The organism is Nostoc sphaeroides (assembly GCF_003443655.1).
Taxonomy (GTDB): Bacteria; Cyanobacteriota; Cyanobacteriia; order Cyanobacteriales; family Nostocaceae; genus Nostoc; species Nostoc sphaeroides.
This window is the reverse complement of sequence record NZ_CP031941.1, coordinates 4,756,697-4,872,039: the sequence shown is the minus strand read 5'-3', so window position 1 is coordinate 4,872,039 and position 115,343 is coordinate 4,756,697. Positions and strand designations below refer to the sequence as shown.

Below are 115,343 nucleotides of genomic sequence, written 5' to 3'. Positions count from 1 at the left end.
TACAAACCCAGCAAGTGGCAGCAATACATCAGTCTCAAGAGGTTGTGGCATACTCAGAGCGTTCCGATTATAAAACCATAGCTTTAGAAAAGCTCACCTCATCTCTCCAAGGTAGTGATCCTGCTACCCTCGCCCTGAATGCCTTTGACGACATAGCATCAGTGGGAGGAACGCGAAAGGTAGAGGTAGCTTATCCACAACGAAATCAAGCCCTTGTGACGATTACGCAAATCAAGGGGGGTGATGATTCAGTTGGTATTAAATATCGAGTTGAGATGACTACTTTTGGGCGATCGCTTTTTATTAGCTCACCTCCAGTCTGGCAAATTGTTTGGGCCGGAGTGAGGAGTTAGTTAGGAGTTAGGAGTGAGGAGTGAGGAGTTAGTTAAGAGTTAGGAGTGAGGAGTGAGGAGTTAGTTAGGAGTGAGGAGTGAGGAGTTAGTTAGGAGTTAGGAGTGAGGAGTGAGGAGTTAGTTAAGAGTTAGGAATTTAAACTCATAACTCATAACTCATAACTCATAACTCATAACTCATAACTCCTAACTCCTAACTTATAACTTTATTAAATGTCGCCGCGAATTTCTTCGACAACGCCATCGCGCAAGACGATTTCTACCTGCATTTTACTAATCAGGTTATCACCGATCTCTACCCGGAAAAAGCCTTCCATTTGGAATTGGTTGACTTCTTGATCTTGCTGAAGAAACTGCACTTGCTGGAGGTTTTGCAGCAATTGATTTTTCTGCTCTAGAAATTCACTTTTCTTTTGATTGACTTGGAGTTGGATATTATCAATTTGTTGAAGAGTCTGGGGGCCTGGTGGTTGCAGACTCTGCTTTTGAATTGCCGCGATCGCTCTTTGTCCTTCTACGTCTAGCTGTTGCAGTTGCTGATCGAGTTGATTGATTTGCGTTTGCAGCTGCTGTTGTACTTCCTCTTTCCAGAGGGGAGTAACAATAACTTTGACGTTAACGACGCGTTTCAGGAGCAAGTTAGATTTGGAGACATCCATAAATATTTCACGTTCACTCTTACTAGTTGGGAGGTGGAATGATTAGGCAAACATGCCGTCAATAATATCGTGATAGCGTTCCGTAACGACGTGTCGGCGAACTTTTAGTGTTTGTGTCATCAAGCCATTTTCGATGGAAAACGGTTCCAGAATCAGTCTAAACGTTCCAATGCGGTCATCCGGTCGATAACCTGGACGATTTTGTACTTCCCGATTTAATTCTTGGCGAAATAAATCCTGGATCATTCTACTCTCCAAGTCAATTTTTTGACTAGGTGAAGAAGCAACCGCATCATTCTGCGTATCCAGTGTCAAATTCTGACTTGCTGCCCATTTTTCTAAGGCTTCGACATTGGGGACAATTAAGGCTCCCAGGCTGCGCTGATCTTGCCCGACGAGCATAATTTGATCGATATATGGCGATCGCAAACACACATCTTCAATTGGCTGTGGTTCGATGTTTTCGCCGTTAGTCAATACAATCGTATCCTTTGCTCTGCCAGTTAGCACCAAGTCGTCTTGTGGTGTCAGCCAACCCAAATCGCCGCTATCAAACCAACCTTCAGCGTCAATTGCTTTCGCTGTCGCTTCGGGATTTTGGTAATAGCCTTGCATAATCTGCGGCCCCCTCAACAATACTAAGCCTCGCTTTTCTACTGGTAGAGGCGCTTTTGTCTCAGGATCTACGATTTTAGCTTCTGTAGCGGGTAGTGGTTGCCCTGATGCACCAATCAAATTTCGCCAAGGACGCCGCACATGGGTAACAGGAGAAGTTTCTGTCAAGCCATAACCTTGCAAAATCTGGACACCAATAATTTCAAAGAAATTATCTATGTGTCTGGGAAGCGCACCGCCGCCGCTAATCATCTGCTTAACTTGTCCTCCTGTGGCTTCGCGCACTTTGGCATAAACCAGTCGTTCTCCCAAGGCATGGAGGGGTAATAAAGCTGATGCTTGGATTTTAGCTGTTAATCGTTCGATCGCTGAAGCATGAAGATTATTTAAATCCAATCCTTGAGCAACTCGCCGCGCTTTGATATATTTCTCGCTATTGCCCAATAAAAAGTTAATTAGGCGTTGTTTATTGGCTGGTTGCTCACGGAACTGCTTTTGCACTCCTTCATAAATCGATTCCCACAGGCGGGGTACACCCACCATGTAGTTGGGTTTAAATTGTCTCAAATCTGCTTTCACAGAGCGCAAGTTGGTATAAACTTGCGTGCAACCTTGAGATAGTAAATAATATTCAACAGTTCGTTCATAACTGTGCCAGGAAGGTAGGATACTGAGAACCATATCGCCCGCATTTGGTTGCAATACTGTGCCAAAGGTTGTCACTTGGTGCATCAAGTTACTATAAGACAGCATTACACCCTTAGGTTTACCTGTGGTGCCAGAGGTGTAAATTAAGGTTGCTAGAGCATCACGATTTTGCTTGACTGGCACAAAATTATGATTTTTCCCAATTTCGATCAACTGGGCAAAATTTAGCACCTTTAGGGTTTCGTTTGTCGGTGGTGCTTCATCCGAAAGTAATATTACCAGATGAATTGGTAAATCTTTGAGACGGTCTTGCAGTTTTTTAAGTGTCTTTAGATCCTCAACTACTATTGCCGTACTGCCACTATTAGCAATGATAAACAGTAGTTCTTCTTTTTCCGCTTGGGAGCTACGTACCGCATCAACCGCTCCAGCAGTCATTATGCCTTGATCGGCAATAAACCAGCGAGGACTGTTGTCAGCAATTAAGGAAATGCGATCGCCTACCTTTATTCCTAACGCCTGCAATCCAGCAGCAAATAGTCGCATTTGCTCTGCCAACTGGGTATAAGTAATTGCTACTTCTGGTTTAGCATGAGGGTTACGGAGGGCGACAACATCACCAAATCGTCCAGCTGCCAAAGGCCAAATTTCTGGCAGCGATTCCACATTTGTGTAATCTACCAACCGCTTTAATGCCTCGCGTTCTTGTTGACTAATGTTAGATAAGAAAGAAGACGCGGTTTGGGTTTTTGACATAACACCTTACCTAAATATCGTAAACTAATCGTAATTCTTAGCTTATTTTGTTATTACGCTACAATAACCTTCCTTATTATCCACATTCTCTTCTGTGTATGATAATTCCAGGAATTCCACGTTTATATTTACAAAAATTTATGTTAAAGTTAATTTACATAGACTGCAAGCAATGATTGTGTTTGCAGCTAAGAACAGCGATGTTTACGATGGTCACGAGCGCAGCCGAAGTGCGGGCTATTCGGCGTCGCCTACGTTTCACAGGAGATGATTACCTATGAATTTGATAGACGCTATACTGCTAACGCTGCTCAACATTGCTGCTTGCATGGCGTTTCCTAAGCTTTTAGCTCTTTTTATGGCTGAGAAAACCAAACTTACAGAAACGTTGCCGAATGCTTCTAAATTGCAAGCAGCTAAAATTCAAGTTACCAGTTTTCCTTATTGTACAGCTTACCAATTGACAGGCAGTCAATTCTGTAAATTTAGTCCTGATTTTTGTCCTAATTGTTCTCCGAATTGATGGACTATTTATTTGCCAGTAAAAATTACTCGGTACTTAATATTAGCTTTAAATTCACTCTTTAAGAGAGATTAATTGCTAATTACCTATAGGAATCATATTTGATTTTTGAAATTCTCTATGTGGTGCGCGTTCATGTTGGTAAAGCCTCTCGTAGAGAAGCGTCTCGCAGAGAAGCGCGATAGGCGGGGAATAGTGAATATGGAATCACGCTTTTCAAGCTTTACAGAGATTTTTCAGAAATCAAATTATAGTCCTATATAATTTTTAATGTGGATTAAACAAAACGTAAAAATTATGTTTCATAGTGTGCGTTACGCTTTTAGATAACGCACCATATCAATGTAAGGATTATTAATTATGAATGCAAGGCGCTAGTACCGCAAGGCGGAAGTCACGCATTCACGCATAATTGTATTCCAAGCTTTTGCGCCATTTTCAATGGTATGTTTATTTACGCCGTGCTGTACTAGCTAGCGATATTCTTTTTCTGGTACTCTAAAGGCTGCATATTTCCATTCATTACCCTCTAAATATTCAATTTTAAATTCTCCTTTAGTTAATAAAGTTATATCTTTAAGTTTTACTATCGCATTTTCTCCTAATAAAATACATTCAGAATTACTGGTGGTAGGTTGGTTTGGTGTTGTATTTATTTGATTAATAACTTTACGCTGCAATTCTTGATACTGTTGCTCAGTTATTAGTTTAGAATCGTATAGCTTTTTTATTTCTCGTAATTGGGTTTCTATATCTGAGCCACCTTGATTTGAGACGTTATCGATTTTACAAGAATCTGGTTTAAAAGCAATTTTTCTGACAGGATGATCCCACCATTTAGAAACCTGAGTTAACCAATTAGTTGTTCTTGTAGTATGTACTACTTTTACTTGATTATCACTTATTTCTAAACGTACCCAATCAGTTGATCTTTTTTGAATCAAACCAGCAAATCCCCAAGACAAGACACTTCCTACTGAAACACCAGAATCTGCTAGACGAAGCTTAATAACTCTAGGTTCTATAGCTTGTGCTATTTTAATTTGCTCTGGAGCTATAAAGCTAATATTATTAGCAAGCAAAGCAGGATTTTTTTCTGTCGCAGTCGAAGGCTTTAGGGCTGTAGAATTTGCAAGCAATACTGCTGCTATCAAAATGCTAACTTTATTGCTCATGATTATTTTGTATTGTTTGTCTCATTAAATTACATGTAAATTAATATACTATAGTAATTAATTTAAGCTTGTCAATAAGAAAATATTATAGCGGTTCTCACTCTTCTCACTTCGGTGCAATACAGTGGTCATAAAATTTAGTTATTGGTGCAAGGCGATGTCTTACAATAATATTCAAAAATGAAAGTTTGATTATTTATTATTTGTTCTTGCTGTAGTTGTTTTAGGTCTGACGATAATAAAAAATGCGATCGCAGTAAAAAATAACATTTGCCAAGTTACCAAATTCCAACCACCGAGATTCCAGCATAATAGACCAATGCTAGTACCTATAGAACCGCCGATAAAATAGGTAGTCATGTAAACTGTGTTGATGCGACTATTCGATTGAGCATCAAGAGTGTATATTCTTGCGACATTAGTCACTTGGGTTGCCTGTACACCTACATCTAGTAACAATACAGCAACAGCGATCGCCAGTGCAGAATTAGCAGCAATTTTAGCAATTACTAAACCTGCAATCACCATCGAGACAGCAAGAGTTAAGGAACGTCGGGAGTTACCTTGATCGGCTAGTTTACCAAAAACTGGTGCCATTAATGCACCGGCGATCGCCACAAAGCCATACATCCCAATTGTGTCAGATTGAAAATTAAAAGGCGCTCCGCTTAAATGGAAAGTCAGCGTTGTCCAAAATGAGCAAAAGACACCAAACAATAACCCACTAATTAAAGACGCTTCTCTTAATAATGAAAAACGCTTTAGTTGATGAAGTGTTGAACTTAATAACTCTAAATAATAACCATTAAATTCATTTTTGACACTAGGCAAATATATATTTAGCAAGACAATAACAATTAAAATCATTCCTGCCGAAAATCCATATACATAACGCCAACTTAACCATTCAGCAATATATCCACTAAAAACCCTTGCTCCTAAAACTCCAATCAATATACCAGTAAAAATGTTGCCTACGGTTTGACCTGTAGTTACTCTATCTATACTTGCTGCTAAAGGTAAAATAATCTGAGCGGAGACTGTCGCAATCCCAATTGCTATGCTCAATATCCAAACTTCGACGATGTTTTGTGAAAACGTCATGCCTATCAACAAACAGAACAAACATGTCAATAAGCAAAGAATTAATTTTTTCTTGTTGATTTTATCGCCCAAGGGAATTAAAAAGAAAATCCCTAAACCGTAACCAACTTGCGTAAGCACAGATATGCTACCCGCTTCGCCTTCACTGACTCGAAAAGATGATGCAATATCTTTAAGGATTGGCTGATTATAATAAACGTTAGCAACACAAACACCAGATGCGATCGCCATAATCAGTACCTGGACTTTAGTTAATGTGTTACTTAAGATTTGCTTTTCCATTAAACCTAAAATTTATACAGGAAAAAACTGGTTTACAGTACAGCTAAAACCAGGCAATAGAGGAGAAATTATATTATCACTACTAAATAGGGTTGCTACCAAATTAAGTTGAGTTTGTTCGCGCCGATAGACCTCTAGTTTACGCGATCGCCAATCAGCAATCCAATATTCTTTTACTCCTCTAGAAGAATAAAGCTTAAGTTTAGCTTCCTTATCCCGTCTTTCGTCTGACTTGCTAAGAGACAAAACTTCGATTACTAAATCTGGTGCGCCAGTTAAATGTCCCGCTTCATCCAATGTTAGCGCCAAGGTTTCCTTTGTAGCCCAAACTACATCAGGAATCACATTATCTGATTCTGAAAACAAAACGCCGGGGTTTATCACAGCTTCTCCTAAACCAGTAGACTCTGACCAAATGTTAAGCTGTTGGAAAATCATGCCACAAGTTTGCTGATGTTTAAAGTGAGGTGCCCTGGTCATAAATAATTCTCCATCAACTATCTCGTAGCGCGTCCCTTCATTTTCTGGTAACAGTTCTACATCCTGAGTTGTCCAGCGTACTCCTGTATTAAGCATCTGACTCATCGGCTAACTCCTTTAATCTTGCTCTTGTATTTTAACTATAAAAGGATGTTTGTAAAGTCTCAATTCATGCTAGCTCGCTCTACTTAATTTCTTTAATTTCAGTGCGTTTCAACGCACTTTAGTTATGAGCAATCAATTTATTGCAGGGCGGGAAAACAACGCAAAACCAATGTTTTAGGGGTGGTGGGTTTAGCTAGAGAGTGAATTTAGCAACAGTCTCATTCTATTAGCCGAATACTTTCAAACATCCTTTAAAGTTTAATTATCACTTACGATTTTCACGCCGCCACTTACCCCGTACTAAGCGAATTTCATCATAAGTGTAGCTTTCGCCTAGTTGTTCTCGAATTGGCGTTAAAGAGATATCACCAAGCACTTCTAAAACTTGCCAAATTTTTTGTTGATGTTCAAGAGGTACTAACTGATTTATATCTACAGGCTGATTTTTTTCAATCAAATCTGTCAAATGACGAATAATTGTTGTGGGGCGAATATTACGTTTTTTGGCAATTTCATTAACACTAAAACCTTGTTTATGTAATTGTAATGTGAATATTTCTGTCTCAGAAGGTAAGCTAACAGAGGGTGTAAAACTAACTTGGGGTGGATCTATCAAACCTTTTTCTTGGCGGTAGGCGCGAATTTCTGCGAGGAATTTATCGCCATATTGGGAAAGTTTGTGACTACCTACGCCGGAAAGTTTACCAAATTCGGTTAGTGTTGTGGGTTGTACCTGTGCCATCAATTTTAGGGTAGAATCCTGAAAGACAACGTAAGGTGGTACAGATTGTTCATCAGCAAGTTGTTTACGGAGCGATCGCAACCTCTGCATTAACATCTCTGCTTCAACAGCCTTTTCACTCCCTTCTTCCCAAGTAACCTTCTGTGCTACGGGAACAACAAGGGAAACTGTACGCTGTCGCCGCATCACTTCCCAACTGAGGGGGTTAAGTTTCAAAACTGAGTAACCATCGCTAGTCTGTTCTAGCAATCCTTGATGTAAAAGCGATCGCGCTAACATTCGCCATTCATCTACGCTCTTATCTTTGCCAATCCCATAAGTAGAAAGTTTATCGTGTTCATACTGGATAATTTTGTCTTTTTTTGCCCCCCGCAACACATCAATAATGTGCAGCATCCCAAATCTTTCTTTACAACGCGCCACACAAGATAAAAACTTCATGGCTTCAATTGTCCAGTCTTGCATTGGTTTGGGATGACGGCAATTATCGCAGTTACCGCAATTACCGGGAAAACGTTCCCCAAAATAACCTAGTTGAATTGTTCGCCGACAAACAGTACCTTCAGCATAGTCAATTACCTGACGCAGTTGTTGTTTAGCAATCAACTGTTCTTGGGGGTCAGTTTTTTGGTTAATACTCCATTCAATGGTTTTAATATCACCAAAGCTGAAAAAAAGTGTACAACGTGAAGGTTCACTATCCCTTCCCGCCCTACCTGATTCTTGATAATAACTTTCTAAATTACGCGGTAAATCAAAGTGAATTACTAACCGCACATCTGGCTTATTAATTCCCATTCCAAAGGCAATTGTTGCCACCATGACGCGCACATCATCCCGAATAAATCGAGTTTGATTGCTGCTGCGTTCTTCATCAGTTAATCCGGCATGATAAGATAAGGCAGAAATTTTATCATTTTGCAATTTAAAGGTGAGTTCATCAACTTTTTTGCGCGTTAGGCAATAAATAATTGCTGAACCTTCATTTTCTCGAATAAGTTCTAATAATTCAGCATACGCAGACTTGGTTTTAGAACGGACTTCGTAATAAAGGTTTTGGCGATTAAAGCTAGCAATGTGGATACTGGGTTGCTTTAGCCCTAGTTGTTGGATAATATCAGCACGGACGCGATCGGTTGCTGTGGCGGTGAGGGCGAGTGTAGGGACATCAGGATAGCGTTTCCGCAGAGATTTCATCTGGCGGTATTCTGGGCGGAAGTCGTGTCCCCACTCAGAGACACAGTGGGCTTCGTCAATGGCAAAAGCCGCAATGCCAATTTTTTCTTTGACTAAATCGAGAAACGGGAGAAATCTTTCACTCAACAGACGTTCTGGGGCGACGTAAAGTAATCTAACTTTACCACTGAGGATAGCTTCTTCCCGCGATCGCACCTTATAGGGATTCAGACTACTATTCAAAAATGTGGCGTTAATATTATTATTCCGCAGTCCTTCCACTTGGTCTTGCATCAAAGCGATTAATGGCGACACTACCACAGTTAAGCCTTGTTTGATCAATGCAGGTAACTGAAAGCACAGAGATTTTCCCCCGCCCGTAGGCATGACAATCAATAAATCCCGATTTTGCAGCGCATCTTCGATAATTTGCCGTTGTCCGGGGCGGAATTTGTCATAACCGAAGTGATATTTTAGCGCTTGTTCGAGATGGGGATACTGAAGCATAGCGATCGCTTTTTCCGGGGCTGTCTGCGTGAGTAGTTATTGAAGATATCAGGATTTTAACTCACATCACCGGCAGTGTTGGGAAGCCCTGCGTTTCTGGAGTGCGTAGGCGCAGCCCGCCGTAGGCATCGCCCGCTCATTAAATATCATACATGAGCGTAGGCGCAGCCCGTCGTAGACATCGCTTTTCTTTTGAGACAGTTGCGAGAAAATTAGCGATTTTACTTGTATTGAGCTAATAAACATCCTCATGAGTACCAACGTCTAGCAAAAGAACAACTTGTTCCTCACCAAAGTCCTCGCGCCGTGGAAGTTCCTGGCTTTAGACATGGCCCGGATTTCTCACAAGCAATAAAAAATGTCTTACATGACCTCATGTAAGACATTTTTTGATACATTATCAATTCAAATTTAAGTGTGGAGATTAATTAAGTATAAAACCGTGATACAAGGATAAAATAGTCACTATGTTTGCCTTGGTACTGAAATCGAAATGCTCTGTTGATAAAATTGAGCATTTAAAAACTAAACCGCGTCTACCTTGAAAACCGTAGTTTTCTAGAATTAGGTTAAAGCTGAGAACTCAAGCCACAACCGAATAATACACTCTCCTTAAAAACTCCAGGTTTCAAAATGGACGAGGTTTAGACTTAGATAAAACCAAGCTAAACTCTAGTTAATTTAGTTTGTAGCTCTTTTTTTCTTAAAGTGCTATAAACTCCAAATAATCCCAGAGTAATCAGAGGAAGGATAGAATTATGTTCGGGAACAGAAACTGGACCGGCAATTTGTTTTAAATTTAAATTTCCTTCAAGTCTAAGTGCAGAATCAAAATGACTACCACCGATTGTAAAGCCAAATGTCTGACCAGCAGAAATATTGCTAAAAGTATAACTACCAGATTCATTAAATCCAGCAGATGGGGAACTACAGCAGTTGATCGGACCAGCGCTGTATAAAGTTGTGTTTGGATTAAAAGTATTGAGGAAGGCTGTTACTTGGAAGTAAGAATGGAAACCTGTATAGTTCCAGTCAAAATTATAATTACCATCAGTATTTGCTACTGTCGAAATTGTCCAAGTGTTTGTATAAAAACCTTCTGTACCAGGTAGATCATAACTTAAATTATATTCATCTAGATTGACTTGTTGGGTATTAGTTGTTCCTGGTCCAGATATTGTCCAATTAACTGGAGTGAAAGTACTAGCAAGGCAGTTAGGTGCAATACTTAATGTTAAAGCTGTAGTACAAGCAATTACCTTACTTATAGTCTTCATAGTTGATAGTGAAAAATTACTGCCTTGATTTTGTAATAAACTAACATTACCTCTAACAACCGTTTATAAGCTACATACATGTCACAAAGCTTAACCTGTTATAGCGTTTTTCAAGTAACTGAGGTACACCAAAATCTTGTTTACCAAGGTTAGTAGCTTTGAAAACGTACCTCACCAGGTCGGGAACCGCTATATCACGGGATGATTTTATTACTGCTTATAGCGTTTTCCAGGCTACTGAAGTACAGACGAACCTTTTATATCAAAACAACTAGCTTTAAAAACGTACCTCACTAGATTGAGAAACGCTATATGAACAGGTATAGAAATATATAGCGGTTCTCAATTGCGTGAAATACAGACCTAACCCCCAGCCCCTTCCCTACGTTCGCGCAGCGTCTCGAAGAGAGGGAAGGGGAGTAAGCATCAAAGCCTCTCTCCTTTTAGGAGAGAGGTCAAAATGTATTGCATCCAAATGAGAAGCGCTATAGTAGCTGCGATCGCCATACTAGATGCGGAGAGTGCGAAGATTTTGGCGAGGATTGACCGAATGCTATGCAGTTGACATTGAAGAAAAATCCCAAAAAAGGAGCCTAATTTAGGCTCCTTAATAAAAAACTGGTAATAGAATTGTGACTACTTAACAGTCACCTTACCGCCAGCTTCTTCGATGCGCTTCTTAGCATCTTCAGCAGCATCCTTAGCAATACCTTCTTTAACAGCCTTGGGCGCAGCTTCTACCAAGTCTTTAGCTTCTTTCAGACCCAAGCCGGTCAATTCCCGGACAATCTTCAGTACGGCAATCTTCTTATCAGCTGGGACAGATTCGAGAATCACTTCAAACTCGGTTTGCTCAACAGCTTCCTCAGCAGGAGCAGTAGGACCAGGGCCTGCAAACGCTACGCCAACAGGTGCAGCAGCACTCACGCCAAAAGCTTCTTCAATTTGCTTAACTAACTCAGAAGCTTCCAGCAAAGACAGTTTTTTTAGTTCTTCTAAAATGTTATCGGTTGCAGCAGACATTGATATAACTCCTGTAATTTTGATTGATTATTTATTAGTCATTAGTCATTAGTCATTGGTCATTAGCTTTTGACTGTTGACTGATGAACCACGAAGTCTATTCAGCAGCACTTTCTGTGCTGCTATCAGCAACAGCTTCGGCTTCGGTGCTGCTATCAGCAACAGCAGCACTTTCGGTGCTACCACCACTTTGCTCTTGTTCAGACACAGCCTGCAAAGCGCGAGCCAGTGAACCAGGAACTTCATTAATACCCACAGCAATCTTGGTAGCCAAGGCGTTGATAGCCCCAGCAATTTGGGCGATGAGTTGTTCCTTAGATGGCAAGTCTCCTAGTACCTTGACATCAGGTTCTTTGAGTAGGCGACCTTCCAGTACACCACCACGAAGTTCTGTCTTCTTGCTGACTTTTTGAAATTCTTGGTAAGCCTTAATTGCCGATGAAAAATCTTCTTTTACCAGCAAAAAGGCGGAAGAACCGTTGAGCAATTCCGACAAAGGCTGCCATTTTTCATCATCTTTAATGGCAATACCCATTAGAGTGTTCTTCGTCACTTTACAAACAGTGCCACTAGGACGCAGCCGCCGCCGTAAGTCTGTGATTTCAGAAACTGTTAGCCCCTGATAGTCAATTACCAGTGCCAGAGTTGACTGACTCAAAGTTTCTTTGAGGTCAGCTACTATCTCTTTTTTATTTTCTAGTGTTCTACCCATTCCAATCTCACCTCCTTAAAATAATCGGTGAAGTGCCCTACTTGTACGTTTCTTCTAAACCTGAACCCAAACAACAAACCCCAGCTAATCTAGCCGGGGTCGAGTATTAAGACTCTTGACGCCATAGTTATCACACCTTTTTTTATGGGTGGTAATTCTGACTATTAGAGTTTTAACCTCGGCAGGATATTTAAGCTATTAGCACCTGCTGTCTCCGGCTTTGCCTATTTAATTTAAAGTTAGAAGTGAGGAGTTAAAAGTGAGGAGTGAGGAGTGAGGAGTTAAAAATAAAACTTATAACTTATAACTCTCTTAATTCCTAACTCATAACTCCTAACTCATAACTCCTAACTCCTAACTCTTAGTTAACCAGCTTCGCTCAGTTTCAAATCTCGTAGGGCGGTGACATCAATTTTAATCGATGGCCCCATTGTGGCTGACACATAAAATGTGCGCCAATAACGACCTTTAGCCCCTGAAGGACGGTTACGGTCAATCGTCTCCTGCAATGCCTTCAGGTTGACTAACAAATCTTCAGGCGAGAATGTTGTCTTACCAAACATAACATGGACAATGCCAGTTCGGTCAGCTCGGAATTCTAATTTACCAGCTTTGAATTCTGCGATCGCACTTCCTAAATCAAATGTTACGGTTCCACCTTTGGGCGATGGCATCAAACCACGCGGCCCAAGCAACTTACCCAGCTTTGCCACCTGTGGCATCACATCGGGTGTGGCAATCAGCTTATCAAAATCCATTCTACCTTTCTGGATTTCGTCAATCAGTTCTTCTGAACCGACTATATCAGCACCAGCGTTGCTTGCTTCGTTGACCTTTTCGCCTCTAGCAATCACCGCCACCCGGACGATTTGTCCAGTACCTTTGGGCAGTGCTACCGTTGTCCGCAACTGTTGGTCTGTATACTTAGGGTCAATTCCCAGCCGGACATGCGCTTCCGCAGCTTCGGTAAATTTAGCTGTTGCTGTCTCTTTGAGAAGGGCTAAAGCCTCTAAAGGATGATAGTCCTTATCTTCTACTTTTGCTTGCAGTCCTTGCAAACGACGCGATATTTTTGCCATTTTTCTCTCCTGGGGTAATTCCGAAGCCTCGCCTCTCCCCCGATACAATTTTGGATTTTAGATTTTGGAGTAGCAAGTTAGGAGTAAGGAATGAGGAGTTACTAATTTAAAACTCATAACTCATAACTCATAACTTTTTTAGTCTGTGATTGTTACACCCATATTTTTAGCCGTTCCTGCCACAATCTTCATTGCCGCGTCTATGTCGTTGGCATTAAGGTCGGGGAGTTTCGTTTGGGCTATTTCTTGCAATTGGGCTTTGCTAATTGACCCAACCTTCTTTTTGTTGGGTTCATTCGAGCCTTTTTCAACCTTCGCCGCCTTCCGAATCAACACTGATGCTGGTGGCGTTTTGAGGACAAATGTAAAACTCCGGTCTTCAAAAACCGAGATTTCTACAGGTATCACCATTCCAGCTTGGTCTGCTGTTTTGGCGTTGTACTCTTTGCAGAACATCATGATGTTAACGCCATGTTGACCCAGCGCGGGCCCAACTGGCGGTGCTGGGTTGGCTTTTCCAGCATTCAGGGCCAGTTTAATGACCGCCACTACTTTCTTCGCCATTTGTATTTAACTCTGTTTCTCTACCTGATTAAATTCCAGTTCTACTGGTGTATCCCTGCCGAAAATTGAGAGCAAGGCTTTAAGTTTACTCCGTTCTGGAGAAACTTCAATTACCTCGCCTTCAAAATCTTTAAATGGGCCAGAAAGCACCATTATCTTATCACCAGTAGCCATGTCAATTTTGAGAACTGGCTCTTGTTCGCTGGTTTGTTTGAATATGCGTTCGACTTCTGAAGAACTCAGTGGTATGGGGTTCACATGACCGCGACCCTTACTGCTACCACGTTTTTGTTCTGCACCGACAAAGTTAATAACATGAGAGGTGTTTCGTACCACCTGCCAGGTATCATCATCCATCATCATCCGCACCAGCACATAGCCAGGGAAAACTTTTTCTTCTGTATGCTGGCGACTGCCATCTTTGCGGATTTTCACCGCCGGCGTTTGTGGAATTTCTACCTGAACAATTTTGTCGGCTACATCAAAAGTTTGAATGCGTTGCTCTAAGTTAGTCTTTACACGCTTTTCACAGCCTGAGGCTACTTGCACTGCGTACCAGCGTGCTTCTTTTGACGCTGTTTCTGCTGTTTCTGCTGTTTCCTCCGACTGGAACGTGGAGTTGCGAGGTTCCTCTGTTGCAAAAGTCATCAGAACACCTGTTTTGCTGCCCAACCAAACAATCCATCGACCAAGTATATCAAAGATGCGGAGAGTGCAACCATTAACAACACAGCGGCGGATTCGCTCACTATCTGTTTCCGACTGGGCCAAACTACTTTTTCAAGTTCTTCTTTGGTTCCCTGTATGAAGTTGTTAAAGCTAAACCCATTTGTGGTTTCTGGCAATTCTGCTTCACTTTTTTTGGCCACGACCCTTAATTCTCCCGTTTGTCACTCAATTTTGGATTTGGGACTTCGACTACGCTCAGTCGAACGATTTTGGATTTTAGATTTACCTCATGCTTTAAGACAAAGGCACTCAACTTCAGATTTTGGGTTGTGCATTTGATTTTTTGTCAATCCAAAATTTAAAATTTAAAATCTAAAATTTGTTCATCCACGTTTGCAGTTTCGACTTTATTTCGCTTACTGAAAGCAAAACAACTACAAATACAATAAGTTTACCCGAAATTATTAACGCTAACTGCTAATATAGCAGTTGCGTAATTATTTCGGGCTTTGTTTTTTGCTCTTGAGCGCGCCCTGGAGGACTTGAACCCCCGACATCAGGTTTTGGAGACCTGCGTTCTACCAACTGAACTAAGAGCGCACAAGCTGTTTTTGATTCAGTTATTGCGCTTAACTAATGTTTTCAGTTTAACGCAACACGCGATTTTTATCATACCTCAATTTCCTTGATAAAACAAGTTAGCGGCAGATGCCGCTTAAGATTTCTCTCATACTATTGAAGGACGAATCACAAAGGGCGGTCAAACCGTTGCTTGATCCGGGTTGCCTTACCTACGCGATCGCGGAGATAATACAGTTTAGCACGGCGTACCTTACCACGACGTAATACTTTGATGCTGTCAATCCGGGGAGAATGCAACAAAAACACCCGCTCAACACCCACACCTTGAAAAACCTTACGGACTGTAATCGTTTCGTTGATGCCACCATTGCGTTTGGCAATCACTACTCCCTCGTAGGGTTGTACACGGTACTTTTCGCCTTCCTTGATTTTGACTCCGACTTTTACGGTGTCGCCCACATAAATGTCGGGCAGATTCGATTTTAGGTGTTCCGCTTCAATCGAGCGGATAATCTCTTGAGCGTTCATAGTCTTTGGTGTCTGCTTAAAAAAATCTCACGATCATCAATGATAAATCGATAATCCTATTTCAGTCTACTTGTTAGTATTGATAATTTTACTGATACAACAGCCTAAAGTTCAAAGCTATATTGCAGAATGCCGTCACACAGGGGTGAAATTTATGAAATTTAGCGTCGTCATCAGTACCTATAATCGCTTGAATTTGCTGCAAAGAGCAATTGATTCGGCTCGTAACCAAACCATTGAGTGCGAGGTGGTTGTTGCCGATGACTGTTCTTCTGACGATACGCAAACCTATATTAAAAGCTTAGGGGACAAGGTTGTTTACCATTGTAACGAAGTGAACCTTGGCCATGCAGCAACGGTAAATGCTGGAGTTGCCAAAGCTAGCGGCGACTGGATTAAATTTTTAGATGATGACGACTATTTAGCACCTAACTGCATAGAAGAGATGATTAAGGCGATCGCACTTCGTCCCGATGCTGTAATCTGCTCTTGTGTGGCGGCTCAGGTGGATGGTAATGAAGTTGAACTTAGTCGCACCCCCCAAGTTGGCCCCGGTTTAGCTTTTTATATCCCCCAAGCCGATATTCATTACGGTATGCTATTAGAGCTTGTACCATTTGGCACGCCTGTACAAGTAGCTTCGCGACGTGATGCTTTTCTGCAAACTGGTGGTTGGGACTCTACACTCGATGCTAACTGTGATGATATCGATTCGTGGATTCGGATTGCCCAGTTTGGCGATGCTATTTTCCTTAATCAGTGTCTTGCTTACCGCACTGTCTGGCCAGGTGCGTATAATCAAAAGTTTTCTTTGTCTCGACGGTTAGCTACAAATATTTTGATGAAGGAAAAAATTTACGCCTTGGTAAATGAGCAACATCGCTCCAAAATTCCTCTTTTTCAGGATATAAAAAATTACCTGAAACTTCATTGGGTTTTAGTAGCATTGAAACAAAAAAATATCAAGAGTTTCCTTTCAATGATAGATCCTTCTATAATTTCTCCTCAGTCTTGGAAGTTTTTGCTAACTGCTGCCTCATCACGCCGCTCTCAGGGAAACAATTCTCAGATTCGCAAACTTGTGTTGATTGAGTCGTAATTTATGATACCTAGCAAAACACCCAGATTAAATAATTCGTGATTCGTAATTCGCAATTCGTAATGGGCTACGCTAACGTGAATTTTGTTTTGCATTAGCGTTCGCGCAGCGTCTTGTAGAGTTGCGTTAGCGAGTCCGCGTACCCTTACTCTTAAGCAAGCTACGCGTAGCGTCTCGTAGAGAGCGTCTGCGGATTGTAACCCCAACGCAAAACTTGCTACCTGTCTTATTGAGGTATTAAACCCTTTCATTTACTGTCATATTCTTCATTCCGTGAAATCCTTAAATCACTTAAATCAGTGATAAAAATTGAGTTTGTAGTGTTTGCGTAGTCCCTTCTACGAGACGCACTCGCGTTCACTAGACTTTTATTCTCTGTTTTGGCGATGTATTGAATAATATTTATATATGTGCTGTGCTGCCCTAGAGTCCGATGTCAGGGTATTGGCTCATGCTGGTTGATCGTATTGGGGAATAGCAAAGAAGGCTGTAGCAACTGAAATAGCAGATTTAGTCTGGAGAATTTTAGAGTTTTACCCCGATTTATTGAGCCGTTACAGAATAAGTCTTTAAGGCTAAGTGACTGATTATAAGTGCTATAGCGGTTATCGATTGGATGAGAACACCAAAGTCCTTGCTGTCAAATCATTCCAGCATTTTTTTTGTATCTCACTGAACTGCACACCGCTATAGCGATCAGTAAGTAGTGTCAATTATACGCACTACTGACTACTTTTGAGTTGTCGTTGAAGACCTCAATAATTATGTTGATTTATACTCAGTTACTTATCTTTATTTTTTATACATATCTCAAAGATTATGCGAATCATCCATATTTTGAACCACGTTCAAGAAATAGGTAACGGTATTGTAAATGTAGCTGTGGATTTGGCTTGTTTACAGGCAAAATCTGGTTATGAGGTAGCGGTGATTTCTGCTGGTGGTGAATATGAGAAATTACTAAATATATATGGTGTTAAACATTACCAACTAGACCAAACTAGAAAACCGATAAGTATTATCAAAGCGGCTGTACGTTATAGAGCGATCGCAGCAGAATTTCAGCCGGATATTGTTCACGCCCACATGATGACGGGAGTTATCCTAGCCCGCATTTTTAAAGGGCATAAATATGCTTTAGTTTCCACAGTCCACAATGAATTTCAGCGTTCTAGTTTGTTGATGGGTTTAGCTGACAGGGTAATTGCTGTCAGTAAGGCTGTGCGAGATTCTATGGAAAGGCGTGGTATTTCAGAAAAAAAGCTGCGGATAGTATGTAATGGAACTTTGGGCAGTCCCCGCACACGACAAATACAAGATTATCAACCTTTACCATTACAACGTCCAGCGATCGCAACTGTAGCCGGAATGTATCAACGCAAGGGAATCGCTGAGTTAATCGCTGCTTTTGAACAAATCGCCTCAGATTTTCCCCAAGCGCATCTTTATTTGGTAGGAAATGGCCCTGATAAACAGCTATTTGAGGCACAGGCACAAGCAACTTCTGTAAAAGAACGTATTCATTTTGAAGGTTTCCAGGCGGAACCTCAACGCTATCTGATATCTTGTGACATATTTGTGCTAGCTTCCCACCGCGATCCTTGCCCGTTGGTGCTTTCGGAAGCTAGGGAAGCGGGAACTGCGATCGTTGGCACTCAAGTAGACGGGATTCCTGAAGCTTTGGACAATGGGGAAGCAGGGCTTTTAGTGCCAGTAAAAGATAGTAATGCTTTGGCTGGAGTTTTAGTAAAATTACTGAGTAATGCCGATATGTTGCACGAATGGAAACAACGGGCAAATCACAACCTAGAGTGGCTGAGTGTTGCCCGCGTCCATCAGGAAACACTGGCGGTGTATCGTGAATTAATTGCTGAGTGAGAGCTTTAACAGTGAAGCGATCGCTTTACTTTGAAAGCTACACCTAAAGCGCCAAAAACTAGTACACCCAAAACATTAGTTGATTCAGGAACAGCGGTGTAATAACTAGCCACTCTGATTGGCCCATCTTTATCCACTTGCTCTGCTGGCACTGGTGGAATGATTCCAGCACCTGGCGATACATTGGGGTTGGTAGCGAATGGATTGTAAAACAGGGTTCCGTTTGGGATTACGCCACCACTAAAAGTGATGATGTTATCTTTTATGGTAATGTCTCTAAAAATATCCTTTAGATCAGAGTTATTAGAGTAACCAATCTTGCCATCTCCATTAACATCTCCCCACTGCACCGGCTCATTATTAAATACGGGAGTAGAATCTGGATTACTATAGGACAGCGTTTTTAAATCAAAGACCAAGCTTTCTATATCGTACCCAGTAGCATTTAGAAAGTTATTAGCTACATCTGAGACACCATATTCTATTACTTGCCCTGGTTGAAACTCTGGCCCAAGTGTTCTTGGGTTTTTCGTTTCGAGTATGTCTTCATTTTGAGTTGTCACGATGGGTTCTACCAAGATGAAGGCTCTCGCTGGTGTCAAAGACAAAAAACTAATTCCTACTGCTCCTAGAACAGATAAGGCTATTTTTGTTGTTATTGTAGTCATATTTCTGTCCTGTTTATACTGATTGAGAGAATACTATACCGCGTGAATTAAATTAAACAGCAAAAACCCGCTTTTAAATCGCCATCTAACTGCTAGATAAATAGCGGTTAATGTGTGCTTGCTGAGTGAGTTTATATTTACCAAGCCCCTTCGGGGCGGGAACAGGGAACAGGGAACAGGGGACAGGGAACAGAAAAAAAATTAGCCCCGAATATAGGGTTGAAAGCCCCTAAATTTATTTATGAAAAGAGATAAAAATATTTGAAACGAGATGGCGTAAGCCACGATGTTTCAATGCGTCCTTGTACAAATCCCCTGATTTTAATTATGGGGATTTCCCTGTTGCCTGTTGCCCGTTCCCTGTTCCCTGTTCCCTTTTAATCATAGATTGATTTATAAAACAATTCTTGTAATGCTTTATCAAAATAACTAGTAATCTTACCCAATCTTTATAAAAAATCTAAATTAGAACTTATACGTTGACAGATTAGACAATATGTGAATTTGAAAAAGCTGAGTTAACGCGATCTACCAACAAGTTTTTTTTGTTGGCAAATCACGTTAATTTAAATTCCAGCGTAGAACGTGTTGAAAAATTTAATCCTAAGCTAATCAGCATTCAAGTTGCTCGCATCAGGGCGGGCAAGATGCCCACCCCACAAGATATTGAGAAAATTTTCATCTGCAAATTAGATGTGTTTTAGCTTATGAGGGATTCAAATGAATTTTTTCGTAAATCCACGCAACCAAATTAATACTGGCTTCGCCCAATTCCCACCTAGCAAATCGTGTAGCAGAATATAAAAACAGGGGATGATAAACAATGTCAGCATTGTAGCGATCGCCATCCCAAAGAAAACTACAATCCCTAAAGGCTGCAAAAACTCAGAACCTTCGCCAATGCCCAATGCTAACGGGAACAGTCCCAAGATAGTGGTGACTGTAGTCATGATAATTGGGCGCAAGCGTTGAGGAGCAGCTTTCACGATCGCAATTTGGCGAGTACAATCAACTTCTTCCCGAATTTGGTTCGCCAGTTCTACCATTAAAATCCCTGCGTTCACTACAATTCCCACCAGCAGCACGACACCAACAATTACAGTTGCGCCAATTGCAGTTTGGGTAATGTAAAGTCCAAAAATTCCCCCAGCTAACGCCAGTGGTACGGTGAAGATAATTACCAAGGGGTCAATCAGCGAATTGTATTGCACCGCCATTACTACAAAGATTAAGAACACCGCCAACGCCCCCAAAGTTTTTAAAGCATCCTGAAGTTGCTGATTCGTTTCTTGGGCAGAACTAGGTACAATTGAAACGCCATCAGGTAAGTCTACATCTTGGAGTACTTGGTTGACTTCTGCGATCGCTTCACCAAGACTAGCTCCCTCGCTGAGATTACCTGCCACAATAAAAGCTTGACGCTGATTAATTCGTTGCACCTCACCAGGCGCTTGACCTTCTTGAATGTTCGCAACATCTGAAAGCCGGATTAGTTGATTATTTTCTGTAAATAGCGGTAATTGCTCTAGCTGGGAAGGACGCGCAATTGCTTCTTTATTTAGCTGCACCCGCACATCAACTAAACGATTACCGCGTTGAATTTGCGTCGGAACTGAACCTTCAATTGCTGTTTGAACTGTTGCACCAATTTGCCCGGCGCTCAACCCTAAAGCCGAAACCCTTTCCCAATCGGGGCGAATTTGGATTTCTGGTTGCCGGGGGTCGGCATCTGGTCGAAATGTCGCTAATTTTGCCCTTTCTTGCAATGCTTGCAGCACTTGCGCCCCTGCTTGCGTTAAGTTTTCTTCATTCTCACCTTGCAGAATCACGTCAACGTCTGACCCTTGCACTGGAGAATTACTCAAAATTAAACCCCGCACCTGACCAGGATTGAGGCGTAGCAGAATTCCTGCTAAGTTGAGTTTGTTAAATTCCTGAGTTACTTTTTTGACGAAGGCTTCGACATCTGTGCCTGGTTTTAGATTGATAGTGCTGCTGGCACGTAAAGGATTTTCTGTAGTATTGCTACCAAACAAAGAACCACCCACAGTTGTGAAAGCAGACTCAGTTTCTGGTTGTTTGAGCAAAATGTCATCGACAATTTGCATAACTTTCTCAGAAGTTGCTAAAGGTGTACCAGGAGGAAACTGCGCTCTCAAGGTAGCTTGACCAGTACTGATGCGGGGTAAAATTTCTTGGGGAATTTGACCAAACATAAAGAAGCTACTGCCGCCTAAAATTACCAAAGCAGCAATAACGACGAGGAGTCGATAGCGCAAAACCTTGGTTAAGAAGTTAGCGTATCCCCGCGTAGCATCTTCAAATCGGTGATTAAATTGTCTAAGCAGCCAAAATTCACTGATCCGACTAGACCAGCGAATTCCCAAGAGTCGAGAAGATAGCATCGGCACTACTGTGATGGCGACGACAAGGGAGGCTGCGACTGCGAAGCTAATTGTCAGAATCAGTTCATTAAATAGCAGTGCAATAAAGCCGCCAATTAACAGGAATGGTACTACAGAAACTAAGTTAGCACCTGTAGCAGCAACTAAAGCAGATTCTACTTCTTGGGAAGCATTAATGGCAGTGTCAATAAAGAATTTTGAATTTTTCTTCTGCCCCTCTGCCTCCATCTCTTTCTGATTGGGAGTCATCCCCGCTTTTTCGGAAATATTTTCTAGGATCACAACCGATGTATCAATTGCTTGACCGACTCCTAATGTCAGACCTGCCAAACTGAATACATTTAAAGTTAAGCCAAAGATTTTCATTAGAGCGATCGCTGCTAGAGTACACAACGGAATCGTTAAACTGATAATCAATGTTTGTCTGAATGATCCCAAAAATAACAACACTGCTGCTGCTGCTAACAATGCTCCAGAAATCCCTGAAAAGATGACATCATTTAAAGAATTGCGGATGAAAACAGATTCATCTGTGGTGGGACTCAAAGTCATGTCTGCTGGAATTAAACCCGATTGCCGTAATTGTTCAATTCGCCGCTTCACAGCATCTACAACTGTGATTGTGTTGGCTTCAGGCTGCTTTTGAATTGAAAATTTCACCGCAGGCTGACGGTTGAGATAAACAAATAGTCGCTGCTCTTCTGTATCATCAATTACCTCCGCAAAGTCTCGCAAATAAACGCGGCGAGAAGGTGCAGGGGAGGCAGGGGAGGCAGGGGAGGCAGGGGAGGCAGGGGAGGAAACTTCCAAGGAAAGGTTTTCAATTTCCTTGGCATTTTGGAAACGTCCTACAGTCCGAGTCAATGGTTCGGAATTTTGCCCCAGAATCCGACCACCAGAAGTATCTTGGTTACGGGCTGTTAATTCATCTAAGACATCATTTAACCCCACACCCAAGGCTTGCAATCGGTTTAAGTCAACAAGCACCCGTACTTCTTCCTCTGCACCGCCAGATACATCAACAGAGGCGACTCCCGGCACGACACTGAGTTCACGCGTTAACTCTTCATCAGCAAATATGCGTAAATCTTTACCTGGCAAAGAAGCAGATGTCAATGCCAATTCATAAACCGGCAATTGGGAAGGATCAACTTTAAATAAGCGCGGCTCCTCTATCGTATCTGGCAGTTGTCCTCTACTTCGGTTAAAAGCAGCAGTAGCATCGTTTAGGGCTTGGTCAATATCGCCCCCTGGTTGGAAGTATAAATCGAGGCTGACTTGTCCCTCACGGGTGCGGGAAAAAACTTGCACTACATTCTCGGTTGCCCGTAAAGCTTCTTCTAAAGGTCTGGTGATTTCATCTACTGCTACTTCTGGTGAAATGCCAGGGGCTTCTAGCCGAACCCCAATTCGTGGATAGGTAATTGACGGTAGGAGATCGACTTGGATCGTTGTGAGAAAAAATACTCCAATGACAATTACTGCCACGGTGAGCATGAGTGTGCCAATGTGTTGGCGGATTGCGATCGCACTAAGACTAAATCCGCCATTGCCATTATTATTGTTCGCCTGTTGCATGATACTAAGTGATAAGTGCTGACTGATGACTGATGACTGATGACTGATGACTGATGACGGTTAACAGTCAACAGTCAACAGTTAACGACATCAAAAGTGTTTATATACTTTAGACGCGCATCAGCTTATTGCTTTTCTGAAAGAATTGAAAGACTTACAGTGTCACCTTCTTTTAACGGCTTACCACTACGAACAACATAGCGCTCTCCCGTTTGCAAACCGGATAAAATTTCCACTCTCCCATCAGCCCTTTTTCCCAACATTACGGCTCGTGCTGTTACCTTGGTTTTGCCTTCTGTGTCAATGACTACAAATATTTCCCCACTTTGATCTTGTGAATTTGCTTCTGCCATCCCAGATGTGTTAGCTGGGGAAGACTGCTGTACATTTGTTTGCGTCTCCCCTGTACCCTTGGAGTTCTTAGTGCCTGCTTGTTTCTGAATCGCTGTTTGCGGCACGACTACGCGCTGTTGAGTCTGGTTTTCAAAATTGACTCGCGCCAGCAATCCACTACCAATCTTCCCTTGAGTGTTGGGAATCACTACTTCTACAGGTATCAACCGAGCTGTGGCATCGGCAGCTGGGGAAATGCGCGTAACTCTGCCAATTAATGTTTCGGTGGGGAAGGCATCTAAGCGGACTTGTACAGACTGCCCAACTTGAATTTGTGCTAGTTCTAATTCGGAAACTTGCACCAAGACTTTGACACGGTTAAAGTCGCCAATTTTTAAGACTTCGCTACCTGCTTGCAGAAGGTTGCCGGGTTCTGTCACCTTTTCTGTGACTATGCCATTGATGGGGGATGTCAGTTGAGCGTAAGAACTGCGCTCTTTGGTTTGGGCAACCAATGCCTGTTGGGCAACTACTCTACCTTGAGCAGCAGCGACGGCTTGCTGTTCTGTACGGACTTGTTCTTGAGCTGCCCGTAGTGCCTGGGCTGCTGTTTTTGCCTGGGTACGTGCTTGCTGGGCAGTTTGTTCAGCGATCGCTCCAGCTTTGAATAGATTCTGTTGCCGTTGTGAGTCTGCCTGAGCTTGCACCACTTCTAGCCGCAACCGTTCAACGTTTGCACGGGCATTGCTTACTTGATTGCTTGCTCTAGCTACTTCTGATTTGAGGGCTGCTAATTCTGCTTCTGCTTGCTTTAATTCGGTCAAAAGTATGGCATCATCTAACTGCCCGACGTTCTGTCCAAGTTTTACTGTATCGCCCACATCAAGGTTCAAAGCCAACAACCGGGCTTCTACCTGCGATCGCACTGATACAATCCGAAAGGCTGTTGTATTACCTGTATATTCTGGTTGTGTTTGCAGCGAATCAGTTCGAGCGATCGCCACATCTACAGGCGTTGCACCAGTGCGTTCTTTACTACCAGGACTCTGAGATTGGGCATCTGCTGATTCTTTGGGCGACGAGCCGCAACTTCCCATCAGCAATCCTATACCTAACAAACAAGAAATTAATAAACTTCTTACAGAGGTGGAGGAAAATAAGTAATTTTCTCTTTTAGCTTTTCCACCTGTTGCACTGGTGCTGTTTGCAAGAAGTCTACTCTTTAAATCTGCGTAGGCATAGCCCGCCCCAGCCATCGTTACCTCAGTCTTCACAACTGAATTTAACTGGATATTAATGAGCTGGTTGGCGGCTACCGAATCTGTTATTTTCACCTGCTTGTGCGGCTTATTCATATCCAAAATCATTTATTTTTCTCTTATTGGGGAGCTTTTGGGGTTAAACAGCCGTGTTTTACCAAGTAATTTTGAGAGATTTTGAGAGATTTAATTAACAAAAAACGGCGAGAATTTGTAAGCTGTCTAACAGTAAGTTTCTGTATCAAAAATTACTGTCTTCCCATAAAAATCAAAAACTTCTCGCCGCTCTACTTCTGACGCAGAGGTAGAAAATCTTCTTGCAGATTATAAATTATAAACTTAGTATAAATATTTGTTAGTTTTCTGAAATCTACCTATGGGACAAACCTGAGTTTTTCTAAAGATATGAAACTTTTTGCCCAATATCCTAAGATAAGCGGTATTACAATCATTACCTTTATTTTTACATATTACTTTTTATTCTGGCATAAATACTTGTATTTATAGTAGTTTATCCTCTTTATTAAGAATATTAAATATTTATTGCTTTTTTAGAGTTATAATGTATTGGAAAACACTATTTCTCTTAGCCCCCTTGCGTAATATGGCAAGAACAGGGAGATAAGTACCATAGCAACAACAGCAAGAATGAACTTTTTTGCCAGAAATATATTTGCATTAGGTGAGGAAGGTAAGGCGTGACATCATTGCTCAAAATTGTACAAACGACTGATGAATCCCAGATTTCGGAATTTTTCCAGGAATCAGAGGGGAAGTGGCGATCGCAACGACGCTACTACACCCTACCTACCGGAGAAACTAAGGAGATCGAGAGTATAGTCACGATCAATTTTTTAGAGCAGGGCTGTGATGAATTGCAAAAGCTAGCTCAGATGCATGATTTGTCTGATGCAGGTATTTTAATCTGTGGTGCGGTAGTTGTATGGGAAAGTACAGATGTGCTAAAGACAAAGAAAGAATCCCAAGGTTCAACCATATTTGGGGTGAAGGGAAACATTTTGTATCGCGATCGCGGTTTTGCCATATCCAAACCAGTCACCGCCCAGTATTATTTCTCCAACCCGAAAGCACTGTGTTTGCGAACTGAATACAACGGTTCAGTATTTGAGGAAGAGTTAAAGCTAATTGGCAGCAAATACCGCACCAGACAAACGATCATCTCTCGTGCTGATGAGCAGTTGATGATTGGGCAATATTTAGAAAATAGAATAGATTAGCTTCTTCCCCACTCCCTACTCCCTACTCCCTACTCCCTACTCCCCACTCCCCACTCCCCACTCCCTCTCTACGCAAATAATTTCAAAAATCAAAGCGGACTGCTATATAAATTTTTATAACAGTTTTGAAAATTTCCCCCAGAAAGTTAGTTGCTATGTCATCATGGGAAGTGAAATGAGAATTAATTCGGCGACAGTGTTTGTTTTTAGTATTGACAGGCTTTTCCCTTTTGGTATTACAGACTTATCTCCGAAATCTAAATCTCTACAAACTTACGATTTTGGAGACATTTAATGTCAATTTACGTTGGTAACCTCTCCTATGAAGTTACACAAGATGCCCTGAGTGCTGTATTTGCAGAATATGGTGCTGTAAGGCGTGTTCAGCTACCTACTGACCGTGAAACAGGCCGTTTACGCGGCTTTGCTTTCGTGGAAATGAGTTCAGAAGATGAAGAAACCAAAGCCATTGAAGCGCTTGATGGTGCTGAATGGCTGGGTCGTGACCTTAAAGTGAATAAGGCCAAGCCCAGAGAAGACCGAGGTGGAGGTGGTTCCTTCGGTGGTAATCGTGGCGGTGGTGGCGGTGGCTACAACCGTGGTGGTGGCGGTGGTCGCTACTAAACTCAGGCGAAAGTCATTTAGTTTAATCTAGAAAAGGCTCAGGCAGAAATGCTTGAGCTTTTTTTTATTCCGGTTCAGTTAGCCATAAAAACCTTAACCTGCGTAGGTTGAGTTGAAAGAAGTGAAACCCAACCTATTGCTGGAGTTAATTATACCTTTGATAAGACGGCTTGCGCTAGCAAAGCATCTATAGGACTAGTATTTGATTGCGTGAAATACACGTAGTGTCATGACACAGCTAAAATACTGCATTAGCTTTCCTCTTGTGGGATGGGCGTCTCGCCCGTCCAGTGCGGGCAAGATGCCCACACCACAAGAAAAATTATTGCATCATTTTAGCTGTGTCGCACTACTACAAGACTACCGAGATTTTTTCAGAAATCAAATATGATTCCTATAGCAAAACGTTCGTATCAAAATAAAACTCGCATTACAGATACTTTTGTACCAACCGCTCATCTAGCATTGCTTTCACTTCTTCATCTGTAGGTGGCAATGTGTTAGTCTTGGCAATACCGATTAAACTCGCAGCTAAACCCTTCGGCTTTGAAGTTGGCTGAAGTTTTGGTTGGAGCGATCGCATTAATGTATTGATTAACTGCCAACGATCCTCGGCAGATAATCTCAGTGCTTGATCTTCAAGTTCACGTAAAGTCATAGTAATAATTTCTAACAGAGAGCGTTGGGTTATTAGAATAAGACGGCTTACGATGCAACGAGATTATTATGCTGTCTCGTTGTTTGCTGCTTGTGGCATTGACTCAATTAACGCCCTTAACACTTTGTTGACCGATTCTGGTGTGGTGAAAACCTGAGCCACATCTTCATCTAATACTACAACTGTTAATTGTTGCGTTCCACTACGGGCAGCAAAGCGATTAGGCTTTGCCTTTTGATAATCGAAGCGATACTCAGCCTGAAGCTCGTCGTCAGAATTTTGTGATTTTTCAAAAGGTGTTTCGTTCATAATCTTCACGTTCCTTTCGAGTAGCTAGACGGGCGCTGATGATACGGATAGCATTGGAACGCTCAGTGAAACAAATCAACAGCAAGAGATTTTGTTGAGAGTGACCAATAATGATTTCTCGCTGCTCATCTGTAGAGTGCGCTTCATCATCAAAGATGACTGCCAAAGAATTGCCGAAGACAGTTTTGGCTTCTTCAAAGCTGACACCGTGCTTCTTCAAATTTGCGGCTGCTTTTGATTTATCCCACTCGAATTCCATGACCAGATCATATCCGATTAGCTATGCAGACGTGAATACAAGTACAGCAGAGTAATAATATACTGCAATTAAGTGTCATTGCTGTGGGGAAGGTACTTTGAAGATAAAATGGCGATCGCATCTCAAACCAAAACCAAAGAAACGCCGCCCTTCCTCAGAAGAAGATATACTTCACCTCAGACGAACTGGACGGTATATCCCACCACCGCGTAAAACTTGGCGAGATAAATTTATTGTTGTAGTTAAATCAGCATTTGAGTGGATAGAAAAACGCCTGCTAGAACCTTTGGCGAACCTAGTTGATGGGGCTGATGTATTTCGGATATTAGAAAAGGTTGGCTTTTTAATAGCTGTGTTGGTTTTTCTGCTGGAAATTGGAGAACGTAGGGAAAAATCAATCTTTGAGGCTTGGCAAGTAGTGAAAGACGGGCAAGGCGAAAAGTCAGGTGTAGTTGTGTTGGCTCTGGAAAGATTAAAAAAGGAAAATTTTAGTTTATCGGGAATCAACGTTGAGAAGACTAACCTCAGTGGTGCTTACCTCAGTGGTGCCAACCTCAGCTTTGCCAACCTCAGCTTTGCCTACATCTACAATGCCAACCTAAACGGAGCCTCCCTCATGAGTTCCAACCTCAGCGGTGCAAAAAACTTAACTCCTGAGCAAGTTAAATCTGCTAAAAATTGGGAGCAAGCAATATACGATAAGGAATTTCGCACCAAGCTTGGTTTACCACCAGAACCGATGAAGTAGAGGTGAGGGAGTGAGGGAGAAAAATTAATAACCAATGCCCCATTCCCAATTAATAATGAGTTGCCGACTTGCGATGATGCACAGCTGTAACACCATCAGTATCTAACAATTTGCCATTTTCGACAGTGGCATAAACCAGCCAATGGTCGCCAGATTCCATCCGGTTTTGTACGGAACATTCAAGATATGCTAGAGCATTTGTAAGTATAGGAGAACCATTTTCAGCTTCTTCGGTGGCGACATCAGCAAATCGGTCTTGTCCCGGGCCAAAAGGTTTGAGGAAGTGCTTCATCAAGCCCAAGTGATTCCCTTCTTTAAGAATATTAAGGACAAATTTGTTTCCTGTATGCGTCAGTGTTTCTACTGCACGCTCTTTAGCTACAGCTATGGTTAAACCAGGTGGACTAAAGCTAGCTTGAGATACCCAAGAGGCTAACATGGCACTAGAGCGATCGCCTTCTTTTGCTGTGAGAACACACAGAGAACCGACAATCCGACCAACTGCTTGTTCTACATTAGTAGCAGGTTGACTTGGCGATCGCACTTTTCTAGCTTTCTTCAAAGCTTGGGCAAAGTCGGTTCCGGCTTCTTCACACAATTGTAAGGTGGTATCGTCGGGTTTGAATTTTACGCGGATGGTGTCAAAACCAAACCGATAGCCAGCATCTTTCAATTTACCTTCAATTAAATCAACCGCTTCCCCACTCCAGCCAAAGGAACCAAAAGCACCAGCGAGTTTATTGTTAGTAGCGGTGGATAGGACAATTCCTAAAGCTGTTTGCACGGGTGTGGGTGCATGACCGCCGAGAGTAGGAGAACCGATGATGAAACCACCGGCTTTCTCTACAGCCGCCCGGATTTCTTCTGGTTCAGTAAATTCACAGTTAATCGATTCTACAGCAACGCCAGCTTTTGTAATGCCACGAGCGATCGCTTGGGCTAATGTGGCTGTATTACCATAAGCTGATGCATAAATCAACGCTACTGTCAAGTCAGCAGATGTTTGTTGTTGACTCCATTGGCGATAAGCTTTAGTCAGGTCAATTAAGCCATAGCGTACCAAAGGCCCGTGTCCAGTGGCATACATTCTCACGGGGAAATCAGCTAATTTCTCCAGCGCTGTTTCAACTTGACGGGCGTGGGGAGCCATGAGGCAATCAAAATAATAGCGCCGATCTTCGTTATATACTTCCCAGCCTTCATCAAATACCTGATCTCCGCAAACATGCGCCCCAAATAACTTATCTGTGTACAAAACTTCTGTTTGCGGATCGTAGGTGCAAAGTTGATCTGCATAGCGGGGATTGGGGGTGGGAATAAATTGTAAATTATGCCCGTTGCCTAAATCTAGGGTTTCTTCGCCCCGCATCACAAGAATTTGCAAATCTGGATTTTCCAGCGCTGCACGTAGATTTATCGCCCCTGGATTAGAACAAACAAAAGTTATTTGCGGGGCAATTTCTAACAAAGCTTTTAAAGTTGCAGCGCGGTTGGGGTTGACGTGTCCCAAAATTACATAATCTAAGTCTTCAAAATGGAAACGTTGCTGCAACGCTTCTAAATAAATTTCCGTAAACGTTTCCCCTGGAGGGTCAATTATGGCGGTTTTTTCGCTTTCGATTAAATAAGAATTAGCAGTTGTACCCTTAGCAAGAGCGTATTCAATTTCAAATCTGAGCCTAGACCAACTGCGCGATCGCAGTATTCTTGTATCTGTAGCTATTGGATAAACTTGAACATCACGGGGTTTATTTGTTGACATAGGGAGTAGGGAATGGGGAGTGGGGAGTGGGGAATAAGAAGTCGGAATCACCACTTCCTATTCTCTTTTTTAAGCTTTCCGACACGACTTTTGGGGTAATGGGCAATAAGAAGTAGGAAACACCACTCCCTACTCCCTACTTCCCACTCCCCCTCTTAATAATGATTACCAACTTTGCGGTGATGCACAGCAGTTAAAGCATCTGGCTTAGAAACTCGTCCGGCGTAGACGGTGCTGTATACTGCCCAATGGTCGCCGCAATCCATTCTACTGACAACTTCGCACTCCATATAGGCGAGGGCATCGTTAAGGATAGGCGCACCATTTTCGGCTGGCTGGGTTCTCACTCCTTCAAAGCGATCGGCACCAGGGGCGAACCGCTTCAAAAAGTGTTTCATTAATGGCTGGAAATTGCCTTCTTCTAATATGTTGAGAACAAAGCGATCGCCTACTTGCATGAGTGATTCAATTGCCCGATCTTTGGCTACTGCAATGGAAAATCCCAAGGGTTTGAAGCTGGCTTGAGCAACCCAGGAAGCTAACATCGCACTGGATACATCGCCTTTTTTGGCAGTAATAATATATAATCCGCCGCTAATTCTACCTAATGCTTTATCTAATTCAGCACCAAGGGATTTCATGGCTTTGATGCTGCGATCGCGTGTTACCCATTGACCTAAGTCTGTTCCTGCTTCTTCACACAGCTTGTAAGTATTTTCTGTCGGTGTTTCTTTAATCCGAATCGCTGGAAAAACCGTTGTCAAACCCAAATTGCGGAATTTACTCACCAAAGGATCTATCGGCTCATCATCGCCACCGCCACTTTCAAATACGCCAATAGCTTGCTTTTCTTTGGCAGATCCTAAAACTGTGCTGAGTGCAGCTTGGATACTCGCAGCGCCAGAAGCCGGAGGTAGACCAACGATTAGCCCAGCACAACGGCTAACTAGTTCCCGCAGTTCTTGTAAATCTACTTCTGATCCCAAATCGACAATTTCCACGGCAACACCAGTTTTACCGATGCCGTTGGCAATTGCTTGCACCAGGCGATCGCTATATCCATATTCTGAAACGTAAAATATTCCAACTGCCGTTTCTGGCTTGGCTTGCGTTTGGCTCCAAGTGCGGTAACGTCCAACTAATTCCTCAACATTGTGAGATAATAATGGCCCGTGTCCTGTGGCAATGATACCGATGGTTTTCAATTCCGCCATGCGTTTTAGGGCTGACAAAACTGACCGAGCATTCGGCCCCATCAAGCAATCGTAGTAGTAATGAAAGTCTTCTTCGATAGCCGCCAAGTCTTCATCAAAGGTGCTATCTGAGCAATAGTGCAACCCAAAAGCGTCGCAGGTATAGAGAATTTTGGTTTTGTGGTCGAAGCTGAAAATGGTATCAGGCCAGTGTAAATTTGGGGCAATCACGAATTCAAATTCATGACCATTGCCCAAATCTAAGCGATCGCCATTTTTCACAATCCGCCGTTTAAATGGCTGATGTACGAAATCTTCAAGAAACTGAATCGCCACTTTAGAACCGACAACGGTTATTTCTGGAGCCAATTGCAGCAAATCTTTAACTAAACCGCTATGGTCTGGCTCGGTGTGGCTGATAATCAAATAATCAATATCTGTTGGATTGATTAGTCCGGTGAGCGTATCAAAATATAGTTGACGAAACTTTTCGTGGGAGGTATCAACTAAGGCTGTCTGCTCCCCACGGATGAGAAACGAGTTATAGGTGGTACCATTTTGCAGACCAAACTCAATATCGAAGCGATCGCGATCCCAATCCAAAGACCGAATAGCCGTCGTATCTTGAGCAATTTCCACCTGCTGTATGGTGAGCCGTTTTTCAGTTTTTTCGGTGAGCGCTACCATAACTCCCCTCCTTAACACAATGAGTATTTCTTCCTCTTCTATTTTTATTGTGACACGGGATGAATATTAATTTTTATTAAAAAATCTATGACTGACTTAAAAAATTTAAAAGTGTGAAACCGCATAAGCACCCAGAACACACAGATAATATTTGGCTAGCGCTGGAAATTGGGAACTCTCGGCTACATTGGGCGTTGTTTATTGACGAGACGCTTTACTCAGCTTGGGATACCGACCATCTACCTGAGTCTGTTATACAACACCTGGCTGAATGTCAAACTCTAAATGATTTACTAGAGAACATTTTTCCACAAGGTGAATTTCTAACAAACACTCTGCCCCTCTGTCCTCTCCTCGTCGCCTCCGTAGTTCCCAGCCAAACTGCTATTTGGCAAATTTACCCAAATACTCGCGTTATTACCTTAGATCAAGTATCCCTCAAAGGTGTTTATCCCACGTTAGGAATTGACCGCGCTTTAGCTTTGTGGGGTGCGGGGAAAACGTGGGGTTTTCCAATGTTGGTAATTGATGCTGGGACAGCGCTAACTTTTACGGCTGCGGATGCTAATGAGTGTCTAGTTGGAGGTGCAATTTTGCCGGGTTTAGGTTTGCAATTTGCAACTCTCGGTCAACAAACCGGACAATTACCATTAGTAGAAATGCAAAATTTTCCGTCTCTACCAGCGCGTTTTGCTCTCAATACTACAGAAGCTATTCAAAGTGGAGTAGTTTATACAATATTAGCTGGGATTAAAGATTTTATTGATGCGTGGTTGCAATTATTTGCTGATGGAAAGATTGCAATTAAAGGGGGCGATCGCACTTTATTACTAAACTATCTGCAAGCCTTATATCCTGAAATTACAGCACCTTTAATTGTGGAACAAAATTTGATATTTTGGGGAATATGCGAAATAATAATGGGTGATAGCAAAGAGGGAATAAAAGTATAGATCGCCTCAACAAACTTAGTCAAATTTGTCTCATACCACTGACTCCCGAAACGATGCGAAAAACAGCCGAATTATGGGCATGGGTAAGAAACCAGGGGAAGCCGACGGCAAGCAATGACAGCAAAGTAGACTAAAAGCCTTATTAGTCGTCTTGAGACGACTTTTGCTATTAGCCTCAGAATAAATTCTGAGGCGGGCTAGATGAGAATGAAATAGCCCTAGCAACAAACCCTGAATCAGCTAATTTAATTCGTTTAAATTATGGTTTTTCAAAATACCTTGAATAAACTCCCGAATCTCAACCGCTACAACCCCAGCACAAGATTCTGGTAAGTCATTTCCGGCATGGGCAATCATTTTTAACTCAACTTTCGGCATCAGTTGAGCATAAACCCGGCTCTTAGCTAAAGCATCTGGTGTATCTTGGCCACCTTGCAAAATAAAAATCGGCACATCTATCATGTAAAGCCGCTTTTGCACTAATTCCGCCTCAATTTCTACTTGTCGCCGTTTGAAAAGTAACTGGCAAGCTATGGGGTAACGCAACAATTCCTGACGTAATTGCAAGTCTTGTGCAATTTTTTCATACCAACCCAAGATTTTAGTGAAGGGAGTTAGCGATCGCAACAATTTAACCATGAGTGGTGGATAATTCAATAATCGTCGCATCTTCTGGCAATACTCTTCTTGTCCTGCTATCTCCACACCCTCTGGTGCAAGCAGTACCACACCATCAACTTTCTCTGGATACTTTAGGGCATAGCTAGCAGCAATCCAACCCCCAAGAGAATGACCTACTAAATATACTTTTTCTAACTTAACAGCTTGCAAAAACTCAGCCAAACACTCTACTTGTAAATCTATCGAATGATGAATATTCGGATTTTCTGATTCACCAAATCCCAACAAATCAAGTGCAAAGCAATGGAAATCTTGTGCAAGGGACTCCATCACAGATAACCATTGACTGCTTTCATTCCAAGCACCATGTAAAAAAATTATAGAAGTTTTTTCACCGACTTCACGCCAGAATATCAGCCCTTGAGAGAGCTTTATTCGGGAGTTACGGAATAGTGTATCCATTTTAATTTAGTAGTTAACTTGTAGCACCATAATAAATAGTCATTGGTCATTGGTCATTAGTCATTGGTCATTAGTCATTGGTCATTAGTCATTGGTCATTAGTCATTGGTCATTGGTCATTAGTAATTAGATTTGGACAAATTACAAACACAGAAGTGTAAGTCGAACGCGAATTTATCTCGTAGATAAGCTTCCTTAGATCATATACTTTGGCGGCAAATGACAAATGACAAATAACTAATGACTAAATATTGTTATGCCAATGTTGTCAAGCCATTTAAGTAATCTTGCAACTGCCGGGTATGATCGTGAGACATCTGTTCTGAAGGTAGCAAATTGGGAGAGAAAGCTTGGATTTCCATGACTTCCAAAGTATCGTGAATTTCCATTGTCCCATGCACCTCGGCTTCAACCACAACACAAATTGAATGGATTCTGGGATCGCGGTCTGGTGCCGAGTAAACTCCTACCAAACGGTTAATTTTCACCAATTCTAGCCCGGTTTCCTCGATCAATTCCCGGCGGACTGTGTTGGGAATATCTTCTCCCCAATCCACCATGCCTCCAGGCAATGCCCAAAGACCATCATCACGCCGTCGGATCAGTACTATCCGACCATCAGGTAAAATTGGGATGATACTAGTGCCAGTAATGGGATGACGAAATATAATACCCAATACTGTTTGTCCAATACGCCATAAACTACGTGTGGACTCTACAGCTGCCGGAAAAAAAGCAATAACGTTCAATCTTCAAAATTTTTGTATTGTATTCTCTAGTTCTCTACCACTTACATAAACTCAACTAATAAAATTATTGTTGAGTTTTGCTTTATACAAAAATGTTTGTGGTTTGAGATTTTATTCTCACGATTTACGTAGAATATTATTAATTCTAACATCTAGTTTCAATAGAAGCACTGTATTCATCTATACATAATATTTATTCAATCAGAAAGTTTTTTAGTTTATAACTAACATTAGCCTTATCCAAACCAGCTATCACTAATAGTTTTTCAGCATACATTAAAAAAAATAATCTGAATGATAAGTCAGAACCCCAAATTTAGAATTCATTAGAGACAATTAAGCGGGGTTTAAGATCACCAACTAATTCTTGATAATATTGATTGGTTTGTTCCAAGAACAACAACTTATCAGCTAACTTACATCTATTTGACGAATTTGAATCAAATAAAAGGTATTTTTCATCTAGCTACTACAGCACGGCGCAAATAAACCACCCATTCCAAACCAACAAAACTCTTACGCTGTATTGATTTTGAATGCCTGACTTTTGAATGCGTGACTTTTGACTTCTGCCTTGCGGTAGTAGTGGGGATAATTTTAAATTATTATTGACAGAGCTAGGTTGAATGCGGTAGACTAGTACACTGTTTAAAGCGTATTTATTGCTGCACTAGGCTACAAGTATATCAATAACATTGGTAACTGATATTGCCTACGTAATGCCTAGTTGCTACTTTTTTGTTGTTTATTTAATGAGGTGAACATGGCCAAGCGCCGTAACCCGAAAAAAGAAAAGGCGCTACGGAACCAGGCGTATGCCAGAAAGTTTCGTAAACGGACTACTACAGGAAGAATGCAGAGAAGGTTCCAACAAAGACCACCAAAGAGTGAAGAAGAAGAAGGAGCAGCAGCAGCTGACACTGAATAAGCTGTCTGCTTAGATCCTTGTTATTTAGATTATTTATTTTTTAGGGCGTACAAATGTACGCCCTTATTTATTTTTTTGAATGGGGCAATTCAATTTTGGATTTTGGATTAAATTTCAATCTAATACCAATTCAATTAATGATTGCAACACATCCTTGGGTAAAGACGCGATGAATCGCGTCTCTACAAATGGTCTATTTGTCGCATTCTTTTTTCAAATTGGTATAAAATCTAAAATCTAAAATCTAAAATCCTAACTCCTAACTCCCTCTATTGAGCCATTTGAGCGCGGGCGGCTATGAGTGCTTTGCGAACCTGTACAAAGCCAGTGCCACCGTAACTGTTGCGGGCTGCCACAACTTGACGGGGAGATATTGCTTCATAAATATCTGCTGCAAATTTTGGGTGGAATTGTTGCCACTCTTCCAAACTCAAATCTTTCAGAAGTTTACCTGCGTCATCACAGATTTTTACTATCTTACCCGCAAGGTCGTAAGCTTCCCGGAAGGGAACGCCCCGTGCTGCCAGATAATCTGCTACATCGGTAGCGTTGGAAAAATCTTTCGCCACAGCTTCTGCTAACCGTTGGGTACGAAATTCCAAGCCTTCCCTGAGCAAAATCGTCATTGCTTCGAGAGAGGCTTTAACTGTGTTGACGCTATCAAACAGACCTTCTTTATCTTCTTGCAGGTCTTTGTTATATGCCAGTGGTAGCCCCTTCATAATCACCAATAAGGCCTGGAGATGACCAAATACACGCCCTGTTTTTCCCCGGACTAATTCTGGCACATCGGGGTTTTTCTTTTGGGGCATGATACTGGAACCTGTGGCACAGCTATCTTTAAGGGTGACAAAGCCAAATTCTTGAGATGACCAAAGAATGACTTCTTCTGCAAGGCGGCTGAGGTGAACCATAATCAAGCTAGCAGCACACAAGAATTCGATCGCAAAATCGCGATCGCTCACTCCATCGAGGCTATTAGCATAAATATCGTCAAAATTCAAGAGTTTGGCTGTGTAGTGGCGGTCAATGGGGAAAGTGGTTCCCGCCAAAGCACCGCATCCCAAAGGTGAGATATTCACGCGGCGAGAAACGTCTCCTAAGCGTTCCCAGTCGCGTTGCGCCATTTGAAAGTATGCCAAGAGGTGATGAGCTAAACTCAAGGGTTGGGCGCGTTGTAGGTGGGTATAGCCAGGAATCAGGGTTTCAACGTTTTTTTTCCGCTATATCCAGTAAAACCCCTTGAAATTCTCGCAATTCCCCTTTAATTTGTTGGATTTGGTCGCGGAGGTAAAGTCTAGTATCAGTACCAACTTGGTCATTACGCGATCGCGCCGTATGCACCTTTTTACCCACATCGCCGACAATTTCTGTCAATCGTCGTTCAACTGCAAAATGTACATCTTCAGCATCAACACCAGGCTGAAATTTCTTCTCGCGGTACTCTTGGCGAATTTGTTCTAAACCTGCAACCAGTTTTTCTCCTTCTTCTGGGGAGATAATGCCCGTGTGAGCAAGCATTTTGACATGGGCTTGAGAACCAGTCAGGTCATATTCGATTAATGCAATATCAAAACCTATACTGGCATTAAAACGAGCGATCGCTGGATGCAATGCTGATTCAAATCGCGGACTCCAATTTTCTTCTTTGGTCATAAATATTATGAGGGGAGTGGGGGAGAGTTAAGAGTTAAGAGTTAAGAGTTAAGAGTTAAGAGTGAGGAGTTAAAAACTCATAACTCCTAACTCCTCACTTTCAACTCCTAACTCCTCACTTTCAACTCCTAACTTTTAAATTCAACCGTAGCTAGTTAGATTCCGAATCATATAGCCAATGACTAAACCAATCAACAATGCCCACACTTGACCTGTTTGTATAAAGTGACGCCAAGATTTTTCAACCTGACCCATCAAGTCTGGATCGGTAATTGTTTGTGCTAGTAGTGCTGTCAAATTTACAGGCAATTGCCAATATAACTGAGATATCAAATCGCTGTAATGGCTCATATTTGGTGATTAAGAGGTTGGGGGTGGCAAAATTCAGCATCAGTTTATTTTTTAGATAAATTCCTGATATTTACTGAAATCTTGGGTGTAACTTCAATGTCTTAACTCAAGATGCAGCCGATGCCAACCGCAATTTCTCGGCAGTCCGTAAAATTTGCCCCGCCAAAACTGCTGCGCCAAAACCATTATCGATATTCACTACGCCTACTCCCGCAGCACAAGAGTTAAGCATTGTCAATAAAGGTGCTAAACCGCCAAAACTTGCACCATAACCGATGCTGGTGGGTACGGCAATCACAGGACAACTCGCTAAACCAGCAACAACGCTAGGTAAAGCGCCTTCCATTCCCGCTACGACAATCAACACCGATGCTGACTCAATCAGGTGGCGGTTACTTAATAAACGGTGAATCCCCGCAACGCCAACATCCCAGAGGCGCTGGACGCGAAAACCAGAAAGTTCAGCAGTGACAGCAGCTTCTTCAGCAACGGCTAAATCGGCAGTACCAGCAGAAAGAATGCCAATTTCACCCGCAAATTGTGGTTCGATGGTAGGAGGAGCGATCGCACAAATTCGAGCCGATTGGTAATATCGCAAACCGCTAACTTTTGATTCCAGTGCGGCATAAACTGCTGGTTCAATGCGGGTTGCCATTACTACCGGGTTGCGGAGGCGCATTACTTCGATAATTTGAGCAATTTGGTCGGGAGTTTTACCAGGGCCCCAAATCACCTCTGGGAAACCAGTTCTTAGCTGGCGATGATGGTCAATTTTGGCAAACTCACCCACGGATTCATAAGTTAAGTCTTTGAGTGAGTCGAATGCCTTATCTGGCGTAACTTTACCATTGGCAACCGCTTCGAGGAGCGATCGCAAAGTTTCATTTTGAGACACTAGTCTTTTGTTTGAATTTTATAAATGTTCCCAAACGTGCCACCAAGGGCGGAGACTTTAATACTTTAAACTCTATTCTGTTACTTTCAGTTCATATTTATTCCACAACGTTCCTTTTTGAGAACCAAGTGCAGAGAATTTGACATTTTGGATGCGATCGCGCACTGCTACTAGAGATAAAGGATTCACTAAATAAATGTAAGGCAAATATTCTTGAGAGAGGCGTTGAGTTTCGGCGTAAATCTCTTTGCGCTTTACTTCGTCTAACTCTCGTGCTCCTTGAATATAAAGACGGCCAATTTCTGCCTCCCAATCTGCAACTTGCCAACCAATAAGTGGTTCTTGTCCTGCTTGAAGTTTCTGATTGAAAGTGTGTAATCCACCTGACGGTAACCAAACATTAGCCCCGTCATTTGGTTCAATCCCTCCAACAAAGCCTAGCATATAACATTCCCAATCGAGGGAATTAGAAAGCTTGTCTGTGAGAGTATTGAAAGCAATTGGATTAAAATCAACTTGAATGCCGATTTTACTCAAATCTTGCTTAATTTGCGCTCCCATTAACACACGAGTTTTATTTTCAGCATTCGTTAATAAACTGAAGCGCACCCGATTACCATCAGCATCTAGTAATTGTTTATTTTTATTATATTTAAAACCTGCACTTAATAGTAATTTATTAGCTTTTTCTTGATTATATTCATAAACTTTAAGACCTTTTTCTGGAGGAAAGTAGTAAGGACTTTGAATCTCGATTGGCGAATTTTGCAACACACCAATCCCCCGAAAAACGTTATTTAGCATTGTTTGACGGTCGATTGCATAAGCAACTGCTTGTCTAAAAGCAAGGGTATTAAACCAACGGGATTTAATTGGGTCAATTACAGGCTGTCCATTTTGCCGCCGACCTTTGTTGAGATTAAATGAAATATAAGTATTGGTGAATTCCGGCCCTCCATTGTAGATAGTAAACTTTCCCCGTTTTTCTTCGCGCTTAAGTAGTGAAAAGTTTTCAGGAGAAACAGTAACTGTATCTAATCCTCCAGAGCGAAACTGAAGAATTATTGTATCTGTAGATTCAATAATTTGCCAAACAATACGTTCAACATAAGGTAACTGATTCCCTTGGCTATCTTTGCGCCAGTAATAAGGATTGCGCCGAAATACTACACGCTGACTGGAAGTATAACTTTCTATTTTATAAGCACCGTTGACAATAATTTTACTGGGTTCTGTATCTGTTCCCCAAGTAGATAAAAATTTGGGATTACCTTTAGCATCTTTAGATTTCAATGATTCAGATAAAGCATGTTTTGGTAAAATTCCAACTGAATTTGTTGATGCTCCGGCTGTGGTATAAAGGAAAGGAGCAAAAGGCTCAGGTAGAATAAATTCAATTTGGCGATCGCCTATTTTTATGATTTTAGGAAAACTACCACTAGAACCAATTTTAAGACCATCTTTCCAATCGGTAGGAATCTGTGGATTGAAAATCACATCCTCATAGGTAAAGATAACATCATCTACGGTAAGTGGTTCGCCATCTGACCATTTCAAGTTTTCTCGCAAAGTAAAAGTGACTCGCTTTTTATCATCAGAAATATCCCACGATTCAGCTAAAGCTGGCTCAATTTTGCCTGTAATCCCATTGAGCGTAGTTAGTCCTTCAGTCGTGAACAAAAAAACATGAGGATATTCCTGATTGAAGGCATAGTTAAAAGTTTTCGGATCGCCGATAGTGCTTGTAACCCATTGCGATACTTGCGCCGCCTTACTCTTAAAATTAATTGGGTTACAACTGATAAGAGCTATCTGACAAATCAAGAATAGAGTGAATATTGCTAAAACCGCAAACCCACGGCGGCGGTTAGCCAAAAGGGCAAAAATCATAGAACTGAATTATTGTAGGTTGGGTTGAACGGCAGTGAAACCCAACATGAATAACGAGCAATCTTGGGTTTCGTTCCTCAACCCAACCTACAGATATTATAAGTGTTTAAGGGAACCTAATATGATGAGGTTTAGCATTGATAACACATAAAAATTAACTAGCTTTTTTATCTTCTACTACTTTGAGTTCATAAATATTCCAATTGTAACCTGCGATCGCTGAGTATTTTACGTTCTCGATAGTATTACGCACGGCTACTAAAGCTAGAGAATTGAATAGGTGAATAAAAGGTAGATATTCTTGTGAAAGTTGTTGTGTTTCTGCATAGATAGCTTTGCGTTTTGTTTCATCGAACTCCCTTGCCCCTTGAATGTAGAGGTCTTCAATTTTCTGCTCCCAATCGCTAGCTTTCCAACCGACTGTTGGGGATTGTCCAGCTTGAGCTTTCTGATTAAATACATGAAAGTTACCATCTACAGACCAGACATTGAAACCATCTTGCGGCTCAATACCACCAGTAATAGCTCCATACCAACATTCCCAATCTAGGGTGTTAGAGATTTTTTCTCCAATAATACTGAAGTCAATAAATTGTAAATCAACTTTAATACCTATCTTGCCGAGATCCTGTTGAATTTTCGGTGTGATTGTCGGTCTATTACCAGCAACAGCCATCATTGTGAAACGGACTCGATTACCATCCGCGTCTAACAGTTGACCTTTCTCATCGTATTTGAATCCTGCTCCTAGTAAAAGTTGTTTAGCTTTTTCTGGATTGTAATCATAAGTTTTTAAACCTTCTTTTGGAGATAAATAATAGGGACTGGGAACAGAAATTGGAGAGTTTTGTGGTTCACCCAATCCCCGCAAAGTGTTGTTGATCATCGTTTGGCGATCGATTGCGTAGGCGACAGCCTGTCTAAAAGCAACGTTGTTAAAAATGCGGGATTTAATGGGATCTACAACAGGCTTGCCGTTGCGACTACCTTTGTTGAGATTGAAAGTTATAAAACTTGTCCCAGAGTCAGGCCCAGCATTTTTAATAGTAAAGTTACCCTGCTTTTCTTGACGCTTGAGCAATTGAAAATTTGCAGGGCCAATTTCTAGTAAATCTAACCCTCCAGAACGAAATTGCAGCAAAGCTGTATCAGGCGATTCCACAATTTGCCAAATTACACGCTCAATATATGGCAGTTGTTTTCCTTGTGCATCTTTTTGACGCCAGTAGTAAGGGTTGCGCCGAAATATTACGCGTTGATTGGTTGAATAACTCTCGATTGTGTAAGGGCCATTAACAATAATTTTTTTCGGGTCTGTGTCGGTTCCCCAAGTGGACATAAACACTGGCTTACCATCAGAGTTTTTAGCTTCCACTGCTGCACGCAAGGCGTGTTCTGGTAATATTCCTACCCCTGATGCAATTGATCGCAAGAAAGGAGAAAACGGTTCTGGCAGAATAAATTCTACCCGACGTTCATCGATTTTGCGGACTTTGAGAAAAGCCTTACTGATACCAATGCGGAGAGCATCTTGTGTATAAGTGGGAATGCGCTTGTTCATGTAGATGTCATTGAAAGAAAAAACGACATCATCGGCTGTTAATGGCTGACCATCCGACCACTTCAATCCTTCTCGCAAGGTAAAGACAAACCGCAGTTTGTCTGGGGAAAGTTCCCAAAATTCAGCCAAAGCCGGCTCAATTTCCTTAGTTATTCCATTTTGAGTAGCTAATGCTTCATAAGTGAAACCAGAAATATTGGGAGATTCTTGGATGAGAGCGTAGTTAAAGGTTTTAGGGTCGCTCAAAGTAGAAAGAACCAACTGGGGAACTTGTGCGGCTGCGGTTTTAAAGTTAGATGGATTGCACGCGGTAATTGTAATTGCTGTTGCCGAAACCAGAATTATTGGTAAGCAAAAACTTTTAATTGCCAGAAATATTTTTCTAAAAATTTTCATACTTTCAATACGCAAATAATGTAGTTAATTTGATTGAGATTGTAGCCAACCAAGGAAGTTCTGGGTTTTATTGAAATACTGAATACCACTATCTCGTAAAACTTCTATAACTTCACGCTTACCAAATTCATTGGAATTAGCGCTTAAAAATATTTTTATTTCATTTGGGTGTAAGCGTGGATGGTGAACTATAGACTCTATAATCAATTTGTCCATAAGATGCCTTTCAAGGATATTTTTAGCAAGGCTTTCATGAATAATTTCTGTTGTTAATGAAATCTCTTCTGCTTTAGTAAGAAGCTGGTTTAAGGCTATACAAAAACGTTTTTCTGTGTCATTAGTACGTTGCAGAAAGCTAATTTTAGCTTGTTTTAAATAATTAACAACTAATTTAGCATTTTGTGAAGTTTTATCTCTTGCAGCCTCGTTAACTTGAATGTCCAATCGCCTAATAAAATCCTGGTTATATTTGTCTTCTTGCTCTAAAGTCGCCAAAGATTCTACATAACAAATGCTGGGTATTGCTAAGGATATTGAGGTAGGTGCATTTTCCAGAAAATTTTCTGCTAGTTCATCCTGTCCTTTAGCAATACTCATTAAGAAGTTTGTTTCTACGTAAAGTCTCACTGCCAATAATACCTAAGGTTGAGTAATTCCACCTTTTAATAACTGTGATAAACCTATTTCTGCTATCTCCTTAGATGCTGGCGGTATTTCTGACTTCCAGTGATAGCAGAAATCACTTATCCAGGCTTCTGTCAGACCTATAAGATAAAGATTAAAAATTTGTTTTTTATTAAATTCTGGCTCGTAATAACTAAGCACATCAGCAGTCTTAATACTAATAATCGGCTCTGATAAATTATTGCCATCCCATTTAAAAATAAGAATGTTATTTACATCAACAAGCATAGCAAAGGGAATCGCTATCTTTGCAGCTTGTAAGTAATCAATCAGCCTTAAAATAGCATATTCTTGGGCTTTTTTTTCTTGAAAATTAAATGGTAAACCTTTGACTTCAGCTATGAGAATAATTTGCCCCTCTTTGTCTAAAGCAACAATATCAGGAAAGTCTACATCTTCTAAATTTGTAGCTTGCATGGTTCTAATTCCCCACCAAGTTAAGCTTTGTTTAACGCTATCAATCATTGATTTCTATCCTAATCAGTCTTGAATATCTTTAATTCAGAGGCTAAAAGAAAGTTATTCTGAAGCAACTAGCAAGACAACAGCATAAGCACATATACCTTCTTCACGTCCAACGGGGCCTAATTTTTCGTTGGTGGTAGCTTTGATGCCAATTTGATTTGGTTCTAATTCTAAAACAGCCGCTAGTTTGTCGCGCATATTGTGAATATGCGGTTTTAATTTTGGACGTTCTGCTACTACCACTGAGTCAATATTTCCGATTTGCCAGCCTTGATCCCGAATCAGTTGATGTACTTGATTTAATAGTACTAAACTATCTGCTCCCGCCCATTTGGCATCGCTAGGCGGAAAATAATGACCAATATCGCCCAAAGATAATGCCCCAAGCATGGCATCCATAATTGCGTGTGTTAACACATCAGCGTCACTGTGCCCCAATAAACCCAATTCATGGGGAATTTGAATTCCACCTAAAATCAAAGCGCGATCGCTCACCAGTTGATGAATATCGTAGCCGTTACCAATACGAATTTTAGTCATTTGTCATTTGTCGTTAGTTAGGAGTTAGGAGTTAGGAGTTAGGAGTTAGGAGTTAGGAGTTAGGAGTTAGGAGTTAGGAGTTAGGAGTTAAAAATTATTATTCTCCCCCTGCCTCCCCTGCTCCCCCTGCTCCCCCTGCTCCCCCTGCTCCCTGCCCCCTGCCCCCTGCTTCAATTTCTCCAAAAGATCAGGGCGGCGATCGCGGGTTCTTTCAATTTGTTGCTCATAACGCCACCGGGCGATCGCGGCGTGATTGCCACTGAGCAAGATATCAGGCACTTTTAAACCGCGAAAATTGGCAGGACGAGTATATTGGGGATAGTCTAATAACCCTTCCTCAAAACTTTCTGCGGTGAGGGACTCCGTTTTAGCTACGGTTCCTGGGATCAGCCGCACTACGCCATTAATCAAAGCCATTGCTGGAATTTCCCCGCCAGTCAGAATAAAATCGCCTAAAGATACTTCACGAGTTACCAAATGTAGCACCCTCTCATCCACTCCTTCGTAATGCCCGCAAATAACTACTAACTGGTCATAATTCGTCACCAATTCTTTTAAAAGAGGTTGATTGATTGTTTGACCCTGTGGACTCATCAAAATTATTTCTCTTCGGGGTAGAGTTGGCAGCGACTCCACAGCGTTAAAAATGGGTTCTGGCTTCATTAGCATCCCTACGCCGCCGCCGTAGGGTTCATCATCCACCTTTCGGTGCTTGTCAGTGGTAAAGTCCCGTGGGTTAACCAGATGCACTTCGGCAATCTGTTTGGCTAAGGCTTTACCTAGCAGACCAGAATTGAGAACAGAGTTAAAACAGTCAGGAAAAAGCGTAACTATATCAAAGCGCACAGTTATTCGTATTCAAGGACACTAATCTTAAATTTGAATGTCTAGCAAACATCAACAAGCCGCCATTCGGCTTAAACTCCAGTTAAACTTTATCAATAGTATCTAAAACTACCAGACCTCTTGGATTTTAGATGGGATTAAAAGTTTTTCTAATTACTTAATTTATGTTTAAATGTTGTCACAACTACATTTAAATTAATAATCTTATCAAGTTAACAACTTCCAGGATGCATCAAGCCAGCCTCAGAAAAAAGCGTAGTCTTAACTGCTCGTCCTCAACCCCAAAGCGGGAATTTAGCCCCATAAAGACTATTTTGCCCTGCTGCGAGTGGACAGGTGAAAAACAAGGCGCTGGCTTTGAGGAATGGGAACGAACAAGTTTAGACTGAGGCAACGCGAGCGTTAAGCGAAAATTTGGAGAGTGGCTTACCCAGTTGCAAACTTCCAAAAAGTGTCCTCTCAAAAGTTGCAAAGCGCAAAAATCATGGCTGCTTATGAACCTTGTTAAATTCACCTGAAGTTGTTGACAGGAGAAACACAATGCCGCAATTACAAGCTAAATCGCTAGAAATGAGGACACCCCAAGCAACGAAAACCGCCGTTCTGGTTATTGGAGGTGCAGAAGATAAAGTTCATGGGCGCGAAATCCTAAGAACTTTTTTTGGACGCGCCGGTGCTAGTAAGGCTTATATTACAATTATTCCATCTGCCTCTCGCGAACCCGCCATCATCGGTGGTAGGTATATTCGCATTTTTGAAGAAATGGGTGCTCAGAAGGTAGAGATTTTAGACATCCGCGAACGGGAACAGTGTGAATCCTCCCAGATCAAAGCATCCTTAGAAGCCTGTAGTGGGGTATTTTTGACAGGAGGCGATCAGCTGCGTCTCTGTGGTGTATTGGCAGATACGCCAGCAATGGAAATTATTCGCCAGCGTGTGAGGGCGGGACAACTTACTTTAGCAGGCACGAGTGCAGGAGCAGCAGTGATGGGGCATCACATGATTGCTGGCGGCGGTAGTGGAGAGTCGCCAAATCGTTCCCTAGTTGATATGGCAACGGGTTTAGGGTTTATTCCTGAAGTCATCGTTGACCAACACTTTCACAACCGTAATCGCATGGGACGGCTGATTAGTGCGATCGCAGCTCACCCCGATCGCTTAGGTATTGGCATTGACGAAGATACTTGTGCAGTATTTGAACGTGATGGTTGGTTACAAGTTATGGGCAAAGGCAGTGTCACCATTGTTGATCCCACTGAAGCCACCCACACCAACGAACCCCATGTTGGTGCTAATGAACCATTAACAGTACATAATTTACGTCTCCATATCCTCAGCTACGGCGATCGCTTCCACTTGTACCAGCGCACTGTATTGCCTGCTGTACACCGGATCTCCAGCTGACGGGATAAAGTATCTAAGGTTACACTGAGTTGGCCACAAATTTTAGATTTTGGATTTTGCAAAAAGTTGTAAGGAAGGTTTACCGACCTAGCAAGCTTTTCAAGACGGATTTTAGATTAAAAGAGCTTTTTGGCAGATGCCGCCAGAAAGTAGGCGAAACAAATCTAAAAACCTCAAGGACTCATTAAGACTTTGCGATCGTAAATCTAGATAGCTAAGTACCCTAATTGTCTCTTTTAATCCAAAATCATAAATCTAAAATCCAAAATCTGTTGACCGCACATTTATTTCTTGTTGTAGAAAAATGATGAGAATACTATGTAAAAAGAAAAAACTGTTTGCAACGAACAGTTTGGCGGTCAATTCCAGTAAGAAACTAGAATTTTGGTTCCGAATCTCCATCTACCTATTCCCATGAGAATCCTCAAGATCCAGACCTTACGCGGCCCAAACTATTGGAGCATTCGACGCCACAAGCTGATCGTCATGCGCCTCGATTTAGAAAACCTTGCCGAGACGCCCTCGAATGAAATCCCTGGCTTTTATGAAGGACTAGTTGAGGCGCTGCCGAGTCTGGAGGGTCATTATTGTTCTCCTGGCTGTCGTGGTGGTTTTCTGATGCGAGTCAAAGAAGGCACTATGATTGGTCATATCGTAGAACACGTAGCCCTAGAACTCCAGGAATTAGCTGGTATGCATGTTGGCTTTGGTCGCACCCGCGAAACAGCCACACGCGGAATTTACCAAGTAGTAATCGAGTATCAGAACGAGGAAGCAGGACGCTACGCTGGACGAGCCGCAGTCCGGCTATGCCAGAGTATCGTTGATCGAGGCCGTTATCCCAAGGCAGAACTAGAGCAAGATATCCAAGACCTGAAAGACTTCACCCGTGATGCTTCTTTAGGCCCCTCTACTGAAGCAATCATCAAAGAAGCAGAAAAAAGAGGTATTCCCTGGATGTCTCTGGAAGCCCGCTTTTTGATTCAGCTGGGCTACGGCGTGAATCAGAAGCGGATGCAGGCCACAATGACGGACAACACCAGCATTCTGGGCGTAGAACTAGCTTGTGATAAAGAAGCCACTAAACGCATCCTCGCTGCTGCTGGTGCGCCAGTACCCAGAGGTACAGTGATCAACTTCTTAGACGATTTGGAACAAGCCATTGAATTGGTTGGCGGCTATCCCATCGTCATCAAGCCAGTGGATGGCAATCATGGACGGGGGATCACCATTGATATCAGAACTTGGGAAGAAGCTGAAGCCGGATACGAAGCTGCTAGACAGGTTTCCCGAGGAATTATTGTCGAAAGATATTACGTTGGACGCGACCACAGGGTACTAGTCGTAAATGGCAAAGTAGTAGCAGTAGCCGAACGCGTCCCAGCTCATGTAATTGGCAACGGCAGATCCACCATTGCCGAACTGATTGAGGAAACAAACCTTGACCCAAATCGCGGTGAAGGACATGATAACGTCCTAACCAAGATTGAACTAGACCGCACCAGCTACCAACTCTTAGAAAGGCAAGGCTATACCCTAAATAGCGTACCACCCAAAGGCACGATTTGTTATCTCAGAGCAACAGCAAACTTAAGTACAGGTGGTAGCGCCGTAGACCGTACCGATGAAATTCACCCAGAAAACCGTTGGTTAGCACAACGGGTAGTCAAAATTATCGGTTTGGATATTGCCGGACTCGATATCGTCACCACGGATATTAGCCGTCCTCTGCGGGAAGTTGATGGCGTGATTGTCGAAGTTAACGCCGCTCCCGGCTTTCGGATGCACGTTGCCCCAAGTGTAGGTATCTCCCGCAACGTCGCTGGCGCAGTAATGGATATGCTGTTCCCCAACGAGCAATCTGGCCAAATTCCCATCCTTAGTATTACTGGCACTAACGGCAAAACTACTACAACCCGACTACTAGCACATATTTATAAACAGACTGGAAAGGTAGTCGGTTATACTACTACAGATGGAACATACATCGGTGATTATTTAGTAGAAGCTGGCGATAACACAGGCCCCCAAAGTGCCCACGTCATCCTCCAAGATCCCACAGTAGAAGTAGCGGTACTAGAAACGGCTCGCGGTGGCATTCTCCGCTCTGGATTGGGCTTTGAAGCCGCAAATGTGGGAGTAGTATTAAATGTAGCCGCCGACCACTTAGGAATTGGCGATATAGAGACCATTGAGCAGTTAGCTAACCTCAAGAGTGTAGTAGCGGAAGCCGTATTCCCGGATGGCTATGCGGTACTTAACGCCGACGATCGCAGAGTCGCCGCCATGTCAGAAAAAACTAAGGCTAATATTGCTTACTTCACAATGAACCCCGACTCGGAATTGGTGCGAAAGCACATCCAAAAGGGTGGAGTAGCAGCAGTGTATGAAAATGGCTATTTGTCAATTGTTAAAGGAGATTGGACACACCGCATAGAAAGAGCAGAAAATATACCTTTAACAATGGGCGGACGTGCGCCCTTTATGATTGCCAACGCTTTAGCAGCAACTTTGGCAGCATTCGTGCAAAACGTCACAATTGAGCAGATTCGTGCTGGTTTGAAGACCTTCCGGGCTTCAGTTAGTCAAACGCCAGGACGAATGAATTTATTTAATCTAGGGAAGTACCACGCTTTAGTAGATTATGCCCACAACGCAGCCAGTTACGAAGCTGTAGGTTCCTTTGTTCGGAATTGGACTACAGGGCAACGGATTGGCGTAATTGGTGGCCCAGGCGATCGCCGCGACGAAGACTTTGTTACTTTGGGCAAATTAGCAGCGCAAATTTTTGATTACATCATCGTCAAAGAAGACGATGACACACGGGGAAGACTACGGGGTTCAGCCGCCCAGTTGATTATTCAAGGCATCAACGAAGTTAAGCCTGATAGCCGCTATGAATCCATTCTGGATGAAACCCAAGCGATAAATAAAGGCTTAGACATGGCTCCTGATAACAGCCTGGTGGTAATTTTACCAGAAAGCGTGACTCGCGCTATTAAGTTAATTAAGCTGCGTGGTGTAGTTAAAGAAGAAACACACCAACAAAATCCCGGCACAACTATCATCGATTCCCAAAATGGAATAGCACCTTCTTCTGTTGTTAATACCCTGCTGTAGTTAGGAGGAGTCAGTTTGCTGACTCCTGTATTCTGATTACTTTTATTATTGTTTTTCTTCTTCCTGATTAGTTTCGTCACTGGGAGTTTTCATCTCCTCCTTAAATCCTCGTAGGGTTTTGCCCAGTGCGGTTCCCAGTTCGGGAATTTTTTTTGGGCCAAAAATTAGAACAGCGACTATGGTAATTACAGCTATTTCTGGCCATCCCAGTCCAAACATATAAATTTCCTCTAAGGCTCCTGTAATTAAATATAGACATTGATGGCGCAAATCCCATAAGTTCTGCTAGCTTCAAAAAATTTTTGCAAAGCAACATACCATAAGCGCTTTAGGGAACTCAAAAAATTAAATTACTCAATTCTTCCATCCAACAGGACTAGTAGATATTTTTTCCCCTGCTCCACCTGCTTCGTCTACTGTCTCATACTTATGATGGTTGACTCAGACCAGTCTGACTTCTTTATACTCATTTTCATGCAGCTATCAAAGCCGCAATGATCAGGGACATTGTTCGGGAAATATCGAGACGAATCTGGGCAGAGGAGGGATACTCCCCTGTCCTACCATTTAATACTGAGTAGGAACAACCTTGGTTTGTTAATTGCGAAGTATATGAGCAGTTTCGAGGAACTGAGTCAGAAAACCTTGAATAAAGTTCATATAAGCCATGAAAAAACTTACTAAAAAGGAGATCATCTGTGATTAAGAGTCTTGGATACGCTGCCCAAAGTGCAAGTACACCACTAGGCTTGTTCACTTTTGAGCGGCGAGAGTTAGGGCCGCACGACGTACAGATTGAGATCCTTTACTGTGGCGTGTGTCACTCGGATCTGCATACAGTCGCTAATGAGTGGAAAGGGACGGTTTACCCAGTCGTACCTGGACATGAGATTGTTGGTCGTGTAGTGAAGATTGGTGAGCAGGTTTCCAAGTTTAAGGTAGGCGAGACTGCGGGCGTTGGTTGTATGGTCGATTCTTGTCGCACCTGTCCAAATTGCCGTGAGAGTTTTGAGCAGTACTGTGATAACGAAATTATCTTCACCTACAACAGCCCAGAGAAGCAGACAGGGAAAACGACTTACGGCGGTTATTCAAACCAGATAGTCGTGGATGAAAATTACGTGCTACGCGTTTCGGAAAAGCTGGATCTCGCTGGCGTCGCACCCCTGTTGTGTGCGGGGATCACGACGTACTCGCCTTTGCGCTACTGGAAAGTTGGCAAAGGCGATAAGGTGGGTATCGTCGGACTTGGTGGGTTGGGACACATGGGGCTAAAATTAGCCCACGCTTTTGGTGCTTACACTGTCCTGTTCACAACATCGTCAGGGAAGACCGAAGATGCCAAGCGCCTTGGAGCCGATGAGGTTGTCATTTCAAAAAACAGCGATGAGATGAACAAGCATATCAACAGCTTCGACTTCATTCTCAACACAGTTTCGGTATCGCACAACCTGGATGCGTACACTCAGTTGCTTAAGCGTGGTGGTACGCTGTGCTTGCTTGGTGTACCGGAAAATCCGCACCCATCACCCAATATCGGTAACTTGATTTTTAAGCGCCGAGTAATTGCCGGTTCGATGATTGGCGGGATTCAGGAGACACAAGAAATGCTCGACTTTTGCGCTGAACACAATATCGTCAGTGACATCGAACTTATCCCGATTCAGAAAATCAATCAAGCATACGAGCGGATGGTAAAAAGCGATGTGAAGTACCGCTTTGTGATTGACATGGCATCGCTAAAAGAAGAGTAAAAAATGCCATTGTCGCTTTTGATGAAAAGTCCTGAATCCTTTGCCTTTGTTTAGGGTGTAAGAAAAACGAATAAAAAAAGTCTGAGCGTTGGTTTTCCGCGCTCAGACTTTTTTAATTGGTTTGTAGTGAGCGATTTATCGCTCAAATCAAGGACTAAAGTCCTTACTACGAACTTTTATAACCCTTCAAAATTTTTGGGACAGACCACTAGTGCTCTGTCTCATTAATTCTGATTGATTAGTTTGTTACCAAAACCCTGTAAAGACGCGAAATTTCGCGTCTCTACAACCCTTCAAAATTTTTGGGACAGACCACTAGTGCTCTGTCTCATTAATTCTGATTGATTAGTTTGTTACCAAAACCCTGTAAAGACGCGAAATTTCGCGTCTCTACAACCCCGCAAAATTAATGGGACAGACCACTAGTGCTCTGTCTCATTAATTCTGATTGATTAGTTTGTTACCAAAACCCTGTAAAGACGCGAAATTTCGCGTCTCTACAACCCCGCAAAATTAATGGGACAGACTACTAGTACAGTACTTATTTGGTCAATGATTAGCTCAACTCACTTCCCATTGGATTGGTAATTGGCAAACCTAACCACTCACTTAATTCATGAGCTAACCATTCAAGTTCTACTTCGGATTTAATACCGCCATCGTTTCCACCAATCTGATATTTTTTTAATCCTGAGCAAATATATAATTGTGCTGGAACGGCAACTCTAGTGTCTTTAGAGCCTTTAATAAAGTGTTTTGGAATGTAAACCAACTTATTCACACTTTGCCTTGGAGATGGACGGGGACGCTCAAACTTCCAACTAAACAACTCCCAGGTTAGAGTAATTTGTTCTGGATTCAGGCGTAAGTAGATGCTTCCAAACAAATTAAAGATAAATTTATACATCATCATAAAGCCAGCACCCCAAAAAGGAAGTGAGAACAAGGCAAAGGGGATGTTGCCAGGAAAAGGCATTATTGAGAGAGCGTTAATTGTCCAAATTAGGACAAATGAATTCCAGACGATCGCAAATAAACCTGTGAATACTATTGATTCATGCAAACCAGCTGGTGGAATGATAATTTCTAGAGAATCCCAATTTTTGGTTAGTTGAATCTTACTCCCGTCTGGTTTACGAACAACTAAAGCAGGTAATGTCGCTTGTGGTTTGTCTAAGGCTGCGATCGCACCAGCAGCAGAACTAAAACGCCCTTCTAAACTGGGTTCAATCATCCACTTTAGCCACTTGCTAAAGCTGGGACTCACATTAGCCGCTTGTTCAAACTGAATGCGAAAATCCTTTTGCGGTAAATCGGCTGGGTGATTACCCGTCATTAAATAAATTAACGTTGCGCCTAAACTATAAAGGTCAGATGCTGCAACAGTCCGTCCGCCAAATTGCTCTGGTGGCATATAGCCATAAGTTCCTACCACAGTTCTTGTCCCGGTTTCTGTGGCGAGGACAGTCTGTACTGAGCCAAAATCTACCAAATAAACTTGACCAACACTATTACCAGAACGCTCCCCTAATAAAATATTGCTAGGCTTAATATCACGGTGAATTACAGGCGGATGTAGCTCATGTAGGTAAATAAGAATCTCTAAAAGCGCTTTGGCTATCTGTTTGACTTCAGTTTCTGTAAAAGTTCGCCCGGTTTGTAAGTATTGCTCTAAAGTTTTTGCTCTTATATAAGTTTGTACCAGGGCAAATCCTTTAATGGTTGGTAAATTTACCTCAAAATAGTTTAAATACTGAGGTATTAAGGGATGTGACAAAGATTTTAAAGTTTCAGCTTCCCGCTCAAACAGCTTAAGTGAATCCCATTCAAAATCATCACCAAAAGAGAGTAACTTGATGACAACTAATTCCTGAGTTTGCAAATCACGAGCTAACAAAGTCCGCCGCCCTGCTTTTTTTCCTAATAGCTGCTGAACTTCGTAGCGATCGCCTAATATTTCGCCGATCATTATGGTTTCTTCTAATGCTACGTTTGAAAAGTTTTTATAGCTCTATAGCTTTTCAATTTGGCAAATCTATATCTTTAGTATAATTGCGTAATTCTATGCCCTCCCAACTTTGGCCTTATATTACCCCTGGTATTCCCGATGAATTGTTTGAAAATTTGCCAGGAATTCCCCTGAGTCAGCGAGAAGTCCGATTACTGTTAATTGCCCAACTGCGACTAAAATCAGATTCTGTTTTGTGGGATATTGGCGCAGGGACAGGTACAATTCCGGTAGAGGTGGGGCTATTGTGTCCAGACGGAAAGATTATCGCTATAGAAAGGGATGAAGAAGTAGCTAATCTGATCAAGCGGAACTGCGATCGCTTTGATGTGAAAAACGTCGAAGTAATTGAAGGTAGCGCCCCAGAGTGTTTACACGATCTTAAAGTTACACCTCACCGGGTTTGTATCGAGGGAGGACGCCCCATTCAAGAGATTCTGCAAGCAGCATGGCATTATTTGCCCCCATCCGGTCGGGTTGTAGCCACAGCTGCTAATCTAGAAAGTCTGTATGCTATTTCTCAGAGCTTTTCTCTGTTAAGGGCTAGAAATATCGAAGTCGTTCAGTCTGCGGTTAACCGCTTAGAGACGCGTGGCTATTCTCAAACCTTTACCGCCGTTGATCCCATTTTTATCCTCAGTGGTGAGAAACTAGACTAAATCCAAAATACTTCTATGCCTTGGTCTCGGATTATTAGTGGAATTGTTGCGATCGCTCTTGCTCTTTCTGCAACCCTTTTGGGGGGTTGGTACTTTACCATCATCTTTGCGATTATCATCTTTTTGGGTCAACAGGAATATTTTAATTTAGTACGAGCCAGAGGCATCGCTCCCGCCGCTAAAACCACTATGGGTGTCAGCCAAGTTCTGCTGGTAATTTGTACCCTGGATGGCAGTTTAGCTGATGCTGTGATGCCGATAGCTGGCACACTTATTTGTTTTTACCTGCTGTTTCAGCCCAAATTTGCCACGATCGCTGATGTTTCCGCTTCTATTATGGGGCTGTTTTACGTAGGCTATTTGCCGAGTTACTGGGTGCGATTACGGGCAATTGATACTGCTGCTTTTAGCAATCTTCCTTTCGGAGGTTACTGGCCCACAACCTGGACAGATTTCTGGGAAAAGGCAAATTCTGCTTCTTTACCACAAGGTTTTACAGCAACACTGCTGACTTTTTTGTGTATTTGGGCAGCCGATATCGGCGCTTACACTATTGGCAAATTTTTTGGGAAAACCCGTCTGTCTGATATTAGCCCGAAAAAAACTGTAGAAGGTGCTGTCTTTGGCATTACTTCAAGTATTGCTGTAGCCATAGCAGGAGCCTATTATTTGCATTTACCCAGATCCCCCTTCACTGGTTTAGCATTGGGTTTGCTGATTGGCATTGCTAGTCTCTTGGGGGATCTTACCGAGTCTATGCTTAAGCGAGATGCTGGAGTCAAAGATTCTGGGCAGTTAATCCCTGGACACGGTGGTATTTTAGACCGTACTGATAGTTATATTTTCACTGCTCCGTTGGTATATTATTTTGTGACACTATTGTTGCCGTTACTGTAGCGGTTTTGAGTAAGAGTTAAAGTATTGCACTGAACCCGATCCCGCCCAGAACTAAAGTTCCGGGCTAATAGCTAAAGTCCACTTAAGTGGACTAAAATTCTTGTTTAGTCCTCTTGAGAGGACTTGAGCTATTAGCCTTGGAATTTATTCCGAGGCGGGATGGCAACGAAGCGCAGAATTGTGTTTATCCTTCCTTCAATGCAAAACTTGGAATTTATTCCGAGGCGCGATCGCAACCAAGTGCAGAATTGTGCTTATCCTTCCTTCAATGCAAAACTTGGAATTTATTACTAGGCGCGATCGCAACCAAGTGCAGAATTGTGCTTATCCTTCCTTCAATGCAAAACTTGGAATTTATTACTAGGCGCGATCGCAACCAAGGGCAGGATTGTGCTTAATAAGTTGGAATTCTATTCCGAGACGGTATAGAAACGAAGGGGGGATTGTCCCCCTGAGAGCCGCTATATCATTTAAGATAATGTATTAGCATTTTTTAATTTCTAATCATCTCTAATCATCAAGGATTAACATTAATCCGCCCACGACACACTAGCTTGCCTGGGATCAGCGTTAGTTCTTGGATATCGACATCTGAGCCAAGATCCAGATTGTACTCATGATTGTCCTCTAATACATCTCCCTGGTCAGGCTTGATTTTTATATGTGCTAGTTGCAACTCATGCCCATTGAGTAACTGTGAGCTTAGACAAATCTCTAGAGGAGTTGTTTCACTATTGGTTACTCTTATACCTCGCAGTATAATTTGGTTGTGATCAAGGATAATTTCTTGCCAAGTTATTGGTTGTGACTGTGAGCAATGTGTTGGTAAAACTTTAACCAGTAAATCACTCAAAGCAGTCGATAATAAGTTAGATGAGAGAGAAGCATTAAGATCCTTCTCGTCTATGATCAAATCGCCAACTACTGGTACTGTTTCTAACAGCCGTAGCGGTTTTCCCTTGAGTACCGAACCGATATTTATCCGAATATTTTCTGCTATTAATTGAATTTGTGTAATTAGGAGACCTTGATAAATTGCATCAGTAGCAAAAATAGATACCGACGGGATACGCCCAGAGAGAATTTGGCGATCGCTCGCTTTAATCTCCACTTCTAAGTCCGATATTTGGCTGACTTGCGCTCTTAACCAGAGCTTTAGGGCTGTTGTGAGTACCTGCGTAATTATGCGTATTTTATTAGTAGCATCTTTGGTTTGGGAATTTTGCTCTGGCATCTAACCAATCTGTTTATGAGTATTTGCTTAACAACCGAACAGAAATTAAACAAGTCTTAAATGTAACATTTATGCCTACTCGCTACAAAATGCAAATATCATTTAATTGTTAACAGTAAATAAGCAATTCCAGATGGAGGCACGGTTACAAAAAATTCTCGCTCAATGGGGTATCGCCTCACGTCGTGAAGCCGAAGAAATGATTAGGAACTCACGGGTGCAGATCAATGGGGTATTAGCACATTTAGGCCAAAAAGTTGATCCCGAAAAAGATGCGATCGCAATTGATGGTAAGCCTGTATCTAAAAAGCAGCGTCCGGCTTTAATATATTTATTGCTGCACAAACCAGCTGGTGTGGTTTCGACTTGCTACGACCCTCAGCGCCGACCAACAGTCCTGGATCTACTACCGAAAGAATTACGGGAGGGTACAGGTATTCATCCAGTTGGGCGTTTAGATGCAGATTCTACAGGAGCATTAATCCTGACCAATGACGGAAATCTGACATTTGGACTAACCCATCCCCGCCACAGTATTTCCAAGACATATCGTGTTTTGGTAGAAGGACACCCTCCAGAAACAGTACTGAAAATGTGGCGTCAGGGTGTGATATTGGAAGGTAGAAAAACCAGACCAGCTAAGGTACAGCTAATAGAACATCGTGCCGAACAAAGCTTTTTAGAAATAGTGTTGCAGGAGGGCAGAAATCGCCAAATTCGCCGAATAGCTCAACAATTAGGATACCCAGTAATCAAGCTGCATCGGACTGCTATCGGCCCAATTCAATTACAAACTCCAAAAGAACCTTTTTTGTCAGAGGGTAAATATCGTTCCCTCAAAGATCATGAAATTCACTTTTTGCAAGATCAGATAACACAACCTAATTATTGATTCTGTGGAGTTAAGGAGTGTCAGTAGGCATGAAATGGCTAAGAAAGAAGAATAATTTGCAGCCATCAATTTCATTAGAGCAACAACGAGCCGAAAAGTTGGCTGAAATGGGCGCTCAACTTTGGGCATTGCGTCAAGAACAGGGATTATCTCTAGAGCAAATGGTTGCATTAACTAGGATTCCCCGGCGATTATTGCAGGCGATCGAAGAAGGTAATTTAAACGATCTGCCAGAACCAGTCTATATACAGGGTTTAATCAGGCAATTTGCCGACGCACTAGGCTTGAATGGAGTAGAATTTTCTGGCGCTTTTCCGATCAGTTCTGCACAAGTGAACCCTCAAGGTAGGGGGAATAATTCACCCCTCGATCAACTACGTCCGATTCATCTTTACTTTCTTTACATATTGCTAATTGTATGCTCTGTAAATGGCTTATCTCAGTTATTAAATAACGCTGTACTAGAAGCAAGTAATAGTCAAAATCAGCCACACCCAAAACAAAAATCCATTGTTAAACCAGAAATAGCCCAAATAAAAGAGTCAGTGGAGGTTCAATCAGTTAACGATACCCTTAGCGCCGTCCAACAGGGAAAGGCTGTACAAATTGGTGTCACTTTGAAAGCGTCATCTTGGATTCGCGTAGTAGCCGATGGCAAAATCGAGTTTGAGGGTACTCTCCCAGAGGGAACTCACCGGATTTGGAAAGCCCAACAGCAACTCACAGTGAAAACTGATAATGCTGGTGGCGTGTTAATGAGCATCAATCAAGAAAAAGCCAAGGAAATGGGAGAACCGGGGAAAGAGGAAGAAGTTAGAATTGCTGCAAAACCTAAGTTTTGAAATATGGGGAATGGGGAATGGGGAATGGGGAATGGGGCATTGAACATCGGTTATTCTTTCTTCCCCTGCCTCCCCTGCTCCCCTGCCTCACTGTGCTTCCGGGGCGCGTCCATTGAGTCTGGTAAGAACTTTCAAGCGATCGCCTAATTCCTCTCTCAATGCTCCTTCTTGATAGCGCCACTCCCAGTTACCCTCAGCAACACTGGGAAAATTCATCCGCGCTTCGTTTCCTAATCCCAAAACATCTTGCAAGGGAATAATCGCTTGGTTAGCTATGGAACTCAAAGCTAGGCGAATTAAATCCCAGTGGATGCCTTCAGGACTGATAGAACCTAAATAAAGCAACAGGTTTTGCTTTTCGTAGTCGTTGGCTGAATTAAACCAGCCTACAGTTGTGTCATTATCGTGAGTGCCGGTATAAACTACAGCATTTCGCGGGTAATTGAATGGTAAAAATGGATTACCGGGATCGGAACCAAAGGCAAACTGTAAAACCTTCATCCCAGGAAATTCATACTTATCTCGCAGTGCTTCAACCTCTGGTGTAATTACTCCCAAATCTTCCGCCAAGACGGGTAGCTTGCCCAACTTCTCCCTAATCGCTGCAAAAAAAGCGTCTCCAGGTGCTTCGACCCATTTGCCATTCATGGCAGTTTCTTCGCCTTGGGATACTGACCAATAAGCCTCGAAGCCCCGGAAGTGGTCAATGCGAATTATATCTACATAATCCAGCATTGCCTCAAAGCGTTGCACCCACCATTTAAAGTCTTGTTTTTGCAATTCCTCCCAGTTATAAACCGGGTTGCCCCACAATTGACCGGTGGCGCTAAAGTAATCTGGTGGGACTCCTGCCATTTGGGCGGCAACTCCAGTCTCTTCGTCTAAGCAAAAGATGTCAGGATGCGCCCACACGTCAGCACTATCATGAGATACGTAGATGGGGATATCGCCGATAATGTCAATACCGCGCATATTGGCGTAGCTTTTCAGTTCTGACCACTGCCGGAAAAACTTAAATTGGATGAACTTGTAATAAAAAATCTCTCCGTTAAGCCGATCCTGTACCTGAGCTAATGCTTCGGGTTCGCGCTTGACAAATTCTGGCTCCCATGTATGCCAGCTTGCATTTTCGTGGGCATCTTTCAACGCCATAAATAAGGCGTAATTATCTAGCCAATAGGCTTTACTGTCGCAAAAACCTGCAAACTCGTTTTTTTGGATGTCCGTAGCATTCACTTTAAAGTTTTCACAGGCTTTTTTGAGTAGCCCAATCTTAATCGGCACAACCTGGTCAAAGTCTACCTTTTCTACCGGAAATCCTGGTAAATTAGCAAAGTCTTCTTCAGTGAGCAAACCCTCATCTCGCAGTTTTTCTGGGCTAACTAGCAGGGGATTTCCTGCCATTGCTGAGTAGCACATATAAGGGGAATTGCCGTATCCAGTGGGGCCCAAGGGTAGAACTTGCCAATATTGTTGATGGGTTTCTTTAAGAAAATCGATGAAGCGATAGGCTTCTAAGCCTAAATCCCCAACGCCAAATCGGCTGGGAAAGGAGGTAGGATGCAGCAAAATACCACTGGATCTAGGAAAAGGCATATTTAACCTGAATTATGAGAGGGAGCAATTATCTGATGGACACGCTATGCGATCGCATCGAATTTATCACGGAACAGTATTTGCAGGGTAAATCAAGTAAACTCATCTTGTTTGTCATTAGTCCTTTGTCCTTTGTCCTTGGCTAATGACTAATGACTAATGACCAATGACTAATTAACTATGACTTACCGAAATCCTGCACCGACAGTTGATATCATCATTGAACTAGTAGATCGACCTCATCGGCCAATAGTGTTAATTGAAAGACATAATCTACCCTTGGGTTGGGCTATTCCGGGTGGTTTTGTGGATTATGGCGAAGCGGTGGAAGTGGCGGCGCGGCGAGAAGCCCAGGAGGAGACGGGTTTGCAGGTGGAGTTAGTTGAACAATTACTGGTGTATTCTGACCCAAATCGCGATCCGCGTCAGCATACCATTAGCATTGTGTTTTTGGCGACAGCTACGGGGGAACCTGTGGCTGGAGATGATGCTAAGGGTGTAGGCATTTTTGAGTATTGGCGAGTGCCTGGTAATTTATGTTTTGACCACGATCGCATTCTGCGCGATTATTGGCGATATCGGCATTATGGGATACGTCCAAGGTTGGGGTAGAGGGACGAACCGCAGAGGCACAGAGGGCGCAGAGAAAGAGAGAGAGGGAGAGAGGAATACCTGTAACACAAAGTTTTTGTGATTATACTGTGTCAGTGGTATTTAAAGGTGCATTATGGACGCTGAGACACTCTTGGAGAAATACGCCGAAGGACAACGGAATTTTCGTTCAGAAAATTTGAGTGAAGAAAATCTCAAAGGTGCAGACCTCAGTGAAATAGACTTAGACAATGCAAATTTGGCTGGAGCCGATTTAAGTGGGGCAAACCTAACCGGAGCAAGCCTTAAGAGTACGAATTTAACTAAAGCGTCTCTAACAAATACAAAGTTGAATTCGGTGAGTGCTTCTTCAGCAATTTTTGCTTGGACAGACCTTAATGGTGCTGACTTAAGTTGGTCAAATCTAAGTAGCACCAATTTAAATTATGCAAACTTAGAACAGGCAAAACTGACAGGTGTAGACCTAAGTAGCGCAAATTTAATCTATGCAAATTTAGATACAGCAAATTTAAGTGGAGCAAATCTTAGTAGTGCAGACCTGACTGCGGCTTCCTTAGCTGAAGCTAATCTCAGTAAAGCTAATCTAACTAAGGCAGATTTGGGTCAGGCGTACTTAATTGGATCAAACTTAACTCTGGCAAACTTAACTGAGGCAATATTGCAAAGTGCCAAACTCCAAGGAAGTATATTTCATAGAGCATATTTGCACAAAGTTGATCTCTCAGGCATGAATTTAGCTGATATAGATTTCACAGCAGCATCTCTTCAAAGTACAAACTTTAGAAAAGCATTACTCCAAGGAGCAAATTTACAAAAAGTCAATTTGCGATGGGCAAATTTAATCCAAGCAAATTTAGATGGAGCAAATTTGAAAAGGGCTGATTTAACTGGAGCAGATGTCTATGGGGCAACCTTTAAAGATGCTGACCTAACTGGTGCGATAATGCCAGATGGAGAAGTCTACAAACCGATCGCTTCTCAGCTAGAAATCGGTAAACAGGAAACATCGTTAGAGAAAGTAATATCTATGACCCGTAAAGTAATTAATACTGATAACGCACCCGCACCAGTCGGCCCTTATAATCAAGCGATCGCAGCTTCTGGTCAATTTATATTCGTGGCTGGACAAATTGCCATCGATCCCCGCCTTGGTGATGTTGTCTACACTGATGATGTCAAAAAGCAAACCGAGCAGGTATTAGCTAACCTTGAAGCCATCCTCACGGCAGCCGGAGCGACTTTCCAAGATGTCGTAAAAACCACTGTATTTTTAGCTGATATGAATGATTTTGCGGCAGTGAATGCCGTTTATGCTAAATATTTCCCAGAAGATACAGCCCCAGCGCGGGCTTGTGTTCAGGTATCGCGCTTACCTAAAGATGTGTTAGTAGAAATTGATGCGATCGCTGTAATTAGCGGTTAGTAACAATACACTCATAAAAAAAGCCTACAACTCTCCAAACAAACTAGGCTTTATTATTGACTTTTCTTCTTAAAAGCTATAAATCTTTTTTAGGGGTTAATTAAAACTAATTAGCAAATAAACTGAGAAAACTTCCTAATGGAGAGTTGCAAATGAGTGTGATGAAAAAGAGCTTATTGGGTGCTGGCGCGGCATTTGCAGTGCTTACAGGTTTAGTAGCCAGCACAGTAGGGGCTATGCAGGCAACGATCGCCAACCCCACCACTAATCAACAGACACCACGCTTACTTGCCCAAGGGCAGAAAACTTTAACAATAGTTTTTCCCAGTCGTGCTGATTCCACAGACTTGCAAAATAAGGCAAATGCAGTAGGAGCTTTTTTATCCAAAGAGTTAGGAATTCCAGTCGTCGCCCAAGTTGGTGATGATACAGCTGCTGTGGAAGCTTTGAGAGCAAATCGGGCTGATGTCGCTTTTTTAAGTAGCCGTCCGGCTTTGAAAGCAAGACAATTAGCAAATGCCAGCTTGTATCTAGCCGAAGTTCGTTCCACTTATTCTGGAAGATACACCTATAGCTCAACATTTGTTGTCCCTAAGAATAGTCCCCTAAAAACTCAAAATTCAGCTAAAGCAACTTTAGAACAACTGCGGGGCAAGAAAATTGCTTTTACTTCCCCTACTTCTGGCTCTGGGTTTATTATCCCTGTGGCTGAGTTGGTCAAACAAAAATTTGTACCCAACCGCGATCGCTTAGATAGTTTCTTTGGTCAAGTTTCTTACGGCGGTAATTACAGCAAAGCCTTGCAAGCAGTTGTGCGTGGTCAAGCTGATGTGGCTGTTGTGTCAGAATATGCCCTGAATCCACCTTATATCACCGCCGAAGAGAAGAATCAGTTACGGGTTCTGCACAAAATTAATGGTGTACCTGCTCACGGTATTGCTATTGATGATGATGTTCCAGCCCCAACACGGGAAAAAATCATCAACGCCTTACTGAAATTAAATAAGTCGGAAAATAATAAATTGTTAAGCGACTTGTATAATTCCACAGAATTAGTGCGAATTAATCACGATCGTCACCTAGCAGTTATGCGTGACGCTCTGCAAGTTGCTGGCATTGAACCATAATTCAGTTAACAGTTTTGAAGGAGGCAGTGGTTCGGCTTTGCTCACTAACCAGGCAGGTGGTCACTGAGCGTAGTCGAAGTGAGCGTAGTCGAAGTGAGCGTAGTCGAAGTGACCATCTGTCTTTCTTGATAACTGTTAGCAGATAAATAAATTTCTATGAATGATTATGTTATTGAGTGTCATAACCTAGAAACAGCTTATACTCCATCTCTGAATCGTCCCATTCTCAACGGGATTAATTGCCAGATTAAACGCGGTGAATTTGTCGTTTTGCTGGGGCTAAACGGTGCTGGTAAGTCTACATTACTACGATCGCTAGTTGGACTAGTGCCATCAGCCAGAGGAGAATTGCTCGTAAATAATGTTGAGATGAACCCCCGAACACTGCCAAAAATTCGGCGCGATGTTGGCATGTTATTTCAAGGTGGCGGATTGATTCGGCAGTTATCAGCACTGGAAAATGTCTTGTGCGGATGCCTTGGTAAAAGAACAACTTGGCAAACACTGTTGGGATTTTCCAAACGCGATCGCATGTTGGCACTAAATTTATTAGAACAGTTAGGACTCGGAGAGTTAGCTTTTCAGAAAACCAGTCAGTTAAGTGGTGGACAGCAACAACGAGTAGCGATCGCTCGGACTTTAATTCAATCACCGCAAATTCTCTTAGTCGATGAACCCATCACAGGCTTAGATGTTGTAGCATCGCAACAAGTCATGGAAACTCTATCCCAATTGCACACTCAGCAAGGCATGACTATTGTCGCAGTTTTGCACGATTTGGGAATCGCAGAAAAATACGCAGAGCAAGCGATCGTCTTAGATGCTGGACGCGTCGTTTATCAAGGGCTTTGTGACAACTTACAAGCTAAATTTGCTCAAGTTTCCGGTTGAGTGGGATTTGAATTAAACCGCGTCATTTTACCCCACCCTAACCCTCCCCTTGCAAAGGGGAGGGAACAAGATTCGATTCTTTTCCCCCCTTTCCAAGGGGGGATTAAGGGGGGTAATTAATTTGACTAATCGCAAAGACTACGATTCTCAACCTAAATGAGATTTAATACAATATGAGTTACTTTTTTAAGTTAAAACGCTTACGCTTCTACCCTTGGCTGAGTTCTCTACTCATCTTATTAATTGTCATAGTAGTTTATGGTTGGGCTTTGCGAGGACTCAAACTCGATTTTGAACTGCTGCGTTCTAGCTGGCCATACATCACCGATTTTATTACCCGGTTATTTCCTCCCGATTGGAAAGTTTTAGATATTGCAATTAAGGCACTAATTGAAACTGTACAGATGTCTTTATGGGGAACTACCATTGGAGCAATTCTTTCTGTACCGATTGCTATAGCTAGCGCCAGCAATATTGCGCCTGGGTGGTTGCGATCGCTAGCTAATTTGCTGCAAAATACTGTACGTTCTGTCCCCTCAATTATTCTGGGGCTAATTTTTGTTGCCGCCACTGGCTTAGGCGCACCAGCAGGAACTTTAGCCTTGGGAATCTACACCATCGGCTACCTTGCCAAATTTTATCAACAGGCAATTGAAGCGGTTGATCCGCGTTCTCTTGAATCCTTGCAAGTTATCGGAGCCTCCAAGCTACAGATTGCTCAATACGGCATTCTCCCGCAAGTACTACCTCTGGGATTGGGTTACACCTTTTGGATGTTTGAGTACAACATCCGTGCTGCTTCTGTCTTGGGTGTAGTTGGTGCAGGTGGTATTGGCTTTCAGTTAAAAAGTTACATCGACGGGTTCGAGTACACCAAAGCAACAACCATGATGTTAGTGCTTTTGGTTGTAGTCACAGTCATTGATACTTTTAGTAGCCAATTACGTCATCGACTCGATTCTATGTAGTATTTAATTGTTAATTTTAAATTTGAGGCAAACCTATATAACTTTGGGAATACTGAAATTAAGTACCCTAAAGGAGTATTAAAAATGGCAGAAAATCGCATCAGTGCCAGCCTATCCCCAGCAGACAAAGAAGCGGTTATGCAGGCGATCGCTACAATTAGAGAAAAGTTACCGTTTTTGATTGATTTGACTACCGAAGACCGACGCACCATAGTAAAGATGGGAGATAAAAGTCGGGCTTTTGTAAGCAAAGCCTTAGAAGTGGCGACACAGAACCCTAACTTTTTGCCTCGTTCTTTTGATTTGGAAGAGATGCGCCGGGATTTGGAAATATATGAGGACTTGTATCCGGTGCTGTTGTCTCTAACCCAACTGCAAGAACTAGTGGATGATACTTGTATAGCGGCTGGTAGTGAAGCTTATGCAGCAGCATTAGCAATTTATAGCTATGCCAAAGCTAGCGGTGATGTTACAGGTTTAGATGCAGTCATTGATGAGATGGGACGCAGGTTTAGCCGCCGTTCCAAGAAAAAGAAACCCGAAGCCGCGGCCAGCTAAAGCATAAAATAGGCGACCGTCGCAGTTATAAATTTGGGTGGAATACACGTTACTCGTAGAGAAGCGCACCTGTGCTTCCCTACCGTGTTTTCTATCTAAATACCAATTTGAAAAAAGAATGCGACAAATAGACCATTTGTAGAGACGCGATTCATCGCGTCTTTATCCAATGATGTGTTGCAATCATCAATTGAAATAGTATAAAGATTTTTGCAACCCGCGCAGGCGGGTTTTGTTTGTGTAACCGCGATTTCTAATCGCCAACGCATTTTTGAGCCTTTGAGCCTGACAGTTGAGCCTTTGAACCTCAACATTGAGCCTTTGAGCCTGACAGTTGAGCCTTTGAGCCTCAACATTGAGCCTTTTATCCTCAACATTGAGCCTTTTATCCTCAACGTTGAGCCTTTGAGCCTGAAAGTTGAGCCTTTTATCCTCAACGTTGAGCCTTTGAGCCTGAAAGTTGAGCCTTTTATCCTCAACGTTGAGCCTTTCAGCCTGAAATTAGAAATATATCTAGATAAATTGTTAAATTTACTACTGGTTTTCAGAAAAAATCTGATAAAACCTTGTTGAAATATATTAACTCAGTACATCTACCAGCGTCATACAACAGCGATGAGCAATACCTCTGGATTTTCAGTCAGCAAACCTGTTGCATTATGGAATAAACCCATTAACGCTGACTTTAAAGAACTATTCAAATCACTAGGAAAAGGTGTGATAAATGGGGTCTTAGGTCAGTGGGGAGAGGTAGCCAAAGATGCAGTAGAAGCTACAGCAGCACTAGGTTTAGGATCAGCACCAGAGGAAGTTGCTTGGTTACTAATTTATTGTTCTTTGAAAGAAGCAATAGAGAGTTTGGTAAAAGGAAATCAAGAGTTACTGTTTGAAAAACCAAACGAGAGTGATCTTGACCTATTGTGCGATCGCCTCAACGATTCCCTAGAAAGTATAGAATTGCGTATTGACCAAGATTTTTTTAGCCGTCCCAAAGATTTGCCGATTCTGGAAGCGATTAAAACTGCTTTTGCCGACTGGTTAAAATACTTTAGCGTCAATGAAGCCCAGGCAGTAACAATTAGTCATCGTCTTCCTACCTATTTTGTGTATGCCCTACATGAAGAGTGGGCAAAAAATCCCAAAAAATATGCTTGTTTAAAAGAAGAACTGGATACCCCCTTTACTCAAGCCAATGAACGGGAACAGTCATGGCAGCGTTATTTAGCTTGGCTACAAAAACAGGTTGAAGAACCGATGCTTTTAGAAGCCTTTGGTTTAAAACAGGTTTATGTTCCTTTGCACGCCTTCTATAAGCAGAAAGTTGCGGGTGAAAAATCAGAAGAATTTGAACGCCGGGTGAGAGAAGATGAGAAATATCAGCGAATTGTTCTTGACTTAGAAACTGAACTAGAAGCTTGGTTAGAAAAAAGCGATCGTAACGATGCCATTAGAGTGATTAGTGGTGGCCCAGGAAGTGGTAAATCTTCCTTTGCCAAAATCTTTGCAGCTAATCAAGCAGAAAAAGGGAAAATTCCGGTTTTATTTATTCCTTTGCACCATTTTGAACCCTCGGATGATTTAGTTGAGGCAGTTGGTAAGTTTGTCCGAGACGATGGCTTTCTCAGACATAATCCGCTAGATAAAGATAAGGCTGATTCCCGCTTACTGATTATCTTCGATGGTTTAGATGAGCTTGCCATGCAGGGTAAAATTGCCACTGAAATTGCTCAACAATTTGTGCGGGAAGTCCAAAGAAAAGTAGAGCGATTTAATGTGCGTGAAACTTGCTTACAAGTATTAATCGGCGGACGAGAACTGGTAGTGCAAGCAAATAGTAGCGACTTTCGCCAACCACAGCAAATATTGCATATTTTGCCTTATTTTGTTAGTGAAGATGAGAGAAAAAATTACATTGACAATCAAAACTTGTTGCAGCAAGATCAACGTCAGATTTGGTGGCAGAAATACGGCAATGCTAGCGGACGGGGATATGATTGCTTACCAAAAGAGTTAAACCAAGATAACCTGACAGAAATTACTGCCCAACCCTTGCTCAATTACTTGGTAGCATTGAGTTTCGACCAGCAAAATAAATTTCCTACAGACGGCAACCTGAATGCAATTTATGCAAATTTGCTCGCAGCAGTTTATCAGCGCGGTTGGGCTGGTTATCAACATCCGGCTATTCGTGGAATTGAGGAAAAAGACTTTGTTCGCATCCTCGAAGAAATAGCTTTAGCTTCCTGGCATGGAGATGGACGAACAACAACAGTCAGAGAGATTGAAGCCCATTGTGAACACAGTAGTTTAAAGAGTCTTTTAGACAAGTTTCAGGAAAGTGCCAAATTAGGCGTAACTCGTCTTTTGACTGCCTTTTATTTTCGTGAGAGTGGAGTTAAGGAACAGGAAAAAACTTTTGAATTTACTCACAAGAGTTTTGGTGAATATTTGACAGCAAAACGCATCGTGCGAGAAGTTAGGCTCATTGATAAAAAGCTGAAGGATCGCCAGGATGATCCAGATGAGGGATGGGATGAACGCGAGGCTTTAAAAAGGTGGGCAATTCTCTGCGGTGCATCCCATATAGATGAATACCTTTTTAAGTTTGTTGCGGATGAAATGCGTTTACAGAATCCATCGGATGTTAGCAATTGGCAGCAGACATTATGCCATCTGATTGGTTTTATGTTGCGTCATGGAATGCCGATGGAACGCTTAACTCCCAGACCTGATTTTCAAGAAGAAAATAGACAAGCACGAAATGCAGAAGAAGCGTTGTTGGCTGTCTTAAATGCTTGCGCTAGAGTGACAAAGACAGTTTCAAAGATTCAATGGCATACTCCTGAAGCTTTCGGTATCTGGATTTCCCGCTTGCAAGGGCAAAGAAGAGGCGCTGATAATGTACTTATATTGAACTGTCTTAGCTTATTGAACTTATCAGAATGTATTTTGCATCAAAGAGACTTTTATAATGCCAATCTTGAAGGAGCAAATTTATTTAATACACGTCTTGCTTACGCTAATTTCGTCGGAGCCAACTTGAAGGATGTAAATCTTCAAGCAGCATGGCTTGTAGCAGCAAATTTTGAAGACGCGAATCTTGAAGGTACAAATCTTGAAGGCGCAAATCTTGAAGGCGCAAATCTTAAAGGCGCAAATCTTGAAGGCGCAAATCTTCAACAGGGAAATATTGAAGGCGCGAATCTTCAATGGGCGAATCTTCAACGAGCTAATCTTGAAGGGGCGTACCTTCAACGGGCAAATCTTCAACGGGTGAACCTTCAAGGGGCGAATCTTCAACGGGTGAATCTTCAAGGGGCGTATCTTCAACGGGCGAATCTTGTAGGGGCGAATCTTGTAGGGGCGAATCTTGTAGGGGCGAATCTTGAATGGCCAAGACTTAAACCAGCAAATTTTGAGGGCGAAAATTTAGCAGACTTGAATGAGAATTCAGGTTCAGACTCCGATGAATGACTTACAAACATTAAAAATTTGTAGAGTACATTACATTATTAATGCATCATTCTAGATACTTTTGATGCGTTACGCTGCTGCTAATGCACCTCACCAAACCAGGGAACGTAATTGTATAAAAATAATTAAGCGATGCCTGCGGCGGGCTACGCCTACGGTTTTACAACTTTGCTCTCCTAATGGGAGGCTTAGGTGTAGGCTAGCAAATACCGCAGGCATCGCAAGTCAAATCTCTTGATACCCTGAAATAAGAATTGAGAAAAACTAATCCAGTTTTCCGGTAACAACCATGCCAAAGCTGACACTGAGCGATGAACAAGTAATTGAATTAGTCAAGCAGCTACCTCCAGAGAGTAAACGAGTAGTATTATTAGCCCTAGCAAAAGAAGGTGAGCAAGAGCGCGATTCTCGTATGGAGTATGCCCAAACCCAATTACGGAGCTTGTGTGCTGAACGCGGTTTAGATTGGGATAGTATGTCCGAAGATCAACGTGAGTCATTTATAGATGACTTAGTGCATGAGGACAGACAGTGCGATCAATAGTAGTGTTTGATACAAATATTAAGCGATCACTTCTACTACTTTGCCTTTCTTATGACAAATCGTAGGCGATCGCCTTTTTGTTAAGCTGTAGGTAAGCGATCGTAAGATTCCGGTTCAATATCTGGTACTTTAGCTAAAACTGCGTCGTATTTTTCTCGACTGCCTTGCTTTGCTAACTCCCCTAAATAAATTTCAGTTGTGAGTGCAGCGATTTTTTCCGCAACTGCTGTCGCCACAAACTGATCGATAGAAATGCCGTCTTGTTTGGCAAGTTCCTGCAAACTTTTGTACAAAGAGTCAGGAAGCTGGACGCTGAGGTTGCTCATGACATGCGATCGCTAAACCCAATTGCATACAAATATTAAGCGATCGCTTCTACTACTTTGCCTTTCTTATGACAAATCGTAGGCGATCGCTTAATTTGAAACTCTTACAAATACTTGCCTAAAGCCGAATGCCGAGTATTAATGGAACACACTTGATGAAGGCATTATGAAGCTAAATCATTGAAATGTCAAGATTTCGCTAAATTTTTCAGCAAAACTTAGCATTCAATATCGCTGCTTCCCTTAAATTGTCAGGCTGTGCTTCTAAACTCTTGTCACCAAAATGCTTATCCATCAACGCCGGAACCTGTGTAGCTTGAATTCGGCTATGGCGGGTTTTATCTGGCATAACTAAGTTTGGCCCAGCTTTACAATTCTTCATACAACCAGTGCCCTTGATTGTAACTTGGTCTTCTAAACCGCGATCGCTTAAAGCCGCCTCCAACGCCTGACAAACTGCTTTACCACCGCGTTTCATGCAATCAGACTTTTGACAGACCAAAATCGTGGCTTTAGTTTTAGCTGGTTTTACCTTGGCATTATCAATAGATGGGGGTTCTTGCACTGGCGTAGGCGTCTGAATCACCATCTGAGAACGCGCCGCCATCACCCGTTCAGCCTTCAGAGTAACAGTGCCATCTTTCAAATCATGTTTTTTGTAACCAACAACTTGCAGCCAAGTCCCTGGTGGTAAGCGCAAGTCAAAAGCAGCCCGTAAATTTTTAGCGAGTTTAATATAAGACTCACCCTCATGAGTCCCCAGAATTAAGCCTTTAAGCTTATAGCCATCTTTAATAACAAAATCTATAAATCTGCCCTCAAGGCAAAACTCCGATACTTCCATACTGTGAGATGCACCCATTTTTTAACCTCCTTTTAATTAATCCAAGCTGTCAAGCAAGATATTCTCAGTAGCTAAAGATTAGAACTGTTGGTAGCGACTTTTCCAGCAATGCTCAAGAGTCCAAATCTGGTCTTGACGAGAGGCTGTTAATCGCCGGATCACACTCCAAAGTTGAACAACTGTCATAGGAGAGCCAATTTCAACTTGCAATGGCTGGTTAGCCTGACAACTACAGGGAATGTCTAACTCCTTTAGGCGTTGATAGACTTGCCAGCGATCTGCCCAATTCACCTCTACAAGGTGGTTGCTTTCTATTTCTGAACTATATGATTTCAAGAGAATTGCCCTCAAAGTGCAACAAACTTGCAGTAACTACCGCCATTGAACTCTCTGCTTTTTGAAAGTCTGAAGAGTTTAACCTCTTAAAACCAGCATACCTTAAGTGCAAACAATTCTCAGTAATTTTGGAAAAAAAATCAAATTTTTGCAGCCCTCCCATGTTGAAAGGGGGATGTAGAGAGACAAAGAAGAGAAAATTTTATTTTCTCTGCCTGCTGCTATTGGGAAAGATACACATTTAAGCTGATATGTCAATGATAATGAGAATTTTATGCAACTTGATGAGCGTACCATCATCCAGCCGACAATAAACTTGAGATTTTTAGTAAGCAAAAATACAAAATATTGACATGGCGAATTGGCTTGCTCTTATTATTAAAATGTTAATATGTTAAGAATAAGCAGTTAAAATCTATAACTGTTAAAAAGAGAGGAACGCAATGTCTGAAACACAAACTTTGTTACGGAATTTTGGTAATGTATATGACAACCCTGTGTTGTTGGATCACAGCGTAACTGCTCCAGTTACAGAAGGATTCAACGTTGTATTAGCTAGTTTCCAGGCACTATACTTGCAGTACCAAAAGCATCATTTTGTAGTTGAAGGCTCAGAATTTTACTCTCTGCATGAGTTTTTTAACGAAAGTTACAACCAAGTACAAGACCACGTTCATGAAATTGGAGAACGTTTGGATGGACTGGGTGGTGTGCCAGTAGCGACCTTCAGCAAATTAGCAGAATTAACCTGTTTTGAACAAGAATCGGAAGGCGTATATTCCTCTCGCCAAATGGTGGAAAATGACCTCGCTGCGGAACAAGCAATCATTGGCGTAATTCGGCGTCAAGCTGCTCAGGCAGAGAGTTTAGGCGATCGGGGAACACGCTATCTGTACGAAAAGATTTTGTTGAAAACTGAGGAACGTGCATATCATTTGTCTCACTTCCTCGCCAAAGACAGCTTAACCTTAGGGTTTGTTCAAGCTGCTCAAAGCTAAAACTCTCATAATCTAGATTTGTCTACCTAGACTGAAACAAAAAGTTAGCAGCACTAACTCTTAAAATATTATAAAAAATGGCAGAGGATGGTATTCGTATATCTCTCTGCTATTTTTAATCTAAGTAAACATATTTTCATAATATTTAACGTTGCAAATCTTTAGCAATTAGATAGTTCATAAATCTTTTTAGTTAAGAAATTTATTTATAATTAATAAGTTAGATAGGTATATGCCAGAATAAATAACCATCTGTTACCAAATCTAATCAAATTAAATAATAAAGATTCGCAAAAACTTGAAAAGTTTTAGCATCGCAATTAAATAAAATTAGAAATAGAAAATAATAATTGAGCATGGAGATTAAGGCAAGAGACGCGATAAATCGCCGTCTCTACAAAGGACTGACTCTTGTAAAGACGGCGATTTATGGCGTCTTTGGATCTAGGGCGTATCATCAAAAAACCTTATCCGAACCGTATTGCCGTCTGCCCCCCTACTCCCCATTTTGTACAGACGCGATTAATCGCGTCTCTACCCACAGACGCGATTAATCGCGTCTCTACCCACTCCCCTTTGTCATCAAACTTAGAAAACTTAATAATAAAAAGCACGAGAGGGGGTAAAGACCCTTAAAATAATCAGGATTTGTATTCTCGTATTCCAAGGCAACTACTATGCCCCGCCGTGATGACCTCCGGAAGATTCTACTGTTAGGCTCTGGCCCAATTGTGATTGGACAAGCCTGTGAGTTTGACTACTCTGGCACTCAAGCCTGTAAAGCGCTGCGAGAAGAAGGCTATGAAGTGGTTTTGGTCAACTCCAACCCTGCAACAATTATGACCGACCCAGAAACGGCCGATCGCACTTACATTGAGCCGTTAACTCCAGAATTGGTCGAAAAAGTCATTGAAAAAGAACGCCCTGATGCTCTCCTACCAACGATGGGAGGACAAACCGCCCTCAATCTCGCCGTTGCTTTAGCCAAAAATGGGGTGTTGGAAAAGTACGGCGTTGAGTTAATCGGCGCTAAACTACCAGCGATCGAAAAAGCCGAAGATCGAAAACTGTTTGGTGAAGCAATGGCAAGGATTGGGGTAGCTGTGTGTCCCAGCGATACAGCCGAATCTTTGGAAGAAGCCAAAGCTGTTGCCCGCCAGATTGGTACTTATCCCCTAATTATTCGTCCAGCTTTCACGATGGGTGGAAGTGGCGGCGGTATTGCTTACAACCAAGAAGAATTTGAAGAAATGGCACAGGTAGGTATAGATGCCAGCCCCGTTTCGCAAATTCTCATTGACCAGTCTTTACTCGGCTGGAAAGAATATGAACTCGAAGTAATGCGTGATTTGGCAGATAACGTGGTGATTATCTGCTCCATCGAAAACCTTGACCCTATGGGCATCCACACCGGAGACTCAATTACCGTCGCTCCCGCGCAAACCCTCACTGATAAAGAATATCAAAGGCTGCGGGATATGGCAATTAAAATCATCCGCGAGATCGGTGTGGAAACTGGCGGTTCTAATATTCAATTTGCCGTCAATCCGGTTAATGGGGATGTGGTTGTAATTGAGATGAACCCCCGCGTTTCCCGCAGTTCGGCTTTATCTTCCAAAGCCACGGGTTTTCCCATCGCCAAAATGGCCGCAAAATTGGCTGTGGGCTACACCTTGGATGAAATTAAAAATGACATCACCAAGAAAACTCCCGCGTCCTTTGAGCCGACAATTGACTATGTGGTGACAAAAATTCCCCGCTTCGCCTTTGAAAAATTCCCCGGATCTGATCCAGTACTGACAACCCAAATGAAATCTGTCGGGGAAGTAATGGCAATTGGGCGTACATTCAACGAATCCTTCCAAAAGGCGCTGCGATCGCTCGAAACCGGACGCGCTGGTTGGGGTTGCGACAAAGCCGAAAAATTACCCAGTGGTGAACAAATCCGCGCCCAACTGCGGACACCTAACCCCGATCGCATTTTCTCCGTGCGCCATGCCTTGCAACTAGGGATTACTGCTGAGGAAATCTACGAACTGACTGGTATTGATCCGTGGTTCCTAGATAAATTTCAGCAACTACTAGATGTTGAGAAATTTCTGAAGCGGACACCTTTGCAGCAGTTGACAAAAGAGCAACTTTATGAGGTGAAGCGGGACGGATATAGCGATCGCCAAATTGCCTATGCCACCAAAACCACCGAAGATGAAGTTCGCGCCTACCGCAAGTCACTAGGAATTATCCCAGTTTACAAAACCGTAGATACCTGCGCTGCTGAGTTTGAAGCGTTTACTCCCTACTATTATTCTACCTACGAAGAAGAAACAGAGGTTTTACCCGCAACCAAGCCAAAAGTATTGATTTTGGGTGGTGGCCCCAACCGGATTGGACAGGGAATTGAGTTTGATTATTGTTGTTGTCACGCCGCTTATGCTTTGAAGAAAGCGGGGTATGAGACGATTATGGTCAACTCTAACCCAGAGACGGTTTCGACCGACTACGATACCAGCGATCGCCTTTACTTTGAGCCTTTAACAAAAGAAGATGTTCTTAACATTATCGAAACTGAAAATCCAGTCGGGGTAATAATCCAGTTTGGCGGACAAACACCGCTAAAGTTGGCTATTCCTTTACAAGAGTTTCTTAACAATGACACTTCTGGACTCCTTACTAAAATTTGGGGTACATCGCCAGATTCCATCGACATGGCAGAAAACCGGGAGCGGTTTGAAAAGATTCTCCAAGAGTTGAATATTGCCCAACCGCCTAATGGTATTGCGCGGAGTTATGAAGACGCGCTGATTGTCGCCAAACGGATTGGCTATCCGGTGGTGGTGCGTCCCAGCTATGTGTTAGGGGGACGAGCGATGGAAATCGTCTATTCCGATTCTGAGTTGGAACGCTACATGAGCTTTGCGGTACTCATAGAACCAGAACATCCGATTTTGATTGATAAGTTTTTGGAAAATGCGATCGAAGTGGATGTAGATGCGATCGCCGATCATACCGGACGGGTGGTGATTGGTGGCATCATGGAACACATTGAGCAAGCGGGGATTCACTCAGGAGATTCCGCTTGTTCTTTACCTTCAATTTCTCTATCACCAGCAGTTCTCAATCAAATTCGCACATGGACGGTGCAGCTAGCGCAAGCGCTGTCAGTTGTGGGGTTGATGAATATCCAATTTGCCGTTGTCGGCGCAAGCAGTTATTCTCCCCAAGTTTACATTTTAGAAGCCAACCCCCGCGCTTCCCGCACAGTCCCATTTGTTTCTAAAGCAACGGGCATACAGTTGGCAAAACTAGCGTCCTTAATTATGTCGGGTAAAACTTTAGAGGAGCTACATTTTACCGAGGAAGTTATTCCGACACATATTGCTGTAAAAGAAGCAGTATTACCCTTTAATAAATTCCCCGGAACTGATACAATATTGGGCCCAGAAATGAGATCCACTGGTGAGGTGATGGGGATTGACAGCGACTTTGGCCGGGCCTTTGCCAAAGCAGAATTAGGTGCTGGGGAGCGTTTACCGCTAAGTGGAACTGTATTTGTATCAATGAGCGATCGCGATAAAGCTGCTGCCAGTGGTGTGGTGAAAGAGTTTATCGATTTGGGCTTTACAGTGATGGCTACCGTTGGTACACGGCGAGTTCTTCTCGAACAAGGGTTAAATATTCAATTAGTGTTAAAACTCCACGAAGGCCGTCCCCACGTCCTAGATGCAATCAAAAACCAGAAAATCCAACTTATTATCAACACACCTTCAGGAGAAGAAGCCCACACTGATGCTAGGTTAATTCGCCGCACAGCTTTAGCTTACAAAATTCCCATAATTACTACCATCGCGGGCGCGAAAGCTACCGTCGCCGCCATCCGTTCTTTACAAAATACGACTTTGGACGTAAAAACCATTCAAGAGTATTGCCCGATTGCGAGGGAGTAGGGAGTAGGGAGTTAGGAGTTAGGAGTTTGGAATTGGGGAGATGAGGGAGACAAGGAGAATAACCATTCCCCATTCCCCACTCCCCACTCCCCACAAAAATTAAGTAATTGTTATAAGAGAATGACTATAGTTCTCATTAGAGATACTTTAACAAATATGAGGAAAATTATTTGAACCTGAGAATTTCTTAAATTGACTTCTAGTCAGCCTGGAGAGAAAGGGCGACGTTGCCTGAACTGGAACAACCAGGAAATTTAATGTCGCCATCTAGCCAAAATATTCTCATAAATGTTACAATTGTTAATAAGGCTCCAATAAAAAAATGTTTAAGAAGCTACCATTTATCTAACTCTAGATACTTGTGAAAAGTAGGAAATAACTGTAACTTTTAGCAGTTAAGAAGCCTAAATTTGATTATTATGAGCAGCCGAGTTTCTCGGATGCGTAAGTTGCAAACCATACCATAGGTTCCCAGTCTGACTGGGTAGCACCCTAAAAAAGCATCTATCCCTTAATGACCCTACCGCCAAACCCATCATTACCAAAGAGTAGCGCCATGAAGACCGCTCAGACAGCCACAGACCTCGTGCGGACTTACCTGCGTGAGATTGGCCGTGTGCCACTCTTAACACACGAGGAAGAGATTTTCTATGGTAAACAGGTGCAACGTTCCTGCGCTTTGCACGAATCAAGGGAATCTCTTGCCACCCAGCTAGGTCGTCAACCGACTTTAGAAGAGTGGGCCAAAACGACAAAGCTAGAACCAGCAGAGTTGAACGAAGCGATCGCTGATGGTGAGATTGCCAAGCGTAAGATGGTAGAAGCCAATTTGCGGCTGGTAGTCTCCGTTGCCAAAAAGTACATAAAGCGCAACGTCGATTTACTGGACTTGATCCAAGAAGGTAGTATTGGTATGCAACGGGGCGTGGAAAAGTTTGACCCTACCAAAGGGTATAGATTTTCTACTTATGCCTATTGGTGGATTCGGCAAGCTATCACCCGTGCTATTGCCGAAAAAGCCCGCACGATTCGGCTGCCTATCCATATCACTGAAAAATTAAATAAGATTAAAAAGGCACAGCGTCAATTGTCTCAAAAATTGGGACGCGCTCCGACAGCTGGGGAGCTAGCTGAAGAATTAGAATTGACCCCCAAACAAGTGCGAGAGTATCTAGAAAAGGCGCGTTTGCCCCTTTCCTTAGATTTGCGGCTGGGTGATAATTACGACACCGAACTTGGAGAAATGCTGGAAGATCCAGGAGCATCTCCAGAAGAGTTTGTCATGCAATCTTCCCTATCTTATGACTTAGATCGCCTGATGGGTGACCTCACGCCACAACAGAAGGAAGTGATTACGCTGCGCTTTGGCTTAACTGATGGGCAAGCCCTGACGCTGGCTAGAATTGGTGAAATTTTGAACATCAGCCGAGAACGAGTCCGGCAAATTGAGCGGGAAGCTTTAACTAAACTTCGCAAGTCTAAAGCCAATATGGGTGAATATTTGGCAAGTTAGTCATTAGTCATTAGTCCTTTGTTGTGAGTTATTTACAAAGGACTAATGACCAGAAATAAAAAGGTAGAGAGCAAGTAAATTTATTTATGGAAAATAAAAAATATGTATGTAGTGACACGCAGTGCAAGAAATACTACGTAAGTTGATTCAGAGCAACTAAATTTATTTATGGGGTTGGTAAATTTTTGACTTTTGACTTTTGACTTTTGACTTCCCCGTTCGCGCAGCGTCCCGTAGGGAAGGGGCTGACCAATGGGTGAGAAAATACGCTGACTTTGGTACGGTTACGCCTACTTCCACTCTTACGCTAGCTTGTTACATTAGTTGACAGGAAGACGAAATAGCTAGCTAAGTCTAATCCAAAACAGACATTTAATCTTCAAACACAAGCACCGCAGCTAGTAGTGGAGTTAAGGAGCTAAAAAATGAATAACCCATCCAATCGTGTCTCAGAATTTTTCAATAGCGAATCGGAAACTAGCGATTTGCTATGGCAGTATGTTAAATCTTTGAGTCCTGAAACAGTTACCCAACTATCTAAACCCACATCTGCCGAAGTTTTTCAGGTGATGGAACGGAATATTACAGGACTATTGGGTAATTTACCTTCAGAAAGCTTTGGCGTTACTGTAACTACCAGTCGAGAAAGTCTGGGTCGGCTTCTGGCTTCTGCTATGATTAGTGGTTATTTCTTGCGTAACGCTGAACAGAGAATGGATTTTGAAATCGCTCTACAAGGATCTGAAACCAACAGCAGCGAAATTGACTAGAAATGTAATGGTAAATTCAATATTGTTGTTGGGTTTATAGCTAGTCACATTCATAGTGATATAAATTTAAAATAAGCCTCTGCGAAATCTTTGCTCCTAATTCCCAATCATGCATCAGCTAAATATTTCTAAAATATCCAAAACAGTGACGAATTAAGGTTTAAATTTAAACGCAGAGGAACGCGGAGGTTGGCGCAGAGTAGCGCGAAGTTTTTGGATTTGCTTATCTGTGAACCTCCTATAGTTTGGTGATTAGTTCAACTAGAGGCGTATTGCTAAATGATTAATACACATTTGTGGATAAAGAAATAGGGCTAGACGACCTTTGCAATAAATCTAAACTCGGCAGAGTTCAAAGTAGTCTGCGGAGTTTTGTTATTAGAAGTTAGTATCCCTCGTCATCCCGTATTAACTGCTCTAGAGTATCTACCCATACGTTTTTTTCACTGCCTTTGGCTCAATTACAGCAGATTGCAAGTTGGTGAGGTACAGATAATTGTAAGGGCATGGCAGTGCCATGCCCCTACTTCCGTACCTCATTTACCTGAAATACGCTGTATTTTTAATACTTGCTTAAAATCTTTGATTTCTTCTTCAAAGTTTTTGACTAACAATAAATTTTTCCCATAGGCAACTATAGAAGCTGCAAGTTTTTAAATGCTTGAATTAAAAAAACTTATTGATAAATAGTACATAAGGGACTTCCAAGTAAAAAAATATTCCATTGCTATTGTTCACTGTTGACCGTTGACGGTTCACGAGTTTTCAGTCAACAGTCAACAGTCAACAGTCAACGACTTGAATGTGGAATAATTTATTTTTTGGAGTTCCCTAAATGTACCATTAGCAAAAGTAGTTCATCATCTCCCCAATTAACCATGAGTGAAACCAGTTCTTTCCCACCCCATAAAATTATTGGTGTTGGAGTAATTTGGAACGATCAAGAGCAAATTTTAATCGATCGCCGTCGTCCAGAAGGAGCAATGGGTGGTTTGTGGGAATTTCCTGGTGGTAAAATTGAGCCTGGTGAAACTATCCGAGAGTGTATTCAACGAGAAATTTCTGAAGAACTGGGAATAGTAATTGAAGTAGGAGAGCATCTGATTACTATTGATCACACCTATACAGACTTGCGCGTTACCCTCACAGTACATCACTGCCGCCATGTTACAGGTATTCCCCAACCGTTGGAATCTGATGAAATTCGCTGGGTAACCTTGGAAGAACTGGAGGAGTTTACTTTTCCTAAAGCAAATATTCAAATTATTGCTGCCTTAAAAGGGAGTGGGGAGTGGGGAGTGGGGAGATGAGGGAGATGAGGGAGATGAGGGAGCAGGGGAAGAAGAATTATTAATATATCAATGCCCAATGCCCAATGCCCAATGCCCAATACCGTAACAATCTATTAATTGCATCAGGTTGAGTCCCGCAATTTTCTACAATAAGCGGAGGGACTTTGATTAAAAGTGTAAATAAATAAATGCCTAAAACCGTTGCCGATGTGATGAGCCGCGATCCTATTGTCGTTCGGGTGGAAACTCCACTGAAGGAAGCTATCCAAATTCTCGCAGAACGCCACATCAGTGGACTACCTGTTGTGGATGATGTCGGTAAATTGGTGGGTATTATATCAGAAACTGATTTGATGTGGCAAGAAACTGGTGTTACTCCACCTGCGTACATCATGTTTCTTGATAGCGTTATCTATTTAAAAAATCCTGCTACTTATGAACGTGATTTGCACAAGGCTTTAGGGCAAACCGTTGGGGAGGTGATGAGTAAAAACCCGATCGCTATTTCCCCTGATAAAACTTTAAGCCAAGCCGCTACGATTATGCACGATCGCAGCGTTCACCGCTTGCCAGTACTTGACGGCACGAATCAAGTAATTGGTATCCTGACTCGTGGTGATATTATTCGGGCAATGGCAGCAAGTCAAGATTAATCATTTGTCATTTGTCATTTGTCAAGAGTTTTTTGACTGTTGACTCATGACTATTTTTTACACCTTTGAAAATCAGGATAACTAAATGAGTATTACTCCAGAGTCTGTTCAGCAATTGCTCAGTTCTGAGAATTTAGGCGATCGCTTACGTGCAGTAAATCAAATCCGCGAACTGGAACCTGCGATCGCCTTTGAATTAATTCAAAGTGCTATTGGCGATCCCAATTCCCGTGTGCGGTACTCGGCGGTGAGTCAAATGGATACACTCGGAACACAAGATTTACAGTTATCTTTGGATATCTTGCGCGATCGCTTGCTTCATGACTCCGAAGTAGATGTCCAAGCAGCAGCAGCAGACTGTTTGGGCGCTTTGAAGTTACATGAAGCTTTTGAAGACTTGCAACACCTTTACCATACAACCACTGAATGGCTAATACAATTCAGTATTATCGCCACATTAGGAGAGTTGGGCGATCCACGAGCCTTTGAACTACTCAAAGAGGCACTTTCATCAGAAAACGAATTAGTCCAAACTGCTGCTATTAGTTCTTTAGGTGACTTGGGAGATTTACAAGCAGTTCCTTTGTTGGCTCCCTATGCTACCAATCCAGATTGGCAAATTCGTTACAGAGTTGTACAAGCCTTGGCCCGTTTGGGTAGTGCAGAAGCTAAATCTATATTAGAAACTCTAGCTAATGATGAAATGGAAGCGATCGCAACTGAAGCAAAACAATCTTTGCAATCAGTTTAAGTCTATTTCAGGTTAAATAAATTCACCTTTAATATAGATTCGTCTGACCGGATAAAAAAATTCGACCTGGTTGGGAAAATTTTGTATTCCAACCAAATCGAATTGATAAATTAGAGTTACTTTTAGTTGCTAAAAGTAACTTTTTTATATTTAGAATTAGGTCTATTGAGCGAAACTTTTGCGTCGGCGAGACATAGCCATTACTGCACCTACTGCACCCAAGCCTAATAATGCAGCTGGTTCGGGAACTGTACTTACCGCAAGACCTGTAAAGGTTGCATCAAACGTTTTACCACTATTGTAAGTTCCTTCTGCATCAGTATCTTGAGTAACAAAAGTGATGTATCCCTCTGCATTGGTTTTGTTACCAGCTCCATCATCAAAGAATCCAAGGTAATTCACTCTTACATTTGTTCCTGCACTCTGTATAGAGAATGTCGGGGTATTGAAAGCTGTCAAACGAAATGTATTTGCTCCATCTGTGAGAGTGCCAGGGGTTGCAAATACACCTAAGTCAAGAAAAAGAGAACCAGCTGCTAAAGGGTTAGTTGTAACGTTAAATATGCTAGCTGCGTTGAATGCTGTAAAATGTCCACTTCGTAATGATAGTGAGGCTAAACCAGGGCTAGGGTCAAATTTTAAGGATGTTTTGGACACTGTAACCGTAGTAGCAGGAAACCCAGCACTACCGTAATTAAAACCGCCATTGAGTGCAGCAGCTTGTGCTGAACCAGTAGATGTAAACAACCCAGCAGTAGCTAAAGGAATTGCAGCAGTAATGGCTAGAGTTGCATTTAGTAATCTAGATTTTAAATTAATCATTATAGTTTTAGGCTCCTAGTAATAACTTTAAATCAGAGCAATTGCTTTACTTTTAAGGGAACTCCAAAAAATAAATTATTCCACATTCAAGTCGTTGACTGTTGACTGTTGACTGTTGACTGAAAACTCGTGAACCGTCAACGGTCAACAGTGAACAATAGCAATGGAATATTTTTTTACTTGGAAGTCCCTAATCTCAGTAATTTATGGAAAATACTGTCAGTGAAAGCAAAACTTGCGTGATGTATTTCTTATCTCCATAAAATCACATAGACTTAGAGCCTGCAATATTTACTGAGTGGTCTTCATCGCATCTTTAAGCCATTACTATCCTTCATGAAATTTTAATTTCTTATATATGTGTACTTCGTATATTTCAGACTCCATAAGCTTTAAATTGTTGGCGATCGCTCTGGCTTTAAGAAAGACTGTTTACATAGTCTCAACAAAACAGTAATTTTATATACTTAGAATTACTCAACCATATTTTAGATAAATGGAGTATGCACTGGATCTTCTATAATGTCTCTAGTTACAAATACTTAGTTAAACGGTTGCTCTTGTAGAATCAAGGAGAGGAACTTCTGTGTTTGTTTACTATGGATCAATACAGTTCAGTTAAGGATTTTGGGTACTGATTTTAAACCTGTAGAGACGAGAAATTTCGCGTCTTTACCAAGATTTTTGGGCTTAACTGAACGGTATTGTACTATGGATAGTCTTTTATCAAATTGCATGTTTGTAATAAATAGCTAACTGCTAGCTATTTATTACTCTTCTCAAATATGCTAGACCTTTGGAATTGCTAAGAGCCAAATACCTGCGGCCAAGTTGTCACAACGAAAACTACAACTGCGGCGATCGCTAACAGCCCTTGAATCAAATTTCCAACCAAAGAGCCGACTACAATTCCTATACCCGCTTTAATCGCCAATCCGAATTCACGTCGGTAAAGATACTCACCGATAATTGCTCCCAAAAGCGGGCCTAGTAAAATTCCTAACAGTGGCCCACCAAAAGGCAATGTTGGCAATAATCCCAAAAAACCCACCACCAAACCGACAATTGCGCCAATTTGCCCCCACTTGCTAGCTCCAGCTTGTTTTGCTCCCACATAACTAGCTAAAAAATCCACTCCAATACTGAGCAGTAAAACTATAACCGTCACAATTAAGGGAATCTTGATAGCCGCAAAAGAACTACTAACGATTCCCCAGACGATAATTGCAATTAAAATTAAGCTGCTACCAGGAATGGCAGGAACTACAGCACCAATGATACCCACAAGCATTACAGCCAGTAATAGCCAATAAATAATTTGCATAAATAGAATTGTAAATTTCTAAATTTCCGAGTAAGTAATAGGGTCTACTGCATATTGTATCTGGGTAAGATGATGATAAATAGTAAACAAACCGCAAGTAAGGCGCTTGCTGTTCAGTTTACCGTAAATAAAGCTGATTAAAGGCTGAAAAAATCCGATAATTATTTGTTGAGAGAGATTATTATTTCTTTATACTTAGGGAACTCCAAAAAATAAATTATTCCACATTCAAGTCGTTGACTGTTGACTGTTGACTGTTGACTGTTGACTGTTGACTGTTGACTGTTGACTGAAAACTCGTGAACCGTCAACGGTCAACAGTGAACAATAGCAATGGAATATTTTTTTACTTGGAAGTCCCTTAAGTATTGTCTTAAGTTAATTAATCCTATAGTATCAAGCTGAAGTGGTGTTTTTTAACTTTGCTGTACTAGACTAATGAATTCGGTTTTTGGCATCAATAGAACACAATAAGTTTGCTTTCCTACCTTGCTTTTAGATTTTTTGAATGCATAGTTAAGTTTTGCATTTAATTTTTCACAAAAACTGCTCTCTTTAAAGATGGTTTACCAACTTATCGAAAGATTCCTTCCAACGAAATTTTAAGTTGCAGCTAAATATGCAGAGTAAATTACACGTTTTCGCAAAGTTGTTACTATGAAAATTTTAACTGGTCTGATTTCCAGCTTGACGCTACTGAGTTTAAATGTTGTGGGTTTATCTCAGGTACAGGCTAATTTTAGATTTTGGATTGCTGATTTTAAATTAAATTCTAAACTAGCTAATCACCTAAGAGCCAAGAGTAACGGCTAATTTATCAGCAATTCCGGCAATCCAGTTTTCATCTTGTTTGGTGTAGCTGCGAGGAGCATTCGCGCCCAAAATTAGAGCGCCTTGGTTTCCAATAGGTTGACAAATTACACCTTGAGTATTCTCTGGTAAATAATCAAATTCAAATCTACCTGGATATACTTTTAGCGCAACTAGATAAATCGGCTTTTGTTTTTCGAGTACCTGTTTTAAGATTACTCCTGGTACAACCTCAGATTTAGTACTCAGAATCCCGCGACGCAACAAAACTTTACCTTGATAATAAACCACCAGCGATCGCGTGACTGTATTAGTCAATAATAAATGAGATGCCCAAGCTAGCTCTGTTTTCACGGCTTCAGGTAAATCTGCTGCTAGTACAAAACCAACTTCACCAATTAGTTCTACAGTATCAGGCGATCGCGGCTGAACTTGCTGCCAAATTAAACCCGTCAAAATTAACACCGCACTCAAAATCACACCCATCACATCACCACGCGATTGAGATTGGGTTAGTTCCGGTGTTAATAAACGGTTAATCAGCAAAAGTACAGCGCCTAGCCCACCTACGACAATGGGTAGACGCCGCAAAACTCGATTAGGATCAGGTTTTGTCATTGGTCATTGGTCATTGGTCATTGGTCATTGGTCATTGGTCAACTGTCAACTGTCAACTGTCAACTGTCAACTGTCAACTGTCAACTATCCACTCCCTCACTCCTCCCCTTGTTCAATAATTCGCTGGAAAAGATAACCAGTACCTCGTGCTGTAAGAATCAATTCTGGATTGCTAGGATCATCTTCTAACTTTGCCCGCAAACGGGATATATGTACATCCACTACGCGGGTATCAACATGGCGCTCTGGTGTATAACCCCAAACCTCCTGCAAAATTTCTGAACGAGAAAAAGGTTCTCCAGAGCGACTAACTACCAACTCTAACAAGCTGAACTCCATACCCGTCAATCGAATCCGCTCATCGCCTTTGTAGACTTGTCGCTTATTCGTATCGATTTTAATGTTAGCGACATGGATTACGCCAGAACTGGGAATGCCAGATCCACCGGTTTTATCTACCCGCCGCAACACCGAGCGAATTCGAGCTTCTAGCTCTTTGGGGGAAAATGGTTTAACTACGTAGTCATCAGCACCCAATTCTAGACCGGTGATGCGATCGGCCACGTCCCCCAAGGCTGTTAGCATAATAATCGGGACATCTGATTCTTTTCGTAATTCTTGACATACACCATAGCCGTCTAGCTTTGGCATCATTACATCTAAAACTACCAGGTCAGGATCAGTTTTGCGGAAAATATCTAATGCTTCTTCCCCATCGCCAGCCGTCACTACATCGTAGCCAATCATCGAAAGGCGCGTTTCCAAAATCCGGCGAATGCTGGCTTCGTCGTCTACCACCAAGATTTTTTCTTTATGGCTTTCCAAGTTTCTCAACGCTCCTTCACTAAAAATTTACATGATTAATTTTTAATACCATAATATTAAGATATCATTCCATCAATTGATTTGGAAAAAGCTCTAAATACTACTATTATTGGATTTTAGTTTTTTTCAAGAATTAAGTAAATATTAAGATTATTTAATAAGATTTAAGAATGGCAAAGCCAAAAACCTTTTTTGTGTGTAATGAATGTGGAGCAGAATCGCCCCAGTGGTTTGGTAAATGTCCAGGTTGCGGCACTTACAACTCTCTAGAAGAACAGATCACTATTCAATCCTCAGTAGATGTACCCAGTCGAGGGGGAGTGAGTGGTTGGCAATCAACTCAAAGTAATGGCAAATCTCACGCTAAACCAGCTAAAGCGCGAGCCTCCTTAACATTTGACCAAATTACCGATCGCCAAATTGCCCGATGGGAGTCTGGTTATGAAGAATTGGATCGGGTGCTTGGGGGTGGGGTTGTCCCTGGCTCGATGGTACTGATTGGCGGCGATCCGGGTATTGGTAAATCGACTTTATTACTGCAAGTATCTAATCAATTAGCACAGAAATACCGCATCCTTTACGTAACTGGTGAAGAATCGGGACAGCAGGTAAAATTACGAGCTTCCCGTTTAGGAGTATCAAAAACCCTAAGTGTGCTTAATGAGGAGGATGTTAAGGTAGTAGTAGATCCTACACTTCCTATAGACCCTGACAGTATAGGTGCAGATTTATATGTACTGCCAGAAACAGATTTAGAAGAGATTTTACGGGAAATAGATTCTCTCAAGCCAAACGTGGCGGTGATTGATAGTATCCAAACAGTATTTTTTCCGGCGTTGACTTCTGCACCCGGTTCAGTAGCTCAGGTACGGGAATGTACGGCAGCATTGATGAAGGTGGCGAAGCACGAAGATGTCACTATGCTGATTGTCGGACACGTCACCAAAGAAGGAGCGATCGCCGGGCCAAAAGTTTTAGAACATTTAGTTGATACAGTGTTGTATTTTGAAGGCGATCGCTTTGCCTCCCATCGGTTATTACGGACAGTAAAAAACCGTTTTGGTGCAACTCACGAAATCGGCATTTTTGAAATGGTGGCTGAGGGACTACGGGAAGTCTCCAATCCCTCAGAGCTATTTTTAGGCAACCGTGATGATCCCGCACCCGGTACGGCAATTGTGGTTGCTTGCGAAGGTACTCGCCCCATCGTTGTAGAGTTGCAAGCTTTGGTGAGTCCCACCAGCTACCCCTCACCCCGGCGGGCTGGAACTGGCGTAGACTACAACCGCCTAGTGCAAATTCTCGCCGTCTTAGAAAAACGGGTGGGAATTCCCATGTCCAAGTTAGATTCTTACGTTGCTTCTGCGGGTGGGTTGAATGTAGAAGAACCGGCGGTAGATTTGGGAATTGCGATCGCGATCGTAGCCAGTTTCCGCGATCGCATCGTCGATCCCGGTACAGTATTAATCGGTGAAGTTGGATTAGGCGGACAAGTGCGATCGGTTTCCCAAATGGAACTGCGGTTAAAAGAAGCTGCTAAGTTGGGATTTAAAAGAGCGATCGTGCCAAAAGGAACAAAATTCCCCGACTTGAATATTGAAATATTACCCGTCTCTAAAGTTATAGATGCAATTATCGCCGCCATCCCGCATCAAGAATTGACAGCCGACGATTTAGAACCCGATGAAGATGAGTAAGGATAACGGGGAAGATGAGGGAGATCAGAGAGATGAGGGAGAATAACTCCAAACTCCTAACTCCAAACTCCTAACTCCAAACTCCTAACTCCAAACTCCTAACTCCAAACTCCTAACTCCAAACTCCTAACTCCAAACTCCAAACTCCTAACTCCAAACTCCTAACTCCAAACTCCAAACTCCTAACTCAACAGTCCCTTTTACACCCCAAAGGAAAACCCGCCATGACAACCCTCACCCAAGGCTACCAAATCACTTGGGAAAAACTACCCGATGATTACAAACTACCAGACGATCCAGTGGACAACATCAACCAACCAGCCTTAGCTGCTGCACTCACAGAAAGCCTACAATTAGCCGGAAAAATTTCAGCTAACGCCCTAACAACAACTAATTACGGCATTTGTGCCACTTTAAACAACAAAATGGTCATTAAAGCCCCTGATTGGGCTTTCATTGCCAAAATTAATGTTAGTAGAGAAGAAGTAATACGCAGTTACACCCCTCAATTACAGGGTGACATTCCCGTAATTGTGATGGAATTTGTTTCCGATACACAGGAGACAGAGTATTCTATCAAAGCGACATATCCCCCAGGAAAATGGTTTTTCTACGAGCGCATTTTAAAAGTACCAAACTACATCATCTTTGAACCAGATAGCGGTAGTTTCGAGATGTATCGCCTAGAAAGCACAGAACAGTACATTTTGCAAGAGCCTGATGAAAATCAACGCTATTGGATAGCAGAAATGAATCTTTACCTTGGAGTGTCGCAAGGTACTCGTGAAAACCGCACAGGAAAGTGGTTACGGTGGTGGGATGAACAAGGAAACCTTTTGCCTTGGGGTTCCGAGTTAGCCCAACAGGAACGCCAACGCGCCGAACAGGAACGCCAACGCGCCGAACAAGAACGCCAACGTGCTCAACGACTAGCAGCACAATTGCGGGCGGCAGGAATTGAGCCAGAAGATTAGACTTCCTGTAAATAATTTAGGTTTGCTAGATTAGCGAAAAATTTGCTAAATCTAGCATTTTTTTTAGAAATATGAAATCTTAAATAATACCAATTACAGCCAAAAGTTGAGAGTATTTTTGTTAATTAATATTGCTAATATTACCAAAACTCAGGCTAATTTATTCCCGTTAAAACTTGAAAATTATTAATAATAATTTTCAAGTTTGCAGTTGATAGGTATAATTTGATACTTTAATATAAAGACATGATAAAGGCGATCGCCCAATCCCGGAAAGAAGAATGCGATCGCCCTTATCTAGCCCCTTTATCAGGAGACAAATACAATGATGGCACAATTACAAAAGTCTGCCCAATCACAGTTAAAGCAATACCTGGGTGAAAATTTAGATACACCCACCCACAAGGAATCAACTGCACAGCCATTTCCCAACAGAGAACCGATTAAGCATCTACTGATTGGTTCTCCCAAAGCCGTTAGCAGTACAATTCACTACTTGCAGGTAATTGGCTATGCCAGTGTAGGAGATTGGAGTCCACTGCTACCAACCGCCAACCCAGGAGAGGTAATGAGTATTTTAAGCCGTCAAATTTTAACGCAATAACCCCTATCTAACTTAGATCCCCGACTTTTCAAAAAAGTCGGGGATCTGAACAGTGCAAGGTTTCTATTTTTCTTGTCGTGGATCTTCAGAGGGAGGATGAAAACCTCCTTTTATCCAAAGTTGCCGGGATTTTTGAATGAAGCGATGGTACAACATAGCTAAGAGTCGCACATCGTAAAGATATTTATAGAATTTTTACTTGATACAATATCTTTAGAGAAACACATATCATAAATTGTATCGTGCTGACTATGACAACCGTAATTGCTAGACCTTCATCCTTGATTGGCAGTATCAGAATAGAAAAGCTGGATAAATTTAACCTATTCAAATTTAATGATGAACTGCAAGCACGGATGGAAGAACTTTTAGAACGCAAAAAAGCTGATTTACTAACTCCAGAAGAAGCGATCGCACTTGAAGAAATTGGAGAACTAGATAGAATTTTCACCCATATCAACGCGATGCTAGTAGCTCAACACAATGATTGATGATGCTACTAAAGAAATTGTCCGTAAACGCGCCAATTATTTGTGTGAGTATTGCCATTCTCCCGAACGTATTTCCACAACCAGATTTACAGTAGACCATTTGATACCAAAATCTAGATGACTCCATTCAGAGTGCGCGGGGTTTTTGGGTTCAAGCTAGCTTACATCCTCCTAATGAAGATCCCCGACTTACTTAGTCGCTACGATTCTCTTTATCTATAGCGGTTCTCGTTTGTATACAATACACTTTGACCTCACTTCCATTCCTCTCTCGTAAAAGGAAAGAGCCTTTGAATCTTACTCCCCTTCCCTTGTAGGGAAGGGGCTGGGGGTTAGGTCTGTATTCAACTCAACCGAGAAGCCCTACAAACCCTATTGCTCTTTAACCTACAACTGTTTAGTTCTAAACACAAACTTTCCGGCTTCAAACGAAAACATTCTCACTTCAAACCAAAAACTTCTCGTTTTCAACCAGAACATTCTCACTTCAAACCAAACACTTCTCGTTTTCAACCAGAACATTCTCACTTCAAACCAAACACTTCTCGTTTAAAACCAAAACATTCTCACTTGAAACGAAAACGTTCTTATTTGAAACAAGAACGTTCTTGCTGACAACAGCAAAAATTGAGCTTCTGACTGGGAGTTTTTCACTTGAAACAGAAACACCCAAGCCCAGAAGCTCAAAGTTTTAGGTTTTTAGGTAGAAGCGTTGAGTTAAGGTCAATACAGTTCAGTTAAGGATTTGTGGTACTGATTTTAAACCTGTAGAGACGCGAAATTTCGCGTCTTTACCAAGGTTTTTGGGCTTAACTGAACGGTATTGGAGTTAAGGTGAATTCTGATGAAAAAATACCTAATGTTGACGAGTTTCGACTTCGCTCAACTCTCAATCACTCTGTTGGTTGAGCGAAGTCGAAACCAATGCCTACGGTAATTTTATTGCTAGAAATTACCTAATTTCTCGACTTATGAAGTTTGTGGTTGCACTTTTTTAGCTTTCCGGGCAAATCTGCGTCCTAAATCATCAATCATTGACTCTAAACCCGCGCCTTTACCACTGACTTTCGCATAGTTGTATACCATCAACCCCGCCGCATAAGCTTCGCTACCAACAGCCACAGAAGTATCATCCACCAGTTCTTGCAGTTGCGTCAACGACAACAAAATGGGATACAGGGCTTCAAATAATTCGATATCTTGGCGCATTTCATTCAAGTCAAAAGAACGAGGTAAGAAGTCAGGGTTTTGTGTGCCGATTTCCAACGCCTTACTCACAAACGCCCGACTCTTATCCCCCAGCTTGGGTAAAGCTTTACGCTCCTCGGTTGTCAAATCAATCAAGAACGGTAACTTTTCGCGGATAGTAGTAATAGCTTGCATCACGGCTTCCCTATCTGCGGAGGAAAGTTTTGCACTGACTTTATTATCTGCCATTTTTCATACGCCCTTAATGGTACTAAATTTCAGTATTCCCCAAGTAATTTAGAAAGTAATAGTTATTTATAAGCAATTAAGAAAAAATTTTTATACCTTTCAATAAGTGATATCTCGCTAATTAGCAACCTTGAGAAAGTTTCACCATTAGAGTCCAGTAGCATTTGATCCAAGGAAGTCAAACATTTAGAGATAATAGTAGCAGAAGCGATCTCAAAATTTGGTGTTAGCAGAGCGGTGCGCTAGCACTTCGCAGCTAGTTGTGAAATAACATTATTACTTCTATAGGAATCCTGTTTGATTGCGTGAAAAAACTCAGTACACATCTATTCGCTTCTGTTCCCCGTTCCCTGTTCCCTTTTAGAAGCTGTGAATTTAGCATAATCAGTACGGTAGAGCCATAAAATTAATAGCCGAAAAATATCAAACCCAATTTTTATTATGACTTCTTCTCCACATTACATCCCTCAATCTGACCCGCCGCTTCCTCCTTGGGAAACGCTACCAACGATGTATGATTTACCAAGTGACAACCCAGAGGAACCAGGCTTGCCAGACGATTTTCACTTTTTACAACCCTTACTTTTATATTTAACTTTTCAGCCCATTAACTGGAATCCCGAACTAGTTTACAGTGCGGCTGACCTTAATCTCTACTATGATTTACAGCATCCTTTATGGTATAAGCGCCCAGATTGGTTTGGTGTCGTAGGTGTAGGAAAATTATACAAAGGGCAGGATTTACGCTTAAGTTATGTAACTTGGCAAGAACCAGCAAATCCCTTTGTGGTTGTTGAGTTATTATCTCCAGGTACGGAAGACGAAGATTTAGGCACAAGAAGAGAAAGTGCAGCAGATAAACCTCCTAGTAAATGGGAAGTTTATGAGCGAATTTTGCGGATTCCTTACTATGTTGTTTTTAGTCGCTATACTAATGAACTTCGGGCTTTTCAGTTAGTCGGCGGTCACTATGAACCGATGAACTTGACTAATGGATATCTATTAATGCCAGAGATAGATTTAAGTTTAGGCTTATGGCAAGGTTCATTTCGAGATATTGAAAGGTTGTGGTTGAGGTGGTTCACTTTGACAGGAGAATTAATTCCCGCACCCACAGAGGAAGCTGTTGCTGCAACTGAACGAGCTATTATTGCTGAACAAGAAGCTACAGAAGCTAAACAAGAAGCTACAGAAGCTAGACAAGAAGCTGCTCAAGCTAAACGAAAAGCAGAACAATTAGCAGAACGTTTGCGTCAATTAGGCGTGAATCCTGATGAACTAGATGAATTATTGTAGCTTCACGAGTCTTTTCTGATACGCAGCATAATTTTCTGCTGTTGAGAATCACTTGTAATGAAAACTTTGATAGCCGATGCCGAAACAGCTATCTCTTAACGATATTAGCTCTCAGAAAGATTAATTTTTGAGAGCGATGTCTACGACGAGCTGCGCTAACGCATATTCATCACTTGAAATACATACAGCAGATTTCAGGTAAATGAAGTACATATATAAAACCCAAAACCTTGTAGAGACGTAGCTTTTCTTCGTCTCTACGTGTATTCGATTAGAGCGCAATCTGCTGTATAATAATTTTTTCGGGAAGTCTATAGCAACCTCAGTTTTTCTGAGAAACTATGATATCACGCTATATCCTTATTTAGTGTTCCAAAGCTCAGTGCCAATTGAGTTACTAGAGGTAAAATGTGGTTCATCTGCGAATCTAAAAAGCGATGCCCACACCAGTCGCAGAGATTACCGCAGACACTGGTTATATTCCGGCTGCTAAAATACGTAAGTGTGAGTAGTATGAGCGAACTACTCAGGTAAAAATTGTCTATTTGGTCACACAAGACCGTCAATAGATTGTAGAAGAGTCTATTTCTTTGTCTTGACAGTGATGCTAATTTAGGGATGTTATAAGCCAATATCAGCTAGAGTTTCTGACTTTCAGCAAACTGAATAATTTATCAATAATAAAATCGCAAGGAGTGCGATGAGATGTCACAGTCCCACACCACAAGACCAGAAATAGCTGCTGGAACTCTAATCGATAACCGCTATATTATTCAAAAACTTCTGGGACAGGGAGGATTGGGGCGAACTTACTTGGCCTTTGACACTCGTCGGTTTAATGAAGCTTGTGTTCTCAAGGAATTTGCACCCATTGGCACAGGGGAGAGTGGACTGGAACAATATCGCAACTTATTTAAAAGAGAGGCAAAAATTCTTCATCAATTGCAACATCCTCAAATTCCCAAATTTTTGGCTTGCTTTGAAGGAGATGGTCGGTTATTCCTAGTACAAGAGTATGTTGACGGTAAAACATATTCTAGGCTGCTGGGAGAACTTCAACGTCAAGGAAGAAACTTTTCCCAAGAAGAAGTTATAGAGTGGCTAAAGAATCTGCTGCCTGTTTTGGAATATATTCACCAGCACAACATCATTCATCGAGATATTTCGCCTGATAACATAATGTTACCTGATGGCAAGGATCTGCCAGTGCTGATTGATTTCGGTGTAGGCAAGCAAATTGCTGACATGAATGAAGGGAGAAGTTCTAACCACCAGGTGACTTTTGTTGGCAAAATGTCCCTTGTCGGCAAAGTGGGGTATGCTCCCCGCGAACAGATTAGCTTGGGTTTATGTTCCCCCTCTAGTGACCTTTATGCTTTGGGGGTAACAGCTATTGTACTACTTACAGGTAGAGATCCATCTTTACTAATGGATCAATATTCCTTAGAGTGGAACTGGCGTTATTATACCTATGTTACTGATGGGTTCGCTCAAGTACTCGATCAAATGTTGGCAGATAGACCTAACAAGCGATACCAAACAGCTAGGGAAGTTCTTATTGATTTAGAGCGGATTAGAGAACCAGAAGTGGTAATGTCTCCTGCAATCATGCTGGATGATTTGCCCCCCACCGTATTTAATCCTGAATTTCAGGCTATGTCGCCAATATCGCCGTCATACAACCAAGCTGGGGAAACAATTTTTAGTTCACCTACTTCACCGACTATTCCGCAAAATGGGCGAATTAAAGAACACCAACCTTCGCTCCAACGATCATTTCTTAAACATTGTCAGCAAGAGTTAGCTTACCACATCGGGCCAATGGCAAATCTAGTTATGGAAGAAATCTTAGCTGAAAATCCTTACATTTCACCCGACCAATTTATTGAACTCATAGCCAGGGAAATTCCTGACTTTCAAGCAGCTTTGGAATTCAAAAAAAGCTTATTCTTATAAATATTTAGACCACCGTTCATTTAGAGATAATTTTTAATTTTTAACTAATTCTCAAAGTTTAAGTTGCATAGCAACTAAGCGCAGCCAGTTTTGTGGCTGAGTCTAAATATCTGTTCCACAACTGAATTACAAATTATGTTAGCTTCGCGTACTGTCTCTTAGAGAAGCATTACCGATAGCGCACCGTCGGAACGAGCGTCATTACGAATTACGAATTACGAATTACGAATTATTTTAGTCCCCTATACTTCCCTGAGTGCGTTTGATTCTTTTCATTGCCATTTCTAAACTTAACTGCATCCGTTTAAAGGCTTTAGCTAAATTACCGATTTCATCATTAGACATCTGCTCGAATTCAACATCCATGTGTCCAGTACTAACTTCTTCGGCGATGCGAGTCATGCGTTTGAGAGGCATAACAACTTGTCGATTCAAGAAAAAGTTTACTAACAGGATAGTAGCTATAAAAATAGTTGATACAATTAGGATAATTACTAAGGAAGACTGATGGGCTTTATTGATAACGTTATTTGCTGGTACTGTAATAATCTGAGCGCCAACAATTTCATTCAGCTTCCACCCAAATCCATTAGCTGTACCATAAAGATTAATCATACTTGGAGGTGCAGCTTCGGGTACACTATGGCACTTCAAACAACTTTGTTCAGTAATTGGTAGCGGACGAGCAATATAAAAGATATCGCCACCAGGAATTGAGCGAAATCCACTCACTTCTTTCAGGTCTGATTTATTTCTGAACCTTTCTACAATTTCCGTCTCAAAACCGTCAGCCTTATCCCGAAGATTTGTCGGATTGAGAGTTGCTTCTTTGTAAAAGAAATCACGGTACTCTGGTGTTTTCCGTAAAATCTCAAATACCTCCCGTGCTGAGTATGCAGGCACACTTTGCGGCAAAAACTCAGTTTCCAATTTATCAGCTAGCTCTGGATTAACTTGAGTATTAGTGTATTTACGAATAGAACTCATGGTTTGCATGAGCATAAGACCTGTTGAGCTAATATCTTGTTTAGCATTCTCTCTAAGCAGAGAAGAAAGAGCAAATCCACTCAAGCTCAAACCGAATGTCAGAATTACCAGTAGCAGAATTGTAAACTTTTGTTTCAAGTTTAGATTCTTTAGCATAATTTTACATTACCTACGAGTCAAATTATTATGACAAAATATGGCTAAAGTCATCGTTTACTTTAGCATGAATAATCAAATAGAATTTTGGTGTAAAGGTATAGTTTAGCTAAAAATATTAGGGTATACCCAACTCTATATTAGTAATTATTGAGGTTAATGAAAATGTTCTCTAAGTAAGTAATTCAAAAAGCTACAACAGCAAAACAAAATTGAATTTCCAAAAATTCGTGTTGACTGAACTGAATACCGTGCCAAAATAAATACCAGGAATTGTCAAATATTACTAATGGTGTGGAATGCAGGAAAGTCTTTATTCGGTGGACGGTACATTATTGAAAGCCAACTAGGCGAAGGCGGAATTGGCATTACTTATCTTGCCAGAAATCAACGGAATCAACTGCGAGTGATTAAAACTCTCAAAGAAGAAATCCTGAATCACCCGGCCTGGATACTCCACCGAAACAAGTTACGGCAAGACTTCCGGGATGAAGCAGTCCGGTTGGCTGTGTGTCATCATCCTCATATAGTACAAATAGAAACCATCTTTGATGAGGGAAATTTGCCCTGCATGGTGATGGATTACATCGAAGGCGAAGACTTAGGACAGCGCGTGAGACGGATGGGGGTACTATCAGAAGCAGAAGCGCTACTGTACATCCGGCAAATTGGCGACGCTTTGACGCTAATTCACTCTAAAGGGCTGCTGCATCGGGATCTTAAACCACGTAATATTATGATCCGCATTGATAAATCAGAAGCAGTGCTGATAGATTTTGGTATCGCTAGAGAATTTATTCCCAATATGATTCAAAGGCATACAGTATATCGTACTCCTGGTTTTGCCCCACCTGAGCAGTATGAATCAGAAGCGCCACGAGGAGAATATATTGATATCTACGCCTTAGCTGCTACTTTGTATAATTTGCTTACCGCAGTTATACCCACAAGTGCAGATGATAGACGTCACAATATTAATTTAGAACCACCACAATATTTTAATCCTAAGATCAGCGACAGGGTAAATCAGGCTATTATTTGCGGCATGGATTTGGAGTCAACCTATCGTCCCCAGTCTGTGCAGGAGTGGTTAGATTTATTGGGCCCTGATACTGACGATAAGATAGCACCAATATCATCTACCTTGGTGATAACGCCTAGACTTAAACCACCTCCACTTGTATTAGATCAACAGAAGTGGCAATGTGTACAGACCCTCAAAGGTCATTCTAGTATGGTTCATGCGATCGCCATTAGCTCAGACGGGCAATTGATTGCTAGCGGCAGTAATGACCATACTATTAAACTTTGGCAACTGGGTACTGGCAAGCTAGTGCGTCAACTAGGTCGTTGGTCTTCTGGTCATTCCAGTATGGTTCATTCCGTCGCCTTTAGCCCAATCTCTGGAAACCTTTCTTATCAAGGGGAGTCTGGCAAATCTGCGCCAGTTGCAGACCAGAACCGGGGAATCTTAGCTAGCGGTAGTTGGGATAACACCATCAAATTGTGGGATGTAAACACAGGCAAAGAAATTCGTACTCTCCAGGGTCATGCTAATTGGGTGAATTCCGTTGCCTTTAGTCCAGATGGCAAATTTTTGGCTAGTGGTAGTGCTGACTGCACAATTAAACTGTGGCAAGTACACACAGGCATAGAAACCCAAACTCTCATAGGTCATGCTGACTCAGTTTCGTCGGTCGCCTACTCTCCAAGAACACCTGCAACGAATAGCAAAGATAGACAGCTTGTAGCTAGTGGCAGTAATGATTACACCATCAAATTATGGCAAGTATACACAGGCAAAAATATTTGCACATTATTAGGCCATTCCTTCTTTGTCAACTGTATCGCCTTCAGCAAAGATGGGGAAATTATGGCCAGTGGCAGTGGTGACAACACAATTAAACTGTGGCATGTAAATACAGCCAGAGAAATTCGTACTCTCATTGGTCATTCTGATTCAGTTTGGTCAGTCGCTTTTAGCCATGATGGGCAATTTCTCGCTAGTGGTAGTTGGGACAACACTATCAAACTGTGGCACGTACATAGTGGTAGAGAAATCAGCACACTTACAGGGCATTCCAGTTATGTTAGATGTGTTGCTTTCAGTCCCAATGGCCAAACCCTAGTTAGCGGTGGTGATGACGATACTATCAAGATTTGGCGACGGGGATAATCAATATAGCAGTGGTCAGACAGCTTAGGACATTGACAATCTAAGAGAGCGTCTGTCACAACTAGCTATCCATAGCACAATACGCTTGGGTTAAGGCTAAAACTCTTTGTCAAAGTCAATTTTTTTGACGTAGACGCTTCTCTACGAGACGCTACGCGAACGGCTTCCCGCAGGGTACCGCCAAGGACGCCATCGCGTAGCATACGTGTCAACTTAAGTTACAAATAGCTTATCTGAAAGCTTCCTCACCCGCCTTGAACTAAAGTTCTTTGGCTTTTAGCTAAAGTCTACTGAAGTAGACTAAAGATTTTTGGCTATATTTAGTCATCTTCAGATGACTTTCGCTATTATTCTTGGAACTTCAGTTCCTTGCGAGACATGGCTTTCACGTTAAGTTGACACCAATCATCGCGTAGCGTCTCGTTAGAGAAGGACGCAAAGAGAAGCAGGAAGTGCTTAACTGAACTGTATTGATTTATAGCAGATTTGTCCTAACCATGCCCTAGTTAGCAAACCTTGAGGCTATGAGCGCGTAGCATTCCCTCTTAGAGGATGTCTGAAAAGTCAAAAATATATCCAGCTAAAGCACTCAAGTAGTCGAAGTGAGGGTCTGTAAAAACGATTTCTCGTTGATGCAGACCAGTTTCTCGCCCTTAAGAAAGTAGCAATAGAGGCTTTTATTCAGACATACTCTAAGTGTTAACACGTCTAATTTACGTCGTCAAATTGGGCGTTAAATTGACGGTAATATCATAATTCCCTGTATCACCCAAATATCCCGCTACATTAAAGTAGTAGTAGCCACTTAGTGGAGCCTTGTATGTCAATGAGCTGTTAAGGCCGCTACCACTATTGTTATCAAAGCCTACTTGTGTGTAGTACTGATTAAAGAGTGTTATGGTCGTGTCCACATCATCAGCGTAGGAGCCTCTACCAGAGGTGTTAATGGAAATTGTATTTCCCCTTTGAGCATACAAGTAGTGGTAGTCGTTGTCTCCAGAACCAATATAGTTCCCGTAAGAAGCATAGAAATCAAATCCAGGCTCTGGAAAACCCTGTACAAATCCCAAGCCTACCCCTGTGAAAGTGGCAGTACCAAAACCGTCGTTGGGTTCAACTTCCATATTTACTCCTGTTCAATAGAACGAGTTGATTAAAGCTCTTTAAATTTCAATTTTTGCATCTAGCTATACTACTTAACTCTCTTTTTTCTCTACAAAAAGTGTAATAAACTTCTCAACTATTAATAATATTAAGTTTTATAATAAGATTTTTGCTGAGTGTGGTTAATGACTTTTAAACCTACAGATAGAAATGCGATCGCCCCAAATTTGTGACAATAATGACGACAACCGTTATTTTTGAACAAGAATTAATATTTATGGGCTTTGGTATTGGTGATTTATTCTGGATTTTTCTGCTTCTGACTTCTTTGCAACCCCTTTGGCAAAAACGTCAAATAGAATATCGCCGCTTGCGTGCTTTACAGCAATTTCAGCAGGAACGCAAAAGTCGGGTAATTTTGCTCATTCACCGTCAAGAGTCCATTAGTTTCCTGGGAATTCCCATATCTCGCTACATTACTATCGAAGACTCAGAACAAATATTGCGAGCAATTCGCCTCACACCCCCAGATGTGCCGATTGACTTAATTTTGCATACTCCTGGTGGTTTGGTTTTAGCTACAGAACAAATCGCCAGAGCCTTAATTCGCCACCAAGCAAAAGTTACAGTCTTTGTACCCCACTATGCCATGAGTGGCGGTACAATGCTGGCGATCGCCTCTGATGAAATTATTATGGATGCTAATGCTGTCTTAGGGCCAGTTGATCCCCAATTGGGTAACTACCCAGCAGCAAGTATCCTAAAAGTAGTCGAAGATAAACCCATCAGTGAGATTGATGACCAAACTCTAATAATGGCCGATATCTCACGCAAAGCAATGCAGCAGGTACAGAGGTTTGTACGGACTCTGCTAAAAGATAGTATACCTAAACAAAAAGTTCTGCCAGAAAATATCGAATCGATTATCGAAGCCTTGACAACCGGGCGCGTCACCCACGACTATCCCATCACTATAGAAGAAGCAACAGAAATGGGGCTGCCCGTAACTGTCGGACTGCCCCATTCTATTTATGATCTCATGGATTTGTACCCACAGTCGCAAGGAGGCCGACCCAGCGTCCAGTACATTCCTATGCCTTACAATGACCCTCGTCCAATTCTACCTATACCCAAGGGCAGACCCTTAGAAGAACCAAATCAAATGAATTAAGAGGTTTTGGGGTAGGAGTTTTTGGTGGCGATTAGGGTGTAGTTGTTGGTGTAGGCGTTGGTGTAGCCGTTGGTGTAGCCGTTGGTGTAGCTGTTGGGGTAGCCGTTGGTGTAGCTGTTGGGGTAGCTGTTGGTGTAGCTGTTGGGGTAGCTGTTGGGGTAGCTGTTGGGGTAGCTGTTGGGGTAGCTGTTGGGGTAGCTGTTGGTTTAGCTGTCGGTTTAGCCGTCGGTGTAGGTGTTGGTTTAGCCGTTGGCTGAGTGAAGACTGTCTTTGCTTCTTCATTCAGCTTTTGGCGGAGTGCTAAATTAGCAATTCCAGTTTCTTGCAACTGATATTTCTTCTGATACTCCTTCACCACTGCTTCCGTGCGGGAACCATAAAAGTGATCGCGCGCGAGAGGAGGATTTGGCTTTACTACTGCATTCAAATTTGTGTGCAGAATTTGAATGATGTTAGCAGCAAAACCTTGGGTTTTTGGCCCTGCTATCCCATCAACTGGTTTTAGCTTATAACCCGTCTGAAATTCACGAATTGCCTTTTTAGTTTCCTCATCCGTCAAAGCACCATTTGTTACCTTGACGTTATAGCCTAACCCTCGCAACACAGCACGGAATTGCTGGGGGGTATAGCTACGTTGAGGGGCTGCGAAGCCTGTGTCTGCAATTACGACGCTAGCAGTTATCAGGCAAGTAACAGCAAAGTTCGCGCTTGATTTTCCAAACCCACACCACATACTTAAAACTCCTTTGAGTTAAATCAGCAGGATTATAAATGTTAACAGCTGCATTTTAAGTTCGTTTAATAACTTTTTTTGCGATTTTTTAATGTTTTCTGAATAATTTGTGATTTATTTTGTCAAATTTAACTTGTTTTACAAAAACTAATTGGTGTCATCCATCAAAAGAAGTATCTTGTATTAGCAGAGATACAGCGTCATTTGAATTGAATCAAATCCACCCCTTGAACACTAAATTAGGGACTTCCAAGTAAAAAAATATTCCATTGCTATTGTTGACTGTTGACCGTTGACGGTTCACGAGTTTTCAGTCAACACTCAACAGTCAACAGTCAACACTCAACAGTCAACACTCAACAGTCAACACTCAACAGTCAACACTCAACAGTCAACAGTCAACAGTCAACACTCAACAGTCAACAGTCAACACTCAACAGTCAACACTCAACGACTTGAATGTGGAATAATTTATTTTTTGGAGTTCCCTTACAGTAGTGCATACATCTGTCACCTGTGTCAAGCTAGAGCCAGGGCAATCGGAGATGCTGCGCGAACGGAGCGGGTTTTGACCTTCGTTCAAAATACCCTTCTTGTATTCTGGCGACTGACTCCTGAATTCTGTTTCGATAAATGAAATAGCTTATATTCCAAACTTCACATAAATGTATAATAAATGACAAGAAATGAAAAATATAAAATCTTCTAAGCAGCGTAATCTTTGGTTTGAAAGAATAATGGCAATTACTGCCACCGTAAATTTATGCTTGATTTTGTTTGATTTAAGTTACGTACCTTGGCGAGATTTCTACTTGCGAAAACTTCCGCAAATTATCCAGATTTATGACCCAGTAAAAGGTATTGAACCCCATCGAGACACAAAAAGTTATCTAGAAACAGTAGACGCATTAGAAGAACAAGTCAAGCAAACAGGGTTAGAGTCTTCTCAAGTAAATAGCAGGCTAATACAAATAAGTCGTCTTAGCAGCGAGATGATTGACAGTAACCCGTTTGCGGGAGTGAATAAGAGTGGGACTCTGGAAAAAATCAAAAAGCGGATGCGATCGCACATCGGTAATGAATCTGCAAAACAGTCCTTTGCCACTTTTTGGAGTCAGCCTTACTTATCACAAAATGGCTGGGAACAACAAATTAATTTTTTTAACGAGAGCATTCGCCCTTTAATTGCCTCTAACTACTTCCGCCAAATTGGTGAAAATGGCGAATTTGTTGATAATTTCTGGATTATTGACTTCCCCTTTGTGATTTTATTTGGCGTAGAATTGCTGGGACGCACTTTCTTAATTAGACGCCGACATCCTGGTTTAAGCTGGTTTGAAGCATTATTGTGGCGTTGGTACGACCTATTTTTACTACTGCCATTTTGGCGGTGGCTGCGAATTTTACCTGTAGTAGTCCGCCTCGATCAAGCGCAGTTGTTGAATTTGCATCCAGTGCGAAAGCAAATTCATCAGGGGATTGTCGCCAACTTTGCCGAAGAACTCACAGAAGTTGTAGTGGTGAGAGTAATTAATCAGGTTCAGGGTTCAATTCAGAAGGGTGAGTTAACGCGCTGGCTACTGCAACAAGAAAATTTACGTCCCTACATAGATATTAATAATGTAAATGAAGTGGAAGCGATCGCAGGTCTTTTAGTAAAGACAATAGTCTACCAAGTGCTACCCGAAATCCAACCTGCGATCGTAGCCATTTTGCGTCACAACATCGAAACCGTCTTCCATCAAGTCCCCGTCTATCGCAACCTCCAGAACCTCCCTGGCGTGGGACAAGCTCAAACCCAGTTAAGCGAACAACTGGCAACTCAAATCACAACTAATCTTTATAAAACGTTAGTTAGTGCTGTTGAAGACCCTGTGGGCGCAAAACTCACCAGTCAACTAGTAGAAACCTTTAGCAAAGTCTTAGGATCTCAAATAAAGGAAAAACACGTACTCTCAGAAATTCAGAGTTTACTTTTTGACTTCTTAGAGGAAATCAAAATCAACTACGTCCAGCGTTTGTCCCAAGAAGACATAGACCAAATTATCGAGCAAACCAGACAGTTACGAACACAAGTATCAGTTCCAGCAATAGTGAAAAGATGAGGGAGCAGGGGAAGCAGGGGGAGAAAAAACTATTAATTATTGTCCAATGCCCAATGCCCACTTGCCCTGAGCGACTTGTGCCGAGCGAACGCGAGTGCGTCTCGTAGAGAAGCCGAGGTAAGCCGAAGGGATGCCCAATGCACGACTATAAAAGAAATGCGCTAAACTACGAATTAGGCGAATCATAATTGGTTCGTCACAAGACTTCTTGGAAGATATACCTATCGCAGGAAGTGGGTCAGTGCCCACTTTTTTTATTGAATTTTCTCATGGCTCATCCTTTAATTCCACAAATTATTGATTTGGCGACACCAGTAGCAGAAGAACTGGGATTGGAAGTGGTTGGCGTGGTTTTTCACACTAACCAAAGTCCACCAGTTTTGCGGGTAGACATTCGCAATCCTGAGCAAGACACCGGGTTAAATGATTGTGAGAGGATGAGCCGTGCTTTAGAAGCCTCTTTAGATACTGCCCAAATCGTTCCAGATGCATACGTCTTAGAAGTGTCTAGTCCTGGGATTTCACGGCAACTGGTAACAGACAGGGAGTTTATTTCCTTTAAAGGATTTCCTGTCATCATCTCCACAACGCCCCCCTACGACGGACAACCAGAGTGGACTGGTCAGTTGATTCGCCGGGATGAGACAGCACTTTACTTAAACCAAAAAGGTCGTGTAGTCGAAATTCCCCGCTCCCTAATTACTAAGGTGCAGCTAGACGAGCGCCGATAAACGAGTGACTAAAGGCTAGGGACTAGGGACTAGGGACTACGGATTGGAAGAGCAGAGGAGCAGAGGAGAAGAGGAGCAGAGGGGAAGTTGCTGCAAGTTTTTCCCCTTTGCACCAATGCGCCATGCCCAATACTTCGATTTCGCTCAGTACAAGTGCCCCATGCCCAATGCCCAATGCCCCATGCCCAGTCCCCAGTCCCTAATTTTTAAAGGAGATTGCTTATGTCAATGGTTACTTTACCTGGATTAAAAGAATTAATTGAAAGTATAAGCCGCGAGCGGAATTTACCCCGTCTTGCAGTTCAATCAGCTATTAGAGAAGCACTACTCAAAGGCTACGAACGTTATCGTCGCGCCCAAAATTTAGAACGTAAACAGTTTGAAGAAGATTATTTTGAAAATTTTGAAGTAGAACTCGATATTGAAGGAGAAGGATTTCGCGTTCTTTCCACCAAAACCATTGTTGAAGCAGTCAATAACACAGACCACCAAATTTCCCTAGATGAAGTTCAACAAGTCGCTCCCGAAGCGCAGTTAGGAGACTCTGTGGTGCTGGATGTGACCCCCGACCAAGGAGAGTTTGGTCGGATGGCGGCGATGCAAACTAAGCAGGTATTGGCGCAAAAATTACGGGATCAACAGCGCCAAATGGTGCAAGAAGAGTTCCAAGATTTAGAAGGAACTGTCCTGCAAGCAAGAGTCCTGCGGTTTGAGCGACAATCTGTGGTTCTGGCTGTTAGCAGTGGCTTTGGTCAGCCAGAAGTAGAAGCCGAATTACCAAAGCGGGAACAGCTACCCAACGATAATTATCGGGCAAATGCCACCTTCAAGGTATATCTTAAAAAAGTCTCCCAAGGTCAGCAACGAGGGCCACAGTTGCTTGTGTCTCGCGCTGATGCTGGTTTGGTAGTTTATCTGTTTGCAAACGAAGTTCCAGAAATCGAAGATGAAGTGGTACGGATTGTTGCCGTAGCGAGAGAGGCAAACCCCCCTTCTCGTTATGTCGGCCCCCGGACTAAAATAGCAGTAGATACCCTCGATCGCGATGTAGACCCAGTAGGCGCTTGTATCGGAGCCAGGGGATCGCGAATTCAAGTGGTAGTCAACGAATTACGCGGTGAAAAAATAGATGTAATTCGCTGGTCGCCAGACCCAGCAACATATATTGCCAATGCCTTAAGTCCAGCGCGGGTAGATGAAGTCCGCCTAATGGATCCAGAATCCCGGCAAACTCACGTACTAGTAGCTGAAGACCAATTGAGTTTGGCCATAGGCAAAGAAGGACAAAATGTCCGTTTAGCAGCCCGTCTGACTGGTTGGAAAATAGACATCAAAGACAAAGCTAAATATGACTATGCCGGAGAAGATGCCAAATTTCTGGCTGTAAGAACAAAATATCAATCAGAGGAATCAGAGGAAGACGATCTTGAATATGAGGAAGAATTCGAGGATGAAAATCAGGACGGATCAGAAGAGGAAGATACTTTTGACAATGACGATGATGAATAATTGATTAATTTTGTAAAGTTTTGATAATGTATATTGTAGTCTCAGTCTCAAGGATTATTTTCTCAAAAGCTACTTGGTATGAGTAAAAAATAGTAATAATAAACTTCTTTTTACATCTACAATGCTGGACTGAGATCACCTAGAAACGATGAAACCAAATTATCGGCGCTGTATTAGTTGCCGGAAAGTAGGCTCAAAAGATGAGTTTTGGCGGATTGTCCGCGTCTTTCCATCGGGAAAGGTACAATTAGATCAGGGCATGGGGCGTTCTGCCTATATTTGTCCCGAAACGAGTTGCCTACAAGCAGCTCAAAAAAAAAATCGACTAGGGCGATCGCTACATGCATCAGTGCCAGAAACACTGTACCAAAGCTTGTTGCATCGTCTAGCCAGCAACAATACCCAAAACCAAATTTAATTGGAACAACTTTGTGACGTCATCACCAGAGAAATAGTGCGAAAGCCGAAGTTGGGCTTTCATAACACCCTCTATTGAACGTTGAGGTTAGTGCCAAAATAGTAAATGGGTGTAAAAGGCATTCGGCTCTCTAATAATTTAAGAGGGGCGAGGCAAGATTCCCAGAACAAGATGTAATCGATTGTGTTGTGGAAGGCTCAGAATCACCAAAACAAGAAACTACAAAATGGCAACCTGGTAGCGCTCAGGCGCAGTTCGGCGTCAGGGGTTCCTATAAAAATCTTTTATTTAAAAAATTTTTATGGATATCCCTCAACCATCATTCCTGGTGGGGATGCCATTATTAAACCGAAACATCTCTCTTTCCTGATTGGAGGCACCGGCAAAAACTGAACGGCAGTCTAAAAACAGTAATCCAAGGATGGAGATGTCGCACTCCCAGGCAACCATCCGCTAAAACTGTAAATTAAAGGGGAAGAGTAGATGAACAACGGCAAAGTTAGAATCTATGAATTATCAAAGGAATTGAATTTGGATAACAAAGAGCTACTAGCAATTTGCGACCAGCTCGATATTGCGGTCAAAAGTCATAGCAGCACGATTTCAGAATCCGAGGCAGAAAGCATCCGCACGGCTGCGGAAAAACTCGCAGCGACGAATGTCCTTGCCAAAAAGGAACTACGTACAACCAGCCAGAAACCAAACTCACCACCAAACGGCGGATCTGCCCGACCTGCTGCACCCCACAAACAGCAAATTTTGGAAATACGCAAACCCAAAATATTGAGAAATACTACCCCCAACGCCCCAGAGGCGTCAGTTGCTACCAATACCCAAGCTGCCTTGTCTGAAGCTAATCCTCCCTCTCCACCACGGCCTTTCGCTACACCAGTCTCACCCATGAAGCCGGCAGCACCAACTCGACCTGTGCCCCGGACTCAATCTGAGACTCAAGAGCAACCTCCTGTCACAGACTTGGAACAAACGCCTAATCCAAATCAGGCACCGGAAAAAATAGCATCCCAAAAACCGGAAAAAATAGTTCCACCCAGACCGAAAGCGGAAAAACCAATTAAACCGCAATTAGCTGCCCCACCGCCAAGACCTGCGGCAGAAGAAGCCCCGGTGGCAGATGAGCAAGTATCTCCGGCATATAAACCGATCCTCAAACGCGACCAACGGCAACGACCCGTCGAAGGCGATCGCGAACAAATTAAGCCCAGAGTTGCTAAACTGCCAACTGACCAGTCTCCACCAGTAGCACCACAAAGAACAAGTCGTCCTACCCCTGCACCCACCAGACCAGAGCAGAGGAGCAGTAGACCATCTGCACCATCACAACTAGGAGAGGGGCAACGACCCAGGCCAGCCCGCCCAGGTGAAGCAGTAGCAGCCGCAATGCCGATCGCTACTCCACCCAGGCAGATGTCAGGAATGGCGGGCAAATCTCAAGGATTAGGTGATGAGCCAGTCGTCGCACCCGATCTGCTTGATTTAAAACGCCCAACTCCACCTCGCCCCACCAAAGGCGGCAAAAAGTGGGTAGAAGAGGAAATAATTGACGAAGTTAAAGAGAAGGCTAAAGCTGGCGTTAAAGGCAAGCGGATCAAGCCGATATTGGATGATGAGTTTGAAGAAGATTTGCTAGATGATGACGATATCGACTCACCAGCCACCGTCCAAGTCAGCCTTTCCATTGCCCGTCCTCCCAAACCCAAAGCGACTCGACCTGTGCAAATGCCAGGTGCAAGCCTTGCTAGCGCCCCAACTGCTAGAGGCAGTAGAAAACCTGGTTCTAAGTCTGGTTCTAGCCGTGACCATCACAATAACCGTCGCCAGCAACAAGAAGCTGACACCAAGCGCGATCGTCCAGCAAAAGTGGTGATCACAGGCCCGTTGACTGTGCAAGAACTGTCTGACGTTTTAGCCGTTCCCGATACAGAGATTGTGAAAATCCTGTTCCTCAAAGGCATGGCGGTGAGTATCACCCAAAATCTGGATATTCCCACAATTACCCTGGTAGGAAAAGAACTAGAAATAGAAGTCGAAACCGTCGAGCGAGAAGCAGAAGCTCGGAAAATTACAGAAATGGTCGGCGCAGAAGACCTAGAATATCTCCTCCGCCGTCCGCCAGTGGTGACAATTATGGGTCACGTAGACCACGGTAAAACAACCCTGCTCGATTCAATCCGCAAAACCAAAGTGGCTGCTGGCGAAGCTGGTGGTATCACTCAACACATTGGTGCATACCATGTGGATGTGGAGCATGAGGGCAAACCACAGCAGATAGTCTTCCTGGATACCCCTGGTCACGAAGCCTTTACAGCTATGCGGGCCAGAGGAGCTAGGGTAACAGATATTGCCGTATTGGTAGTGGCTGCTGATGATGGTGTCCGTCCTCAAACCATTGAAGCCATTAGCCACGCCCAAGCTGCGGGAGTGCCAATTGTTGTTGCAATCAACAAAATTGACAAAGAAGGGGCACAGCCAGAGCGGGTGAAACAAGAACTCACCCAGTATGGTCTAACCGCAGAAGACTGGGGTGGTGAGACAATCATGGTTCCCGTGAGCGCCATCAGAGGTGAAAACCTGGATACGCTCTTAGAAATGATTCTCTTAGTAGCAGAGGTTGGAGAACTATCTGCCAACCCAGATCGTACCGCCAAAGGAACTGTAATTGAAGCACATCTGGATAAAGCCAAGGGAGCAGTTGCTACCCTGCTAATTCAGAATGGTACCCTGCATGTGGGAGATATCTTGGTAGCTGGCTCGGCCTTCGGTAAAGTCCGGGCGATGGTAGATGACAGAGGCAAGAGAGTAGACATTGCTTCTCCTTCCTTTGCCGTCGAGGTACTAGGTTTAAGTGATGTGCCAGCAGCAGGCGACGAGTTCGAGGTCTTCCATAACGAGAAAGAAGCCAGAGCGCTTGCTAGCGATCGCGCCGATAGACAACGCCTATCCCGCCTGTTACAAGGTCGTGTTACCCTTACAACCCTCTCGGCTCAAGCACAAGAAGGCGAGTTAAAAGAACTCAACTTGATCTTGAAGGGAGACGTACAAGGTTCGGTAGAAGCCATTGTGGGAGCGCTCAAGCAAATCCCGCAAAACGAAGTCCAAATTCGGATGCTCTTGGCTACTGCTGGGGAAATCACCGAGACAGATATCGACTTAGCAGCTGCCAGTAACGCTGTAATTATTGGCTTCAACACCACCTTCGCTAGTGGCGCCAGACAAGCCGCCGATGAAGCGGGTGTGGATGTCCGGGAATACAACGTAATCTACAAACTCCTAGAAGATATCCAAGATGCCTTAGAAGGTCTTTTGGAACCAGAGTTGGTGGAAGAACCCTTGGGTCAAACCGAAGTCCGGGCCGTCTTCCCAGTGGGTCGTGGTGCGGTTGCCGGTTGCTACGTTCAATCTGGCAAGCTAGTTCGCAACTGCAAAGTCAGAGTGCGACGCGGCGGTAAGGTGATCTTTGAAGGTGTCCTTGACTCCCTAAAACGGATGAAAGAAGATAGCCGTGAGGTCAACGCCGGTTATGAATGCGGTGTCGGCATGGATAAATTCAATGATTGGGTTGAAGGTGACATCATCGAAGCCTATCAGATGGTTACGAAACGCCGCACTCTCACCTTAACAAGGTAGTGTTGAGGGTAAAATGGTTAGAAGTTAGGAGAAATAAATTAGGAGTTAGGAATTAGCAGCCTTTAACTCCTAACTCCTAACTCTTAACTCATAACTTTTTATTATGCATTCATTTCGCTCTGAACCTATTTTGTGGATTCACGTCGCTGGATTGGCGACGTTGCCTGTTTTTTTAGTCCTCTGCTTATTATTTTTGTCTGTAGGCGAGCCGTTTTTACCAGTCTGGATGGAGCTATTTTTAGTTGCTGCCATTGGTATTCTCCCCCTGCTATGGATGCAGTTGCGTCGCCCTTTTTATATATTTGCTCTTTTAGGAATAGCCTTAAAGCCAGAAAATCTGACTGAGCGGCAGCGAAAAATTCTCTGTTTAATTAATACAAAGTTAAATCGTATCCTGGCATTAGTGGCAGCAGTCTTGTCGGTTTGGGTGCTGTGGCAGCTTTACCAAATTGCCCCATTAGTAGCAAATTCAGCTAAATTTCTCCCACAATGGCGCAGCGTTGCACTAGTGTTTGCGGGGTTAGCGTTTTTGGGCAGCAATCTATTTTTACAAATACCTGTGAGTGTAATGCGAGTTTTAGTGACTAATGACACAGAATTCGCTGGCATAGAGCCATTATCTTTAGAAAAGATTAAGCAGGATTTCACAATTTTAGGAGTACGGGTTAATCAAATCGTGCCCCGATTGTTGGAATCTTTGTTTAAGATTAATACAGATTCATAGCAGCCCGTAAAGTATATTATTTAACTTTAAAGGGCTATAAATAAGTAGCAGAGGAGCAGAGGAAGCAGGGAAGAATAATAATTCCTAACTGCTGACTAATGACTAATGACTAATGACCGTTAAAGTTAAAATAAAGGAATGAGGAACTATGGCTCAAATTGCAGCTTCTAGCGATCGCCAATTTTCTGCTGATACTGAAATTTGGTATAGTCTCAAATGTGCGATATCCACTAGTTCGGGTTTTCAACGCTGGCAACTAGAACGCGATGCTCAATTACACGGAATTCGCTTGGAACAGCAGGTACAACGGTATTTAAGAGAAACTTTAGAAACTTTAGCTTACTAAAAATTAAGTAAATCTTGTACGCTTGTTTGCAAGCGACGGAGTTGACGGTATGCACTCTCCAAGCGTTTGCCATCAACTTCCACTTCATTGGTGGGATAGTTTTCGATAATTTCAATCAGCGATACCTGCCCGTCTTGACTCGCAGAAAGTACTAAAGCAGCCCGCAAAGCCTGCCTGTCTGCTCTCCGAGACGGTGTATAAATAACTTGACTCATTTGATCCAAAATAATATTACCAATTCGGCTATTCAGTACTCGATCTAAAAATACAACGTTTACCTTCACCTGCTCCGTTAAATACTGACGAATGGCTTTAGGGTCTTGTCGCGCCAAAGCGAAATTAATTCGTAGTGAACGTGAAAGTTCACCTGTTTGGGCAAAGGTGGATAGTTCCTCCACTGAAAGTGATTCACGGAAGATACCATAGTTTAGTACCACTCTTTCAGCAGCAAAGGCAGGAGTGGACAAAAGTAGAAGACAGGTACTACCTACTAAAATTAGGGCGTGACGTAGCCCCCAAAATTGAAAACGCATTTCTTTCGATTTCCAATAGGTTTGCTTTCACTGTCATGATATGGCAGCAACATCATTTGCAGCATCTAGCTTTAGGGAATACAAAAAATAAATAATTTACGCGATTCCTTAGAACCCCACTTCCATTCCCTTTCAAGGGTAGGTATTTAATAAAGGCGTATTTTTGCAGGTAAAAAAATTATGGAAAATGTCCTCTGAAGAAGATGTAGTTGTAATGGATGTCACGGAGAGTCCAATTGAAAAACCTCATATTGGGCAAAAAAGATTTTTTAGCGGTAAACAAGGAGAACATACGTTAAAAACGCAAGTAATTATCCATCAAAAAAGTAGTAAAATCATCTTTTTAGCGCATGGTTTGGGGAGAATTCATGATTTTAGGCTATTTAAAACCAGTGGTGTAAGATTTGGAGAATTACTCAAGGTTATAGCTCAATACAGTTCAGTTAAGCCCAAAAACCTTGGTAAAGACGCGAAATTTCGCGTCTCTACAGGTCTAAAATTAGTACCAAAAATCCTTAACTGAACCGTATTGGGTTATAGCTGACAAAGGCTATCAAGGAATTAATAAAATTCATCAATTAAGTGAGCCAGCGCGGTCTTGGGGGTTTCCCCCATGAGCGACTGGCGGTGAAACCCCGATTAAAAAAGCCAAAAATAAGAAGTTGACAAAATAACAGAAGAAATACAATCGAGAACTCAATCGATTAAGAATCACTGTTGAACACGTAAATCGTCGTTTAAAGATATTTAAAATTTTGTCTGATAGATATCGAAATCGTCACCGACGTTTTGGTTTAAGGTCGAATTTGATTGCCGGACTTTATAATTACGAATTAGCCCTATAAATCGGAGTAAAAAATCAAATAGATTAAATAATTTCAGTCATTGATTAATTACTGAAATGATGTTTTTTGCCATTTTATTTAGTTAGCGGTAAGCGAAGCCATGCCGTAGGCTTATCGCTAGATAATACTTAATCGAAGAAATTGATAAATTCTGACTATTTTAATTGCCAATATCTGAAATTAAAATAACCCTTAATCATACCACAAAATATTTATGCAAGAGTTCTTTACATTGTGTACCTTATTTTGACCGTTTTTTGAATTCAAAATTCAAAATTCAAAATTCTGTTAGGAAGAATAAGAATAATTTTGAATTAATTAATTCTGGGTACAAGCCCCCACTGATTTTTAAAATCAGTGGTCTACAATCAGTGGTGGGTTTCAAGCCCCCACTGATTGCAATTTTGAATTAATAATTTTGAATTTTGAATTGTTTTGACTTTTGACTCTTGACTTGGAGCGAAGCGACTGACGTTTTCCATATACCGTGAAAAGTCTGGACAAAAAAAGCCCCTAGTATTTCTACTAGGGGTGAAAGATATAATACCATTTCACTTGATGTTTGTCGGAGATGCCCCTGCTTATGCCTCTACTTACATCAGAGGCTAGAGTATTTCTCAAATATTACAACAAAAGGTGATCGGGTATAAAATTAGCCAACATTTGCCAAGAGCAATTCTCGTTTTTCTGATTTTTGTACTCTCACCTGAGAGTCATCATCAACATCGATAAACGCTGTATCTCCATCTGTAATTTGACCAGACAGCATTGCTTCGGCGAGAGAATCTTCTAAAAGGCGCATAATTGCCCGACGTAATGGCCTAGCACCGTAGCTGGGATTATAGCCTTCTTGGACTACAAGCTCTTTGAAGCGATCGCTAACTTCTAAGATAATTCCCTTTTCTGTCAAGCGCTTAGAAACTTCACGAAGCATAATCTCAGCGATTTGCTTCACTTCATCCCTAGAAAGCTGGGTGAAGACGATAATTTCATCGAGACGGTTCAGGAACTCTGGACGGAAGTAAGCTTTCAATTCCTCATTTACCAAGGTGCGGATGCGGTTATAACTAGCGTCGGCTTGAGTATCGAAGTCAAAGCCTAAACCACTACCACCTTTTTCAATCACCTTGGAACCGATGTTGGAAGTCAAAATGATCAGCGTGTTCTTGAAGTCAACTTTCCGACCTTTGGCATCGGTAAGATGACCGTCATCCAAGATTTGCAGCAGCATATTGAATACATCGGGGTGTGCTTTTTCGATTTCATCGAATAGCAGCACTGAGTATGGTTTACGCCGCACGGCTTCTGTAAGTTGTCCACCTTCGTCGTATCCAACATAACCAGGAGGCGAACCAATTAGCTTGGAAACGGTGTGGCTTTCCATGTATTCGGACATATCTAGGCGAATCATGGAGTCTTCGGCACCGAAGAAGTAGGCAGCTAATGCCTTTGCCAATTCTGTTTTACCGACTCCGGTAGGCCCAGAGAAGATAAAGCTAGCAATGGGACGATTGGGATTCTTCAAGCCGACACGGGCGCGACGGATACCGCGAGATACAGCCGAGACTGCTTGCTCTTGACCGATGAGCCGTTGATGCAGAGTGTCTTCTAGGTGCAGAAGCAACTCTGATTCAGATTCAGTCAGCTTGTTGACTGGTACGCCAGTCCAAGAGGCAACGATTTGGGCGATGTCTTCTTCATCAACTACAGTCGAGTTGACAGGTTGATCGTTTTGTGTAAATGTTGCTTGCAGTTGTTCTGCGAGTTTTAATTCTTGGTCGCGCAGGGTTACAGCTTTGTCAAAATCTTGGACTCTGACTGCTGCTTCTTTTTCTTTGGTAACGCCGGCGAGTTCACGCTTAAGTTCTTTATTGGGAGAACTTTGAGAGTTCCGCAGACGAACGCGAGAACCAGCTTCATCAATCAAGTCTATTGCCTTATCTGGCAAGAAGCGATCGCTAATGTAGCGGTCTGATAATTCTGCTGCTGCTACAAGTGCTGAATCCAAAATTGTGACTTTGTGATGCTGTTCGTAAGCGCCGCGCAAGCCGTAAAGAATTTGTACGGTTTCCTCTACTGAGGGTTCGCCAACCATGATTGGTTGGAAACGACGCTCTAGGGCGGCATCGCGCTCGATATGCTTCCGATACTCATCAAGGGTAGTTGCGCCGATGCACTGGAGTTCACCCCGTGCTAAGGCAGGTTTGAGGATGTTGGCTGCATCCAAACCACCTTCTGTACCACCAGCGCCAACCAAGGTGTGAATTTCGTCAATTACCAGAATGATATTGCCGACAGTGCGAACTTCTTCCACAACTTTTTTGATGCGTTCTTCAAAATCGCCACGGAAGCGAGTTCCAGCCACTAATGACCCCATATCGAGGCTGATGACTTGCTTACCTTGTAAGGTTTCGGGAACATCCTGGTTGATAATCCGTTGAGCTAGACCTTCTGCGATCGCAGTTTTACCAACTCCTGGTTCTCCAATCAACACTGGGTTATTCTTGGTGCGGCGACCGAGAATTTGGATCGCCCGCTCAATTTCTTTCTCACGACCAACTACGGGGTCGAGTCTGCCTTCTTGGGCTAATTTGGTCAGATTCCGACCAAATTCTTCCATCGTTAATGGTTGGGTGCGCTTTTGACTACCACCACCAGCTATAGCTGGCGCATTGTCACCCAAACGGCGAACGATGGCACTGCGGACACTCTTGAAGTCAACCCCTAGATTTTGCAGTACTTTGGCGGCGACACCTTCACCAGCCTCGGTCAATCCCAAGAGTAAGTGTTCAGTATTAATGTAATTCTGTCCCAGACTATGAGCTTCTTTAAACGATTGCTCGAAGAGGCTTTTCACCTTAGGAGTAAAAGGAATTTCTGGTGGTACAAAGCCAGAACCCCTACCAATAATTTTTTCTACCTCGCGACGTGCATCTTTGAGGGTAACGCCTAATTCGGCCAGCACTTTAGCAGCAACCCCAGTTCCTTCTCCCATCAAACCCAGGAGAATTTGTTCTGTTCCTACAAAGTTGTGTCCCAGGCGACGGGCTTCCTCCTGAGCTAACATAATTACTCTAATGGCTTCGGAAGTGAAGTGTTCAAACATAATGGGTTCTTGCTCCCTCGCTGCTTGGACTTTGGGTGAGATAAATTCACCCTCATCTAAAGTTTTTTGTATTTTCTTAAGAACTAATGTAACTTTATTTAAAGTTAACTGGCAGTGGTGAGAGCCGTAAGACCTCAGGTGTAGTAGCCGTCTAAGAAGAGTTAGGAGAGACGCGATGAATCGCGTCTGTACAAGAGTTAGGAGTTAGGAGTAGGTAAGGAGTGGTGAATTTGACAATTAGCTTGTCAGTGCAGAAGAAGATTTGCTTTTGCCTTTTCTGCTTCCCTGCTCTCGGCTAAACTTAAAACTCAGGACTCAGGACTGCCTCAACCATAGCTATCCGCTAACGACACTCAGGATTTATGATGACTGATGCACCCGCAGGTAAAGACCAACAACATCCTCTTTATAACCGCGATCGCCCCCTTATTGATATTTTACTCTCTCAAGAGGCGACAGACTATAACTTAGCAGAATTAGCTAGACTGCGAATGCGTTATCAAGGGTTTCCAGGGGCAAGAGATATCCAAAAAGACCTAGATAAAGTCTTGCAGCAGTGGGGTTTGACCGAAGCCGAGCTTTTTGAGAAAACTCGTCAAATTCACGATTTAGGGGGAATTTATAAAAGTCGCGGGAAAAAGGAAGAACAGGATTGGAATTAAGAATTAGGAATAGGGCATTGGGCAACTGAACCCACCGTGTTGCTTACGATGTAAGAAATGAATACGCTTATCCTACGTGTACAAGACGCAATTTTAACAATTCCTTCTCCGTAGATTGGGTTGAGGAACGAAACCCAACACCAAAAATCTCTGATTTTGTTGGGGTTTCACGAATGTTCAACCCAACCTACGAATATTTTATTTTTTTCGGAGTAATAAAAGAGCGTTACGGTGCTGTCGGGATAACTTGAACAAGATATTAAATATTTTTTGTAGATGTGTAGTGTCTACAAAAGCTTACACTGCCCATGATGCCGTAACAAATGGTCACACAGCACCAATGCCACCATTGCCTCAACCATTGGAACTGCACGCGGTAATACACAAGGATCGTGGCGTCCTTTGGCTGCTAATAGCGTTTCTTCGCCTTCACGAGTTACAGTTTTCTGCTCTTTTCTAATTGTTGCTGTCGGCTTAAATGCAACTCGCAAAATGATATTTTCTCCGTTGGAAATCCCCCCTTGAATACCACCAGAACGGTTTGTTAGTGTGCGGATTTCACCATTTTGATCGATATAAAATTCGTCGTTATGCTCAATTCCCGTTAACAGGGTTCCCCCAAAACCGGAACCAATTTCAAAGCCTTTGCTAGCAGGAAGAGACATCACACCCTTAGCGATATCAGCTTCCAATTTATCAAATACTGGTTCGCCCAAACCTTTCGGCACATTTCGCGCCACACATTCTACTACACCGCCGATAGAATCACCAAGTCTACCTATTTGCTCAATTAATTCAATCATGCGATCGCCACATTCCAAATCGGGACAGCGAACGATATTGCTTTCCACTTG

Annotated in this window: 103 protein-coding genes, 1 tRNA gene, 2 pseudogenes and 1 other annotated feature (2 of these 107 running past the window's edge); of the genes and pseudogenes, 52 read left to right on the top strand and 54 right to left on the bottom strand. The window is 42.3% G+C overall.

Going from position 1 to position 115,343, the window contains the following annotated elements; genetic code table 11:
- On the top strand, positions 1-353 hold the 3' portion of the coding sequence (locus D1367_RS21700; RefSeq protein WP_118168198.1) for a hypothetical protein. Its footprint begins 118 nt before the window's first position; only the last 353 of its 471 coding nucleotides appear in the window; its start codon lies off the left edge, out of view; the stop codon is at positions 351-353.
- Positions 354-562: 209 nt separating this feature from the next.
- Here D1367_RS21700 and D1367_RS21695 read toward each other — a convergent pair whose 3' ends face one another.
- Together D1367_RS21695 and D1367_RS21690 are read right to left on the bottom strand one after the other, a co-directional pair.
- Positions 563-1,012, bottom strand: a complete 450-nt coding sequence (locus D1367_RS21695) for a YlqD family protein (RefSeq protein WP_012412623.1) — start codon at positions 1,010-1,012, stop codon at positions 563-565.
- A 42-nt stretch (positions 1,013-1,054) separates the two neighbouring features.
- The gene (locus tag D1367_RS21690) at positions 1,055-3,031 is read right to left on the bottom strand and encodes an AMP-dependent synthetase/ligase (protein ID WP_118168197.1); all 1,977 of its coding nucleotides are present in this window, start codon (positions 3,029-3,031) and stop codon (positions 1,055-1,057) included.
- 277 nt (positions 3,032-3,308) lie between these two features.
- On the opposite strand from D1367_RS21690, the gene D1367_RS21685 reads away from it, so the two are divergent.
- Positions 3,309-3,554, top strand: coding sequence for a hypothetical protein (locus D1367_RS21685; RefSeq protein ID WP_118168196.1), 246 nt, complete (start codon positions 3,309-3,311; stop codon positions 3,552-3,554).
- Positions 3,555-4,027: 473 nt separating this feature from the next.
- On the opposite strand, the gene D1367_RS21680 is transcribed toward D1367_RS21685, so the two are convergent.
- From D1367_RS21680 to rplS, 13 genes are all read right to left on the bottom strand, one after another.
- Positions 4,028-4,729 carry a hypothetical protein gene (locus D1367_RS21680; protein WP_118168195.1) on the bottom strand — a complete coding sequence of 234 codons (702 nt, stop codon included), beginning with the start codon at positions 4,727-4,729 and terminating at the stop codon, positions 4,028-4,030.
- A gap of 192 nt (positions 4,730-4,921) precedes the next feature.
- Positions 4,922-6,115: an MFS transporter gene (locus D1367_RS21675; RefSeq protein WP_118168194.1), complete on the bottom strand. Its 1,194-nt coding sequence runs from the start codon at positions 6,113-6,115 to the stop codon at positions 4,922-4,924.
- Between the two features lie 12 nt (positions 6,116-6,127).
- Positions 6,128-6,700, bottom strand: coding sequence for a Uma2 family endonuclease (locus tag D1367_RS21670; protein WP_118168193.1), 573 nt, complete (start codon positions 6,698-6,700; stop codon positions 6,128-6,130).
- Positions 6,701-6,965: 265 nt separating this feature from the next.
- Positions 6,966-9,125, bottom strand: a complete 2,160-nt coding sequence (gene recQ, locus D1367_RS21665) for a DNA helicase RecQ (protein WP_118168192.1) — start codon at positions 9,123-9,125, stop codon at positions 6,966-6,968.
- A 665-nt stretch (positions 9,126-9,790) separates the two neighbouring features.
- Positions 9,791-10,402 (bottom strand): hypothetical protein, encoded by a 612-nt coding sequence (locus tag D1367_RS21660; RefSeq protein ID WP_118168191.1) that lies wholly within the window; start codon positions 10,400-10,402, stop codon positions 9,791-9,793.
- A gap of 636 nt (positions 10,403-11,038) precedes the next feature.
- Positions 11,039-11,425, bottom strand: coding sequence for a 50S ribosomal protein L7/L12 (rplL, locus tag D1367_RS21655; protein ID WP_118168190.1), 387 nt, complete (start codon positions 11,423-11,425; stop codon positions 11,039-11,041).
- Positions 11,426-11,522: 97 nt separating this feature from the next.
- Positions 11,523-12,137 carry a 50S ribosomal protein L10 gene (rplJ, locus tag D1367_RS21650; protein WP_118168189.1) on the bottom strand — a complete coding sequence of 205 codons (615 nt, stop codon included), beginning with the start codon at positions 12,135-12,137 and terminating at the stop codon, positions 11,523-11,525.
- A gap of 63 nt (positions 12,138-12,200) precedes the next feature.
- Positions 12,201-12,373: a sequence feature (ribosomal protein L10 leader region), on the bottom strand.
- Positions 12,374-12,502: 129 nt separating this feature from the next.
- Positions 12,503-13,216: a 50S ribosomal protein L1 gene (gene rplA / locus D1367_RS21645; protein ID WP_109009994.1), complete on the bottom strand. Its 714-nt coding sequence runs from the start codon at positions 13,214-13,216 to the stop codon at positions 12,503-12,505.
- A gap of 138 nt (positions 13,217-13,354) precedes the next feature.
- A complete protein-coding gene (gene rplK / locus D1367_RS21640) occupies positions 13,355-13,780 on the bottom strand; it encodes a 50S ribosomal protein L11 (RefSeq protein ID WP_100898684.1) in 426 nt (141 codons plus the stop codon).
- Positions 13,781-13,786: 6 nt separating this feature from the next.
- A complete protein-coding gene (gene nusG / locus D1367_RS21635) occupies positions 13,787-14,428 on the bottom strand; it encodes a transcription termination/antitermination protein NusG (protein WP_118168188.1) in 642 nt (213 codons plus the stop codon).
- Positions 14,428-14,649 (bottom strand): preprotein translocase subunit SecE, encoded by a 222-nt coding sequence (gene secE, locus D1367_RS21630; protein WP_118168187.1) that lies wholly within the window; start codon positions 14,647-14,649, stop codon positions 14,428-14,430. The genes nusG and secE overlap by 1 nt, the downstream gene beginning before the upstream one ends.
- Positions 14,650-14,976: 327 nt before the next feature.
- Positions 14,977-15,049: transfer RNA gene (locus tag D1367_RS21625), tRNA-Trp, on the bottom strand.
- 147 nt (positions 15,050-15,196) lie between these two features.
- Positions 15,197-15,559 carry a 50S ribosomal protein L19 gene (gene rplS, locus D1367_RS21620; RefSeq protein WP_118168186.1) on the bottom strand — a complete coding sequence of 121 codons (363 nt, stop codon included), beginning with the start codon at positions 15,557-15,559 and terminating at the stop codon, positions 15,197-15,199.
- Positions 15,560-15,713: 154 nt separating this feature from the next.
- On the opposite strand from rplS, the gene D1367_RS21615 reads away from it, so the two are divergent.
- Complete coding sequence (locus tag D1367_RS21615) at positions 15,714-16,658, top strand: glycosyltransferase family 2 protein (protein WP_118168185.1); 945 nt, start codon at positions 15,714-15,716, stop codon at positions 16,656-16,658.
- A gap of 819 nt (positions 16,659-17,477) precedes the next feature.
- Entirely contained in the window at positions 17,478-18,536 is a 1,059-nt protein-coding gene (locus tag D1367_RS21610; RefSeq protein ID WP_118168184.1) for a glycosyltransferase, read from the top strand.
- A gap of 5 nt (positions 18,537-18,541) precedes the next feature.
- Here the strand turns inward: D1367_RS21610 and D1367_RS21605 are convergent, their stop codons facing one another.
- From D1367_RS21605 to D1367_RS21595, 3 genes are all read right to left on the bottom strand, one after another.
- Positions 18,542-19,204, bottom strand: a complete 663-nt coding sequence (locus tag D1367_RS21605; protein ID WP_118168183.1) for a hypothetical protein — start codon at positions 19,202-19,204, stop codon at positions 18,542-18,544.
- Between the two features lie 716 nt (positions 19,205-19,920).
- Positions 19,921-23,187, bottom strand: coding sequence for an efflux RND transporter permease subunit (locus tag D1367_RS21600; protein WP_118168182.1), 3,267 nt, complete (start codon positions 23,185-23,187; stop codon positions 19,921-19,923).
- Positions 23,188-23,312: 125 nt separating this feature from the next.
- Entirely contained in the window at positions 23,313-24,617 is a 1,305-nt protein-coding gene (locus tag D1367_RS21595; protein WP_420819814.1) for an efflux RND transporter periplasmic adaptor subunit, read from the bottom strand.
- Positions 24,618-25,477: 860 nt separating this feature from the next.
- On the opposite strand from D1367_RS21595, the gene D1367_RS21590 reads away from it, so the two are divergent.
- Both D1367_RS21590 and D1367_RS21585 read left to right on the top strand, forming a co-directional pair.
- Positions 25,478-26,017, top strand: coding sequence for a phycobiliprotein lyase (locus D1367_RS21590; protein WP_118168181.1), 540 nt, complete (start codon positions 25,478-25,480; stop codon positions 26,015-26,017).
- 294 nt (positions 26,018-26,311) lie between these two features.
- A complete protein-coding gene (locus D1367_RS21585; RefSeq protein WP_118168180.1) occupies positions 26,312-26,641 on the top strand; it encodes an RNA recognition motif domain-containing protein in 330 nt (109 codons plus the stop codon).
- A gap of 430 nt (positions 26,642-27,071) precedes the next feature.
- On the opposite strand, the gene D1367_RS21580 is transcribed toward D1367_RS21585, so the two are convergent.
- From D1367_RS21580 to D1367_RS21570, 3 genes are all read right to left on the bottom strand, one after another.
- Complete coding sequence (locus D1367_RS21580; RefSeq protein WP_118168179.1) at positions 27,072-27,299, bottom strand: hypothetical protein; 228 nt, start codon at positions 27,297-27,299, stop codon at positions 27,072-27,074.
- 66 nt (positions 27,300-27,365) lie between these two features.
- Complete coding sequence (locus D1367_RS21575; RefSeq protein ID WP_118168178.1) at positions 27,366-27,608, bottom strand: hypothetical protein; 243 nt, start codon at positions 27,606-27,608, stop codon at positions 27,366-27,368.
- On the bottom strand, positions 27,589-27,867 hold the full coding sequence (locus D1367_RS21570) for a BrnT family toxin (RefSeq protein WP_181984916.1): 279 nt from the start codon (positions 27,865-27,867) through the stop codon (positions 27,589-27,591). Before D1367_RS21570 ends, D1367_RS21575 begins: the two co-directional genes overlap by 20 nt.
- 97 nt (positions 27,868-27,964) lie before the next feature.
- Between D1367_RS21570 and D1367_RS21565 the strand changes: the two genes are divergently transcribed.
- A complete protein-coding gene (locus D1367_RS21565) occupies positions 27,965-28,615 on the top strand; it encodes a pentapeptide repeat-containing protein (protein WP_228674783.1) in 651 nt (216 codons plus the stop codon).
- 49 nt (positions 28,616-28,664) lie between these two features.
- Here D1367_RS21565 and D1367_RS21560 read toward each other — a convergent pair whose 3' ends face one another.
- Together D1367_RS21560 and D1367_RS21555 are read right to left on the bottom strand one after the other, a co-directional pair.
- Entirely contained in the window at positions 28,665-30,377 is a 1,713-nt protein-coding gene (locus D1367_RS21560) for a diflavin flavoprotein (RefSeq protein ID WP_118171613.1), read from the bottom strand.
- Between the two features lie 155 nt (positions 30,378-30,532).
- Entirely contained in the window at positions 30,533-32,257 is a 1,725-nt protein-coding gene (locus D1367_RS21555; protein ID WP_118168175.1) for a diflavin flavoprotein, read from the bottom strand.
- A gap of 113 nt (positions 32,258-32,370) precedes the next feature.
- Between D1367_RS21555 and D1367_RS21550 the strand changes: the two genes are divergently transcribed.
- Complete coding sequence (locus tag D1367_RS21550; protein ID WP_118168174.1) at positions 32,371-33,210, top strand: pantothenate kinase; 840 nt, start codon at positions 32,371-32,373, stop codon at positions 33,208-33,210.
- Positions 33,211-33,450: 240 nt separating this feature from the next.
- Here the strand turns inward: D1367_RS21550 and D1367_RS21545 are convergent, their stop codons facing one another.
- Entirely contained in the window at positions 33,451-34,293 is an 843-nt protein-coding gene (locus tag D1367_RS21545; RefSeq protein ID WP_118168173.1) for an alpha/beta fold hydrolase, read from the bottom strand.
- 254 nt (positions 34,294-34,547) lie between these two features.
- A complete protein-coding gene (locus D1367_RS21540) occupies positions 34,548-35,042 on the bottom strand; it encodes an NUDIX hydrolase (RefSeq protein WP_118168172.1) in 495 nt (164 codons plus the stop codon).
- 763 nt (positions 35,043-35,805) lie between these two features.
- On the opposite strand from D1367_RS21540, the gene D1367_RS31100 reads away from it, so the two are divergent.
- The gene (locus D1367_RS31100; protein WP_167407613.1) at positions 35,806-35,970 is read left to right on the top strand and encodes a hypothetical protein; all 165 of its coding nucleotides are present in this window, start codon (positions 35,806-35,808) and stop codon (positions 35,968-35,970) included.
- A gap of 269 nt (positions 35,971-36,239) precedes the next feature.
- On the opposite strand, the pseudogene argH reads toward D1367_RS31100, so the two are convergent.
- The 9 genes and pseudogenes from argH to trmD form a co-directional block, all read right to left on the bottom strand.
- Positions 36,240-37,626 (bottom strand): annotated as a pseudogene (argH, locus tag D1367_RS21530) (argininosuccinate lyase).
- 141 nt (positions 37,627-37,767) lie between these two features.
- Entirely contained in the window at positions 37,768-37,977 is a 210-nt protein-coding gene (locus D1367_RS21525) for a hypothetical protein (protein ID WP_118168171.1), read from the bottom strand.
- 106 nt (positions 37,978-38,083) lie between these two features.
- Positions 38,084-38,872: a nickel pincer cofactor biosynthesis protein LarB gene (gene larB / locus D1367_RS21520; RefSeq protein WP_118168170.1), complete on the bottom strand. Its 789-nt coding sequence runs from the start codon at positions 38,870-38,872 to the stop codon at positions 38,084-38,086.
- A gap of 72 nt (positions 38,873-38,944) precedes the next feature.
- Positions 38,945-40,762: an ABC transporter substrate-binding protein gene (locus D1367_RS21515; protein ID WP_118168169.1), complete on the bottom strand. Its 1,818-nt coding sequence runs from the start codon at positions 40,760-40,762 to the stop codon at positions 38,945-38,947.
- Between the two features lie 154 nt (positions 40,763-40,916).
- Positions 40,917-42,719, bottom strand: a complete 1,803-nt coding sequence (locus D1367_RS21510; protein ID WP_118168168.1) for an ABC transporter substrate-binding protein — start codon at positions 42,717-42,719, stop codon at positions 40,917-40,919.
- Between the two features lie 24 nt (positions 42,720-42,743).
- Positions 42,744-43,316, bottom strand: a complete 573-nt coding sequence (locus D1367_RS21505; protein WP_118168167.1) for a hypothetical protein — start codon at positions 43,314-43,316, stop codon at positions 42,744-42,746.
- Positions 43,317-43,358: 42 nt separating this feature from the next.
- The gene (locus D1367_RS21500) at positions 43,359-43,868 is read right to left on the bottom strand and encodes a hypothetical protein (protein WP_225892179.1); all 510 of its coding nucleotides are present in this window, start codon (positions 43,866-43,868) and stop codon (positions 43,359-43,361) included.
- Between the two features lie 54 nt (positions 43,869-43,922).
- Positions 43,923-44,408, bottom strand: coding sequence for a 2-C-methyl-D-erythritol 2,4-cyclodiphosphate synthase (ispF, locus tag D1367_RS21495; protein WP_118168166.1), 486 nt, complete (start codon positions 44,406-44,408; stop codon positions 43,923-43,925).
- A gap of 87 nt (positions 44,409-44,495) precedes the next feature.
- A complete protein-coding gene (gene trmD, locus D1367_RS21490) occupies positions 44,496-45,254 on the bottom strand; it encodes a tRNA (guanosine(37)-N1)-methyltransferase TrmD (protein ID WP_118168165.1) in 759 nt (252 codons plus the stop codon).
- 540 nt (positions 45,255-45,794) lie between these two features.
- Here trmD and D1367_RS21485 point away from each other — a divergent pair.
- Together D1367_RS21485 and cphA are read left to right on the top strand one after the other, a co-directional pair.
- Positions 45,795-46,658: a cyanophycinase gene (locus D1367_RS21485; protein WP_100898664.1), complete on the top strand. Its 864-nt coding sequence runs from the start codon at positions 45,795-45,797 to the stop codon at positions 46,656-46,658.
- 414 nt (positions 46,659-47,072) lie between these two features.
- Positions 47,073-49,778, top strand: a complete 2,706-nt coding sequence (cphA, locus tag D1367_RS21480; RefSeq protein ID WP_118168164.1) for a cyanophycin synthetase — start codon at positions 47,073-47,075, stop codon at positions 49,776-49,778.
- A 45-nt stretch (positions 49,779-49,823) separates the two neighbouring features.
- Here cphA and tatA read toward each other — a convergent pair whose 3' ends face one another.
- Positions 49,824-49,997: a twin-arginine translocase TatA/TatE family subunit gene (tatA, locus tag D1367_RS21475; protein WP_100902930.1), complete on the bottom strand. Its 174-nt coding sequence runs from the start codon at positions 49,995-49,997 to the stop codon at positions 49,824-49,826.
- Positions 49,998-50,476: 479 nt separating this feature from the next.
- Here tatA and D1367_RS21470 point away from each other — a divergent pair, with 479 nt between their 5' ends.
- Complete coding sequence (locus D1367_RS21470; protein ID WP_118168163.1) at positions 50,477-51,532, top strand: NAD(P)-dependent alcohol dehydrogenase; 1,056 nt, start codon at positions 50,477-50,479, stop codon at positions 51,530-51,532.
- 556 nt (positions 51,533-52,088) lie between these two features.
- Here the strand turns inward: D1367_RS21470 and D1367_RS21465 are convergent.
- Positions 52,089-53,501, bottom strand: a complete 1,413-nt coding sequence (locus tag D1367_RS21465) for a serine/threonine protein kinase (protein ID WP_118168162.1) — start codon at positions 53,499-53,501, stop codon at positions 52,089-52,091.
- A gap of 95 nt (positions 53,502-53,596) precedes the next feature.
- Here D1367_RS21465 and cbiT point away from each other — a divergent pair, with 95 nt between their 5' ends.
- The 3 genes from cbiT (at position 53,597) to D1367_RS30185 (ending at position 55,494) form a co-directional block, all read left to right on the top strand.
- The gene (gene cbiT, locus D1367_RS21460) at positions 53,597-54,199 is read left to right on the top strand and encodes a precorrin-6Y C5,15-methyltransferase subunit CbiT (protein WP_118168161.1); all 603 of its coding nucleotides are present in this window, start codon (positions 53,597-53,599) and stop codon (positions 54,197-54,199) included.
- 15 nt (positions 54,200-54,214) lie between these two features.
- Positions 54,215-55,096, top strand: a complete 882-nt coding sequence (locus D1367_RS21455; protein ID WP_118168160.1) for a phosphatidate cytidylyltransferase — start codon at positions 54,215-54,217, stop codon at positions 55,094-55,096.
- 137 nt (positions 55,097-55,233) lie between these two features.
- Complete coding sequence (locus tag D1367_RS30185) at positions 55,234-55,494, top strand: hypothetical protein (protein ID WP_147337388.1); 261 nt, start codon at positions 55,234-55,236, stop codon at positions 55,492-55,494.
- 119 nt (positions 55,495-55,613) lie between these two features.
- On the opposite strand, the gene D1367_RS21450 is transcribed toward D1367_RS30185, so the two are convergent.
- Positions 55,614-56,330: an LmeA family phospholipid-binding protein gene (locus D1367_RS21450; protein WP_118168159.1), complete on the bottom strand. Its 717-nt coding sequence runs from the start codon at positions 56,328-56,330 to the stop codon at positions 55,614-55,616.
- A gap of 133 nt (positions 56,331-56,463) precedes the next feature.
- Here D1367_RS21450 and D1367_RS21445 point away from each other — a divergent pair, with 133 nt between their 5' ends.
- Both D1367_RS21445 and D1367_RS21440 read left to right on the top strand, forming a co-directional pair.
- The gene (locus tag D1367_RS21445; RefSeq protein WP_118168158.1) at positions 56,464-57,222 is read left to right on the top strand and encodes a pseudouridine synthase; all 759 of its coding nucleotides are present in this window, start codon (positions 56,464-56,466) and stop codon (positions 57,220-57,222) included.
- A 29-nt stretch (positions 57,223-57,251) separates the two neighbouring features.
- Positions 57,252-58,064: a helix-turn-helix domain-containing protein gene (locus D1367_RS21440; RefSeq protein ID WP_118168157.1), complete on the top strand. Its 813-nt coding sequence runs from the start codon at positions 57,252-57,254 to the stop codon at positions 58,062-58,064.
- 87 nt (positions 58,065-58,151) lie between these two features.
- Here the strand turns inward: D1367_RS21440 and malQ are convergent, their stop codons facing one another.
- Positions 58,152-59,660: a 4-alpha-glucanotransferase gene (malQ, locus tag D1367_RS21435; RefSeq protein ID WP_118168156.1), complete on the bottom strand. Its 1,509-nt coding sequence runs from the start codon at positions 59,658-59,660 to the stop codon at positions 58,152-58,154.
- A gap of 180 nt (positions 59,661-59,840) precedes the next feature.
- On the opposite strand from malQ, the gene D1367_RS21430 reads away from it, so the two are divergent.
- The 9 genes from D1367_RS21430 to D1367_RS21390 all read left to right on the top strand — a co-directional run bounded on the left by D1367_RS21430 (position 59,841) and on the right by D1367_RS21390 (position 69,257).
- Positions 59,841-60,272 carry an NUDIX domain-containing protein gene (locus D1367_RS21430; RefSeq protein WP_100898652.1) on the top strand — a complete coding sequence of 144 codons (432 nt, stop codon included), beginning with the start codon at positions 59,841-59,843 and terminating at the stop codon, positions 60,270-60,272.
- A 115-nt stretch (positions 60,273-60,387) separates the two neighbouring features.
- A complete protein-coding gene (locus tag D1367_RS21425) occupies positions 60,388-61,695 on the top strand; it encodes a Rid family detoxifying hydrolase (RefSeq protein WP_118168155.1) in 1,308 nt (435 codons plus the stop codon).
- Positions 61,696-61,847: 152 nt separating this feature from the next.
- Positions 61,848-62,822: a phosphate/phosphite/phosphonate ABC transporter substrate-binding protein gene (locus D1367_RS21420; protein WP_118168154.1), complete on the top strand. Its 975-nt coding sequence runs from the start codon at positions 61,848-61,850 to the stop codon at positions 62,820-62,822.
- Positions 62,823-62,978: 156 nt separating this feature from the next.
- Entirely contained in the window at positions 62,979-63,713 is a 735-nt protein-coding gene (locus D1367_RS21415; RefSeq protein ID WP_118168153.1) for a phosphonate ABC transporter ATP-binding protein, read from the top strand.
- A gap of 173 nt (positions 63,714-63,886) precedes the next feature.
- Positions 63,887-64,681 carry a phosphonate ABC transporter, permease protein PhnE gene (gene phnE, locus D1367_RS21410; RefSeq protein ID WP_118168152.1) on the top strand — a complete coding sequence of 265 codons (795 nt, stop codon included), beginning with the start codon at positions 63,887-63,889 and terminating at the stop codon, positions 64,679-64,681.
- Positions 64,682-64,765: 84 nt separating this feature from the next.
- The gene (locus D1367_RS21405) at positions 64,766-65,239 is read left to right on the top strand and encodes a hypothetical protein (protein WP_118168151.1); all 474 of its coding nucleotides are present in this window, start codon (positions 64,766-64,768) and stop codon (positions 65,237-65,239) included.
- A 210-nt stretch (positions 65,240-65,449) separates the two neighbouring features.
- Positions 65,450-65,812 carry a hypothetical protein gene (locus D1367_RS31095; RefSeq protein WP_181984915.1) on the top strand — a complete coding sequence of 121 codons (363 nt, stop codon included), beginning with the start codon at positions 65,450-65,452 and terminating at the stop codon, positions 65,810-65,812.
- 42 nt (positions 65,813-65,854) lie between these two features.
- The gene (locus D1367_RS21395; RefSeq protein ID WP_118168150.1) at positions 65,855-68,713 is read left to right on the top strand and encodes a pentapeptide repeat-containing protein; all 2,859 of its coding nucleotides are present in this window, start codon (positions 65,855-65,857) and stop codon (positions 68,711-68,713) included.
- A 289-nt stretch (positions 68,714-69,002) separates the two neighbouring features.
- Positions 69,003-69,257: a hypothetical protein gene (locus tag D1367_RS21390; protein ID WP_118168149.1), complete on the top strand. Its 255-nt coding sequence runs from the start codon at positions 69,003-69,005 to the stop codon at positions 69,255-69,257.
- Positions 69,258-69,337: 80 nt separating this feature from the next.
- On the opposite strand, the gene D1367_RS21385 is transcribed toward D1367_RS21390, so the two are convergent.
- From D1367_RS21385 to D1367_RS21375, 3 genes are all read right to left on the bottom strand, one after another.
- Complete coding sequence (locus D1367_RS21385) at positions 69,338-69,583, bottom strand: ribbon-helix-helix protein, CopG family (protein WP_118168148.1); 246 nt, start codon at positions 69,581-69,583, stop codon at positions 69,338-69,340.
- A gap of 208 nt (positions 69,584-69,791) precedes the next feature.
- A complete protein-coding gene (locus tag D1367_RS21380) occupies positions 69,792-70,445 on the bottom strand; it encodes a (2Fe-2S) ferredoxin domain-containing protein (RefSeq protein WP_118168147.1) in 654 nt (217 codons plus the stop codon).
- A gap of 60 nt (positions 70,446-70,505) precedes the next feature.
- Positions 70,506-70,763, bottom strand: a complete 258-nt coding sequence (locus D1367_RS21375) for an Asr1405/Asl0597 family protein (protein WP_118168146.1) — start codon at positions 70,761-70,763, stop codon at positions 70,506-70,508.
- A gap of 443 nt (positions 70,764-71,206) precedes the next feature.
- Here D1367_RS21375 and dpsA point away from each other — a divergent pair, with 443 nt between their 5' ends.
- Complete coding sequence (gene dpsA, locus D1367_RS21370; RefSeq protein WP_100898647.1) at positions 71,207-71,761, top strand: DNA starvation/stress protection protein DpsA; 555 nt, start codon at positions 71,207-71,209, stop codon at positions 71,759-71,761.
- A gap of 320 nt (positions 71,762-72,081) precedes the next feature.
- Here dpsA and D1367_RS31090 read toward each other — a convergent pair whose 3' ends face one another.
- A complete protein-coding gene (locus D1367_RS31090; protein ID WP_181984914.1) occupies positions 72,082-72,219 on the bottom strand; it encodes a hypothetical protein in 138 nt (45 codons plus the stop codon).
- A 219-nt stretch (positions 72,220-72,438) separates the two neighbouring features.
- On the opposite strand from D1367_RS31090, the gene carB reads away from it, so the two are divergent.
- The 6 genes from carB to nblB all read left to right on the top strand — a co-directional run bounded on the left by carB (position 72,439) and on the right by nblB (position 80,684).
- Positions 72,439-75,705: a carbamoyl-phosphate synthase large subunit gene (gene carB, locus D1367_RS21365; protein WP_118168145.1), complete on the top strand. Its 3,267-nt coding sequence runs from the start codon at positions 72,439-72,441 to the stop codon at positions 75,703-75,705.
- 556 nt (positions 75,706-76,261) lie between these two features.
- Entirely contained in the window at positions 76,262-77,218 is a 957-nt protein-coding gene (locus D1367_RS21360) for an RNA polymerase sigma factor, RpoD/SigA family (protein ID WP_118168144.1), read from the top strand.
- A 425-nt stretch (positions 77,219-77,643) separates the two neighbouring features.
- Complete coding sequence (locus D1367_RS21355) at positions 77,644-77,988, top strand: DUF760 domain-containing protein (protein WP_118168143.1); 345 nt, start codon at positions 77,644-77,646, stop codon at positions 77,986-77,988.
- An 878-nt stretch (positions 77,989-78,866) separates the two neighbouring features.
- A complete protein-coding gene (mutT, locus tag D1367_RS21350; RefSeq protein WP_118168142.1) occupies positions 78,867-79,298 on the top strand; it encodes an 8-oxo-dGTP diphosphatase MutT in 432 nt (143 codons plus the stop codon).
- Between the two features lie 170 nt (positions 79,299-79,468).
- Positions 79,469-79,933, top strand: coding sequence for a CBS domain-containing protein (locus D1367_RS21345; RefSeq protein ID WP_181984913.1), 465 nt, complete (start codon positions 79,469-79,471; stop codon positions 79,931-79,933).
- Between the two features lie 85 nt (positions 79,934-80,018).
- Complete coding sequence (nblB, locus tag D1367_RS21340; RefSeq protein ID WP_118168141.1) at positions 80,019-80,684, top strand: phycobilisome degradation protein NblB; 666 nt, start codon at positions 80,019-80,021, stop codon at positions 80,682-80,684.
- Positions 80,685-80,846: 162 nt separating this feature from the next.
- Here the strand turns inward: nblB and D1367_RS21335 are convergent, their stop codons facing one another.
- From D1367_RS21335 to rpaB, 4 genes are all read right to left on the bottom strand, one after another.
- Positions 80,847-81,506, bottom strand: coding sequence for a PEP-CTERM sorting domain-containing protein (locus D1367_RS21335; RefSeq protein WP_118168140.1), 660 nt, complete (start codon positions 81,504-81,506; stop codon positions 80,847-80,849).
- Between the two features lie 805 nt (positions 81,507-82,311).
- On the bottom strand, positions 82,312-82,830 hold the full coding sequence (locus D1367_RS21330; protein ID WP_118168139.1) for a DUF456 domain-containing protein: 519 nt from the start codon (positions 82,828-82,830) through the stop codon (positions 82,312-82,314).
- Between the two features lie 789 nt (positions 82,831-83,619).
- On the bottom strand, positions 83,620-84,258 hold the full coding sequence (locus D1367_RS21325; protein WP_118168138.1) for a cofactor assembly of complex C subunit B: 639 nt from the start codon (positions 84,256-84,258) through the stop codon (positions 83,620-83,622).
- A gap of 96 nt (positions 84,259-84,354) precedes the next feature.
- Positions 84,355-85,083: a response regulator transcription factor RpaB gene (rpaB, locus tag D1367_RS21315; protein ID WP_118168137.1), complete on the bottom strand. Its 729-nt coding sequence runs from the start codon at positions 85,081-85,083 to the stop codon at positions 84,355-84,357.
- 170 nt (positions 85,084-85,253) lie between these two features.
- Between rpaB and radA the strand changes: the two genes are divergently transcribed.
- The 5 genes from radA (at position 85,254) to D1367_RS21285 (ending at position 88,970) form a co-directional block, all read left to right on the top strand.
- Positions 85,254-86,780 carry a DNA repair protein RadA gene (gene radA, locus D1367_RS21310; RefSeq protein WP_118168136.1) on the top strand — a complete coding sequence of 509 codons (1,527 nt, stop codon included), beginning with the start codon at positions 85,254-85,256 and terminating at the stop codon, positions 86,778-86,780.
- Positions 86,781-87,004: 224 nt separating this feature from the next.
- On the top strand, positions 87,005-87,754 hold the full coding sequence (locus D1367_RS21305) for a Uma2 family endonuclease (protein WP_118168135.1): 750 nt from the start codon (positions 87,005-87,007) through the stop codon (positions 87,752-87,754).
- A gap of 325 nt (positions 87,755-88,079) precedes the next feature.
- Positions 88,080-88,358 (top strand): hypothetical protein, encoded by a 279-nt coding sequence (locus tag D1367_RS21300; RefSeq protein WP_118168134.1) that lies wholly within the window; start codon positions 88,080-88,082, stop codon positions 88,356-88,358.
- Positions 88,359-88,609: 251 nt separating this feature from the next.
- Complete coding sequence (locus D1367_RS21290; RefSeq protein WP_118168133.1) at positions 88,610-88,849, top strand: hypothetical protein; 240 nt, start codon at positions 88,610-88,612, stop codon at positions 88,847-88,849.
- Positions 88,842-88,970, top strand: a complete 129-nt coding sequence (locus D1367_RS21285; protein ID WP_118168132.1) for an HNH endonuclease — start codon at positions 88,842-88,844, stop codon at positions 88,968-88,970. Before D1367_RS21290 ends, D1367_RS21285 begins: the two co-directional genes overlap by 8 nt.
- A gap of 848 nt (positions 88,971-89,818) precedes the next feature.
- On the opposite strand, the gene D1367_RS21280 is transcribed toward D1367_RS21285, so the two are convergent.
- The gene (locus D1367_RS21280; protein ID WP_118168131.1) at positions 89,819-90,286 is read right to left on the bottom strand and encodes a hypothetical protein; all 468 of its coding nucleotides are present in this window, start codon (positions 90,284-90,286) and stop codon (positions 89,819-89,821) included.
- A 441-nt stretch (positions 90,287-90,727) separates the two neighbouring features.
- On the opposite strand from D1367_RS21280, the gene D1367_RS21275 reads away from it, so the two are divergent.
- Both D1367_RS21275 and D1367_RS21270 read left to right on the top strand, forming a co-directional pair.
- Entirely contained in the window at positions 90,728-91,582 is an 855-nt protein-coding gene (locus tag D1367_RS21275) for a Uma2 family endonuclease (protein ID WP_118168130.1), read from the top strand.
- Between the two features lie 705 nt (positions 91,583-92,287).
- Positions 92,288-93,538 (top strand): serine/threonine-protein kinase, encoded by a 1,251-nt coding sequence (locus tag D1367_RS21270; protein ID WP_118168129.1) that lies wholly within the window; start codon positions 92,288-92,290, stop codon positions 93,536-93,538.
- A gap of 234 nt (positions 93,539-93,772) precedes the next feature.
- Here the strand turns inward: D1367_RS21270 and D1367_RS21265 are convergent, their stop codons facing one another.
- Positions 93,773-94,681 carry a c-type heme family protein gene (locus tag D1367_RS21265; RefSeq protein ID WP_118168128.1) on the bottom strand — a complete coding sequence of 303 codons (909 nt, stop codon included), beginning with the start codon at positions 94,679-94,681 and terminating at the stop codon, positions 93,773-93,775.
- 289 nt (positions 94,682-94,970) lie between these two features.
- On the opposite strand from D1367_RS21265, the gene D1367_RS21260 reads away from it, so the two are divergent.
- Positions 94,971-96,857: a serine/threonine-protein kinase gene (locus D1367_RS21260; RefSeq protein ID WP_118168127.1), complete on the top strand. Its 1,887-nt coding sequence runs from the start codon at positions 94,971-94,973 to the stop codon at positions 96,855-96,857.
- Between the two features lie 713 nt (positions 96,858-97,570).
- Here the strand turns inward: D1367_RS21260 and D1367_RS21255 are convergent.
- Complete coding sequence (locus D1367_RS21255) at positions 97,571-97,981, bottom strand: hypothetical protein (protein WP_118168126.1); 411 nt, start codon at positions 97,979-97,981, stop codon at positions 97,571-97,573.
- Between the two features lie 257 nt (positions 97,982-98,238).
- On the opposite strand from D1367_RS21255, the gene D1367_RS21250 reads away from it, so the two are divergent.
- Complete coding sequence (locus D1367_RS21250) at positions 98,239-99,132, top strand: SDH family Clp fold serine proteinase (protein WP_118171608.1); 894 nt, start codon at positions 98,239-98,241, stop codon at positions 99,130-99,132.
- Positions 99,133-99,163: 31 nt separating this feature from the next.
- Here D1367_RS21250 and D1367_RS21245 read toward each other — a convergent pair whose 3' ends face one another.
- Entirely contained in the window at positions 99,164-99,865 is a 702-nt protein-coding gene (locus D1367_RS21245; protein ID WP_118168125.1) for a peptidoglycan-binding domain-containing protein, read from the bottom strand.
- Positions 99,866-100,150: 285 nt separating this feature from the next.
- Here D1367_RS21245 and D1367_RS31865 point away from each other — a divergent pair, with 285 nt between their 5' ends.
- Together D1367_RS31865 and D1367_RS21240 are read left to right on the top strand one after the other, a co-directional pair.
- Positions 100,151-100,324: a hypothetical protein gene (locus D1367_RS31865; protein WP_220450971.1), complete on the top strand. Its 174-nt coding sequence runs from the start codon at positions 100,151-100,153 to the stop codon at positions 100,322-100,324.
- 227 nt (positions 100,325-100,551) lie between these two features.
- Positions 100,552-101,970 (top strand): hypothetical protein, encoded by a 1,419-nt coding sequence (locus tag D1367_RS21240; RefSeq protein WP_118168124.1) that lies wholly within the window; start codon positions 100,552-100,554, stop codon positions 101,968-101,970.
- A gap of 36 nt (positions 101,971-102,006) precedes the next feature.
- Here the strand turns inward: D1367_RS21240 and D1367_RS31080 are convergent, their stop codons facing one another.
- Positions 102,007-102,219: a hypothetical protein gene (locus tag D1367_RS31080; protein ID WP_181984911.1), complete on the bottom strand. Its 213-nt coding sequence runs from the start codon at positions 102,217-102,219 to the stop codon at positions 102,007-102,009.
- A 20-nt stretch (positions 102,220-102,239) separates the two neighbouring features.
- Between D1367_RS31080 and rimP the strand changes: the two genes are divergently transcribed.
- From rimP to D1367_RS21205, 6 genes are all read left to right on the top strand, one after another.
- Positions 102,240-102,701 (top strand): ribosome maturation factor RimP, encoded by a 462-nt coding sequence (gene rimP, locus D1367_RS21235; protein ID WP_118168123.1) that lies wholly within the window; start codon positions 102,240-102,242, stop codon positions 102,699-102,701.
- 222 nt (positions 102,702-102,923) lie between these two features.
- Positions 102,924-104,210, top strand: a complete 1,287-nt coding sequence (gene nusA, locus D1367_RS21230; RefSeq protein WP_181984910.1) for a transcription termination factor NusA — start codon at positions 102,924-102,926, stop codon at positions 104,208-104,210.
- A gap of 148 nt (positions 104,211-104,358) precedes the next feature.
- On the top strand, positions 104,359-104,628 hold the full coding sequence (locus D1367_RS21225) for a YlxR family protein (RefSeq protein ID WP_118168122.1): 270 nt from the start codon (positions 104,359-104,361) through the stop codon (positions 104,626-104,628).
- 483 nt (positions 104,629-105,111) lie between these two features.
- Positions 105,112-108,273, top strand: coding sequence for a translation initiation factor IF-2 (infB, locus tag D1367_RS21215; protein WP_118168121.1), 3,162 nt, complete (start codon positions 105,112-105,114; stop codon positions 108,271-108,273).
- 103 nt (positions 108,274-108,376) lie between these two features.
- Positions 108,377-108,997 carry a low-complexity tail membrane protein gene (locus D1367_RS21210; RefSeq protein ID WP_118168120.1) on the top strand — a complete coding sequence of 207 codons (621 nt, stop codon included), beginning with the start codon at positions 108,377-108,379 and terminating at the stop codon, positions 108,995-108,997.
- A 148-nt stretch (positions 108,998-109,145) separates the two neighbouring features.
- Positions 109,146-109,343, top strand: coding sequence for a hypothetical protein (locus D1367_RS21205; protein WP_118168119.1), 198 nt, complete (start codon positions 109,146-109,148; stop codon positions 109,341-109,343).
- Here the strand turns inward: D1367_RS21205 and D1367_RS21200 are convergent.
- Positions 109,340-109,876 (bottom strand): alpha/beta hydrolase, encoded by a 537-nt coding sequence (locus D1367_RS21200; RefSeq protein WP_118168118.1) that lies wholly within the window; start codon positions 109,874-109,876, stop codon positions 109,340-109,342. The two genes, D1367_RS21205 and D1367_RS21200, sit on opposite strands and share 4 nt — an antisense overlap.
- Before the next feature lie 172 nt (positions 109,877-110,048).
- Between D1367_RS21200 and D1367_RS33370 the strand changes: the two are divergent.
- Positions 110,049-110,721, top strand: a pseudogene (locus D1367_RS33370) (transposase family protein); the annotation flags it as partial.
- 652 nt (positions 110,722-111,373) lie between these two features.
- On the opposite strand, the gene D1367_RS21180 reads toward D1367_RS33370, so the two are convergent.
- Positions 111,374-113,827 carry an ATP-dependent Clp protease ATP-binding subunit gene (locus D1367_RS21180; protein ID WP_118168116.1) on the bottom strand — a complete coding sequence of 818 codons (2,454 nt, stop codon included), beginning with the start codon at positions 113,825-113,827 and terminating at the stop codon, positions 111,374-111,376.
- Between the two features lie 365 nt (positions 113,828-114,192).
- Between D1367_RS21180 and D1367_RS21175 the strand changes: the two genes are divergently transcribed.
- Positions 114,193-114,489 (top strand): DUF3288 family protein, encoded by a 297-nt coding sequence (locus D1367_RS21175; protein WP_118168115.1) that lies wholly within the window; start codon positions 114,193-114,195, stop codon positions 114,487-114,489.
- Between the two features lie 287 nt (positions 114,490-114,776).
- On the opposite strand, the gene aroC is transcribed toward D1367_RS21175, so the two are convergent.
- Positions 114,777-115,343: the 3' portion of a chorismate synthase gene (gene aroC / locus D1367_RS21170; protein ID WP_118168114.1), read on the bottom strand. 522 nt of this gene lie beyond the right edge of the window; the window shows 567 of its 1,089 coding nt (coding positions 523-1,089); the start codon falls outside the window, past its right edge — the gene reads right to left on this strand; its stop codon occupies positions 114,777-114,779.

Coding starts and splice junctions, on each gene's coding strand:
- D1367_RS21695 (WP_012412623.1), bottom strand. CDS start 1,012: ATGGATGTCTCCAAATCTAACTTGCTCCTGAAACGCGTCGTTAACGTC.
- D1367_RS21690 (WP_118168197.1), bottom strand. CDS start 3,031: ATGTCAAAAACCCAAACCGCGTCTTCTTTCTTATCTAACATTAGTCAA.
- D1367_RS21685 (WP_118168196.1), top strand. CDS start 3,309: ATGAATTTGATAGACGCTATACTGCTAACGCTGCTCAACATTGCTGCT.
- D1367_RS21680 (WP_118168195.1), bottom strand. CDS start 4,729: ATGAGCAATAAAGTTAGCATTTTGATAGCAGCAGTATTGCTTGCAAAT.
- D1367_RS21675 (WP_118168194.1), bottom strand. CDS start 6,115: ATGGAAAAGCAAATCTTAAGTAACACATTAACTAAAGTCCAGGTACTG.
- D1367_RS21670 (WP_118168193.1), bottom strand. CDS start 6,700: ATGAGTCAGATGCTTAATACAGGAGTACGCTGGACAACTCAGGATGTA.
- recQ (WP_118168192.1), bottom strand. CDS start 9,125: ATGCTTCAGTATCCCCATCTCGAACAAGCGCTAAAATATCACTTCGGT.
- D1367_RS21660 (WP_118168191.1), bottom strand. CDS start 10,402: ATGAAGACTATAAGTAAGGTAATTGCTTGTACTACAGCTTTAACATTA.
- rplL (WP_118168190.1), bottom strand. CDS start 11,425: ATGTCTGCTGCAACCGATAACATTTTAGAAGAACTAAAAAAACTGTCT.
- rplJ (WP_118168189.1), bottom strand. CDS start 12,137: ATGGGTAGAACACTAGAAAATAAAAAAGAGATAGTAGCTGACCTCAAA.
- rplA (WP_109009994.1), bottom strand. CDS start 13,216: ATGGCAAAAATATCGCGTCGTTTGCAAGGACTGCAAGCAAAAGTAGAA.
- rplK (WP_100898684.1), bottom strand. CDS start 13,780: ATGGCGAAGAAAGTAGTGGCGGTCATTAAACTGGCCCTGAATGCTGGA.
- nusG (WP_118168188.1), bottom strand. CDS start 14,428: ATGACTTTTGCAACAGAGGAACCTCGCAACTCCACGTTCCAGTCGGAG.
- rplS (WP_118168186.1), bottom strand. CDS start 15,559: ATGAACGCTCAAGAGATTATCCGCTCGATTGAAGCGGAACACCTAAAA.
- D1367_RS21615 (WP_118168185.1), top strand. CDS start 15,714: ATGAAATTTAGCGTCGTCATCAGTACCTATAATCGCTTGAATTTGCTG.
- D1367_RS21610 (WP_118168184.1), top strand. CDS start 17,478: ATGCGAATCATCCATATTTTGAACCACGTTCAAGAAATAGGTAACGGT.
- D1367_RS21605 (WP_118168183.1), bottom strand. CDS start 19,204: ATGACTACAATAACAACAAAAATAGCCTTATCTGTTCTAGGAGCAGTA.
- D1367_RS21600 (WP_118168182.1), bottom strand. CDS start 23,187: ATGCAACAGGCGAACAATAATAATGGCAATGGCGGATTTAGTCTTAGT.
- D1367_RS21595 (WP_420819814.1), bottom strand. CDS start 24,617: ATGGGAAGTTGCGGCTCGTCGCCCAAAGAATCAGCAGATGCCCAATCT.
- D1367_RS21585 (WP_118168180.1), top strand. CDS start 26,312: ATGTCAATTTACGTTGGTAACCTCTCCTATGAAGTTACACAAGATGCC.
- D1367_RS21580 (WP_118168179.1), bottom strand. CDS start 27,299: ATGACTTTACGTGAACTTGAAGATCAAGCACTGAGATTATCTGCCGAG.
- D1367_RS21575 (WP_118168178.1), bottom strand. CDS start 27,608: ATGAACGAAACACCTTTTGAAAAATCACAAAATTCTGACGACGAGCTT.
- D1367_RS21570 (WP_181984916.1), bottom strand. CDS start 27,867: ATGGAATTCGAGTGGGATAAATCAAAAGCAGCCGCAAATTTGAAGAAG.
- D1367_RS21560 (WP_118171613.1), bottom strand. CDS start 30,377: ATGTCAACAAATAAACCCCGTGATGTTCAAGTTTATCCAATAGCTACA.
- D1367_RS21555 (WP_118168175.1), bottom strand. CDS start 32,257: ATGGTAGCGCTCACCGAAAAAACTGAAAAACGGCTCACCATACAGCAG.
- D1367_RS21545 (WP_118168173.1), bottom strand. CDS start 34,293: ATGGATACACTATTCCGTAACTCCCGAATAAAGCTCTCTCAAGGGCTG.
- D1367_RS31100 (WP_167407613.1), top strand. CDS start 35,806: ATGGCCAAGCGCCGTAACCCGAAAAAAGAAAAGGCGCTACGGAACCAG.
- D1367_RS21525 (WP_118168171.1), bottom strand. CDS start 37,977: ATGAGCCATTACAGCGATTTGATATCTCAGTTATATTGGCAATTGCCT.
- D1367_RS21515 (WP_118168169.1), bottom strand. CDS start 40,762: ATGATTTTTGCCCTTTTGGCTAACCGCCGCCGTGGGTTTGCGGTTTTA.
- D1367_RS21510 (WP_118168168.1), bottom strand. CDS start 42,719: ATGAAAATTTTTAGAAAAATATTTCTGGCAATTAAAAGTTTTTGCTTA.
- D1367_RS21505 (WP_118168167.1), bottom strand. CDS start 43,316: ATGAGTATTGCTAAAGGACAGGATGAACTAGCAGAAAATTTTCTGGAA.
- D1367_RS21500 (WP_225892179.1), bottom strand. CDS start 43,868: ATGATTGATAGCGTTAAACAAAGCTTAACTTGGTGGGGAATTAGAACC.
- ispF (WP_118168166.1), bottom strand. CDS start 44,408: ATGACTAAAATTCGTATTGGTAACGGCTACGATATTCATCAACTGGTG.
- D1367_RS21485 (WP_100898664.1), top strand. CDS start 45,795: ATGCCGCAATTACAAGCTAAATCGCTAGAAATGAGGACACCCCAAGCA.
- cphA (WP_118168164.1), top strand. CDS start 47,073: ATGAGAATCCTCAAGATCCAGACCTTACGCGGCCCAAACTATTGGAGC.
- tatA (WP_100902930.1), bottom strand. CDS start 49,997: ATGTTTGGACTGGGATGGCCAGAAATAGCTGTAATTACCATAGTCGCT.
- D1367_RS21465 (WP_118168162.1), bottom strand. CDS start 53,501: ATGATCGGCGAAATATTAGGCGATCGCTACGAAGTTCAGCAGCTATTA.
- cbiT (WP_118168161.1), top strand. CDS start 53,597: ATGCCCTCCCAACTTTGGCCTTATATTACCCCTGGTATTCCCGATGAA.
- D1367_RS21455 (WP_118168160.1), top strand. CDS start 54,215: ATGCCTTGGTCTCGGATTATTAGTGGAATTGTTGCGATCGCTCTTGCT.
- D1367_RS21450 (WP_118168159.1), bottom strand. CDS start 56,330: ATGCCAGAGCAAAATTCCCAAACCAAAGATGCTACTAATAAAATACGC.
- D1367_RS21445 (WP_118168158.1), top strand. CDS start 56,464: ATGGAGGCACGGTTACAAAAAATTCTCGCTCAATGGGGTATCGCCTCA.
- D1367_RS21440 (WP_118168157.1), top strand. CDS start 57,252: ATGAAATGGCTAAGAAAGAAGAATAATTTGCAGCCATCAATTTCATTA.
- malQ (WP_118168156.1), bottom strand. CDS start 59,660: ATGCCTTTTCCTAGATCCAGTGGTATTTTGCTGCATCCTACCTCCTTT.
- D1367_RS21430 (WP_100898652.1), top strand. CDS start 59,841: ATGACTTACCGAAATCCTGCACCGACAGTTGATATCATCATTGAACTA.
- D1367_RS21425 (WP_118168155.1), top strand. CDS start 60,388: ATGGACGCTGAGACACTCTTGGAGAAATACGCCGAAGGACAACGGAAT.
- D1367_RS21420 (WP_118168154.1), top strand. CDS start 61,848: ATGAGTGTGATGAAAAAGAGCTTATTGGGTGCTGGCGCGGCATTTGCA.
- D1367_RS21415 (WP_118168153.1), top strand. CDS start 62,979: ATGAATGATTATGTTATTGAGTGTCATAACCTAGAAACAGCTTATACT.
- phnE (WP_118168152.1), top strand. CDS start 63,887: ATGAGTTACTTTTTTAAGTTAAAACGCTTACGCTTCTACCCTTGGCTG.
- D1367_RS21405 (WP_118168151.1), top strand. CDS start 64,766: ATGGCAGAAAATCGCATCAGTGCCAGCCTATCCCCAGCAGACAAAGAA.
- D1367_RS21395 (WP_118168150.1), top strand. CDS start 65,855: ATGAGCAATACCTCTGGATTTTCAGTCAGCAAACCTGTTGCATTATGG.
- D1367_RS21390 (WP_118168149.1), top strand. CDS start 69,003: ATGCCAAAGCTGACACTGAGCGATGAACAAGTAATTGAATTAGTCAAG.
- D1367_RS21385 (WP_118168148.1), bottom strand. CDS start 69,583: ATGAGCAACCTCAGCGTCCAGCTTCCTGACTCTTTGTACAAAAGTTTG.
- D1367_RS21380 (WP_118168147.1), bottom strand. CDS start 70,445: ATGGGTGCATCTCACAGTATGGAAGTATCGGAGTTTTGCCTTGAGGGC.
- dpsA (WP_100898647.1), top strand. CDS start 71,207: ATGTCTGAAACACAAACTTTGTTACGGAATTTTGGTAATGTATATGAC.
- D1367_RS31090 (WP_181984914.1), bottom strand. CDS start 72,219: ATGATACGCCCTAGATCCAAAGACGCCATAAATCGCCGTCTTTACAAG.
- carB (WP_118168145.1), top strand. CDS start 72,439: ATGCCCCGCCGTGATGACCTCCGGAAGATTCTACTGTTAGGCTCTGGC.
- D1367_RS21360 (WP_118168144.1), top strand. CDS start 76,262: ATGAAGACCGCTCAGACAGCCACAGACCTCGTGCGGACTTACCTGCGT.
- D1367_RS21355 (WP_118168143.1), top strand. CDS start 77,644: ATGAATAACCCATCCAATCGTGTCTCAGAATTTTTCAATAGCGAATCG.
- mutT (WP_118168142.1), top strand. CDS start 78,867: ATGAGTGAAACCAGTTCTTTCCCACCCCATAAAATTATTGGTGTTGGA.
- D1367_RS21345 (WP_181984913.1), top strand. CDS start 79,469: ATGCCTAAAACCGTTGCCGATGTGATGAGCCGCGATCCTATTGTCGTT.
- nblB (WP_118168141.1), top strand. CDS start 80,019: ATGAGTATTACTCCAGAGTCTGTTCAGCAATTGCTCAGTTCTGAGAAT.
- D1367_RS21335 (WP_118168140.1), bottom strand. CDS start 81,506: ATGATTAATTTAAAATCTAGATTACTAAATGCAACTCTAGCCATTACT.
- D1367_RS21330 (WP_118168139.1), bottom strand. CDS start 82,830: ATGCAAATTATTTATTGGCTATTACTGGCTGTAATGCTTGTGGGTATC.
- D1367_RS21325 (WP_118168138.1), bottom strand. CDS start 84,258: ATGACAAAACCTGATCCTAATCGAGTTTTGCGGCGTCTACCCATTGTC.
- radA (WP_118168136.1), top strand. CDS start 85,254: ATGGCAAAGCCAAAAACCTTTTTTGTGTGTAATGAATGTGGAGCAGAA.
- D1367_RS21305 (WP_118168135.1), top strand. CDS start 87,005: ATGACAACCCTCACCCAAGGCTACCAAATCACTTGGGAAAAACTACCC.
- D1367_RS21300 (WP_118168134.1), top strand. CDS start 88,080: ATGATGGCACAATTACAAAAGTCTGCCCAATCACAGTTAAAGCAATAC.
- D1367_RS21290 (WP_118168133.1), top strand. CDS start 88,610: ATGACAACCGTAATTGCTAGACCTTCATCCTTGATTGGCAGTATCAGA.
- D1367_RS21285 (WP_118168132.1), top strand. CDS start 88,842: ATGATTGATGATGCTACTAAAGAAATTGTCCGTAAACGCGCCAATTAT.
- D1367_RS21280 (WP_118168131.1), bottom strand. CDS start 90,286: ATGGCAGATAATAAAGTCAGTGCAAAACTTTCCTCCGCAGATAGGGAA.
- D1367_RS21275 (WP_118168130.1), top strand. CDS start 90,728: ATGACTTCTTCTCCACATTACATCCCTCAATCTGACCCGCCGCTTCCT.
- D1367_RS21270 (WP_118168129.1), top strand. CDS start 92,288: ATGTCACAGTCCCACACCACAAGACCAGAAATAGCTGCTGGAACTCTA.
- D1367_RS21265 (WP_118168128.1), bottom strand. CDS start 94,681: ATGCTAAAGAATCTAAACTTGAAACAAAAGTTTACAATTCTGCTACTG.
- D1367_RS21260 (WP_118168127.1), top strand. CDS start 94,971: ATGGTGTGGAATGCAGGAAAGTCTTTATTCGGTGGACGGTACATTATT.
- D1367_RS21255 (WP_118168126.1), bottom strand. CDS start 97,981: ATGGAAGTTGAACCCAACGACGGTTTTGGTACTGCCACTTTCACAGGG.
- D1367_RS21250 (WP_118171608.1), top strand. CDS start 98,239: ATGGGCTTTGGTATTGGTGATTTATTCTGGATTTTTCTGCTTCTGACT.
- D1367_RS21245 (WP_118168125.1), bottom strand. CDS start 99,865: ATGTGGTGTGGGTTTGGAAAATCAAGCGCGAACTTTGCTGTTACTTGC.
- D1367_RS21240 (WP_118168124.1), top strand. CDS start 100,552: ATGAAAAATATAAAATCTTCTAAGCAGCGTAATCTTTGGTTTGAAAGA.
- rimP (WP_118168123.1), top strand. CDS start 102,240: ATGGCTCATCCTTTAATTCCACAAATTATTGATTTGGCGACACCAGTA.
- nusA (WP_181984910.1), top strand. CDS start 102,924: ATGTCAATGGTTACTTTACCTGGATTAAAAGAATTAATTGAAAGTATA.
- D1367_RS21225 (WP_118168122.1), top strand. CDS start 104,359: ATGAAACCAAATTATCGGCGCTGTATTAGTTGCCGGAAAGTAGGCTCA.
- infB (WP_118168121.1), top strand. CDS start 105,112: ATGAACAACGGCAAAGTTAGAATCTATGAATTATCAAAGGAATTGAAT.
- D1367_RS21210 (WP_118168120.1), top strand. CDS start 108,377: ATGCATTCATTTCGCTCTGAACCTATTTTGTGGATTCACGTCGCTGGA.
- D1367_RS21205 (WP_118168119.1), top strand. CDS start 109,146: ATGGCTCAAATTGCAGCTTCTAGCGATCGCCAATTTTCTGCTGATACT.
- D1367_RS21200 (WP_118168118.1), bottom strand. CDS start 109,876: ATGCGTTTTCAATTTTGGGGGCTACGTCACGCCCTAATTTTAGTAGGT.
- D1367_RS21180 (WP_118168116.1), bottom strand. CDS start 113,827: ATGTTTGAACACTTCACTTCCGAAGCCATTAGAGTAATTATGTTAGCT.
- D1367_RS21175 (WP_118168115.1), top strand. CDS start 114,193: ATGACTGATGCACCCGCAGGTAAAGACCAACAACATCCTCTTTATAAC.